This is a genomic window from uncultured Roseobacter sp. (assembly GCF_947496515.1).
Taxonomy (GTDB): Bacteria; Pseudomonadota; Alphaproteobacteria; order Rhodobacterales; family Rhodobacteraceae; genus Roseobacter.
Genome location: NZ_CANMDB010000006.1, coordinates 1 through 112,940 on the forward strand (window position 1 = coordinate 1; position 112,940 = coordinate 112,940).

The following is a 112,940-nucleotide window of genomic DNA, read 5'->3' on the forward strand; positions in this document are numbered from 1 at the left end:
AGAAACCATCGTCCAGATGGACCAAACGCCAATCATGCACTAACAATCAAATTGGACCACTCAGGTGGGGCTGATCACTGTACCTGACCTCAGTAACCATGTTCGTCGCGTACTAGTTAAACGGAATACTGATGTTCTAGAGGTCTTGTTCGAACAGTAGACGGGCATACAGACTACAGACAAAGAGGCTTCGTACAGCAGAAAACGATTTTCTGCATTGTCGAAGCTTGTCATTTTCGAGAGAACAAAGAGCAATGCAGTCAAAGGTTCGCTTCGGCTGTCTCAGCTCGATCGATTTGCAACCGCAGCGAACTTCCGGTACGCCCCCACCAATGAGGCCGCCTGTGGCGGCCCCGTTGCTAGCTTCTTATTGGAGGTTCAGTTGGATATTGTCCTTCGTGCCTCACCCAGAGCCTTCGACCCCTTCACCCACTGCCACGGAGTGCGCGGCTTTCGGGCCTTGGCCAGTTCGGGATTTGCCTTGGCATCACTGGCAGCGCTGCGCAGGCGTTCGCGGGCTTCGCGCGGGTCGATCTTGAGTTCTTCGCATAGGGCTTTCAGTGTGATGATGTCGGGCATGTCGATCTCCTAGATTGCTGATGAAGATCAATAAGACGCAAGACAAAGGCGTGTCAGGGATAACCCTCACTCGGCTTGAAGATTGCCCAGAAGTTCGGCCCGAAGCTCTTTGCGTATGTATTCGACCACCAAAATCGAAGGGTTGCCGATCTGCCGTGTGTACTCGCGCGAAACTGACCGAAGCTGCAAATAGCGCCAAAGATCGACAGCGAGACGCGCGCGCGGCGGCGTTACAATGAGCCAGGAGCGCTGAGACGGACCACGAGCATGGCGATGCCGTCGAATGCACTGCTGGCGCGTTCACGCGCGCCCTGAGGCGCTTTGTGACGCCTTCGCTGGTTCATCCCGTGTCCGCATATGCCCATCAGGATTTACCCTGACGGATGGCGGTCAGTTTCTTAGCGTCTGCGCATCAGGTTTGGAGGCAGCACGCTGGAGACGGTCGGATCAATCATATTTTGGACAATTCTGCTCGGCCCTGCGGTGATCGCTTTGGTCTGGGTCATGTGGGAGGGCTGGGTGCTGCCGCAGCTGATCCCGAAATCCGAAATCATCGCGCGGGCAGATGCCTCGATCCAAGAATACGGTGACCGGGCAGCGGAGGTTGCTGCTAACCGCGAATACGAAGCGTGGTATCGGTCCGAACTCACTGATCAAGGCAAGTGGCGACGGGTCCGGCGAGACATCAATCGTCGGCAAAAGACCAGATAATGGTCGGGTCAGGACAGGCTAGCATTCTTATCGCTTATCTGCACCGTCTAGCAGCGACCCCTGCAAAGGATTCCTTCAGAACGTCCGCCAAGTGGTTTGCCACCCGAGTGATACCCAGCGGGCGGTACTGCGACCTGCCTCGAATGCTGAATGTATGAAAACACTCGATAAATCGACCCCGGCTCGTGTCCGACAGACTGATACATTATCATCGGGTCGGCCTAAGGCGTCTCGCCCATCGCCAACGGCAACGCTTTCACAGGGCGACCACGGGGGATGGGGGAGGTATTTTTTTATCGGCGCCCGCCTCGCGGGCAGACAGGGGGTCATATAAACTGCCGAGGTTTTCAGTCCCTAGCCGCTGCTCTACGCCTCCCCTGCACTTTGTGGGGTCAGTTGGTCTTCGAACGCGGGATCACGGTCATGGGCAGTTTCCCCTTTCTGCGCAATTTTTCAAATTGCTCGATGTGACCCAAGATCGTCAGGGCGTGTTTGAACGAAAGTTCTTTCCGCGAGTAGGTCTCGAAACCGTGAATAGAGGCGTAGAAACCGGTAATCTCCAATAGCGCCTGGACGACATCGGTATTGGTCAGGCTGACCGTTTCGGCACCCTCGGCCTTGCCTTCGGCCAATATCGCCTGCTGGATTGCGGTTTTCAGGCGGTTCTGCATTTCTTGATGGTTCGTCATTTTGATCTTCTTTTTCGTTTCCATCACGCCTGAGCCGTCAAGGCCGTAAGCGCGACTTTTGGTGCGGATGAACACTTGCTCAAAAATCCCACACGTGCGCGACTTCTGAGAAAGTGATCGTGACGCGCGGATCAGGGCAGCGACCAGACGGAGGCTTTCCCGTCTTTCGACTTCACCACGCCAAGGGCTTCGCCTGCGCGTCGGAGCGTAGGGAGTGAGATCCCTTTTTCCTTGGCCCAGCCGTCGAGCGCCTTCTTCTTGACCGGCCCCTTGCGGAGTACGCTTTCCAGCCACGCGGTCGCAGTGTCGCGTTCTCGTGGCGGTCGGCCCCGTTCGGCCTCGGGAGGCGCGAGTAGTTCGCCCACCGTCAATTCAGGCTCGCAGGCATGCCATTTCACGCGGGGGTGTGAGCGTGGCCCGGTGCTCTGCATCTCAAACACAATTGTCGGATCCGGCTCGGCATAGTTTGACTTAGCGTGGGCCACCGCGCGCAAGCGCGGGTCGTCGGGATGCGGCGCGAGGATCAGGCCAGACCGCACCCGAGCCGATATCGAAATCGAGCCGATACCTTGGTGCATGGCATGGTCAGCCCGCGCCTTCCGAAGGTGCCGCACGATCAGAATGGCCGTGTCGAACTCGCGCGCCAACTGGTCTATCTGCACCATGAAGTGCATGGTCTCGGTTGCCTTGTTCCCGTCCGCACCCTCCTTCATGAAGGCGATAATCGGATCGATCACGACAAGGGCGGGCGTGTTTGCCGAAAGTTCTTGCCGGAGCAATGCTAAGCCGCGCTCGTCCAAGGAAAACGGCTCCTGTTGGAAACGCACCTTCGAGACATCGGCCCCGGCCTGCATGAGGCGAGGTTTGAGCACCCGCGACGGGTCGTCCTCAGCAGACATGAACAGGACCGAGCCTTTTTCGATATCGTTCACGAAAGGTGGGGGCTTCCCGGTCGTCACAGCGGCAGCAATGGCGCAGGTAAAGGTGGATTTCCCTTGCCCCATGTTCCCGTCGAGAACAGTCAGTGCACCTTTCACGATATAAGGATACATCGAGAATTGCGGAGTGGATTCCTCGACGTCCCCGAGCCAGCCGAAAGCCTCTTCATGCCCGGCTTCGTATTTGCCGACACTGGAGGCAATACGCTCGACCTCATCGGCGTCGAGGGGTGAACTACACGCCGCAGCATTGATCGCCTGCAAAGCGCCTTCGATTGCCGTTTCGGTCAACCCGCGAAATCTTAGCGATCCGGCAATTTTGGTCAGTTCATTGTTACGGCTTCCAGCTTTGAAGGAACCAACCGTGTCGAAGTTCGCTGTGCGGCTTTTGTCGCGCGCAAGCGTGCGCAAGAACTCGGCAGGCAGCGCTGCCAAGCGGTTCTCTCCGCGTTGCACGCGATACCGGCTACCGCATTTGTGCATGCTGGGCGGGCCAACGAGATATCCACTGGCGTTGTCCTTGATGTCTATGCCAGCAAGCGGCGCTTTCCTCTTGGGTAGGGCCTCCGAGGCGCGGAAATAGTAGTGTGTCCCGCGGCCCGTTCGAACCGACAGAGTCGGTGGGAGGTTCAGCCTCTTGAAGGTTTCGGCCGCCTCCGGGCCGTCAACATCGAGCACAACCACGCCCGGCGGAAGGATGACGCCAAAGTTGGCCTTGGGGTACTTCTTGAACGAGCGACGGATTTTGACCGCGTTGCTCGTGGCGCTGTGCTGTCCCTTCGGAAACAATTCCGCGATGGGGTGCTTGCCCGGACTCTTGCAATTAGGCTTGCCGCAAGTGCATTGGCCGTCATCGCCGATGCCATGCAAAGCGATGATTTTACCGCCATTGCACGCCCAAGCGAGCGCGGCTTTGATAATCGAAGATGACAGCATATCACCCTCGAAACGAAACGCTTTGCGCATCCCGGTTCTCCTTTTCTGGGTGATCAGTAGTCGGCGTAGTACGTGCGGGCGCGCTCAGCAGCGCGTTCAGCGAGCCAATCCTCGATTTCTGACAGGATCCACGCAACCGTAGTGCCGCCAGGCCTTACGCGCCGTGGAAAGCGCCCACGGAGCTCCCAGCGCAACAAGGTTGTATTGCTGACGCGGATACCCAAGCGCTCTAGGTCGTCGCGCGATACCAGCCTTGGCGTATTCAATTCATCCATCATGGATTTTCCCTTTCGTCGGTCTGACTAAGGAGCCGGCTCCATGTGTGGACAACATATGGCGGATTGAAACGAAGCTAAATCAAAGGTGTAGCCAAACTTACGCGGAAGGTGTGCAAGTTCTATCTGTTCCCTCGCGATATAGAGGTTTCATCAAGAATGTTTCCTGAAAGAGAGAAACTTGGACCAAAGATTTCGGTAACACACGCGGTCATGAAGCGTCTATATTCGCTGCTTGGATCTTTGGTTCTGTCGTAGCCGCCTCGCGCTGCAGTGACGTCGGTGAAATAGCACTCGAACACGTCTGACAGCGCATTGGCGAGATCGATCTTGAACTCGTGCGCTATTGAGACGCCTTTATGTTTCCTGTCATCCAGAACCTCAGACAAATCTCGTGCCCTGGATACCAACAACTCCAATTGGGCAAGCAGAGTCTCGCGCTCTGGCGGCGGCGATGGCAGTTCGTCCGGCCATTCAGACAAGGTGGAGAGATTTTCAACTGCAAGCGCTTCGATGAGTTTTTCGGCGGGGTTCAGTACGGAACTACCAATTTTTCTGACCCGTTCGTCCGCGCTCGCTAGCTTTGGACCCGCGCCGATGCCCAGTGGGGAAGACGCTGCTGCTACCCAAAACGCTTAGGCGAGTGCTCGAAGTTCTGTCGCCAGTTTTACTTGGTCGACTTTGGCGACAACTTGAACCTCACTGCGAAGCCGCTTCATTGCGTCGTCCGAAAAGAAAAACGGCATTTCAGGAAGCGGTCGATCCAACCACTCCAAGTCGCGATATTTCAGATAGTATGCTTGATTTGGTGATTTTCTCGACATGACTATTCCAAAGCGCAAGCGCCTCGCGCTTTTCGTCCGCATATGAATAGACATTGTAGATGGCCGCCACACCTGAAACCACACCCGTCTTGTGGTTCAGCAGTGCCTCAGTCACCGGCTGCGGGACGCGCAGCATCGTCATGTTTGTGGACATAGTGCGGCGCAGGTCATGGATGATCCATGGGTCAGCACCCTCCGGCAGCGCCCTATCGAGACGGTTTTTCAGGCGACCGAACCCGGACAAGGGCGATTTGCCGGTTGTCGTGAACACGAAATCCGACCCGAGGAACCTCGGTACTCTACGCAGCACATCCATCATTGCACCGGTGATCGGCACAGTGTGCTGCCTGCCGTTCTTGGCGCGCGAGGAAGGCAGCGTCCAAAGCTGCTTTTCGAGGTCGAGTTCTGACCAGCGCATTTCAGCAACCTCGGCGCGTCTCTGGCCGCTGAGGATCAACAGCTTCATGCAATCCCCGAAAGGATAGCCTTCGGCGTCACAGGCCGTCCACAGAGCCCCCAACTCATCGTTCGAAAGTACACGCTCGCGTGGTCGCTCCTTGGACATTGGTTTCATCCCGGCGATGGGGAAGGCGTCAATCATGCCGCGTTCGACGCACCAGCTCATCAGGTGCTTGAGGTGTGCGAGAGCACGGTTCGCGCTGATGGGTGCGGACTGGTGGATCGGATCGCAGGCCTTGACGACATCGGCACGTTTGATCTGGTCGATCCGCTTGCCGTACAGGGTGGTGAACTTTGCAAGCAGCGCTTTCTTGCGCTTCCAGTCCTTGTTGTGAACCTTGGCGTGTTTCTCGATGTAGTCGGGGATCACCTCGCCTAGCGTCGGCTTCGCTTCAACCTCAATGCCAGTACTGTCTTCGAAACGGCCCGTCTCGACTTGATAGAGCACTTTCCGCACCCTTTCGCGAGCCTCGGCCAGAGAAATGATTGGAAATCGACCGATTGGCAGGCGTCGCATCTTCCCGTTGATGCGCTTGTGGAGGCAGAAGGCTTTGGCGCCAGCCTTGCTGATGCGCAGCACCAAACCCGGCATCAGTTCGTCTCGATATTCGAGGCGTTTTTTCGGATCGGGCTTCTTGCCTTCAATGAATTTGGTGGTGAGCTTGCGTTTCATAAGCCCATGATAAGATGGGATAGTCATCCACGTCAGGGATAACCCTAGAGGGTTTGCATGGTTTTGGGTCGCCCAGTGTGGGATCGAGATACACGTGTGGTTTTTTCCGCCTGTGGGTATCAGCTGGGTAGCAGGAACAGTGAGCTTAAATGCTTCAGCGTGAGACGTGCTGTGGCGACCTGCCAAGCGCAAAGATCAATATTTTCAACTAACTATGCGATGGTCTGAGCGATACTGAAACAGCATGTTTGGATCAAAAGACCAATTGAAAATCCTCGTGTCGGTGGTTCGATTCCGCCCCGCACCAATAAAATGACTTAAAATTGGGTGGATAGGCGGATTTCTCTAAAGATGACTTCGAGAAGGTTCCGCCCGGGATAGCATTTTTGAGTCGCTTCTCGTCCTACCAAGTTGGTATCCGCTCATACCCGACATTGCACACCCAAATGGAACGCTGCGGCAGCAGCCCACATTTCAGGTATTCACCGCAAGGACGAGATACACCAACACTTGATGACCGGTTCGTTGGACCAAACCTGCCGTTGGTGATTGAGTTACCAATGATCATTTTCGTATGTTTCAGATAGCGGGAAACCCGATCAATGGCGGAAGCCTTGGTGGTTTTTGACATTTAAGTCTGGCGTTGGAGTGCGATGACCGTGTCGATAACAGTTGCGGTTTGGCGGCTCGGACCCGTCGCAATCCGTTCGATGGGCCCGACGAAGACATCGTGCCAACCGGATGGGCTGAGGCTGAGATCGGCCAGTTCTTCGTCTGCTGTAGGATAGACCGTATCTGGGTCAGCCCACGACCAGGGTGCGCGTGACCCATGGGCCGCGATCAAGAGCAAACCGCCGGGTCCGACTACACTTGCTGCGCGCCGCAACGCTGCGGCCCGGTCAAACTTGCCCGGTGAATGCAGGAACATCGCTGAGACGAGATCGAACGCGCCATCGGGGATGGAGACATTCAGATCGTGACGCGCGAAGCGTGCAAGTTTTGCAACGCCAGCATTTTCCGCTACCCGTTGTGCCGCATCGATTGCTGACTGCGCCACATCGACGCCCGTGGCCACCCATCCCTGCTTTGCGAGCCAGATCGTGTCATCCCCGCGTGCGCAACCCAGATCGAGGGCCCGCCCGGGAACAAGACCCCCAGCAAAGCGAACCAGAATGGCCGAGGGACGACCACCTGACGGTTGTGTCAGCTTTGCATAGTGGCCTTCCCAAAACGTGGAGGCATCCTCATGGGCTTGTGGCATCGTCATGTCGTGTCCTTTCTTGTGCGCCATGCCGACACGCCGACCAGACCTGTCAGTGTCGCGAAAACGGCGATGGAATAGGTTGTGGCCGTCGCTGCGGCCTCGACAAAGCGAGGTGTTGTGGCAGCGCCTGCCGCCATTCCGTTTTCACCAAGCAGCCCAAAGAAGATCTGACCCGCGATCGCGATGCCAAGGGCCGCGCCGATCTGTTGAAACGCTTGCATGGCTCCGGACCCTGCACCGGCGTCCTTTGGCGCCACGCTCGACATGGTGACTTGAAACAATGACATGATCGCGGTGCCCATACCGAAGCCACAAACGAGAAGTGGTATGGTGAAGGCATAAGGGTTCAGGTCGGCCCCAATGGACCTAATCACCCATTGCAGCGCAATCATTCCGAACATAAGCAACGCGGCGCCTGTTGCGATACGGGCCGAGAGGTAACGGTTGCCAAGCCGCTCCGTTGTCATCGAGGCGAGCATCACACCGACCGGGAACGGGGTTGTGACAAGGCCGCTTTGCAAGGCGGTCAGCCCAAACCCGGACTGCAGGAAGATCGCAAGCACGAGGAATAGACCCGGGACGCCGCTGCAGAATAGTGTCACTAGTCCAAGCCGTCGCAGATAGGGACCATTCGACAGGAGGCCGGGTGGCATCAGGGCTGATAAGCCCTTCGCGCTGCGGCGACGCTCAAAGGCGACAAAGGCGAGTGTTGCGGGGATCGCTGCGAACAAGGCGGCGAAGCTCCACCACGGCCAGCCAAGCGCGCGGCCTTCGATCAAGGGCAACACCAGCAGCACCGCAGCCACAGTGAACAGCGTCGTGCCGATCCAGTCTGTTCGTGCTTCGCTGTCGGTTTCGAGGAGGGGAATAAAGATGCGTGCCCCGATCAAGGCCGCGATACCAAATGGGAGGTTGATCAGAAACGCCAAGCGCCATCCAAGACCGGTAGTGTCGGCAGTAATCAGTGCGCCACCTATGATCGGGCCCGCGACGACGGCGAGGCTCGACACTGTACCAAAGAGGCCGAAGACACGGGCTTTTTCCTCGGGCGGGAAGATCACATTGGCGATGGCGAGAACCTGCGGCACCATCATCGCCGCTGCAATGCCCTTTGCGGCCCGTGCTGCGATCAGTGTCACCACATCCGGTGCAAGGCCACAGACAGCGGAAGACACGGTGAACCCGATCAACCCTCCGATGAACAATTTTCGCCGCCCGAAGACATCACCAAAGCGTCCGAAGGGGAGTATGCCAGCGGCAAGGGCCAGGACATAGATTGCCGCGACCCATTCAAGTTGCGTTGGGGTGGCGCCGGTGTCGGCTTGTATCTGCGGCAGAGCGACATTCACGATGCTGACATCGATCAGGTTCATGAAGCTGGCGAGTATCAGCACGCCGAAAGCCACCCATCGCTTTGAATGGACAGTGCCCGAATGCAAGCTGGCGTCTGATGCAATACTCATGTATCATTAAATGTATCAAGAGATTGTAAGAGTCAATCTCTTGTGTGTTCAAATGTTACGTGACTGGGATAATCCGCCAGATGAGACAGGACAACCGCCTTTCCCGCGTGCTGCATGCCCTTCTGCATTTGGACGGCATGGAGGGACCTGCGACCTCCGAACAGATCGCACAAATGCTGCAAACAAATTCTGCCGTGGTGCGCCGCACGATGTCTGGACTGCGCGAGGCCGGGATCGTGACATCTGTAAAGGGCCATGGCGGCGGGTGGTCGCTGGCCAAGCCATTGAAGGATGTTACCCTGCTTGCAATTTATGAGGCGCTTGGATCCCCGAAGCTCTTTGCCATCGGCAATGACGACGACGACCCAAGCTGTTTGTTGGCCAAGGCCGCCTATGCGGCGACCGATGACGCCTTGAACGCCGCACGATTGCAATTTCAAGCATCGCTGAACAGGATCACGGTCGCACAATTGGCGGAAGGCTGGAACGGCCCAACCGCAAACCGCGAGTGTGCTGAACAGGTTTAGCCGCGCTCAACAATACCTACGCGAGCATCGCGCCTATCTGCATCAGCCTGCAGGCTTCAAAGTGCGATCAAAAAAGCCGATCATTTCTTTCCATCCGCGCTCAGCCGATGTCGCGTCATAGACCGGGAAATCCGGTTTCATCCATCCATGCGCGGCAGGATAGGTTTCGGCCGTGTAGGTCACGCCTGCTTGTTCTAGCGCGGCCTCAAAGTTCTTCGCCATTTCAGCAGGGTAGTGTTCGTCATTCGTGGCGGCAGCGATGTAGAGTTCAGCTTTCAGCTTTGACGTATAGAGGTGAGGGCTATCAGGCGCATCACTGGCCAGACTGCTCCCGTGGAAACTGGCAGCGGCTCCAATCTGATCCGGATAGGTTCCGGCGGCGGTGATGGCCATACCACCACCAAAACAGAAGCCGACTGTTCCAACCTTGTCTCCACGGATGTCGCTTCGCCGGCTGAGGTAGTCGAGGATCGCTCCGGTATCTTCGGCGGCCTTCGCATTGTTCGTGGTCATGAGCAGAGGGCCGAGAATGGCCATCATATCGCCCGCTAGCACTTCAACTGGATCGAAAGGACCGTATGGGCCATGACGGTAGAAGAGGTCTGGCAACAGAACCACATATCCGGCGTCTGCAAGCTTCTGCGCCATGTCCGCGACAGCAGGGCGAATACCCCCGGCATCGAAGTAGAAAATGACCGCAGGACCGCCATGGCCACTTGTCGGGGTATAGATGAAGAGTGGGCAATCACCGTCTTTGGTTCTGACTGTAAGCTGTTCTTCGGTCATTAACGGTGGCCTGTGATGAGGTTGCGCAGGTTGAAAACGAATCTACATATGTACATATGTAATATTTTGACGAGGCTCGCAAGAATGGCTGACGACAAGGATAATGTGCTTTCGACACCAGGGCATCTGGTCAGCCTGGCTGCACGCAACTTCGCGCGGCTCAGCGAGGCGCGCCTCAAACCGCTAGGCTTTGCGCCGGGTCATCTGCCGGTTCTGGTGGCCTTGCGAGACGATCATGCGGACACGCAACGTGACCTTGCACGCTTTGCGAAGATTGAGCAGCCGCCCATGGCACAGATGCTCAACCGGATGGAGCGCGACGGTTTGATCGACCGCAAGCCTGATCCCAAGGATGGCCGTAGTCAGATGATATCGCTCACACCAATGGCTTTGGAGCGAATGCCCATTGCGATTGACGCTCTCATGGAGGGCAACCGAGAAGCTCTGTCCGGATTGACGGACGAACAGAAAGCCGTTTTCACAGGCCTTTTGGTGCACATCATCGCGAACCTCGATCAAATGATGCACCGCAAAGCCTGATCGCGCGGCTATGCCGGATCGCGTGCGAGTAGGGCTGCGAAAGCTGCCGTGTCGAGAAATGCAATGACCTCTGTGACAACACCACCATCCATCTTGAAGATCCAGAGGTAGCTGTTTCTATAGACATCACCGGCTGCCGTTCTCCCCTCGCCATCGAAATGAATGATGACCTCGTCACCATCCGCCCAAACACTGTGTACGGTGGGGCTGAGACCTTCGCTCATGCGTTCGCTAAAGGGTTCGACCGTGCGGGAGAGCAAGTCTACTTTTCCATGGTATGTTCCAGATACCATTGGATCGAAACCGGTGATGGTCCAAATGACGTCATCGGCCAGGAGATCGAATACATTGACTGTGCCCGCCTCCCAGCCTTTGAACGCTTCACCAACGATCTTTCGGTTTTCTTCTTCCATCGAAGAGTCTTCAGCAGCACTGGGAGAAAACCAAAGTGCTAGCATCAAACAAGCGACGAGGCTCAAGCCACGCAGAACGGTAAGTCGGTAGGTTTTGGTCATCTTGATCTCCGGTATCATATGCCGTCGGCTTCACGGTGAATTGGGGAGGGGCGCTATTCCTCGCGGTAGAAAACGTAACCGCCGTGATAGAAGACACTGTCTCGGAACTGGCCATCGGCATAGAAACCAGTGTCGTCCCAATACTGGATGATATCGTCAGTGACGTGATAGCGCCCCTGATAGGCACTTTCCCGGTCACCGCGTGCTTCATCGTAACGCCCGTTCGGGAGTAGATCGTGGCGGATATGACCGTCTTCTGTCACCCACATGCCGACGAATTCATGCGATTGCGGCTCAGTCGGAGCCGCGGGGCGTGGGGATGGCGGAAAGTCCGTGGTCACGAGCTGTCCTTGTACCGCGGATCCAGTCATGACGATGCCCAATGCGGCGCTGAAGATCCTTGCGGATAATCCATGTCTGCCACTACTCACTGACCGCTTCCGCCGATCGCACTGCGCCGCTCTTCAAACAATTCTGACATGGTTTGGGAGGCGAGGATGGCCTTCGGAAAGCCTGCCGGAACGGTGATCATGTAGACGATCTCCTTCAATTCATCTTCGGTCACACCGACATTGAGCGCATAGCCTGCGTGGATCTTCATCAATCCGCGTTCCCCCATGGCCGCAAAGGCTGCCACAGCCGCAAGCTGGCGCGTGCGGTCGTCAAGACCAGGACGTGTCCAGACGTCGCCGAGGGCATAGGCTTGGGTTGCGTCAGCCAAGAACGGAAATTCTTCACGCATGTTCTCCAGCGTGGTTTGAGGAACGCCGTTGTTCAGCTTGAGAATGACATCAGCACCAAGCTGAAGCCGCTCTTCTGTCGTGTCTGGCATGGTGCTTCCTTCATTCGATTGCGCGTTCACGGGAGTCATCGACAGGCTGGTCGCAACAGCGATGGCTGAAAGGGTAATCTTGTGCATTGGCAGTATCCTTTTGCTTGATGTCGAATACCGAAGACATTCAAAGTCGAACGTTTTCAGCGCAGAGTGAGCTTTGCGGTCAGGCGGCTGACGCAGTTGCGCCGTCCGTCGATTTGGACAGGTCCTGCCACTTGGCCAGCTCGCCCTGTCGGGCCTCATAGGCGCCGCTCAGATACTCGAAGGCATCCGAGCCAGCGGCATAGCGCAGAGGCGCATCTTCATCGCGCTAAAGCCGCACGAGCGCCGCACCCAACTTTGCGGGGTCGCCGGCCTGCACATGGTTCTGCGATTGATAGAAGCCCTGGGCCGCCTTGGCGTACTCGGCATAGTCACTGATCGGCTGATCTGCATATCGGATTGAGCTTTCATCAAGGAAATCCGTGCGGAAGAAGCCTGGCTCAACGATAGTGACACCGATGTTGAATGGTTTGACCTCAAGGGCCAGACATTCCGAGAACCCTTCGACTGCAAATTTTGTGGCGCAATAAATCGACGCAATGTCGAAGCCGAGCGCACCACCAATGGACGATATGTTGAAGATGTGACCCGATTTTTGCAATCGCATGGTCGGCAACACAGCGCGGGTGACGTGCATTGTGCCATGAACGTTGGTGTCGAACTGGCGGACGATCTTTTCGTGCTCAATCTCCTCGAAGACGCCAAGCTGTCCATAGCCTGCGTTGTTCACCAGAAAGTCGATGCGTCCGAAATGATCAACAGTTTTGGCCACAGCGGCATCGGCTTGCGTGGCGTTAGTGACATCCAGCTGCAAAGCCAATGCGTCGTCTGTCTCCGGCAGTGCTTTGGTAACCGCATCAGCATTCCGCCCAGTTGCCACAACGCGGTCACCCGCGTCTAACGCGGCCTTTGTGATCTGAAGACCGAGGCCCCGTGAAGCCCCGGTTATGAACCATACTTTTTTGTCATCCGTCATGTCGACCTCCTGTCTATTGACGGCCCCATGATTGAGGCCGTCCGTTGTGCAGCAGATATGCGGATGCTCATGCCAACGGCGGTAGCACGATCCCACGGGATCATTGCCTAATTCTCCGCGACGGTGTGAAAAGTGCTTATCGGGGCCTAAGTGACATGCGATCAAGCAGTGCAGCTTGGCTGAAGCATAATGGAAGACGCATGACAGAAGCGGTTGATGACCTGGCGACTAGGGTTGCCCGATTTGTGCGATCTGATGGCATTCACTCAACGCCTGTCCCTCGGTTGGATCTCATCCGCAGCACCCGGAAAACTCAAGACCTGCATACCGTTCACGAACCTGCGCTGTGCCTTGTCATTCAAGGCGCAAAACGGGTCATGCTTGCCGATCACATCTATGATTATGACCCGGCAAAATACTTGGTGGTGTCTTTCGACTTGCCCATTATCGGCCAGATCACGTCCGCCAGCATGGCAGAGCCCTATCTTTGCATCCGCGTTGGCATTGACGCCGGAGTCCTGTCCGATCTGGCCATTGATATCCCGTGGGACGACGCACCACCGGCAAAAGGGCCGGGGTTGTTTCTGGGTGAAACCACACTGGATATCCTGAATGTGGTCACGCGATTGTTTCAGCTGATTGAAGCACCCGATGATATTCCCGCTCTTGCAAAAATCTACGAGCGCGAGTTGCTCTACCGGATCATCCGCGCGCCCGGGGGGCAGGCCGTGCTGCGGAGCGTCTATGGGCCGGGGCAAGGAAAGCAGATCGCGCGTGTCATCGCGTCGATCAAGAAGAACTACCGCGACCCGTTCGACATGGCCCGGTTGGCCGAAGAAGCCCATCTGCAACCCTCAGCCCTGCATCAGCACTTCAAGGCTGTGACGCTCATGTCGCCCCTTCAATATCACAAGCGTCTTCGCCTTCAGGAAGCGCGCAGGCTGATGCTTTTCGAAGATCAGACTGCCGCCCAGGCTGCATTCTCCGTGGGGTATGAAAGTCCATCACAGTTCAGCCGAGAGTACCGTCGGCAATTCGGCCTGCCCCCCATGAAAGATGTTGAGGCTCTGGCTGGGTCTATCTTGGCGACGGAACCTCAAAATGCGGGGGCAGTCAGGGCAGGACCGACATCAGAGACGGTTCATTGATGGCTATGAAGCTGCCGTTAGCTCGCGTCCCAGCATCCGGAAATTGGGCTCTTTGCGGTCTTCGGATGCGGTTGGGAGATACGAATAGCGTTGCCGCGCGCCAGAGCTTTTCAGTTAGGTCTTCGCCCGAGCCGAAATACAGCGCCCACACACTGAGACAAATCACTGTCCGATTTCGATTGCATTCATTCGCAATGAGCCGTCAGTTTTCTTACATGATAAGCCTCGTCTCCAGTCAGGTTTGTCTCTTATTGGCCGTTGTGGACGCCGGATCGATCATCAAAGCTGTAGATGCGCTTGATATGGAAAGTCGTGTGTCAGCGATGCGCTGAAATAACTTGAGACGTCGCTTGGGACGCAGCTGCTTACCCAAACGACACGGCGTCAGAGCCTCACAGCCATGGCCGCACGGTTCTATCGCCACTGCAGGGAAATGAGCGATCGTTCAAATGCGGCTCTGGAAGAGGTAAGCCAGCACCTTGCTGAGCCCACGGATCCACTTCAGATTACCGGGCATCAAGGTCAGGCCCACCGTACTTTTTGCCACCGCCAACAACGGATGGAGTAATTTCTTTGGTCTGGTTTGCCCAAGCCTTGGCTCCGCACGTCCTATGGGTACCAAAGTGATGTGCTTCGCTTTAGCTGAACAGTAGAATTATGATACCAGCCAATCCAGCATTTCACGAATGGTGCCTCGCCATCACTGGGGTTTTCTGTCCAAGAGCCCCCGCAATGGCACGCTCATCCTTGTCGGAACGCCCGGCGCTCAAGCTGCTTCCATATCGCTGTCGTCATCAAGTGCTGTCGGTTGGCCGCCAGCATTGTGCCGGAAAAAGCTCACCAGCTCACGCAACCTTGCCGCGCGCTCGGCGAGTTGGGTGGCGGAGGCCGCGCTTTCTTCTGCCAGTGCTGCGGTCTGTTGAGTATTACGATCAATCTCGGACACGGCCTGTGTGACCTCGGTAATGCCGACCGCCTGTTCCTCTGACGCCTGACGGATATCACCGATGCTTCTGACAACCTCCTGAACGCCTGCCACGATCTCGGAGAGTGCCTCGCCACTGCGATCCACCAGTTCGGAACCTTCGGTGACCTGTTGGTTGCTGGAGGATATGAGCTGGTTGATCTCCCGTGCTGAGTCAGAAGAGCGCTGCGCCAGGGCGCGAACCTCCGATGCGACGACGGCAAAGCCGCGTCCCGCATCACCGGCCCGTGCGGCCTCCACGCCGGCATTCAGCGCCAGCAGGTTTGTCTGAAAGGCGATGCCGTCGATCACTTCCACGATCTTGCCGATCTCTGCTGTACTTTCGCGGATCCGGGTCATGGCCGAAATCGCATCGTTAACGACCTCGCCGCCGCGCTCCGCGTTCTGTTCGGCGCTTTCAGCCGAGCTGTTCGCGGTCTGCGCGTTGGTCGCAGTACTTTTGACCGTGGCAGAGAGCTCTTCCATCGCTGCCGAGGTCTGCTCCAGCGTTGCCGCTTGCCGTTCTCCCCGCGAGGACAGATCGGTCGAACTCGTCGCAATGGCTTTTGTTTCGTCGGCAATCGCTTCGGATGTCTCAAGGATCCCGATGACCAGTTCTTCGAGACGGATCATCGTCGTGTTGAACGCGGTTCGCAAAGCGACAAAGTCACCGGTGAGCGTATCGGGCAGACGTGCCGTCAGATCACCCTGCGCCAGGGCGTTCAGGCCGGTTGTGAAAGCGTCCATCGCGACCTTTCGGTCGGTTAACTCGGTCGCATACTTGACGACTTTGTAGGGCCTGCCGTTCAGATCGAGGATGGGATTGTACGTGGCCTGGATCCAGATCTCCCGGCCGCCCTTAGCGATCCGCCGGTACTCGGCAGAGAAGAACTGCCCCGACCGCAGGGTTTTCCAGAAGGCGGCATACTCGGCGCTTTCGGCATCCTTCGGGTCTACGAACATGCGGTGATGCTCGCCCACTACTTCATCAAGAGTGTAACCAAGGGTAGTGAGAAAATTGTCGTTGGCATGCAGGATCCGCCCGTCCAGATCGAACTCGATCACCGCCTGGGACTTGGAAATGGCTTCCAGCTGTCCTGCCGCGTCATTGGTCACTGTTTTCGTGTCAGTGATATCGCTTGCGAATTTGACGATCTTCACCGGTTTTCCCGAAGGATCCAGGATGGGATTGTAGGTGGCTTGTATCCAGATTTCGCGACCGTCCTTGGTAATTCGCAAGAATTCACCCGCGTGGAACTTGCCTTGCCCAAGGGTTTGCCAGAAATCACGGTATTCCGCACTGGCGATCTGTTCTTCGGGCACGAAGATTTTGTGATGCTGGCCTTGGATTTCATCCAGATCATAGCCTAGCGTTTTGCAGAAATTATCGTTCGCGGTCACGATATTGCCTGACATGTCAAATTCAATGACCGCCTGCGAGCGGGAGATCGCCTCCAGCTGGCCTGCGGCATCAGCGGCTTTCGCCTTCTCGTCCGTGACATCAATGGCGAATTTGACCACTTTGACGGGTTTGCCGGTCTCATCGAAGACCGGGTTGTAGGAGGCTTCGATCCAGACGGTGCTGCCATCCTTGGCGACCCGCGCAAAATCGCCGCTATGCGAGGAGCCGCTGCTCAGCTTTTCCCAGAAAGATCCGTAATCGGCGCTTTTGGCGTAGTCGTCCGTGACGAAAATCCGGTGGTGCCGCCCTCGGATCTCTTCCAGATCATAGCCCATTGTCGACAGAAAATTCTCGTTTGCATCGAGGATGTTACCCTCCAGATCAAACCAGATGACGGCCTGTACCTTATCCAGCGCGCGGGTGACGGCAATCGCGTCATTTGCCTGGGATAGGGTACTGTCTTTGCGCTTCGTTCTACCAAGTAAATTCATGTCTTCCTCGCAACCGGTGGCGTTGTTTTTCCATGGTTGCCATGCAATCGCCATCATTCGTTAGACACACAGAGCCGTTAAGAACAGACTAACGGGCACCGCAGCTGCAGATGGGTGCTGCGCCGCTGTTAGCCCTTTATTGCTGGCTTTTGCCGCAGGGCGAGAGTTTTTCAGTAAAATGATCTAGAAAGGCTTCGCGTTCCGCGGTGCAAGGCACCGCGCGCTCTGTTCGGCCTATAAGGTACGGCGACGCTTGTTTGGCCGAAGCCTGCGTCCCACCTCGCCGAAAGACTGGCGCCACCCCATGCCGCTGAAAGACCGGATCACCCGTCGCTGCGCCGGACCCGGGCGTTGCCGGCGGTCATCTCTCCCTTGGCGCGATCATAGCGTAGATAGGCGATGCCAGCCGTGTCGCTGTGGCTCAGCAAGGTACCTACCGGCTTGCCATCGGCGGTGATCGCCGACCCTTCTTCGGCGACCCCCATGATATCGACCCGGGCGAGACCCTTGCGCAGCTCTGTCTTGTGCTTCATCCGCGCGGTGACTTCCTGGCCCACATAGCAGCCCTTTTTGAAATCAACGCCGGAGAGCCGTTCGAACCCTGCCTCCAGAATGAAGGTGTCGGGGGTCAGCTCGACCCCGCTTTCCGGGATCAGGTGCGCCACGCGCAGGGCGGTCCAATCCGTTTCATCATCGGTCTGAGGACTGTCACGGTAGGCGCGCCAGCCGAGCTCGGGGTGCCGCGGATCGGGAAACCCGTCCTCAGGGCAGGGGCCGAGCCCGCGGTGCAGATGCAAGGGCACCGGTGTGATCGCCACGTCCGAGCGCAGCTTGTACATCATTAGCCGCTGCATCAGCGTGTCGGCTAAAGCGTCGGCCACATCCAGCAACACAGCCTCGCCGCGTTCGCTCAGAAAGAAGTCAGCGATATATTTACCCTGAGGCGTTAACAGCGCCGCGTAGACGAGACCGTCGGTGATCTTGCCTATGTCATTGGTGATCAGCCCTTGCAGGAAATCGCGCGCGTCGGTGCCGGTGATCTGCAGAATGCGACGTGTGCTCATGGGGCCTCCTCTTGCGGTGTTGAATGTCATATAGAGGCCGCGGCGCCAAGAATAAGGGCCGAGGAAAGAGGGAGTATCATGCGGGCACCGATTTCAGTGGTTATTCCGACCCTGAATGCCGAGGCACATCTGGGCAAGTGCCTCGCTGCGCTGATGCCGGGGCTGGAGGCCGGGTTGATCCGCGAACTTATCATCAGCGATGGCGGGTCGGAGGATGCGACCGTTGCCGCTGCCCGGGCCTGGGGGGCAGAGATCGTCACCGGGCCTGCGTCGCGCGGCGGGCAGTTGGTGCGCGGCTGTGCCGCAGCCTCGGGCGATTGGCTGTTGATCCTCCACGCAGACACCGTCTTGCGCCCGGGGTGGGCGGGCCCTGCGATCGCGCATCTGGAGACTGGCAACGCAGGGTGGTTCAGGCTGGCCTTTGCCGGCGGTGGCTTGGCCGGGCGCGTGGTGGCGGGCTGGGCCAATCTGCGCAGCCGTCTGGGCCTGCCCTATGGCGATCAGGGCATGCTGCTGCCGCGGCCCCTGTATGACACGGTGGGTGGATACAAGGATCAACCGCTGATGGAAGACGTCGCACTGGCGCGCGCGCTCAAGGGCCGCCTGGTCGGCATCGATGCTGTGGCCGAGACCTCGGCTGCCCGCTACCAGGCGCAGGGCTGGGTGCGCCGCGGCCTGCGCAACCTCTGGACACTGGCACGGTATTTCAGCGGCGTCAGCCCCCAGCGGCTGGCCGACAGCTACCGGCGGTAGACCCCGCGCCCTTCGCGGCGGATCGCGCATTGACGCGCGGATGATCCCGGCTACGGTGCGGTCAAACCAAGAGGACGCCACTGCATGTCTGATCCCACCCTGCCGCCTTCCGGTCGCGGCTATCTCGCCATCCCCGGTCCATCGGTCATGCCGGAGGCCGTGCTGAACGCCATGCACCGGCCAGCGCCCAACATCTACGCAGGTGAACTGCCCGAGATGATGCCGGGGATCACCGCGGACCTCAAACGGGTGGCGCGGACGGATGGCCATGTGGCGATCTATATCTCAAACGGTCACGGTGTGTGGGAAGCGGCTCTGGCCAATGTCATTGCGCCGGGTGACCAGGTCCTGGTCCCCGCGACGGGGCATTTCGCCCACGGTTGGGCGGGCATGGCGCGCGGTCTCGGGGCGGAGGCGCAGGTCATTGATTTCGGCAAATCCGCGCCCATGGATCCCGAGCGGGTTGCCGAGGTGTTGCGCAACGACACGGCGGGGCGGATCAAGGCCGTTCTGGCCGTCCATGTGGATACCTCAAGCTCGGTGCTCAACGACATTGCGGCACTCAGGCAGGCCATTGACAGCACTGGCCACCCGGCGCTTCTGATGGCGGATTGTATCGCATCGCTGGGGTGTGATGTCTTCGAGATGGACGCCTGGGGCGTCGATGTGATGGTGACCGGTTGTCAGAAGGGGCTGATGGTGCCGCCCGGCATGGGCTTCGTATTTTTCAATGACAAGGCCGCCCAAGTCAGGGCCGCGATGCCGCGGGTCAGCACCTACTGGGATTGGACGCCGCGAGCCAATGCGACGGATTTCTGGCAATACTGGAACGGCACCGCGCCCACGCACCACCTTTATGGGCTGCGCGCCGCACTCGATCTGATCCACGCGGAGGGGATGGAGGCAGTCTGGGCCCGTCATCATCTGCTGGCTCGCGCGATCTGGGCCGCCTGCGATGCCTGGGGCGCGGGCGGGCCACTCCGGCTCAACATTGCCGACCCGGTGCATCGCAGTCGCGCGGTGACGTCTCTCCACCTTGATCCGCCACAGGCAACCCAGCTGCGCGACTGGACGGAGAGCAATCTGGGGCTGACCCTGGGCATCGGGCTTGGCATGGCTGACAGCAAGGATCCGGACTGGCACGGCCATTTCCGCCTGGGACATATGGGCCACGTCAATGGCCATATGATCATGGGGCTCTTGGGTGGGATGGAGGCTGGCATGAAAGCGCTGAAAATCCCGCAGGGCGATGGTGCATTATCAGCTGCGGCGGGCGTGATCGCGGGGATCTAAAGCATCCTACCTTAATCCTGAGACACTCCGCTTCGCTCAGAGCGCCAGCGCAACAGGCACTGTTGCACAGCACCTTCCGCCTCCGTAAAACAGGAGGCTTGCCTTTGGCAAAACGGGCGGCGCGACCGTGCCACCCTTTGGGCCGGCGCTTCAGCATATAGGTTCGCTGTCTTAGGTTTAAGGTCCGATGCTTTAGCGAGTCGTCTGCAGAGAGCGGTTCCTGTCGCTCAGGCGCGAGGCTCATCCGGGGAAGCAACGTTGGAAGTGGAGCGTTTCACCTCCAGCCAGCCAATCCAGCGATGGACCGCAAAACCTGCCAAAAGCGCGGCGATCAGTCCCCAGAGGGCGAAAATCAGCAGAAGGATCCACGCAAGGTTCACGCCGAACATTGCAATGCAGGCAGTGGTGTAATTCGGCGCTCGGCCCGGCGCATCAGACCGCATAGGCTGTCTTGCCTCTTCTCAGAAGACCTGTGCAGCCTTATTGCGCTGCTTCGGTCAATCCCGTTCCAACCGCCCTCAGCGCAGAGGATAGCACGTCTTCGAGGATTTCCAACTGCGCAGGCGTGCCACAGCTGATCCGGATGCAGCGGTTCTGCGGCGCGGAAAAGGGCATCCTGATAAAGACGCCCCGCGCGACAACCTCGTTCAGGACCGCGCGGGCGTATTCTGCCGTGCCACAACAATCCACTGTCACAAAATTTGCCTGAGACTTCAGAGGTTTGAGCCCGTTTGCCCGCGCGATCTGCCCGATCCTGTTGCGCGATGTCACGACCCGCGCCTGCACCGACCGCAGCCAGGTCTGATCGGTCAGGGCGGCCAGCGCGCCCGCCTGTGCCGCGCGGTTGATCCCGAAATGATTGCGTACCTTGTCAAACGCGGCGATCAATTCCGGCGCACCCATCGCATAGCCGATCCGCGCCCCGGCCAGCCCGTATGCCTTTGAGAAGGTGCGCAGGCGAATGACACGCGGATCGTCCAATGGCAGGTCCAGCCCGACGTCAGTGTGCGCAAACTCGAGATAGGCCTCGTCCAACACCAGCAGGGCATCCTTGGGCAGCGTTTCCATTGCGGCGAGCAGCGCCTCATTGTCCAGAGCCGTGCCCATGGGGTTGTCGGGATTGGCCATATAGACCAGCTTTGCATCGACCTCGGCTGCCTTGGCAAAGAGAGCCTTGGGGTCCTCATGATCATTCTTGTAGGGCACAGTGTGGATCACACCGCCGTAGCCCGTGGCGTGGTAGTTGAAGGTCGGATAGCCGCCTTCGGTCGTGACCACAGTATCCCCCGGTCCCACCATCAATCGCAGCAGGTAGCCCAAAAGCCCGTCGATGCCTTCGCCCACGACGATCGAGGCCATCTCGATACCGTGGTGATCGGCCAGTGCTTCCCGCAGCTCAAAGCTCTCCGGGTCGCCGTACATCCACTGCGGCGTTTCCGCCATCACGCGGGTGGCCATGGGCGAAGGGCCAAAGACATTTTCATTCGCGCCCAACCGCGCATCAAAGAGCTGACCGCGCGCGCGCTCCTGCGTTTCGGGCCCCACGAAGGGCACAGTATCGGGAAGCGAGTCTACAAGCGGCGTCAGTCGAAAACGTGTCATGCGGTCTCTTAAAACGGCTGCCGGGGTTTCGGCAAGACCGAGATTTCCGCAACGTCCTTATGGTCACAGATCCGCCACTGCGATTGGATGGGGTCAGCCAAGGAGTTGCCCAAATGCCGCGTGTTACCGTCACCGTGAAAGATCACATTGCCAGCGTTACGCTGACCCGCCCCGAAAAGCGAAACGCCGTGGACGACGAGATGCTGGAGGCGCTGATCGACGCAGGCGCGCAGCTGTCCGCGTCTGACGCGCGGGCGGTCGTGCTGTCGGGCGCAGGCGCGGGGTTTTGCGCCGGTATCGACATCAGCGGCCTGGGCGGCATGATCGGTCAGGACATTGAGGCGCTGATGATGCCGCGCACCCACGGGCAGGGCACCACGAACCACTGGCAGGAGGCAGCGATGGTCTGGCACCGGCTGGAGATACCCGTCATCGCTGCACTGCACGGGGTCTGCTTTGGCGCGGGGTTGCAAATTGCTCTGGGCGCGGACATTCGCATCGCGGCGCCCGACACGCAGCTGGCGGTGATGGAGATGAAATGGGGCATCGTGCCGGATATGGGCGGGATGGTCCTGCTGCCGCGCCTGGTGCGCTCGGATGTCCTGCGCAGGCTGGTCTACACTGCCACACCGGTTGACGCGGCGCAGGCAGAACGCTGGGGGCTGGTGACGGAGGTGGCGGAGGATCCGCTGGCGGCGGCCCTGTCTCTGGCGGGTGAGATCGCGGGCAAGGGGCCGCGCGCGATCCGGGCGGCCAAGGCGCTTGTTTCCGTTGCGGAACAAGAGGATGAGGCGACCGTTCTGATGGCGGAATCGCGCGCTCAGGCGGGGTTGATCGGTCAGCCGGAGCAGATGGAAGTGATCGCCGCGCAGATGGCCAGACGACCGGCACGGTTTGACTGAAGCGTCATGCGAAAAACCCAAATCACGCAACGCGTTGAAATCCCGATTACAGGCAGCGTTGCGTGATGTTTCGGGTCTTTCGTCAGACGCTCTATACATCGCCGGGAAGCGCACCGCGTCGGACTGGCAGGGCACAGGCGACAGCCTGTGACCAAGGCGCTTACGTAAGCGCCTTGCCAGCGCCTAGCGCATGAATCTGCGTCGGGCCTCGCGGGCAATCTCGTAGCGCAGCTCAAGATCGGCGCAGCTTTGTGACGCGGCTTTGCGGGCCTCTTCCGTTGTGGCGGTGCGAAGGCGCGCGCGTGCGGTATCCAGTTGCGTTTTCAGGGCAAACTCCTCGGGCAGCACGCCTGCCTCGGCCATGATCCGCATGCCGGTGGCAACCGCGTCGGTGCCGCCGGGGCGGTCGGGCAGGGGCTGCCCTTCGCCCTTCAGACCGGTCAGCTGTCCGCTGGCGCGGGCCTTGGCGATCTGACGTTCGGCGAGGGTGCGAAAGCGGCGCATGCCCGCATCCTACCCCAGTTCGGCAAGGCGGGCGAGCGCATCCCTGAGTTTGGCTTCTTCTTCTTCGCGCAGGGCGAGGTTGGCGCGGGTTTCCTCGACCACTTCTGCGGGGGCTGACGCGGCGAATTTGGGGTTTTTCAGCCGGCCACGCAAGCCGCCGAGCTCTTTTTCGAGCTTGCCAAGTGTCTTTTCAAGACGTGCTTTTTCCTCTGCGATATCAATGACATCAGCGAGTGGGAGCCCGAAGGTGCCGCCGGTGACGGCGAGGGTGACGGTGCCTTTGGGGAAGTCTTCCACATGGCTGAGATCTTCGACGCGTGCGAGACGCTTGATCATGGTCTCGTTCCGTTCCCAGGCGGATTGGCCTGCGGCGTCGAGATCGGTCACCGTCAGCGGCACGTAGGCGCCCGCGGGCACGTGCATCTGCGCGCGGGCGGAGCGGATCGCCTCGATCAGCGAAATCACCCAGTTCATCTCCTGATCTGCGGCGGCGTCCACCAGATCGGCGACGGTGTAGCTGGGCCATTCTGTGAGGGCTAACATCTTGGATCTGTTGCCTGTTTCTGACCAGAGCTCCTCGGTGATGAAGGGCATGACCGGGTGCAGCAGCACCATGCACTGATCGAGCACCCAGGCCATGGTGGCCCGCGTCTCCGCCGCAAGATGGGCGTTGGCCTCATCCTGCAGCAGCGGCTTGGACAGCTCCACGTACCAGTCGCAGACCTTGCCCCAGACAAAGGCGTAGGCAGCGTTTGCGGCGTCGTTGAAGCGGTAGGTGGAGAGCGCCGCGTCGATCTCTTCGCGGACCTTGGCGGTCTCTCCGATGATCCATTTATTCACTGTCTGTGTGACGTCGGTATCGGGTCGGTATTGCGTCGGTATCACGTCGGTGCGTGGCGCGCGGTGGGTAAAGACGTCGTTCATCTCCGCAAAGCGGCAGGCGTTCCACAATTTGGTGCCGAAGTTGCGGTACCCGGCGATCCGCTGTGTGGAGAGTTTCAAGTCGCGCCCCATGGCGGCCATTGCCGTGAGTGTGAAGCGCACTGCATCGGCGCCGTATGCGTCGATCATGTCGAGCGGGTCGAGCACATTGCCGAGCGACTTCGACATCTTCTTGCCCCGCTCGTCGCGGACGAGCGCGTGAACATAGACGGTGTCAAAGGGCTTCTGGCCCACGACGGCATATTGCATCATCATCATCCGCGCGACCCAGAAGAAGATGATGTCAAAGCCGGTGATCAGCGTGGAGGTCGGGAAGTATTTTTGGAGGGCTGCGTTGGCCGCGTCCTGTTCAGCGTCGCCGGTCCAGCCCAGCGTGCCAATGGGCCAGAGGCCGGAGGAGAACCAGGTATCGAGGACGTCGGGGTCTCGGCGAAGAAGGGCGACAGGGACCCCTAGTTCTCTAAAGTCTTTGATTTTCTCGGACTGAGCAACGGGCTTGCTCATCACAGAAAGGCCTTTTGGAACGTCCATGCCCGCCGCCAACAAAGCTCGATTTACGGAGTCCGAGTGCCGATCAACGTCAGAAAACTCTTCATCTATTAAAATGAGCGTGCCTTTCGGGTAAGTTTCAGTTGCCAGCCTGTAGGCATCATCCTTGGTTGCGGCGCAGAACATCTCGTCTTCTCCGGCACGAATAGTTCCGTCTGGTAGGATTTTCGGACCGAACCAAACCGGGATCTGATGCCCCCACCAGAGCTGGCGGGAGATGCACCAGGGCTCGATGTTTTCCAGCCAGTTGAAGTAGACCTTTTTATCCTGCTCGGGGTGGATGGTGACATCGCCCGAACGAACCGCATCAATCGCGGGCTGGACGATCTTGGCGGTTTCGACGAACCATTGGTCGGTCAGCATCGGCTCGATAACCACCTTTGAGCGGTCGCCGAAGGGCTGCATGATCTTTTTGGCCTCGACCAAGGGCACCATGGCATCCCCGGCTTGACCGGGGATCTCGTCGGTTGGTGTGGGCGCGTCGGGGGTGTGAGATCCTCGGGTCGAGCCCGAGGATGACGGTGGGGGGGTGTCGGGAGATCCTCGGGTCGAGCCCGAGTATGACGCAGAGGCAGACGAGGAGGGCGCAGAGGCGGGCGTGGAGGGCGCAGAGGCAGACGTGGAGGGCGCGGAGGTAGGCGCGGAGGGCGCGGAGGCGGGTGAGGAGGGCGTTGTCGCCTCAGGCGTGTCCGGCTCGGCGGGGATCATCACGGCGAGGCCTTCCTCGGTGATCTGGGCCACGACCTGTTCGCGCGCCTGCGGGCCGCTGTCCTCGCCTTTGACGAAAAAGCGGTTGAGGCCCCGCAAGTCGTCCGGGACGAGGTTGATTGCGTCGGCTTCGGCCTCCGAGAGGGTCCGGTTGCCCTTGGCCACGTCCATGGCGATGGCGGCGGCTTCGGCGTAGGGCGCGCCGTCACTGCGCATGTGTCCGCTGGTGTCCAGCAGGCGGTACATGGGGATGCCCGCGCGTTTGGCGACAGCGTAGTCGTTGAAGTCATGTGCGCCGGTGATCTTGACCGCACCGGAGCCGAAGTCGGGGTCCGGATACTCATCGGTGATGATCGGGATCAGGCGGCGGTGTTCCTTGGGTCCCACGGGGATTTCGCAGAGCTGGCCCACGATGGGGGCGTAGCGCGCGTCCGACGGGTGGACGGCGACCGCGCCATCGCCCAGCATCGTTTCGGGCCGGGTGGTGGCGATGGAGATATAGTCGCGGGTCTCGCGCAGGGTCTCTTTGCCGTCTTCGTCCTTTTCGACGTATTCATAGGTCGCCCCGCCCGCCAGCGGATATTTGAAGTGCCACATATGGCCGTCGACTTCGATGTTCTCGACTTCGAGATCGGAGATGGCCGTCTCGAAATGGGGGTCCCAGTTGACCAGGCGCTTGCCGCGGTAGATGAGGCCATCGTTGTACATCTGCACAAAGACCTTGATGACCGCATCGTGGAAGTTGGGGCCCTGGCCTGCGTCCGGGTCGCCCGGTGCACCGCCCATGGTGAAGGCCTCGCGCGACCAGTCGCAAGAGGCGCCAAGGCGTTTGAGCTGCCCGATGATGGTCCCGCGCGATTTGACCTTTTGCTGCCAGACCCGTTCGACGAATTTCTCGCGGCCCATGTCGCGGCGGTTGGGTTCCTGATTGAGCATCATTTCGCGTTCGGTCACCATCTGCGTGGCGATGCCTGCGTGGTCGGTGCCCGGCTGCCAGAGCGTGTCGTGCCCGCGCATGCGGTGCCAGCGGACCAGAATATCCTGCAGGGTGTTGTTGAAGGCGTGGCCCATGTGCAGCGATCCCGTCACGTTGGGCGGCGGGATCATGACGCAGAAGGTGTCGGCGCCTTCCTTGGCGCCTGCACCCGCGGCAAAGCATCCCGCGTCGGTCCAGGCGGCATAGAGCCGGGCTTCGGCCTCTTGGGCGTCGAATGATTTGTCCATGGCCATGGGGTCGTGTCCGTCGTGATTTCGGGTCTGGGTGTGCTCTATCCAAAGTCATGGGCGAGGGGAAGGGGAGGTGTTTGCGCGCATCCGGCTGCTGGCCACTGGACAAGCGGGCGGCTGCCGCTACCCTCCGCCTCGGGCCAGCGAGGTGAAGGAGCGCGCGTCATGGAAAAATTCGGCAAGTCGCAATCGATCAAACGGGTCGAGGATGTGCGCTTTCTGACGGGGCACGGGCGGTATGTGGATGATATCGCGCCTGCGGATGCCTTGCGGGCGTTCGTGTTTCGCGCGCCGGTGGCGCATGCGGTTATCACTGGGCTCGACGTGTCGGAGACGCGGGCGGCGGCGGGTGTGGCGGCGGTGCTGACGGTCGGGGATCTGGAGGCGGCCGGCATGGACATCGCCATGTACGGGGCCACGATCAAGAACCGCGATGGCACCGATGGTGCGGCACCGGAGCGCCCGTTGCTGGCCAAGGGCAAGCTGCGGTTCGTGGGTGAGCCGGTGGCCTTCATCGTGGCGGAGACGCTGGAGCAGGCGCGCGATGCGGCGGAGCTGATCGAGCTTGAATATGACGATTTGCCCGCCAAGCTCGATCTGGCGGCGGGTGGTGCCGCGGTACACGAGGATGTGCCGGACAACCGTGCCTTTGACTGGGGCATTGGCGATCAGGACGCGACGCAGGCCGCCTTTGACGCCGCGGCCCGCGTGGTGCGTCTGGAGGTCGGTGACAACCGGATCATCGTGAACTCGTTGGAGCCGCGCGGCTGCTATGCCGAGTGGGACGCGGGGCGCGTGCATGTCTCCCTGGGGGGACAGGGGGTCTGGGGGCAGAAGGACTTTATCGCAAAGTCCTTGGGCCTAGCGGAGGAGGCCGTGCGGGTGACGACGCCGGATGTGGGCGGCGGCTTCGGGATGAAGGGGTTTCCCTACCCTGAGTATGCGCTGGCGGCGCAGGCGGCACGGGTGACGGGGCGCCCGGTGCGCTGGATGTCGGAGCGCACGGAGGCGATGCTGAGCGACAATGCGGGCCGGGATCTGACCTCCACTGCGGAACTGGCGTTGGGCGCAGACAACCGGATCACCGGTTACCGGGTGCATACGCGCTGCAACCTCGGCGCCTACAACAGCCACTTCGGCCAGTTCATCCAGAGCCAGCTTTTCAGCCGGGTGTTGACCGGCGTCTACGACATCCCCGCCAGTTGGCTGCAGGTGGAAGGGTTCTATACCAACACCACTTACGTGGATGCCTACCGCGGGGCGGGGCGGCCCGAGGCGATTTATGTGCTGGAGCGTCTGATCGACCGCGCGGCGCGGGAGCTGCGGGTGGATCCTGTGGCCCTGCGCCAGCAAAACTTCATCAAGCCCGCGCAGTTTCCCTATGCCACCACCATGGGCGAGACCTATGACGTGGGTGATTTCAACCGCGTTCTGGACCGCGCATTGGCGCAGGCGGATTGGCAGGGTTTTGCCGGGCGTCGCAAAACCGATGCAGACCAAGGGCTTATGCGAGGCGTTGGCCTGTGTTACTATATCGAAAGTATTTTGGGCGATCCTTCGGAGACGGCGAAGGTCGCGTTTAACGAGGATGGTACGGTGACGATCTACGTGGGCACGCAATCCACAGGCCAGGGGCATGAGACGGTTTATGCCGCCTTTCTGGCTGATCAGACCGGCATTCCCGCAGAGAAAATCACCGTGGTGCAAGGCGACAGCGACCGGATCGCCAGCGGTGGCGGCACGGGCGGGTCCCGCTCTGTCACGGTGCAGAACACGGCGACGCTGGCGACCGTGGACAAAATCAGGGCCGATTTTACCGATTTCCTGGCGGATGAGATGGGGGTTCCGGCGGCCCGGATCAGCTTTGACGATGAACGGTTCCGCGCCGAAGGGTCGAACCTGACCCCGACGATGCTGGAAGTGGCCGAGATGGCGCGCGCTAAGGGCCGCGATGATCTGCTGGTGCAGGAAGAGCGCGCCACCCTGCCGGGCCGCAGTTTCCCCAATGGCTGTCATATCGCGGAGGTCGTGATCGACCCGCAGACCGGCGTGACCACCGTCGATCGTTACACGGTCGTGGATGATTTCGGCAATCTGATCAATCCCATGCTGGCCGAAGGTCAGGTGCACGGCGGCGTGGCGCAGGGGATCGGGCAGGCCCTGACGGAGCATGTGGTCTTTGACGAAGACGGGCAGCTGCTCACGGCATCGTTCATGGATTATGCCATGCCAAGGGCTGATGATATGCCGATGTTTTCCTTTTCGTCAGAGCCAGTGCCGTCCACTGCCAATATCATGGGCATGAAGGGCTGTGGCGAGGCGGGGACCGTGGGCGCGCTGGCGGCCATTGCGAACGCGGTACAGGACGCATTGTGGGACAGCGGGGTCCGTCAGGCGGACATGCCCTTTACCCCGCACAAGGTTTGGGAGCTTTTGAACGGTGAGGCGCTGGCAGCGGAATAACGAGCAACACGCGTGCCGACTGCCGCGCGACGGCGGCGGGCTGCTCGGTATGGCCGTGCCCCGTGTCGCCATGCGCGCGACGCGGAGCGATCCTCGCGGTTCCGGCGACGACGAACCCGGCCGGGTTGCCCGCATCTGCGGTGGTTTTGTCGGGCGGCCTTGGGCAGCTGCGCCTGCTTGCCTCGATCATGGGCACAATGGCAGGCGGGCGGCGCGTGCTCGCGGCGATGCGCGGGGCCCGGCAAATGCTGCTGCGCTGAGGCCAAGACCTCGTGATCGCGGCGAGGGGGGGCGAGACAGCTTTGCCCCGGTCCCTGTCGACGATACCGGGCGCGCGGCACGGGGCCGTTCAAAGCGTTTTGGCGGGGTGCAAGTCCGAAAGACGGCGCCTGCGTGCACAAAGCGTGACGGTAGGACGCTCCGCCAGATCGCTGGGCGGTCATCGGCGCAGAGACGCGAAGGGCTTTTCACGGTATATCGCGCCGCAAGTTTGGCGTGCGAGACAGACGGGTGGCGCACGCCCTCGGACACCCGGCGGCGGTGTCCTTTCCTCTGTGCGAACGCAGCGTCTGGCAGGGATGCCGCCCCGTCCGCAGGGGCTCGGCACCGCCCCATATTATCCGCTGACCGGGCCCGCGGCCCCGCATCGGCCCATGCCGTCGACGGTCGGACGGTGCGGCGCATCGGCGCTGGCGCGAGGGTCACCCCATGAGCCGGGCGCAGCGCCAAAAACTCCGCGCCATGAGCCCGGTACGGCGCAAGATCCTGCGGTTCTTCACCCCGCGGTTCTGGCGGAGGCCCGACAGTGATTTCGGGCCGCGCCGGGGTCCGGTGATCCATGTGGTGATCCTGGACGGCACCATGTCGTCGCTGGAACCCGTCTGCCGGACCAACGCGGGCCGTGCCTATCATCTGTGCCGCCGCATGGGCAGCGCGCTGTCGATCTATTATGAACCGGGGTTGCAGTGGCGCGACTGGCGCTCGGCCATGGCGGTGATGACCGGGCGTGGCATCAACCGGCAGATCCGCCGCGCCTACGGGTATCTGGCGTCGCGCTACCGGCCCGGTGACAAGATCTTTCTGCTGGGCTATTCGCGCGGCGCCTATGCGGTGCGGAGCCTGGCGGGGGTGATTGACCAGATGGGCCTGCTGAGCGCGGATCACGCCACGGAACGCAATATCCGCGACGTCTACCGCCATTACGAGGGCGACCCCCGCAGCGAAAGTGCGCGCCGGTTCGCGGCGGCCCATTGCATGGACAGCATCGAGATCGAGATGATCGGGGTCTGGGACACGGTGAAATCGCTGGGGTTCAATGCGCCTGTCCTGTGGCGGTTGAGCGAAAAGCACCACGCGTTTCACAACGACCACCTCAGTCACAACGTCAAGGCGGGGTATCAGGCGCTGGCGCTGGACGAGACGCGGGTGGCCTATAAGCCGGTTCTGTGGTCTTCGCCCGATGGGTATCAGGGCCGGGTGGAGCAGGTCTGGTTTTCCGGCACCCACGGCGATGTGGGGGGGCAGCTCGGTGGATATGAGGCAGCGCGCCCCCTGGCGAATATTCCGTTGGTCTGGCTGCTGGAGCGGGCGCAGATGCACGGGCTGCCGTTGCCCGAAGGGTGGAGCGGCGAGATCGCGCAGGACGCCACAGCCCCCATGCTGGGCACATTTCGGGGCCATGGCCGCTGGTTCATCACCCGGCGCGCGCGCAAGCCGCTGCAGACCCCCTCTGAACAGCTGCATGACAGCGTGATGTTGCGCCGGTCTGTTCAGCCCGCACCGCGGGGCTGGATGGGCTTTGGCAAGACGGTGTAAGAGGGCAGTCACGCCGGGAGCGTCGTCCGACCGCAGGAAAGGCCGCACATGAAACGTCTGATGCTGTGGCTCGGGGCCCTGTGTGTCGCGCTGGCGGGGACAGGGCTGGTGGTGCTTGACCGCTTTTCCCTGCCGGGACCAGCGCGTGTGTCGGAGCTGGTGTTCGAAGTTGCAGGGCAGCCGGTTGCGGGCACGCTCGTCTTGCCTCCGGAGGCGGCATCGGCGGTGGTGCTGCTTGTGCACGGCGACGGGCCGCAGGATCGTTGGTCAGACGGGGGGTATTTCCCGCTGGTCCAGGCGCTGCTGGCGGCGGGCATCGGTGTTTTTTCCTGGGACAAGCCCGGTGTCGGGCAGAGCGGCGGTGATTGGCTGGCGCAATCCATGCAGACCCGCGCGGATGAGGCGGCGGCGGCGCTGAGATTTCTGCGTGATCGCGAGGGTATCGCAGCGGGAAGGCTGGGATTTCTGGGGTTTTCGCAGGCCGGATGGGTGGTGCCACAGGCGGCCATGACCGCGGATGCAGCTTTTGTGGTGCTGGTGGGCCCGGCGGTCAACTGGCGCAGGCAGGGTGCTTATTTCACCCGTCGGCAGTTGGAGCGCGCGGGCCTCGGGCCGGAAGACGTTGCGGAGGCTGTGGCGCGGAACCTGGCCGAGAACGACGCCTTGTTCGGCGCGCAAGGTACCTCTTGCACAGACCGTCCTGATCTAAGCGCCGCGCGCTGCGGTTTCGTCAGGCGCAACTACGGCGCCGATGCAGGTGCTGCCAGCCTGGCGATGACCATGCCGGTGCTGGTGATGGTGGGCGCTGAGGATCTCAACGTGGATCCCGGTGAGACGGCAGAGGTCCTCGGACGCAACCCGCGCCACGATGTGCGGATCATCCCGGCGGCGACCCACAGCCTGTTGCGTGCGCGGCACTACAATCATCAAACACCGCAAGACTGGCCGCTAAGCGCGCAGCTCAGGTTCCTGCTTGCCGGGCAGCGGGCATATGCGCCCGGTGTGCTGGATCAGATCACCGGTTGGATTCTGCAGCAGCCGTAGGCATGCACTGGCGCGGCGAAAACCCCGCGCCAGTGCCCGCATCAGAGCCGCCACTGCGGCAGTGGCACCGGTGGCGGCTCCTCAATGGGCGGTAACCCCACATCCTGACGCAGATGAGCCGGCAGGACCGCGTGGCCGCGCGGCGGGGCACCGGCACGCCGGGTTGGGGGTCTCGCGATCCGGGCGACAAGCCGCAGCAAGAGCCCGCGCGAGCGGTTCAGGGGGAGGTAGATTGAAATACCGGGCATAGTGCTCTCCTTTGAAGGGGGGAAAGCCGCCACATGAAGGGGGATAGATAAAAGGCCGCATCACGTGGCGGCCTTTGAGGGGGGAAACCTGTCGGACCGCTTACCGGGCGTGTACGCCTTGCGCTTTCAGCATATCGGACGGCAAACGGAACATGATGTCTCTTTCCTGGTCAGAAGGTTTCCTGCTTGATCTCGTAGCAACTATGGTGCGTCTTTTCAACTCATGCGCAATGCAGTGGTCGAAAATTGCCGATTGCGCCGTCTCTGGCGGTGAGCGGACGCAGCGATCCGGCGGCATGCAGTTCCCGTGAGCCAATAAGTCGTGACCGGATGAAGGGTGCGGAACCGGTCCGCGTTTTTGGTGTCGCACGAACCGCGTGGGGCAACCAGAGGTGAAGACAGGCGACCCACTGGATGCCGCAAAAGGTCCTCAGCCCGCGCAGGCCTCCCCTTTGCAGAGCAGGCGTGCGGGATGCTGAACCTCGCAAAATGGGGTGGTGACGGGCGTGGCTTGGGGCCGGGAAACGGCAGTGCAGCATGTCTCAAGAGAGCGGGGCGCCGCGCCCCGACCGAGGGCCGAGAGGCGATGATGGGGATGGGGAGACCCTCGATCCCCGTCGCTTTGGCGCTGTTTGGCTGCCTGAGACGTGGTCGACAAGGGGCTGCCGTAACCGATCCTTTCATGGGAGGGCAGGGCCTGCGCGTGATAGGTTGGGACGATCCAATGACGCCTTGCGCCGAGTGGCCTCGCCAGCAGCACAAACCGGTGATCAGATGGGATGTAGAGACGGGACGCTGGGCTCGGACGGGTTTGACGGTTTTCGGCCAATGCCTGTCGTCGGAGCCAAGGACCGCCAAATATGGTATGGGTGTTGCATTCCTTTCACGTATTTTGAGGACCACATGGCATTCCTGAGACTGATCGTCCTGATCTGCCTCGCCACGGCACATCCGGCTTTTGCGCAGGGCTGCGACTGGGCCAGCGATCCGGCCGGACACCGGCAGCATCCCGAATACGTGACGCGGTTCCAGCAGGTCGCGCCAAATTGCGGGGCGCAGGAGCTTTCCTACGTCAGCGACATGGTGATGAATTATGCCCTGAAAGTGAGAGGATTGCTCTCGGACCCGGCGCTGCTGGATCGGCAGATCTTTGATGCGCTGACGCTGTTGTCGCCGCGGTGTAAGCGACTGTGGGCCCCGATTTCAACAGCGCCGTTGCCAGAAGCATGGGCGTCTGGGTGCCGCCCGGATACCCTTTTGGGGGTGGCGGCCAGTTGCCTGTCGATGACTACGACGTGCAGGGGAGAGGCGGGGTGATTTGTGATCGCAGGACATGCGTCGTGCCCTAGCGGCAGCCGAGCCGGTTGGCGCGCTTTTGTCGGCGGTGGCGGCGCGTTGAGCCTTTCAGTATCTCCAACGTAAAAAGTGTCGCGGGATGCAGGCGCCATCTCCGCTTCGGCAATCAGGCGATCCTGCGGTACATTCTGCGGGCGTCGAGGGGTCTGCGTTGCGATAAGGTTTGAACGCTTCGACGCCCGAGGCGCGCCCGCGCGGCATGCAGTTTGCCCCGTCGTCCTGTCAGCGCATCTTTCGGTCGGGTGGCATTGTCCGGCACCGGTGTCAAAACAGTAGCGGTTGAATGGCCATCACGGTGGCATCCGGACCCTACAGCGGTGCTGACGATCACGCTTGTCTTGCCATGGCTTTAACCACGCCGTCCTTGAATCGCTGGCCGATGCCCCGGTGCCGCGCCGCGGCGTCTTGCGCGGTTCCTCGGCAGGCGCTGATACGGCTGGTCGTGGTTGCTACAGGGTGCCCAGGTGATACTGGCTGACGGGGCTGGCGCCGTAAGGCAGCCCTGCCTCGAAGGTCAGAACCGACCCGTCTGCACGGTTGATGCAGAATGCTGTGGTCCGCAATTTCGACACCTCGGCCACTGGCACAAGCGCGCCGTCCCATCCGCCGAGCGGGTGATCATCGCACCGGGAGAAAGACGGCAGATCGAAGATATCGGTGGTTTTGACGGGGTCGGTCATCCGGGCGCCTTCGTCGATGTAGCGATCAGGGAAGGCGGGATCGTTGCAGACCATGTCCTGGATGTGCACCCGCGCGTCCCATCCGAAGTCATTGAACGCCTCACGGGGCGGACCGTTGCGCTCGGGGTATTCGGCGTCATAGAGGCCCAGCAACGTGAAGCGGTCCGCCCAGTGCTCGGTCAGACCCTTTTTCGCGTAGGTTGTGCGTGTCTGCGCGGAGTTAAAGAGCGACCACAGGCCGTGACGCGGTTGCGGTTTCAGATCGCCGGGGTTTGCGGGGGGTGCGATGAACTTGAGCACCTTGCCGCCCTGATTGCGTTGGCCGACCAGACCCGGGCGTCTGTCGTTCAGGATCCAGTTGGCGAGGATGATGTAGTCACGCAGGGCAACCGCATCGAGCGAAAAGGTCGCGTGACAGTTGTAGAACCGGTTGTTGTAGAGACACCAGTCCTGGGCGCCGGTTTCGGGTTCAATCGCGTTGTCGCGGATGAAGGCGAAACTGTTGTCATGGATGCGGACGTGGCGGTTGCGGCGGATGCTCGGGCCCTCGTCCGTGACCGAGACACGGTTCTCGCGGATGTCCATTCGGATGGCGTTGAAAGCATGGCTGATGGCACAATTGCGCACTATCACATCGCCTTCGATATCGAAACTGCCCAGCATCGCGCCGTTGAAGAAGCTGGCGTCAAATTCCTTGGGCTTTGCTTTCACCTCGCGCCATGTGACGCGGCCATCCCACATGTCATGATCCGGATCCTGCACCCATCTCACCCCGTCGAGGATCAGGCCTTTTGTCGGGTGCAGATCCGTTTGCCGCGCGTAGAGAAAGTAGCGCCCGCCGGTGCCCGAGCAGTCCCGGACCGTGATGTGCTGGCAGGATCGCAGGTAGATGGCATTGGGCCAGCAATGCTCGAAGTGCAGGTTTTCAAGGACGATATGATCGGCGCGAAACAGTCTGAAAAAGGCGAAATCGCCGTCGAGCGGTTCCATGCCGCCGTGCCGCCCGTCCTCGCGGGTGCGGCCGCCGTCCAGAATGGCGCGGGCGCGCTGTGGTCCCCGGATGGTGATGGGAGCCTGCGGCGTGCCTGAAATGGCGATGACCACCGGGTTGGGATAGCGGCCCGGCAACAGCTCGATCACGTCACCGGGCGTGGCCTTGCCCAGGGCTGTCTGCAGATCAAAGGCCCAGTCAGAGGACTGATCCGCGGTTTGGTATCGGCGCAGGCTGGGTGCCGCGAAAATCACTGCCATGATCCATCCAATCAAGTCTTGCCATATTGCCCGAGTGGAGCGTGAGCGGGACAGGTCGCGCAAGTGTCTTGCCGGTGAAGGGGGCATTGCGCCGTGGTGGGAGCACGAAAAGGGCCTTGGCGGGCCAAAGCATGGCGCCGTTTGATGATGCCCACGCGGATGTTTCAGTGGGGCGGCAGAAGCGCCCGCGCGCCCCATAGAGGGGCCCGCGTGCGCTGCCCGGGCGGATGCCCGGGGGCGCTGCTCTCAGGTCATTTTCAGAATGATGCAGGTGGTGGAGCCGGTCGCGTAGAGCTTGTCGTCCGTCACGCCGCGGATCTCGCCATTGGCCACGCCGGTGGACCGGCCTGCGTGATCGACCTCGCCCAGGCAGGTGATCTGGGTGCCGAGGGGGATGGCGCGGATGATGTTGATCTTGAATTCCAGCGTTGTATAGACCGATCCGCGCGGCACTTTGGTCATGACGGCGCAGGCCATGGCGGAATCGAGCAGCGTGCCGTACCAGCCGCCGTGAACCGTGCCCATGGGGTTGGTCACCTTGAATTCCGGCGTGCCGCGAAAGACGACGCGCCCATCGCTGACCTCGTGGAGCGCGTACCCGAGCGTTTCCCCGATGGGGGGGCCGGGGTGGTGCCCGGCCAGAATGCCTTGCATGAATTCCAGCCCTGACATGGACAGGAGCGTCTCGCGGCTCATCAGATCGGCAGGAGAGGTGGCGATGGTCATGGTGTGCTCCGGCGATGGGTGCGGGATCGGCTATGACCATTGGTGCCGGAAGGGCGGGGCTGTTTCAAGTGGGGACTCGGGACAGGCGATACCGGTTGTGGGCTGTCGCGGTGATAAGGGACCAAGACGCGGACCGGCATGGCGCGCGGATGGCCCTGGTTTTCTGGGATCGTTTATTGGTGGCATCCTGCGCGCGCCCGCAGCGCGGGCGTCAGGCTACGTCGCGCACGCCGGTCAGCGCTTGGGTCACGCCCAGGGCATGACAGATCTGGCGTGTCATCTCGGGCCGGTTCAGCGTGTAGAAATGCAGGGACTCCACGCCCTCATCGAGGAGGGTCGAGCACATCTCGGTGCAGAGCGCCGTGGCCAGGAGGTCGTGCCGGTCGTCACGGATCGCAGCCTCGAACGCCTGATCGAGCCAGGCAGGCACCTGCGTGCCGCACCGGGTGGCAAAGCGGCGGGCGTTGCCCCAGTTGACGATGGGCAGGATGCCCGGTGTGACGGGCGCCGTGATCCCGGCGGCAGCGCAGGCGTCGCGGAAGCGCAAAAAGGTCTCTGCCTCGAAAAAGAACTGGGTGATTGCTTCGGCGGCGCCTGCGTCGATCTTGGCCTTGAGCCAGTCGATATTGGCCTGCGGGCTTACCGCGTCGGGGTGGCTCTCGGGGTAGGCGCCCACGCGCAGGGTGAAAAGCTGCGTCTCGGCCAGCGCCTCCACCAGTTCCACCGCGTCGGCAAAGCCGTCGGGATGCGGGGTGAAACGGTCTTCGCCTTCGGGCGCGTCGCCGCGCAGCGCCACGATGTCGGTGACGCCGGCTGCGGCAAAGCGGCGGGCGGTGGCCAGCGTCTCTTCGCGGGTGGCGCCGACGCAGGTGAGATGCGCTGCCACCGGCAAGCGGGACGTCTTGTGCAGCGTATAAGCCGCGTCATGGGTCAGATCCCGGGTGCTGCCGCCCGCACCGTAGGTTACCGAGAAGAAGCGCGGCGCCAGCGGTGCCAGCGCCTGGGCCGTGTCCCAGAGCTTGAAGGAGGCATCGATGGAACGGGGCGGGAAGACTTCGAACGAGACGGCGGGGGTGGGCACAGGCAACGATCCTCATGGTTTGCGCCCTTGTGCCACGGGGTGCTTCGTGAGACAAACTCATAACTCTCATCTTTAACATGAGCGCTCTATGCATATTGAGTTTCGACATCTGCGCACCGTGCAGGCCATTCACGAGGCGGGAGGTCTCGCGCGGGCGGCGGAGCAGCTGCATATCACCCAGTCGGCGCTGAGCCACCAGATCAAAGGGCTTGAGGATCAGGCGGGGGTCGAGCTCTTCGTGCGGCGGTCCAAACCGCTGCGGCTGTCGCCCGCGGGCATGCGCTTGCTGAAACTCGCGCGGCAGGTGTTGCCGCAATTGCAGGCACTGCAGGAGGAATTCGCGGGCCTGCGAGACGGCAGTGCCGGGCGGATGCACATCGCCATCGAGTGTCACGCCTGTTTCGAGTGGCTGTTTCCGGTGTTGGAGCGGTTCCGCAAGACCTGGGGCGAGGTGGATGTGGACATACGGCCGGGGCTGGCCTTTGACGCGCTGCCGGCTTTGCTGAAGGAGGAGGTGGATCTGGTCATCTCGTCCGACCCCGAGGATCTGCCGGGGGTCACATTCGTCGAACTCTTTGATTACGCGCCGGTTTTTGTCGCTGCGAGCACCCATCCGCTGGCGCGCAAACCTTTCGTGGACGCAGGGGATTTTCGCGGTGAGACCCTGATTACTTACCCGGTGGAACGCAGCCGTCTGGATGTGTTCAGCCAGCTTTTGATCCCCGCAAAGGTAGAGCCTGTCGCGATCCGGCAGGTGGAGTTGACGGCGGTGATCCTGCTGTTGGTGGCCAGCAACCGCGGCGTGTCGGTGCTGCCGGACTGGGTGGTGCGGGAGGTCAAATATTCCTCGGATTACATCACCCGACCGCTGACGGCCAACGGCATCACGCGCAGGCTCTATGCCGCCGTGCGGGAGGGGGATCTGGACAAACGCTACATGAAAGATCTGCTGGATCTTGCAGGCACAGAGGCGCGCAAGCTGCAGGACGCCTGAGCGTTACCGGACCTGCCATGTGCAGCGGGTGTCTGCCTGCCAGCCTGCCTGGTGCAACAACGGCGTGTCCGACGTGGTTTGCGGGTGGCCAAGGCACAGATAGCCCGTCAGTGCCCATGTGGCAGGCGCGTCGAGGATGCGGTGGACCTCGACCGGATCGAGGATCGACACCCATCCCAACCCGAGGTTTTCCGCCCGCGCCGCGAGCCAGAGCGTGTGGATGGCCATGACCGTGGAATAGCTCAGGGTTTCGGGCATGGTCTGACGACCCAGGCCGCGGCCCTCGGCCACTGCCAGATCGGTGAAAACAGCCAGATGCACCGGTGCCTCGCGCAGGCCCGCGAGTTTCAGTGCGAGATAGTCGCGTTGTGCTGCGTCCTCATACGCCTGTGCTGCCGCGGCGTTGCAAGCGTCAAAGCTGGCGATGACTTCTGCGCGCCTTTGGGCGTTTTCCACCTGCAGCACGCGCCAGGGGCGGGCGTTTCCCACCGAGGGCGCATGCTCCATGCTGCGTTGCAGGCGGGTCAGACAGGCAGGATCCACCGGGTCGGGCCGGAAATGGCGTACATCCCGCCGCCAGATCAGCAGGTCTTGCAGTGCTGTGCGGTGGCTCTGGCGCATCTGCATGGGTATTGAACCTCGACCGGGACAGGCGGCGTCAGCGCTTGAGCCGTGCTGCGCGACCACCGCGCCGCTGGGTGATCTGGCCTTGCCGCGTGGGCAGCTCTGCCATCACGGCGCGGCGCGTTTCGGGTGTCATGCTGGACCAGTCGGTGATCTCTTCGATCGAGCGCAGACAGCCGGTGCAGAGCCGCGCCTGAGGGTGGATCACGCAGACCTTGATGCAGGGGCTCTCGACCTCGTTGCGGCGCCAGACGTCGTCGGTCATGCTTGTATCCCTTGCTGTCGTCTCAGTGCGCTCAGCCGGTCGAGCGCGCCTTGCAGAATGTAGCCCGCGGCCACGTGATCGATGACTTCGGCGCGGCGGCGGCGCGAGGTGTCGGCCTCCAGCAGCGCGCGCTCGGCGGCGACGGTGGACAGGCGTTCGTCCCAGAAGGTGATCGGCAGGTCCAATCCCGCCTGACCCGCAAGGTTGCGGGCAAAGGCGCGGGTGGACTGGCATCGCGGCCCCTCGGAGCCGTCCATGTTGCGTGGCAGACCCAGCACCAGCCCGCCGATGGTGCGGGCTGTCAGGATCTCTGCGAGCCTGGCTGCGTCCTGCCCGAACTTGCGACGCTTGATCGTCTCCAGCGGGGTGGCGATGGACAGCAGCGTGTCGGAGACGGCGACGCCGATGGTGACCGTGCCCAGATCGAGCCCGGCGAGGCCCCGGCCCGCAGGGAGCGCGGCGCTGAAGTCGGCGAAATCCTCGAATATCATTCGACCACCTGCGCCCGGCGCCCGGCCCGCAGCAAGAGATCCAGCGCGCGGGTGTCCTCGGCAAAGACCACGACGGCGTTGTCATAGACGGCGCGGGCCTGACCGTATTGGCCCAGAACGCCCAGGGCGGTGATCAGCTGGGCCCAGTCCTCCACCGGGCCGCCTTCGGTGGCCAGCCGGTCGGACAGACCGCTCACCATGCTCTGGATCATCTCCATGCGGGCGGCGGGGCTAAGGTCTTCGGCGGCCTCGATATCGGCCGCATCGGGCCCGCGCCCGGCGCCGATCTCGGGCAGCTGGTAGGTGACGCCCGCGCGAAAGGCCATGTCCTCGATCTGGTTCAGGATCGGCGGGATCCAGGGTGCGCTCTCAGGTCCTTCGCGCAGCAGCCTGTCCCACATGCGAAAGGCGGTATCGGGCCGCCCGGTCTGAGCCATCATGAGCCCCACATAGTAGCGCGCGGTGCCCTGGGTCGGGTCCAGTGCGAGCGACCGGGTGACAGCGCTCTCGGCCTCAGGCGAGACATAGCCACCCGCGGCCAGCACCAGCATATCGGCGTAGTTGGCAAAATCCCCGGCGGTGGCCTCGTCCCCCTTGAGCGCGATGACCCGGGCCTGCGCACGGTGAGCGGCACGGAAATTGCCCAGATTGGCCTCGTTCTGGGCCAGCAGCATCTGGCCTTGCAGATCATCGGGGCGGTTTTCGACGGTGGCGCGCAGGCGGTTGACGAGTGCGAGATAATCCGGGCTGACCTCGGCGGGGTCGGTCGCCTCCGGCATGCCCGCTTCGGCCTGTGCCTGGGTGGGCCTGTCGGCGCGCGCCGTCTCGGCAAGGGCGATGCGGTCGGCCAGTGCCAGATCGCCGTAGCCCGGCGCGCCGATCTGAAGATACAGCGCCACGCTGCCCGCAGCCAGGATCACCACGAGAACCGCGCCGGTCAGCGCTGGCGCACCGCGGGTTGCATCCCCCTGCGCGCCGCTTTGTTGCAATGCCGCGTCGGCGGCCAGGATGCGGCGCGACACCTCTGCGCGCACCCGTTCGGCATCCGCCGCGCTGACGATGCCGCGGGCGAGATCACGCTCCACTTCGCGCAGCTGGTCGCGGTAGACGCGCAGGTCATAGGCAGCAGGGGGCAGCGCCGTGCCGCGGGCCGGGGCGCGCAGGCCGAGTGCCAGCAGGATGGCCACCCCCACCGCGAGACTGCCCGCTAGAATCCAGAATATCGTCATGCCTGCCCGCTCCCTCTGCCTCTCACTTAGCGATCCCGGCGGGGGTGCAAAAGGGGCAAGGCGCAGGTTTTCCGCGGCGAAGCATCGCAATTGCCAGCCATGTCGCAAACCCGTTAAAAAACGCCGCGCGGGGTCTGGCGGATTTTGCAGGCTCAAGCAGAACGATAGCACCGGGGGCGGACGCGCGTCCGGCCGACCGAAATGGGGTGACTGGGCCATGAAACGCTATTCCGTCTTTGCCGTCGCGCGCGAAGCGATGCGCCATCATATGGGATGGGAACGGGCGTGGCGCGCGGCGCAGCCCAAAGAGCGCTACGATGTGATCATCATTGGCGCTGGCGGGCACGGTCTGGCCACGGCCTATTATCTTGGCAAGCGCTACGGCGTGCGCAAGGTCGCCATTCTGGAGAAGGGCTGGCTGGGGGGCGGTAACACCGGACGCAATACCACGATCATTCGCAGCAACTATCTACAGGATCCCTCTGCGGCGCTCTACGAAAAATCCCGCAGCCTGTACGAGACCATGTCTCAGGATCTGAACTATAACGTCATGTTCAGCCCCCGCGGGGTGATCATGCTGGCGCAGACGCACCATGAGGTGCGCGGTTACCAGCGGACAGCGCACGCCAATGCGCTGCAGGGGGTCAAGACGGAGTTTATCAGCCCCCGCCGTGTCAAGGAGCTGGTGCCGATCATCAACATCGACGGGCCACGCTACCCGGTGCTGGGCGGGCTCTGGCAGGCGCGCGGTGGTACGGCGCGGCACGATGCGGTGGCCTGGGGCTACGCGCGGGCGTGTTCGGACATGGGCATGGACGTCATTCAGCAGTGCGAGGTCACGGACGTGCGCCGCGAAGGGGGCCGTGTGGTGGGCGTGGACACCACCAAGGGCGCCATCGGGTGCGACAAGCTGGGCATCGTCGTGGCGGGGAACTCGGGGCATGTCGCGGGGCTGGCCGGGTTCCGGCTGCCCATCGAGAGCGTGGCGCTGCAGGCGCTGGTCAGCGAGCCGGTGAAGCCCTGCATGGACGTGGTCGTGATGGCCAATACGGTGCACGGCTACATGAGCCAGTCAGACAAGGGCGAGATGGTGATCGGTGGCGGCACCGACGGCTATAACAACTACACGCAACGCGGGTCATTTCACCATATCGAGGAGACCGTGCGCGCGCTGGTGGAGACCTTTCCCATGATCAGCCGCCTCAAGATGCTGCGGCAGTGGGGCGGGATCGTGGATGTGACCGGTGACCGCTCGCCCATCCTGTCGAAAACGCCCGTCGAGGGGGTTTTCATCAACTGTGGCTGGGGCACGGGCGGGTTCAAGGCGACGCCCGGTTCCGGCTGGGCCATGGCGGAGCTGATCCACAAGGGGCACGGGCCGCTGACCGATGCGTTCGGGCTGGAGCGTTTTCGCGAGGGGCGCTTTATCGACGAAAGCGTGGCCGCAGGGGTGGCGCATTGATGCGGGTCGGTGTGGCCTGCAGCGCAGCTGCGAGATCAGGCCGGCGTGTATTTTTACGCCCGGGTGGTGCGGTGCACGAAATCCAGGCCGGTTTATCCGCTACTGCATCGGTCAGCGCCTCAAAGCGCGGAAATGAAGGTCGCTTGCGCGCGAACGACAGGCCAGGCTCACAGGTAGTTCCTTGCGGTGCGTTGTCGGCTGATACCCTGCGCGGCTCAGCTGTCCTGCGTCTTGCGCCCTTCGCCCGCAGCGCTGCCAAAGGCGATCAGGTTGCTGACGTCGATCTCGCGTCCGCCGCGGGCGGCCTTGCGGGCCGCGATCCCGCGTCGTTCCAAGACCAGCATCACCACCGCCCCTGCGGCAATCACACCGAAAACCACCATCGCAATCGTTGCTTCGCTCATAAAATACACCCTCTGTGCTGTTTGGCTCCTATTCTAGCGCGATCCTCACGGCTTGGCGACCGGGCGCGTGCGGTGTTTTTTGGGAACATGTGTGCAGGACCTCGCGTTCACTCTCCGATCGCAATGCGAAAAGGAGAAAGAACATGGCTGATCAATCCAACACATCTTCGGGCGGTAACACCGGTCTTGCCTTTGTCGTCGGTATGCTTGTCGTGGTGGTCGGGGTCCTCGCCTACTTCATGCTGGCAGATGGCGCCGGTCTCGCGGTCGAGGGTCCGGACAGCGCGCTGGAAGGTGCCGCAGAGGCCATCTCCGACGGCTGACGATCAGGCAGTGTCCGCCGCGACAGCTCCTTGGGGACGCGCGGCGGACACTGCAAGCCCATCGGCGCCATTTAGCCAATGGATCAAGGCAATTCCGGCCCCCTGCCGCCGAAACAAACCGGGGATTTTCGCCGATATTGCGACCCGTTTCCCAGCCGCCACACTGGCCTCCCGTAACAAGGAGACTGATAAATGGCTGACTATACGACACAGACAAACGACGGTGTCAGTGGCAAAGGCATCTTCATCGCGCTCGTGGTTATCGGCGCGTTCATCTTCCTGCTTGCCATCGTCGGCACCAGCAGTGTGCCCCCCGGGGAAGGCGACGCGACAGCGCCCGCCGCCATCGAGAGCGCACCTGCGGAGCCCGCAGCACCCGCTGTCATCGAATAACACCGACCACCACCCCCTCACCGCATCAGGCGGGCGTCCTCTGGCGCCCGCCTTTTTGCGTTGCCTGCCCGCAAAGGGAGCCTGCATATGCTCATTCTGACCTGTCCCGTGTGTGGCGTGACCTCCGAGGAAACCGAATTCCACGCCGGTGGTGAGGCGCATCTGACCCGCGTGGGTCCCGCTGGCGATGAAGAGGCGTTCGGTGACTATCTCTTCACACGGGAGAACCCGCGCGGCGTGCATTTCGAGCGCTGGCGCCACGTCTACGGCTGCGGCAAGTGGTTTCACGCGGCGCGTTGCACCACCACGCTGGAGGTCTTCGGCACCTATTCCGCGCAGACCACCGAGCCACCTCAGGCGATCCGCGACCGCATCTCCCAAAAGCGACCGGGCTGGATCTGGAGAGATTTCGCATGATGTTTCACCTTGCCAAAAAAACTCAAATCCCCCTGGCTCAACCAAGCGGACCGACCGACCATGAGTAAAAGACTTGCCACCGGCGGCCGGCTGATCGACCGGCAACACCCGCTGGAGTTCACGTTCAACGGCAGCAAGCTGCGGGGGTATGGGGGCGATACGCTGGCCTCGGCGCTTTTGGCCAACGACCGGATGCTGCTGGGCCGGTCATTCAAGTATCACCGTCCGCGCGGGCTGGTGGCCAGCGGTGCCGAAGAGCCCAATGCGCTGGTTCATCTGGGAGAGGGCACCGCGATGGAGCCCAACCAGCGCGCCACCACCACAGAGCTTTTCGAGGGCCTGAGCGCGCAGAGCCAGAACCACTGGCCCAGTCTCGAGTTCGACATAGGTGCCATCAACGCGCGACTGGCGCGGTTTTTGCCTGCCGGCTTTTACTACAAGATGTTCATTCACCCGCGACCGTTCTGGAAACACGTGTTTGAACCCATCATCCGCCGCTCCGCCGGGCTGGGGCGCGCACCGGTTGCGGGTGATCCCGACACCTACGAACACTTCCATTTCTTCTGCGATGTCATGGTGATCGGCGGCGGGATCGCCGGGTTGCAGGCGGCGCTGACTGCGGCGCAGTCCGGTGCCAAGGTGCTGCTGGTGGAACAGACGGCCCATTGGGGCGGGCGCGCGCCGTTGGATGGTGGCACGGTTGCGGGCTCCCCTGTGGACAACACTGTGGAGGAGATGCTGGCCGCGCTACGCGCTTTGCCAAACGTGACGCTGCGCAGACGGTTGATGGCGGCGGGCATCTATGACCACGGCTATGTGCTGGGCTATGAGCAGCTGCGCGATCACGCGCCGGACGCGGACGGCCCGCGCCAGCGCCTCTGGCGAATCCGGGCGGGCCATATCATCACTGCCACAGGTGCGGTGGAGCGGCCCCTGTCCTTTGCCGGAAATGACATTCCTGGGGTGATGCTGGCCTCGGCCATCCGCGATTTTGCCGTGAACCATGGCGTTGCGGTGGGGCGCCGCACGGTGGTGGTGACCAACAACGATGACGCTTATCTGACGGCCTTTGCGCTGCAGGATGCGGGTCTGGAGGTACCGGTGATCCTCGATGCACGGGTGCTGGCAGAGGACAGCGCCGCCATGGCCCGCGCCAAATCGCTGGGGATCCGGGTGCTGATGGGGCACGGCATCGCGCGCGTGCTGGGCGGCAAGCGCGTCACCGCCGTGCAGATCTGCAGTCAGGCGGGCGATGGCACCGTGCTGGAGCAGATCGGCTGCGAGGCGGTGGCCATGTCCGGCGGCTGGTCGCCGGTGGTGCATCTGTGGTCGCACTGTGGCGGCAAACTGCTCTGGGATGAGACACAGGCGCATTTCCGGCCGGATGTGGACAAATCGCCAACAGGTGCGGACGGTGCCGCCTTCGTCAGTGCCGCGGGGGCGGCCAGCGGTGCCATGCGGTTGGCCGATGTGCTGAGCAGCGCCACGGCGGCAGGGGTGCGGGCGGCGGAGGCCGCTGGCTTTGACCCGGGGTCCGTCGAGACGCCGCTGGCCGAGAGCCCAGAGGAAGCACCGATCGCGCCCGTCTGGCTGATGCCAGCGCATGCCGGGTACGACCTGCGGTCCAAGGCCTGGCTCGACTATCAGAACGATGTGAAGGTGTCGGATGTGGAACTGGCCGCCCGCGAAGGGTTCGAGAGCGTCGAGCACGCCAAGCGCTATACCACGCTGGGGATGGCCACGGATCAGGGTAAGCTGAGCAACATCAACGGGCTAGCCACGCTGGCTGCGGCCCGCGGGTCCACCATTCCGGAGGTGGGCACGACAACCTTCCGCCCGCCCTACACGCCGATCTCCATGGGATCCATCGCGGGTGAGGCGCGGGGCGAGGTGTTTCAGCCCATCCGGCGCACGCCGCTGCACGACTGGCATGAGGCCAACGGCGCGGTCTGGGAGCCGGTGGGCCAGTGGCGCAGGCCCTACACCTACCGCCGCGCGGGTGAGAGCACCCATGACGCGGTGATGCGCGAGACCCGCAACACCCGTGAAAACCTCGGGCTGCTCGATGCCTCGACCCTGGGCAAGATCCTCGTCAAGGGACCCGACGCGGGCAAGTTCCTCGACATGCTTTACACCAACATGATGAGCACGCTGAAGCCGGGGCGCTGCCGCTACGGGCTGATGTGCTCGGAGAACGGGTTTCTGATCGACGACGGTGTCGTGGCGCGGCTGGATCAGGATACGTTTCTCTGCCACACCACCACCGGCGGCGCCGAGCATATTCACCAGCATATGGAGGAATGGCTGCAGACCGAATGGTGGGACTGGCGGGTCTGGGTTGTCAATGTGACGGAAGCATACGCGCAGATCGCCGTCGTAGGTCCGAACGCCCGAAAGGCGCTGGAAAAGCTGGGCGGCATGGATCTGTCCCGCGAGGCGCTGCCCTTCATGGGCTGGGCCGACGGGACACTGGGCGGCTTCCGGGTGCGGGTCTTTCGGATCTCCTTTTCTGGTGAGCTCAGCTATGAGATCGCAGTGGAGGCAGGCCAGGGCCGGGCGCTTTGGGATGCGCTGATGGTGGTGGGCTATGATCTGGGTGTCATGCCCTACGGGACCGAAGCGCTCCATATTCTGCGGGCCGAAAAGGGGTTCATCATGATCGGCGATGAGACCGATGGCACGGTCATACCGCAGGATCTGGGGCTCGACTGGGCGATCTCCAAGAAAAAGGACGACTACATTGGCAAACGCGCGCAGGCGCGCAGCCATATGACCGATCCCGCGCGGTGGAAACTGGTGGGCCTGGAAACCCTGTCGGGTGCTACGCTGCCCGACGGAGCCTATGCGGTAGGCGAGGGGATGAACGCCAACGGTCAGCGGGTGACCATCGGCCGGGTGACGTCCAGCTACCGCTCGCCGAACCTGGGCAAGGGGATCGCCATGGGGCTGGTGCTGAACGGACCGGAGCGGATGGGCGAGGTGCTGGAGTTCCCCGGGACCGACGGCGCAACCTACCGCGCGCGCATCGTGGATCCGGTCTTCTACGACAAGGCGGGGGAGAAGGCGGATGTCTGAGCCGGTGACAGCCCTCGGCGGTGCGGTGTTCGAGACTGGCATTGCGACGGTGCGTGAGGAACCGGTGCAGGGCATGATCACCCTGCGTGGAGATCTGGAGGACAGCGCGGTCCGCGCCGCCGCCATCGGCGCCAGCGGTGCGGAGATGCCGGACCGCGGGACCATCACCACCAGCGAGGATGCAAGCCTCGCCTGGATGAGCCCGGATGAACTGATGCTGCTTTGCCCGCACGGGGAGGTGCCCGAGCGGCTGGCACGTTTGCAGGAGGGTCTGGGGGATGCCCACGCGCTGGCGGTAAACGTCTCGGACGCCCGCGCGCTGCTGAGCGTTGTCGGGCCAAAGGCGCGAGACGTTCTGGCCAAGCTCTGCCCGGTCGATTTGAGCCCCGGTGCGTTCACCCCCGGCATGTTCCGACGCACCCGGATGGCGCAGGTGGGGGCCGCGTTCTGGATGCCCACAGAAGAGACATTTCGGGTCGTCTGTTTTCGATCTCAGACACAATATGTTTTTGATGTGCTGACTGTTGCCGCGCAAAAAGGGTCCGATGTAGGGATCTGGCCGGATCCGACGGGAGGCGGTTGACACCCGCTGCGGTCGGCGGATACTCGCCTGCAAACTGGTCTGGGTTGTGAGATGCCGGGCCCTAGAAAACAGTTGGAAAAGGTGACGAGTATCATGACGTATCGTGCAGTAATCGGTGCGGCGCTGCTGGCGCTCAGCTCTCTGGGGACATCTGCCAGCGCGGCGGAAACGGTCTATGACTGTACGGCATCCTACCGGTCGCCGAACGGGTTCATCGGCCCCCGGGTCGTGTTCTTCATTGACGAGGGTCTTGGCACCGTACGGATACTTGATAACATGATCCAGTCAGTGAAGGGCGGCCCGATCCGGGGCGAGATCAGCTCCAGTTCGGGCACGACCGACCGGCTCGCGTGGCGGGTGACGGACGTGCGGACGACACAAGGCGTCTACAACATCCGGTACAAGGCAACGCTGAACCGCAAGTCCGGGACCTACCAGATGCGCGCCGTTGGCTTTAACCATCGCTGGCGGCCGAAAGGCGAAGGCAGCTGCACGGTCTCGCGTTGACGCTATGACCATGCGGCTGACGTCAGTGACCCGTCTCGTGGCTGTCTGCCTGATCGCTGGCGCGACAGTGACGGCGGCATCATCAGCCGTTGCGCGGGATGCGAAGGGCGTTCTTTATGACTGCGACATGCAGCCATCCAAGACGAATGATTTCTGGATCTCGACCAAGATTGGCATCGTGGTGTTGAACGACGGATCTGTCGTTGTGTCGGACGGCGTTTCGCTCAACTACCCGGGTGGTACCGCCAGGGCCGCGCTGCAGCGCAATACGGATCGCGAGATGCGTTTGGACTGGCGCCTCGCCGGTGGGATCGGGAAATCGAAGGACAGGGAGTTTCTCCTGCCGGATGCGGAATATAGCGCGGTGATTGAAAAACCGTCCAACCGGATCCATGTGCGGGGCTGGTTGCCGGAGTTCCGCAAGCGGTTCAGCGGCTCCGGCACCTGCACACCCCGGGTCAAGTAAGCGGCAGAGCAGTCGCGGTGCCACCTGCGGAATTCTCCGCCTTTCGGAACTTTTAGGACTGGTTAACACTTGAAGTCCTGAGCGGCTGCGCTTTTTGTGCACTGTACCCAACTTCAATAACCAAGGGGGCCCGACATGGCTTTTTCACTTCCCGATCTTCCCTACGCGCATGATGCGCTGGCATCCAAAGGCATGTCCGCGGAAACGCTGGAATACCACCACGATCTGCACCACAACGCCTATGTCACCAACGGCAACAAGGCGATCGAAGGCACGGAGTGGGAAGGCAAATCGCTCGAAGAGATCATCAAGGGCACCTATGACGCCAGTGCCGTGGCGCAGAACGGCATCTTCAACAACATCAGCCAGCTGTGGAACCATAACCAGTTCTGGGAGATGATGGGTCCGGGCGATGCAGGCATGCCGGGCGAGCTGGAGACAGCCATCACCGAGAGCTTTGGCTCCGTTGATAAATTCAAGGACGACTTCAAGGCGGCGGGCGCCGGTCAGTTCGGTTCCGGCTGGGCGTGGCTGGTCAAGGACAGTGACGGCAGCCTCAAGGTCACCAAGACCGAAAACGGCGTCAATCCGGTATGTTTCGGGCAGACGGCCCTGCTGGGGTGTGATGTGTGGGAGCATTCCTACTACATCGACTTCCGCAACAAGCGGCCCGACTACCTGTCGAACTTCCTCGACAATCTCGTGAACTGGGAGAACGTTGCCTCCCGAATGTAAGCCAGCCGGCTGGGCCCGCGCGCGCATCGAACGGCAGATATTGCCCGTGAACGGCCACTGTCCTCGGGGACTGTATCCCGAAAAGAGTGGCTAAGGCGGGCGCGCCACATGAACCGGCGCAACGGACTGCAATCACAGTTACCCAGAAGGCCCCGTCTCTTGCGGGGCCTTTTCGCTTGTTGGTGGTCGGTTTTGCGCGCAAAACCATGCGGAAGGGAACGCGCATGGCCAGTCAAGCAGTCAAGGGTGTCGCGGCCATGGTCGCGGCCTGTAGTATCTGGGGGCTGTCTCCGATCTACTACAAGGAACTGGCGCATGTTCCGGCGCTGGAGGTGCTGTCGCACCGGATGATCTGGTCGCTGGTGATCTTCGGTCTGCTGCTGGCGGTGCAGGGGCGGCTGGGCGCCATCATCACGGCGTTACGAGGCAGACGTGCCTTTGCACTCATAGCGGTCGCCTCGCTGATGATTGCGGTGAACTGGTCGCTCTTTATCTGGTCGGTGCAGACCGGTCATACGACGCAGACCTCGCTTGGCTACTACATCTATCCGCTGGTGGCGGTGGTGATCGGACGGCTCGTCTTTGGTGAGCGGCTGACCCCGCTGCAATGGCTGGCGGTCGCATTGGCGGCAACGGCGGTCGCGTTGCTGACCTTCGGTCTGGGCACCGCGCCGTGGATCGCACTGGCGCTGGCCGTGACCTTCGGGATCTACGGCCTGATCAAAAAGCAGCTGGATCTGGGCCCCGTGGTCTCTGTCACGGCGGAGATATTACTGCTCATCCCCCTTGCCGCCGCGGTTCTGTTGCAAACACATCACAATGGTGGGGCCGTGCTGGGGGGCGATCTGCGCACCGCGGCGCTGCTGATCTTTGCGGGACCGATCACGGCGCTGCCGCTCATTCTGTTCAGCTATGCGGCGCGACGGCTGACCATGACCTCCACCGGATTGCTGCAGTACATCAACCCCACCTTGCAGTTCGGCTGTGCCGTTTTCATCTTTGCCGAGCCCTTCGGACCCTGGCATGTGGCGGCCTTTGCGCTGATCTGGACGGCGCTCGCGCTCTATTCCGCGACGGCCCTGGTGCTCGACAACGCCAGACGCAAGGCCGCGCGTGCAGCGGCAGCATCGGGCACGACCTTGTAGTAGCCGTGCAGGCAGTCATCGGCAAAACCCTGTTCCGTCACATGGCGCAGCAGCGTCAGCAGCGGATCCCAGTAGCCTTCTGTATTTACGAGAAAAACGGGCTTTTCATGCAGGCCCAGCTGGCGCCATGTGAGCACCTCAAAGAGCTCGTCGAGCGAGCCCGCACCGCCCGGCAGCACGACCACCGCATCACAGTTCATGAACATCACTTTCTTGCGTTCATGCATGGTTTCGGTGATCACATAGGTGGTCAGATCTGTCTTGCCGACCTCCCAGGCGACCAGATGCTGAGGGATGACGCCGAAGGTCTCGCCACCCGCCATCTGGGTTGCGCGCGCGACCGCCCCCATCAGGCCGACGTCACCGGCGCCGTAGACCAGCCGCCAGCCTTCCTCGGCGATGGCATGCCCCAGGGCTTCGGCATCCGCGAGGTAGGCCGGGTGGGCACCGGGGCGGGACCCGCAGTAGACGCAGACGGATGTGTGGTGCATAACGCGATCCTCATCGTTGAAATCTATGACAAAAGTGATTGTCGGTGTTTTGACCGGTGATACTGCAGTTGCTATGTAGTCTCAATTCTCGCGGCGGCCTGCCTGCGGGTGAAAATGTGGAAAGAAGAATAGGGTATGGCGGAGCAGGGCTCTGACACGGGATCGGGAAGCGGCTGGCTCTGGGGGGCAGGTATCGTGATTGCCACGCTGGTGGCGACCGGGGTTTACATGGGGCTCGACCGCGATACCCCCGTGGCGGATGCGACACAGCCCCTTGCGCAGACGCCCGTTGAGGAAGGTGCCCCGGTCGAGGAAGCGCGCACCACCGCCGAAGAGGAAGAGACGCCCGGCGAACAGACGGCCCAGCCCAGCATCGATGCGGTTCGGGTCGAGCCGGATGGGCTGGCCGTCATTGCCGGTCAGGCTGAGCCGGGGGCGGAGGTCTCAGTTCAGGTTGACGGAGAGGAGATCGCGCGCGCAACGGCGGACCAAACGGGTGCTTTTGCCGCGGTTGGCGATGTCGCACCAGATGCGGGCGCGCGGGTCTTCACGCTGGAGGCGACCAATGGGGAGCATACACAGCGGTCGGTCGAGGATGTGATCCTCGCACCGCTGCCGGCCGCCCCTGATCCACAGCGCGATGTCGTCACGGCCCTGGCGCCGGAGACGCCGCGCGCGCCGGAGCCGCCAGTTGAGACCGAGGCGCGCGAGAGGGGAGCGTCGGATGCTGATCCCAAGGCCACGGCGCAGCAGGCACCGCCGGACCGAGCGGCAGTGGCGGAGGCCGGGACGACCGAAGGTGGTGCCTCAACGAACGTCGAGGTCCAGAGCGCCGCGCAGGCGCCCTCAGATGGATCAGAACAAACGGCAGGCGAGACCCCGGCGGCCCCGGCTGCGGCGGCGGAGCCTGCGCAGTCGGTTGCGGTGCTGCGCTCCACCGAAGAGGGCGTGGAACTGCTGCAATCGGATCCTGAGCCCGCGGATGGTATCAGCATCGACACGATCGGGTATAGCGACGCAGGTGCGGTGCAGCTGGCCGGGCGCGCGGCTCCTGGCACCTCCGAGGTGCGGGTCTACCTCGACAACCGGTTTGCCACGGCGCTGTCGCTGGATGAGAACGGTGTCTGGCGCGGAGCCGTGCCGCAGGTGGCTCCCGGGCGCTACCGATTGCGTGTCGACGAAGTGAACGAGGCAGGAGATGTGACCAGCCGGATCGAGACACCGTTCCAGCGTGAGGCACCCGAAGTGCTGGCCGAGGCGACCGCGGACCGCGGCGGCGCTGTCAGCGCGGTGACGGTGCAGACCGGCGATACGCTCTGGGCGATCGCGCGGGAACGCTACGGTGAGGGGGTTCTCTACGTCAGAGTGTTTGAAGCGAACCAGCGCGACATTCGCGATCCGGATTTGATCTACCCCGGGCAGGTATTTGATTTGCCTGTGGACTAGATCCCGGTACGCGCGGTGCAGACGGGTCTATTGGTTTGATGCGCATATGATCGGACGGGTTTCGCGGATGGAGAGATGCGCCTCCGGCGGGAGTTTATCGGGCAAGATGAGAGAGCTTTGGTGCTCTTTGATGCTCGGGGAGAGCTCTTTCACGACAGTGGACCTTTGAAGGGCAAATGGGGTGCGGTGTTGATCCGTAGGGAGATCTAGGCGCCGGGCGTGAGGTTCGCTCCCGTGCCGTCTGCGGTTGGTGTGGCGCGCATTTAACTGGTGGCATGTGGGAATTCTCCCGCAATTGTCTGGTCATGCAGTGGGTCGTGACTTAGGTAACCGGTCCGAGAGCCACGCAGGACATGTGATGCCAGCCGACACCACCAGCACAGCGAACCAGGGTACGGCCGCCTCTGAGGTCAAGACCGATGAGGAGGAGCGTCAGTCCGGGCTGCGCACCATTCGCAAGGTCGCACCGTACCTGTGGCCCAAGGATCCTGCCTGGGTGCGTCACAGGGTGATCGTGGCGATGGGGTTGTTGATTTTCGCCAAGCTGATTTCCGTGACAACGCCGTTTTTCTACAAGGGTGCGGTGGATGCGCTGGCCGAGGAAGGCGTGCCGATGCTGGCCCTCGGAGCGGTGGGGCTGACGGTTGCCTACGGGATGGCGCGGCTGATGACGGTAGGGTTTCAGCAACTGCGGGATGCGGTTTTTGCGCGCGTGGGACAGCGGGCCTTGCGGATGCTTGCGTTGGAGACCTTCGGTCACATTCACCGGCTGTCGTTGCGCTATCACATCGGGCGCAAGACCGGCGGGCTGAGCCGCATCATCGAGCGGGGTGTGAAGGGTGTCGATTTCCTGTTGCGGTTTTTGCTCTTTTCCATCGGGCCGTTGCTGCTGGAGTTGTTGCTGGTGGGGGTCATTCTCGCCGTGGTGTTCGACATCTGGTATCTGGTGGTCGTGGCGGGGACCATCGCGCTTTATGTCTGGTTTACCTTTGCAGTGACCGAGTGGCGTGTGCGGCTGCGGCGGGAGATGAACGATCAGGACACCGACGCCAATCAGAAAGCCATCGACAGCCTGCTGAACTTCGAGACGGTGAAATATTTCGGCGCCGAGGCACGCGAAGCCCGACGCTATGATGCGGCGATGGAGAAATACGAGCGCGCGGCGATCAAGACGAGCTATAGCCTCGCCTTTCTGAACTTCGGCCAGTCGCTGTTGATCACGATGGGGCTGGTCGGTGTGATGGTGATGGCGGCCGTTGGCGTACAGCGCGGAGATCTGACGGTGGGCGATTTCGTCATGGTCAACGCCTATATGGTTCAGATCACGGTGCCGCTGAATTTCCTTGGCACCGTCTATCGCGAGATCCGGCAGGCGCTCGTGGATATGGGCGAGATGTTCGATTTGCTGGAGCAGCCTGCGGAGGTCACCGACCCGCCCGGTGCCAAGCCGTTGGACGTGCAGGGCGGGCGGGTTGAACTGGATGACGTACGGTTCGGCTACGATGCGGCGCGCCCCATTCTCAAAGGGGTGAGCCTGGTTGCCGAGCCCGGTCAGATGGTGGCGATCGTCGGCTCCACCGGGTCGGGAAAATCGACCATCGGGCGGCTGCTCTTTCGGTTCTACGATGTGGGCGGCGGGGCCCTGCGTATCGACGGTCAGGATGTGCGAGAGGTGACGCAGGACAGCCTGCATGCGGCCATCGGCGTCGTCCCTCAGGACACGGTGCTCTTCAACGATACGATCCGCTACAACATCGGTTACGGCCGCGAGGACGCGGGCGATGCGGAGATCGAGGCGGTGGCGCGTGCCGCCCAGATCCATGATTTCATCATGGCGCTTCCGGATGGCTATGAGACCACCGTGGGGGAGCGGGGGCTGAAGCTGTCTGGCGGAGAAAAACAGCGCGTGGGCATCGCGCGGACGCTGCTGAAGGATCCGGCGATCCTGCTGCTGGACGAGGCGACATCGGCGCTGGATTCCGAAACAGAACAAGAGATCAAGGAAGCGTTGATGCAGGCGGGGCGCGGGCGCACGGTTCTGACCATCGCACACCGCTTGTCGACGATCGCCGAAGCAGATCAGATCATCGTGCTGGAGCAGGGGGAGGTGGTGGAACGCGGCCGGCACGAGGCGTTGTTGCAAAAGGGCGGCCGCTACGCACAGCTGTGGGCGCGGCAACAGTCGGAGGATGTTGGCTGATCCGCGTTTGAGACACGGTCGGGGTTTTGGGTGGAGACGGGCACCATCTGGCGGTGAGGGGACCCCCCTCACCTCCATCGAGGAGGGTCGGGGGCTGCCTGCCCCTGCGGGTCAGGCAGCGGGGTCGATAGCGAGTGTGCTGAACACCACCGGGCCAATGGGTACCGCCGCATCCGTTTGCGTTTACGACAGCCATCGATGTCAAAGACCTTGGACCTTTGCGTCGCGACGCGTCCACGAGATGAAAGCTCAGCCGCGGCTCTCACGGTGGCGAGCCCGCCTTCCGCGCCCCTTACGCTCGCAGCTCTTGGGAACGGCACATCGCTTTTGCATAGGCCTTTTCGTGATCTATCCGTGCCAGGTATCTTTGAGCCCGCGCAATGACGTCCTTTTTATAGTGCTCAGGCCCGAGCATTTTCCTGTCATTCAGCGCACGGGTGTCGAGGAGATCGAACCGGACCCGTTCCAACCTGCAGGTCCAATGCGCTGAGGTTTCACCTGACCACTTGGCCGCGTGATAGTCCAACAGTCGTTTTCGGATGGAATACCCATGATAATCAAACGCCAGACAGCCGTCGGTGACAAAGATATGGTTGCCCGCAAACCCGTCACCCGGGATGATTCTCTCGGCGTAAAAGCCGGGCAGTGGCGGTGTCGCCAGATATGTGCCTGCCAATATGGCACATGCACCATGCCCGAAAAAGATGCGGTCAGGTAATGCCCATCTCCGGTCGGGGTCTTTCTTTATGCCGGGTCTCATTCTGTATATGGGGCGCACTTTCTGAAATCGGGTTTTGACTCTTGGTGTCGGCGCTGGTCTTTCCTTCGGTCGGGTCAACGGGCGCGGGACCGCTCGGCATTCGGTCAGATTTGTGCAGGTCATCGCTGCGGGGGTGTGACACTGAAAACCGTGGCTCTGCCTATCACCTGCCGGCGGCGGACAGAGCCACGGTTCTGTGCAACGATCGTCCGGCTTATTCCGCGGCCACCGCCTTGGAGGTCAGCTTGTCGAGCGCGCCGGTCATCATGGTGATGTATTTCGCATCCGCTGCCAGACCGTGCGTCGCTGCCAGATCGGCGGGATCGTGATAGGCCACATGCACCACACCCTCCGCATCCGCGTAGGCAACAACCCGCAGCGGCAGGTCGAGCCCGGCGGTCTGACCATCCAGCATGGCCGGTGTGCCGAGCTTGGGGTTGCCGAACATCAGCATCTGGGTGGGGCGCAGATCCATATCGACCGATGCCGCACCTGCGGCATGATCAACGCGGGCAAAAACGGTGGCGCCGGCGGCCTCGACCGCGGCTTCCAGCCGGTCGATGGTGTCGGCCACGGAATGGGGGCTGGTTTTTTCGATGAGATCGGCAGCCGCGGTGGTGCCCATCAGGGCGAGGCTGGCGGCGAGAATGGGTCGGGTCATGTGCTTTCCTTCTTGGCAAGTGCGAGGGCCTTCTACCACGCTGTTTGAGGGTGTCGCCTCACAGCTGCGTGACAGGCGTTATTCAGCTGCGCGGACCTGCGCAGGCCGGTCGGCGGGGGCCGGGGGTGTCGGGTCCTCCCACAGGATCTCGCCCGAAACGACGCGGCGGGCGTCTTTCTGCAGCGCCCAGTCGCGTGCGGCGCGGCTGGCCCGGCCCATGGAAAGCTTGGCCAGTGCGGTTGCGATCCACTGCACGTAGGTGGTGGCCCAGACCCGGATGGCCAGCATCGAGGGCGTCACCACCAGCGTCAGCACCGTCGCAATCCCCAGACCGAAGACGACCGCCGTGGCCAGTTGCTTCCACCAGAGCGCCGTCGGGCTGTTCACCGTATAGCCACCCTCGGCGAAGTTCAGGCTGAGGCCCAGCATCATCGGTGCCAGTCCGGCCATGGTGGTGATCGTGGTCAGCAGCACGGGCCGGATGCGCGCCTGTGCGGTGCGGATAATCGCCTCGATCCGTGGCATGTATTGCGCGTATTCCTGATAGGTATCGATCAGGATGATGTTGTTGTTCACCACAATGCCCGCCAGCGCCACGATGCCCGTTCCGGTCATGATGATGGAGAAGGTCTGATCCATCACCAGCATGCCGATCAACACGCCTGTGGTCGACAGCACCACCGCCAGCAGCACCAGGACGGCGTTGTAAAAGCTGTTGAACTGCGCCAGCAGGATGATGAACATCAGACCAAGCGCCGCGGAGAAGGCGGTCTGCAGGAAGGCCTGGCTTTCGGCCTGCTCCTCCTGATCACCGGTCCATTCATAGCTGATACCGTCGGGCAGGGCGGTGCTGTCCAGCCACTCTGTCAGCACCGCGATGCGTTCGTTGGCGTTGATCGGCACAAGCCGCAGGGTGCCCGCATCAAGGCCCGCCTGCAGGTTCCGGCCGGGCTCGGCCTGCCTGTCGGTGATCTTGTAGCCGATGCCCTCTGCGGTGGTCAGATCCGCATCTGCCCCAGCCGGGCGCAGGGTGGCGAGGGTGATGTCGGTATCAATGCCGTTCTCGCGCCGTGTCTCGACCACCTTCATCAGCCCCACGGCCACATCGGCCTTCACATCGTAATAGCGTTCCTGGTCGATGCGGTTGATCTCGGCCAGTTTGGGAACGGGCTTGCGGGTGATGAAATTCGACAGCGGGATCAGCCCGTCCGGCGTGCGGACTTTCAGCGTATCGAGGGTGGAGAGCACGCGGTCTTTCTCTGGCAGGCGCACGCGGATGTCGATCTCCTCGTCTGAGGTATCCACCCGCATAGTGTCGAGCATCAGGCCGCGGGTGACCAGTTGAACCATGGCGCCCACGGTCGCCACATCGGCTCCGTAGCGGCCCGCTTTCTCCACATCCACGTCGATCTGCCAGTCGATCCCGGGCAGGGGGCGGGTGTCTTCGATCAGCGCGAGCCCGGGCGTGCGTTCGAACTGCGCGCGGGCCAGTGTCGCTGCCTCCGCCAAGGCGCCGAAGTCATCGCCGAGGAACCTCAGATGCACCGGTTTGCCGCTGGCCGGACCCTGCGCAATGTCGAGGATCTCCGCCCGGACGCCGGGGATCTGCTGGAGCGCTTCGGTCAGCTCGGCGATTACCACGTCACCGTCCAGATCGGGCCGATCTGCGCGGTCGACCCAAGGGATCGTTTCGAACTGGACCTGGCCGATGGTGTCCTGCGGTGTCGAGCCACCGCTGGTATCGGTATTGAGCCCGCCCGCGCCCGCAAAGGAGAACGCATTGATGATGCCGGGGTGTGCCAAGACGATCTCCTCGGCCTCGCGCACGATATCATCTTTCTCCTCCAGGCTGAGGTTGCCGCGGGCCAGCACGTAGACGATGCCCTGCTCCGGCTCGGATTCCACGAAGAACTCGGTGCCGTTGTTGTTGTTGACGAAATACATCAGCACGGAGCCGACAAAGACAAAGACCGCACCTGCCATCACCAGCGGCATCACCGGGTTGCCCGCAATGCCCGCGATGACGTGTCCGAAGGGGGAACGGCGATAGCCTGAACGTATCTCTGGCGGTTCTTTTGCAAAGAACTTGCTGGCCAGCCATCTGCCAAAGCGCCCCATGCGAAGAAGAAGCCCCAGTGCGGAAACGACAAAGACCAGCGCCAGAATGAGAGCGACCCCAACCCCAGCAGTGGTCGCTGCTATGACTGCAAAAACAATGGCCAGAGTTGGCAAAACCGACCCGAGGATATCGAGCGAGTCCATTGCCGCGAATTGATCTTGAATGAACGAAAAGGGAAACGGCGGCGGGGCGTCCGGATCGCTAGCGGGCGGCGGTCCCGCAGTTTCAATGCCAAGCATACCAAGGAACAGGCCGAAGATAATAACCGCGAATACATACAGGATAAGAACGCCGGGAATAGCCAGTGGCAGATGGAAATACAGCGGCAACTTCGCCACGACTTCCATATAGTCCGACATCCAGCGCTCCAGACGTCCGGTGACGCCGCCCATGACGGGCAGGTAGATGAGCGCCACCACGAGGCTGGCAGACAGCACGAAGATCAGCGTAACGGGCAGCATCCCCATGAACTCCCCCGGGACGCCGGGCCAGAAAAGCATGGGCAAAAAGGCGCAAAGCGTCGTCGCGGTGGAGGAGATGATAGGCCAGAACATGCGCTTGGCCGAGTCCACATAGGCCTGCATCGGCCCCATGCCTTCCTGCTGGCGCTTGTCGGCGTATTCCACCACCACGATGGCCCCATCCACCAGCATGCCGACGGCGAGGATCAGCCCGAACATTACGATGTTCGAGACGGAGATGCCCATGAGCGCCAGAAAGGCGAAACAGAGCAGGAAGGATGTGGGGATCGCAAAGCCCACCAGCAGTGCGGCACGGATGCCCAGGGCGGCGAGCGACACGATCATCACCAGCGCGATGGCCGTAAAGACCGAGCCCAGCAGCTGCTGGACCATGCCGTCAACGATGCGTGACTGATCGTTGGAAGTGCCGACCTCCACCGCCGCGCGCAACCCCTCGGGCCAGAGCGCGCTTTGCTCGGCGATCACCTGTTTGACCAACCCGGTGGTGTCGATCAGGTTGTACCCCTTGCGCTTGACGATCTGCAAAGCAACCGTGTTACCGCCGTTGAACCGTGCGGTGCCGGTGCGGTCTTCGAAGGTCGGATTGATCTCGGCCAGATCGCCCAGGGTCACCACCCGGTCGCCGTTGGTCTTGATGGGCAAATCGTAGATGTCCTGAGGTTCATCGAAGGAAGACGGGATCTTGACCGAAAAAGCCCCCTGCGCCGTGTCGATCTCCCCCGCGGCGATCAGCTGATTGTTGTTTCGCACGGCATCCAGCAGCTCGCCCGCGGTCACGTTGTAGGCCTCCAGCCGCAAGGGATCGATCAGCACCTCGATCATCTCATCGCGGCTGCCCGCGATGCCTGCTTCCAGCACCGCATCAAGGCTTTCAAGCTCGTCCTGCAGGTCCTTTGCAACGCGGATCATCGTCCGCTCCGGCACCGGGCCGGTGAGGTTCACCACGACGATGGGAAATTCGGAGAAGTTGATCTCTGTGATGGAATACTGCTCGGCCCCATCGGGGAAATCCGCCTCAGCCCGGCCCATGGCATCGCGCACATCCGCGAGGATCTTGGTCTTGTCCCAGCCAAACTCGAACAGTAATGCGACACCGGCGTAGTTTTCGGCGGCCGTAGCGGACATCTCGTCCAGCCCGTCGAGATCGGCCAGTTCCGTCTCCATCGGTTGGACGAGCAGCGTCTCGCTGTCCGCGGCAGAGATGCCCGGGAACGGGACCGAGACGAAAAGCGCGGGGATCTCGATGTCCGGTTCGCCCTCTTTCGGCAGGGTGGTATAGGCATAGCCGCCGACCACGATGCTGAGCATGATGAAAGCGATGACCATACGCGCCCGGCCTGCGGCCCAGTCGACAAGCCCCGTCATTGGCCAAGCTCCCGGTAGGTCGGATCCACCTTGACGCCGGCGATCACGAATTCCTGCCCCCGCACGATGACATCGGCCTCGGGCGGCAGACCGGTGAGCCAGACGCCTTCGGGAGTATCGCGCATGAGTGTGACGGGATGAAAGTCCACGATGGCCTCGGTATCGACCGTCCGCACACCCAGCATGCCGTCGTCATTGAGCGTCAGGGCGGACTGCGGCAGCAGATGCGCTTCGGCGCCCTCCGCCGAGATGAGGATTTCTGCGGTCTGCCCGTCCCGGATACGGCCTTGGGGATTGGGCACCTGCATCTCGACCCGGAAGGTCCGCGTCATCTCGTCTGCCGAGCTTGACAGAAACGACACTTCGCCGCGCACCTCTTGTCCGCTCGCGGCGTCTGCTCCGCCGGTCAGCGCACCGGTACCGCTGACCAGCCGTGCGACCGCCGGTGCGCCGACGCTGACCCGCGCAACTTCTGTTTCGGGCACGAAGGCCACCAGCTTGATCGGGTCGAGCTGGATGACCGTGGCGCAGAGCGATCCGGGCTGCAACAACGCGCCGAGCTCTGCCGTATCACTCTCCAACAGCCCGTCAAAGGGCGCGCGGATCACCAGCCGTTCAAGTTCCTTCTGGGCCGTGGCGACGCTCGCCTGCGCGCCGCGGATGCCCGATTGCGCAGCCTGTAGCCCGGCACGCGCGCTCTCCACACCTGCCTCGGCGGTGGCGACGGCAGCTTCCGTGTTGGCCAGACGGGTGGTCGAGGCAAAACCGCCTTCGCTCAGCTTGGAGGACGCATTGAGGTTGATGCGCGCCTCTTGCAACTGGGATTGTGCCTGGGTCAGCCGCGCCTCGGCCTCTGGGACCCGCGCCCGGGCCTCGTCAAGCTGGGCCTCGGACTGGGCAAGTGCCGTGCCGCGCGTGCCTTCCTCCAACATACACATCGGTTCGCCCGCGGTGACCGCACGGCCTTTGCGCAGCGGCTCTGAGGCGACGATTGCAGAGGTTTCTGCACGCACGTCAACGGTGCGTGCGGCTTCTGTCTGACCGCGCAGAACCACCGCCGTGTCGATCTGGCGCGCGACCGAGCGGGTGACAAGCACCTGAACGAGGTCTTCTGCCGCCTCCGCGCTTGTGCTCGGTGTCTCGTCTGCCTCGATGCTCTCTTCTGGTGTGTCGCTACCGAAAAACGCCATGACTGCCGGACGGTCGAGGATCAAAACAGCCAGCAGGGCCGCGACCAGCAGGGCTGCCAGAATGGAAAAGATACGCATCGCGATCGCCTCATCTTGGATGCCACCGGTGTCAGGTGTCCGCGCGCCTGGCCGGAGCAGCACTTTCTCTTACGATAAATACGGTGAACTGACCAGTTCAGATCTGTTATTTTGGCAAGGTTTGTGAACTGGGCGAAAACCTGCACAGCCGGGGGTCTTGGCTTGCCATCCCGGTCAGGCTAAGAGGAGCGCAACACGAGCGTGGGCAGGTGAGTATGAGCGATACCGACAGTTTCATCGAAGAGGTCAACGAAGAGGTCCGTCGCGACCGGCTTTTCGGCCTGCTCAAACGATACGGCTGGATCGGGGGGCTGGTCGTCGTTCTGATCGTCGGCGGGGCGGCCTGGTCGGAATATCGCAAGGCCGCGGCGCGCGCCGAGGCGGAGGCGCTCGGCGATGCGATGCTGGGGGCGCTGAGCGAGGACACGCCCGAGGCGCGGCAATTCGCACTGGAAGACGTCACAGCGCAGGCCCCCACGGCCCGGGTGCTTCTGGCAATGCTGACCGCCGCTGCGGCGGAAGAGGCAGGCGATGTGGAGGCCGCCGTGGCGGAGCTCAACGCGGCTGCGACCTTGCCCGAGGTTGGCGAGATCTACCGGCAGGTCGCGGCCTTCAAGGCGCTGACACTGCAGGCCGAGACGCTGGACGCAGCCACCCGTCGCCAGCAGTTCGAGGCACTGGCCCAACCCGGCGCACCGCTGCGGCTTCTTGCGCTGGAACAGCTGGCGCTGATCGACGTTGCCGAAGGCGAAACCGACGCTGCGATTGCGCGGTATCAGGACATCCTGGACGATGCGGGTGTGACCGCGGACTTGCAACAACGCGCCTTACAGGTGATTGTGGCCCTGGGGGGAACCCCTGATACGAGCGGGGCGGCGGGCAGCGGCAACTGACGCCGCTCACTGCACAAAAAGCCGCTCTTGCGGCGGACGATGAATAGCGAAGGCGAGCAGGCGATGATGCAGTTTCCGACAACCTCAAATCGGGGGCGATATGGCCTCGCCGTGCTGGCGGTGGCGAGCCTGCTGAGCGCCTGCAACGAGCCCGATACCATTTTGCCCGGCAAGCGCGAAGACATCCGCTCTGCGATTGCTGACGGGGATACGAGCACGCTTGCCGCCGTGACCCGGGACGCCCCGCGCGCGATCCGACTGCCCGCCGCGCAAAGCAATACGGAGTGGCCCCAAGGCATCGGCTCACCCGCCTTCCGGGTCAGCCATGCTGCCCTGTCCGGTGCACCACAGCGGATCTGGAGTGCGGACATCGGTGCAGGCGACGGACGCCGCCAGCGGATCACAGCAGATCCGGTCGTGGCCGGGGGGCTGGTCTACACGCTGGACGCCCAGGCACAGGTCACGGCCACATCGCTGGCCGGTCAGACGGTTTGGCGGACCGACGTGGCACCCGCACGCGATGATGCGGCGGCGGCAACGGGTGGTGGGCTTTCCTACGACGGGGGCCGGGTCTACGCGGCTGTGGGGCATGGCGCGCTCGTGGCGCTGGATGCGGCCAGCGGGAATGTCATCTGGCGGCAGAACCTCGAGGGCACCGGCTCCGGCAGGCCCACGATTTCGGGTGGTCTGGTCTATGTGACCGCCGGGGATGATACGGGCATTGCCCTCAATGCCGATACCGGGCGCATTGTGTGGCAGCTGTCGGCATCGCCCGATATCAACAACGTCCTGGGCGCGCCGGCGCCTGCGGTCTCGGAGGATCTGGCGATCTTTGCCTTTGGCTCCGGCGAAGTGCAGGCCGTGTTCCGTCGCGGCGGGTTGCGTCGCTGGGATGCCTCCGCTGTGGGTCAGCGGTTTGCGCGGGCTCTGGGGGCGGTCGAGGACGTCACCGGCGCTCCGGTGATCGCGGGCAACACGGTCTATGTGGGTAATCAGGCGGGGCGGATCGTGGCGCTGAACCTCGATTCCGGTGCAAGGCTGTGGACCGCGCGCGAAGGGGCCGTCGGGCCGGTCCTGCCCGTGGGCGACAGTGTTTTCGTGATTTCTGAACTCGGAGAGCTTTTGCGGCTGGATGCCTCCGATGGCACACGGATCTGGGGCACGCAGATGCCCAATTTCGTGAATGACAAGCCGCGCAGGCGGTCCGAAGTCTTTGCGCATCACGGTCCCGTTCTGGCGGGCGGGCGCATCTACGTGGCCTCCAACGACGGGCTGTTGCGCGCGTTCGACCCCGAAAGCGGCGCGCTCGTGCGTTCCACCCAGATCCCTGGCGGTGCGACGACCGCGCCGGTCGTGGCGGGCAACGTGCTGTACGTGGTATCCACCGACGGTGATTTGCACGCTTTTCGTTGACGCTCATCTGGGGTAAAGCGCGGGCTTGTTGCAGCGCTCGGAGCCTTTGAGATGTCCTTTACCCTTGCTATTGTGGGCAGGCCCAATGTGGGGAAATCCACGCTCTTTAACCGACTTGTCGGCAAGCGTCTGGCCTTGGTTGATGACCAGCCCGGGGTGACCCGCGATCTGCGCGAGGGGGCGGCACGGCTGGCGGATCTGCGTTTTACCGCCATCGACACCGCCGGGCTGGAGGATGTCACCGACGACAGCCTGCAGGGCCGCATGCGGCGTCTGACCGAGCGTGCAGTGGACATGGCCGATGTGTGCCTTTTTATCGTGGATGCGCGGGTCGGCATCACCCCCTCCGATCTGGTCTTTGCCGACATCCTGCGCAAACGCGCGGGCCACGTGATCCTGGCGGCGAACAAGGCAGAGGGCGCAGCCGCGGATGCCGGTGTGCTGGAGGCCTATTCGCTGGGTCTGGGCGAGCCCATCCGGCTGTCAGCGGAACATGGTGAGGGGCTCAACGATCTTTATACCCATCTGATGCCGCTGGCGGACGGTTTCGCCGCGCGCGCCGCCGAGGACGCGCCCGAGGTGGATGTGACCCTCGACGAGGACGAGGGCGATATGGAGGCCGAGACGCCGATGCCCACGGCCGCCAAGCCGCTGCAGGTGGCCGTCGTCGGGCGGCCCAACGCGGGCAAATCGACGCTGATCAACCGGATCCTGGGCGAAGATCGTCTGCTCACCGGGCCAGAGGCGGGGATCACCCGGGATGCGATCTCGCTTCGGATTGACTGGGCGGGGCCGGAAAGCCGGGACAACCCTGAGGGTGATGTGATTCCCATGCGGATCTTTGACACCGCGGGTATGCGCAAGAAAGCCAAGGTGCAGGAAAAGCTCGAAAAGCTGTCGGTTGGTGACGGTTTGCGGGCGGTGAAGTTTGCCGAAGTCGTCGTGGTGCTGCTGGATGCGGCGATCCCCTTCGAGCAGCAGGATCTGCGTATCGCCGATCTGGCCGAACGGGAGGGGCGTGCGGTCGTGGTCGCGGTGAATAAATGGGACATAGAAGAGGACCGGCAGGGCAAGCTGCGCGACCTCAAGGAGAGCTTTGAGCGGCTTTTGCCGCAGTTGCGGGGGGCGCCGCTGGTGACGGTCTCGGCCCAGACGGGACGGGGTCTTGACCGGCTGCATGCGGCGATCCTGCGCGCCTATGAGGTCTGGAACAGGCGGGTGACCACCGCGCAGCTCAACCGGTGGCTGTCGGGCATGCTGGAGGCGCATCCGCCTCCCGCACCGCAAGGCAAGCGCATCAAGCTGCGCTACATGACCCAGGCCAAGACGCGGCCCCCTGGTTTCGTGGTGATGTGCAGCCATCCCGACAAGGTGCCGGAAAGCTACAATCGCTATCTGGTCAACGGGCTGCGGCTGGACTTTGACATGCCGGGCACGCCGATCCGGCTGTGGATGCGCGGCCAGAACGAGGCAAACCCGTACAAAGGGCGCAAGAAGGCGGCACCGTCAAAACTGCGCAAACACACTGACGGTCGGCGGCGGGACTGAAGCCGGGCAAAGAGGTTTTATGCCTCCGGCGGGAGTTTATCCGGCAAGATGAAAGAGCGGGCGTGCGGTGCGGGCAGCGGCGGCGTGTCAGGATGCGGTGCGTTGGCGGTCTGCCCGCCAGGCCTTGAACGCGGGGGGGATCAGGGCCGCGGCACCGCCTGCCGCGAGAGCCGCCACATAGACGTCACCTGTCATGTTGGGCAGGATGATGGCCACCAACGCCCATATGACGGCCAGTGCATAGGTCGGTATGCCGCCCAGGTTCGATTGTACCGCGGCTGCCAGTACCAGCGCCAGAAACACAAAGACAAGGGCGGCGGTCGGTGCGCTCACCCAGCCGTAGCCTGCCGTTAGCAGGCCGAGCAGGACACAGCTCGCCGCACTCAACCAACCGGCGTAGAGACCGACCGGGTAGGCGGCCCACAGACGGTCCTCGCGCGGCGCGCGGAAGAGGGCCACCAGGGCGCTCAGCAGCATTGCCCAGATAAGGATCCCTGCCCAGATGGGGCTGCGCATGGCGACGGGCAGCCAGAGGGTGCCAATGGCGAGCGACATACATAAGGGCGGCCGCATGGCCTGCCACGCGGGGCTGTCCGCGCGTCGCAGGAGGCCAAACCCCATGCCCAGCACCAGCCACAAATAGATCACGCCCCAGATGGCGAAGGCATAGCCCGCGGGCTGCACCGGCGGATCGTTTTGCGGCACCGGGAACTGATCGGGTCTGAACCCTCCGAAATCGCGGACCAGAAAGGCCGCCGCCGCAAAGCTCAGGCTCAGCACGAAGGTCAGCAGCGCCAGTATCTTCGGTGTCATCGCAGTGTTCCTTTCGTCTCGCAATCTCGTGCGATTTTGCTGTGCGGAGGTGTAGCACCGCAGGCCGTCAGGGCAAGCGCGCTGGCTGGACGCCGCGCGTGCCGCAGGGTAGGACGCGCCATCACAGGTGACGAGGCCCCCTATGCGATCCCATGACGACACTGAGGTGCTGGCCACCGTCAAGGCCTCCGTCGGGCGGCGCGTGCTGGGCATCGGTATGCTGGCGGTGCTCGCGGTTCTCGTGATCTACGTGGCGATCGTGGCGCCCCCCAGCCTGGGCTGGCAGCTCTTTCTGATCGCTCTGGGGGCTGGCGCGCTGATGATCGCGGATGCGATGCGTCGCGCCACTGCGCATCATCTGGAACTGACGCGGACGGAGTTGCGCGACAGCGGAGGCACCGTGATCGTGCCGCTGTCGCAGATCACCAGCATCGACCGCGGGGCCTTTGCGTTCAAACCGTCCAACGGGTTTCTTCTGCGCCTCAGCGACAGCACCGCGCGCAGTTGGCGGCCGGGTCTTTGGTGGCGTCTGGGCCGCAGGGTCGGCGTTGGTGGGATGACGCCGGGGCGTCAGACCAAATACATGGCCGAGATCATCGCGGTCCTGCTGGCCGAACGCGACGCGGGCTGAGGCGAGGCGTATCTCCGGGCACAAAGTGGCGGTCGCCAACGTGGCAAGCCGTGCGACTTTTGCCATCTCGCCACGTGGCCCATATCTGTTTTCCACAAGGTGCTCAAAAAACTGGCAAAAATCAGATGTGCGGCCTAGGGTTGAATCGTCCCGGATAGAAATCCCGCAGATCCAGCAAGGAGAGAGACAGTGAACACCCAGACAATGGAACCCGGCTTTCGCGACAGCGTGGACCAGATGTTCAACCGGGCCGTGGGCCTTATGGACCTCTCTCCGGGGCTGGAAGAAAAGATCCGCGTTTGTAACGCGACTTACACCGTGCGCTTTGGGGTGCGGCTGCGGGGTAAGATCCAGACGTTCACCGGCTACCGCTCGGTGCATTCCGAACATATGGAGCCTGTGAAGGGCGGCATCCGCTATTCCATGGGCGTTGATCAGCAGGAGGTCGAGGCGCTGGCCGCGCTCATGACCTACAAATGCGCGCTGGTGGAGGCGCCCTTTGGTGGCTCCAAGGGGGGGCTCTGTATCGATCCGCGGGAATGGGACGAGCATGAGCTGGAACTGATCACCCGCCGCTTTGCCTATGAGCTGATCAAGCGCGACCTGATCAATCCCAGCCAGAACGTGCCGGCCCCGGATATGGGCACGGGCGAGCGGGAGATGGCGTGGATTGCCGATCAGTACAAGCGCATGCACACGACGGATATCAACGGTAACGCCTGTGTGACGGGCAAACCGCTGAATGCAGGCGGCATCGCGGGTCGGGTCGAGGCCACGGGCCGCGGCGTGCAATACGCTTTGCGGGCGTTCTTCCGGGATGAAGAAGGCGTCAAGAAATCGGGCATGAGCGGAGATCTCGACGGCAAGCGGATCATCGTGCAGGGGCTCGGCAATGTGGGCTACCACGCGGCCAAGTTCCTCAGCGAGGAGGATGGCTCGGTGATCACCGGGGTGATCGAACGGGACGGTGCGCTTTTCAATCCCGACGGTATCGATGTGGAGAAAGTGCGCGAGTGGATCGCCAAACATGGTGGGATCGCGGGGTATGCGGACCGGCACTATCTTGAGAATGGCGCGAAGATTCTCGAAGAAGAGTGTGACATTCTGATCCCTGCGGCACTGGAGGGTGTGATCAATCTGCAGAACGCGGATCGCATCAAGGCCGCGCTGATCATCGAGGCTGCAAACGGTCCTGTCACGGCCGGGGCGGATGAGATCCTGCGCGACAAGAACGTGGTCATCATCCCCGATATGTATGCCAACGCGGGCGGTGTGACGGTGAGTTACTTTGAATGGGTCAAGAACCTCAGCCATATCCGCTTTGGCCGGATGGGTCGGCGGCAGGAGGAATCGCGTCACCAGTTGCTGATCACGGAGCTGGAGCGGTTGAGCAAGGACAAGGATCTGGGCTGGTCCTTGAGCCCCGACTTCAAGGATAAATACCTGCGCGGGGCAGGTGAGCTGGAGCTTGTGCGCTCCGGTCTCGATGACACGATGCGCATCGCCTACCAGTCCATGGCGGATGTCTGGCACGGACGCGATGATGTGACGGATCTGCGAACGGCGGCCTATCTGGTGGCCATCGGCAAGGTCGCCGCAAGTTACCGCGCCAAGGGCTTGTGAGCCTGCTCGGCAGCCTCTAACCTTTGCCGTGGGTCGCAACAGCGGCCCACAGCAAGGAGCGGTGGGCATGACGGATGTAGGCTTTTCCTGCGGGTGTGGCACACTGAAAGGCATCGTGCAGGATGCATCACCGCGCAGCAGCTGTCATCTGGTTTGCTATTGTCGTGATTGCCGCGCCTTTGCGCGACATCTGGGTCAGGTGGACAAGCTGGAGCCGGGAGGCGGCAGCCCTTTGGTGCAGGTGCTGCCCGCGAAAATCGAGATCACCCAAGGTGCCGATCAGATTGCCTGTCTGCGCCTGTCGCCGAAGGGGCTGCATCGGTGGTACGCCGCGTGCTGCAACACACCGCTCGCCAATACGGTTGGCTCCCCCAAGGTGCCGCTCGCCGGAATGTGGCGGCCCCAGTTCGCGAGACACGATGCCTTTGGTCCGGTGGTCACGAACGGGTTTACCAAGGCGGCGCTGCCGGGGGGGCCACGCCGTGACAAGGGGTTGGTCAGGATGCTCGGTGGGCTGGTACGGCGGTCGCTTTCCGCCTACCTCAATGGCTCGGTGCGGCAGAACCCGTTCTTCGATGCGGCCGGTGCGCCGGTGGTCCAGCCAGTGCTGATCAGCGCCGAGGATCGCGCGGCTGCCTACCGTGACTGAGCGGTGTTCTGGCGTGTTCTTCCCCTGCGGGGCCGGCCGGTCACGGTCGCCCGGGTGGAGACTGCCGGACACTGCCCTGTCAAAGGGAGGATGACGTGAGGTTCTCGGGCTGGCGCGTGATCAGGGAGGGCTTGACCGGCAACAGGGGTTGGGGGCCCCACTGGCGTGATCCCGAGCCGAAGCCCGCCTATGATGCGCTGATCATCGGCGGCGGCGGGCATGGGCTGGCGACAGCCTACTATCTGGCGAAAAAGCACGGTCTGACCAACATCGCTGTGCTGGAAAAGGGCCACATCGGCAGCGGCAATATCGGGCGCAACACGACCATCGTGCGTGCCAACTATTTTCTGCCGGGCAACTCCGCGTTTTACAGCCATTCGCTCAAGCTGTGGGAAGGGCTCGAGGCGGAGCTGAACTACAACGTGATGCATTCGCAGCGCGGCATCATCAACCTGTTTCATTCCGACGGACAGCGTGATGCGGCAGTGCGGCGGGGCAATGCGATGATCAACCAGGGCGATGATGCGGTACTGCTGGACCGCGCGCAGCTACGCGCCATGCTGCCCTATCTCGATTATGACAATGCGCGCTTTCCGATCTACGGTGGGCTCTATCACGCCCGTGGCGGCACGGCGCGCCATGACGCTGTGGCCTGGGGCTACGCGCGCGGCGCGGACAGGCTGGGTGTCGATCTGCTGCAGAACTGCGAGATCACCGGCATCACGATCAAGGACGGTGCCGTCAAAGGGGTGGAGACGACCCGCGGGCCTATTCGTGCGCCGAAGGTGGGCATGGTGGTTGCAGGCCGCTCGAGCCAGGTGGCGGCGCTCGCGGGGATTCGTCTGCCCATCGAGAGCCATGTGCTTCAGGCCTTCGTGACCGAAGGGCTGAAGCCTTGCATCGATCATGTGATCACCTTCGGGATGGGACATTTCTACATCAGCCAGTCCGACAAGGGCGGTCTGGTGTTCGGGGGCGATCTCGACTTCTATGCCTCCTACGCCAGCCGCGGCAATCTGCCCGCGGCGGAGCATGTGATGGAAGCGGGGATGGCGCTGATGCCGATGATCGGGCGGGCAAAGCTGTTGCGCAGCTGGGGCGGGATCATGGACATGAGCCCGGATGGCTCGCCCATCATTGACCGGACGGCGGTCGAGGGGCTCTTTCTCAACTGCGGCTGGTGTTACGGCGGGTTCAAGGCGGTGCCAGCCTCGGGGGATTGCTTTGCCCATCTGATGGCGACCGGAGAGCCGAAGGCCGAGGCTGCGGCTTTTCGGCTGGACCGGTTCCGCGATGGCGTGGGGATCCTGGATGAAGAGGGCAGCGGCTCTCAGCACAACCTGCACTGAGGGAGGCAGATGATGGGAGCCTCCGGCGGGAGTTTAGTTGGCAAAGTGACAGGGAGGCGGGCAGGATGCGGCTGAGCTGTCCGATATGCGGGGTGCGGGATCGGCGGGAGTTTTACTATCAGGGCGACGCGGTTGCTTTGGAGCGGCCCGCGCCCGAAGCCGGGCAGGCGGTCTGGGACGCTTATCTTCATGTGCGCGATAACCCGGCAGGCAGTAGGCGGGAGCTGTGGCAGCATGAGGCCGGCTGTGGCGCCTGGTTGGTGGTGGAGCGGCACAGCGGCAGCCATGCTGTGACCTCGGTGTCGCTGGTTCATGATCGGGCGGAGGAGACGGGCGCGTGAGGATCGACGGCAAGGGGCTGGTTGATCGGTCGCGACCCGTGCGCTTTCAGTTCGACGGTATCGGCCATACCGGTTTTGAGGGCGATACCGTGGCCTCGGCGCTTTTGGCCAAGGGTGTGCGGCTGATGGGCCGGTCTTTCAAGTATCACCGCCCGCGCGGCGTGCTGACGGCTGACAGTGCCGAGCCCAATGCGCTGATCACCGTGGGTCGCGGCGGGCGACAGGAGCCGAACGTGCGCGCGACCCTCCAAGAGATCGCCCCCGGGCTGGAGGCACGCGCGCAGAATGCCTGGCCGTCGCTGCGGTTCGATGCCATGGCGCTCAACGATCTGATGTGGCCGTTTCTGCGGGCTGGGTTTTACTACAAGACGTTCATGTGGCCGCGCGGGTTCTGGGAGCGGCTCTACGAGCCGATAATCCGGCGGGCGGCGGGGCTGGGTGCGCTCAACGGTGATCCTGCAGACGGCAGGTTTGAGAAGGCCTATGCCTTTTGCGATCTGCTGGTGATCGGCGCTGGTCCGACCGGGCTGATGGCTGCGCTGACGGCGGCCCGTGCGGGCGCTGATGTGCTGCTGGTGGATGAGGACAGCCTGCCGGGTGGGCGGCTCAATGCGGAAACGCACCTTGTCAGCGGCGTGCCCGGGGCGGGGTGGGCCGCGGCGGCTGCGGCGGAACTGGCCGATCTGCCCAATGCGCGCCTGATGACGCGGACCACCGTCGTGGGGGCCTATGATCACGGCACCTACGGTGCGCTGGAGCGTGGTGGCCCTGACCGACCCGCCGAGACGTTCTGGCGGATCGTCGCCGAACGGGTGATCCTTGCTGCCGGGGCACAGGAGCGGATGGTGGCCTTTGCCGACAACGACAGACCCGGCATTATGACAGCCTCCGCGGTGCGCGCCTATCTCAACCGCTGGGGGGTGGCATCGGGTCAGCGGATCGCGGTGTTCGGCAACAACGACGATGCCCACCGGACGGCACGCGATCTCTCGGAGGCGGGGGTCGAAGTGGCCGCGGTCATCGACAGCCGCGCCGATGCGACCTGCGATCTCGCGGATGTGCCGTTTCATGCAGGTGCCGTGGTGACGGGCACCCGCGGTCGCCTTGGGCTGCGGCAGATCACCGTCAAGACAGATCGCGGGATACGCGAGATCGACGCCGATTGCCTCGCGGTCTCGGGCGGCTGGAACCCGACGGTACATCTGAGTTGTCACATGAATGCACGCCCGGGTTGGCGCGCGGATATTGCCGCTTTCGTGCCGACCGCGGGCAGCGTGCCGGGGATGGTCGCCGCAGGTGCCTGTGCCGGGGATTTCAGCACAGCCGCCTGCTTGCGCGCGGGGCAGGAGGCGGCACGGGAGGCGCTTGGCGATTTGGGCCAGCACGTGCCCCCTGCTGCCCCGCTGCCCAAGACGGAAGACACCCCCTACCGGATCAAACCGCTGTGGTCGGTGCCGGGAAAGGGGCGCGCCTGGCTGGATTTCCAAAATGACGTAAGCGTCAAGGATGTGGCACAGGCAGCGGCAGAGAACTTTCGCTCCGTCGAGCATATGAAGCGCTACACCACGCAAGGCATGGCGACCGATCAGGGCAAGACCTCCAACGTGGCCGCCCTGGCGGTGCTGGCTGAGGTAACCGGACGGGAAATCCCCGAGACTGGCACCACCACGTTCCGACCGCCCTACACGACCGTCAGTGTGGCGGCCTTTGGTGCAGGCGGGCAGGGCGCGGGCTTTGCGCCCGAAAGGCGGATCACCTCGCATGGTGCTGCCGTGGCGCGCGGTGCGCCGATGATCGAGGCGGGGCTGTGGCGACGCCACAGCTATTTCCCGCAGACGCAGGAGAACCACTGGCGCCAGTCCTGCGACCGGGAGGTGGCATATGTGCGGCAGGCCGTGGGCGTGTGCGATGTCTCGACCTTGGGCAAGATTGACGTGCAGGGGCCCGATGCGGCGGCGTTTCTCGATGTCGTCTACAGCAACCGCATGTCGACGCTGGCGCCGGGGCGGGTGCGTTACGGTCTGATGCTGCGCGAAGACGGTTTCGTCATGGATGACGGCACCGCCGCGCGGCTTGGGCCGGAGCACTTCTTGCTGACCGCGACGACCGCTGCGGCGGGTCTGGTGATGCGGCATCTGGAGTTCGTGCATCAGGCTCATTGCCCCCGGCTTGATCTGCGACTGATGTCCGTCACCGAACATTGGGCCCAGTTCGCGGTGGCCGGGCCAGGCGCGCGCGCCTTGCTGAATGACCTTCTGGACGACCCGGTGGATGCTGAGGCCTGGGCCTTCATGGCCTGTGGCCCGGTGACCATCGGCGGTGTCGCGGCCCGGCTCTTTCGCATCTCGTTTTCGGGCGAGCATGCCTATGAGATAGCAGTGCCCGCCCGCTACGGCGAGAGCCTTTTCACCACGCTCGTCCGCCGCGCGGAGGCGATGGGCGGCGGGGCCTACGGTGTGGAGGCGCTCAACGTGCTGCGGATCGAAAAGGGACACATCACCCATGCGGAGATGGATGGGCGCACCACGGCATCTGATCTGGGGCTTGAGCGCATGATCAGCGGGCAGAAAGACTGCATCGGCAAGACAATGGCGGCACGCCCGGGGCTGGTGGCGGAGGACAGGGGGCAGCTTGTGGGGATCAGACCTGCGGGGGGTGACGTGAGCCTGAGTGCCGGCGCGCATCTTTTCGACCGGGGCGCGGCGGTTGGGCGCGAGACGAGCCGCGGGCATGTCACCTCGGTTGCCTTCTCGCCGACGCTGGGTCATCACATCGCGCTTGGCCTTGTTGCCGGGGGCCGCGGGCGGATCGGCGATACCATGCGGCTGGTGGATCACATGCGCGGCGTCGATGTGATGGTAGAGATCTGCGCGCCGGTCTTTGTGGATCCGGACGGGAGCAGGCTGCGTGGTTGATCTGACCGACCGATCCCCCTGTGCCGGATCGCTGCCGCTGAGGATCGGCACATTGACCGTGACGGAAGTGGAGCTGGGTCGGCTCACTACCGTATCGCCGTTTTTGGGCCAGCGGCGGCTGTCGGCTCAGAGGATGGAGGCGGCCCATGGCATCCCCTGGCCTGAACCGAATCGCACCACCGGAACGGATGCCGCGCGCGCGATCTGGTTCGGACACGACACCGTGCTGCTCGCGGGACCGGCGGCGGATCCCTCACTCGCGCAGAGCGCTGCCCTTACGGATCAATCGGATGCTTGGGCTACAATGCGCGTCAGCGGTGCGGGTGCGGAGGCGGTTCTGGCCCGGCTGGTGCCCGTCGATCTGCGACCGGCACGCTTTGAGGAAGGCCACACCGCGCGCACGTTGATCAAGCAGATGACCGGATCCGTCACCCGTACCGGCCCCGATGTCTTTTTGCTCATGGTTTTCCGGTCCATGGCGCAGACGCTGGTTCATGACCTCACGGAGGCTATGGAAGCTGTCGCGGCGCGCGGGTAAGGTAGGGACAAAAGGCAGAGGCGGAGAGAGATGATGATAAGAGTGGTTCTGGCGGGTGTTCTGGCCCTGGGGGCATTGCCCGCGGTGGCGCAGAGCGAAAAGGAAGTCAGCTGCGGCTATCAGGCCGATGTGGTGGCCGCGGTCCGACAGGCGCGGCTCGACCGGGTGCGTGAGCGCAAGGTGGAGGAAACGGTGCTGGCGGGCAATCCTGCCTGGCCCGAGCAGTTCAACAACGCGATCCCGCTGGTCACCCCCTGGATCTACGAGATGCCCCGCAAGGAGGTCCGCGACAATGATCTGGCCGCCGTCTGGCGTGAGGCCTGTCTGGCACAGTAAGGCCGCGTTGCGCGCTTTCACGCCGGGGCGCGCTGTGGCATCATAACGACGATGAGCCTGCCACCGGGATTCTTGGACGAACTGCGCACCCGCCTGAGCCTGACCTCCGTGGTCGGGCGAAAGGTCACGTGGGACATGCGCAAGTCCAACCAGGCTAAGGGCGACATGTGGGCGCCGTGCCCGTTTCATCAGGAAAAGTCCGCCAGCTTCCACGTGGATGACCGCAAGGGGTTTTACTACTGCTTCGGTTGTCATGCGAAGGGCGACGCAATTTCCTTCGTGCGCGAGACGGAGAACGTGGGCTTCATGGAGGCGGTCGAGATCCTCGCCCGCGAAACCGGCATGCCGATGCCCGCCCGCGACCCGCAGGCCCAGCAAAAGGCGGATGTGCGCAGCCAGCTCGCCGAGGTGATGGAGCAGGCCGTGCGCTATTTCCGCCTGCAGCTGAACACGGGCGCCGCGACAGAGGCGCGTCGTTATTTGGAGAGCCGGGGGCTGGACGCCGAGGCGTTGGAGCGGTGGGAGATCGGCTTTGCGCCCGATGCCTGGCAAGGCCTGTGGGATCACCTCAAGGCCAAGAACGTCGACGATCAGCTGATCCTGGACGCGGGGCTCGCCAAACCGTCCAGCAAGGGCGGCAAACCCTATGACACCTTCCGCGGGCGGATCATCTTTCCCATTCGGGACGCGCGGGGCCGGGCCATTGCCTTTGGCGGGCGCGCGATGGATCCCAATGACAACGCCAAATATCTGAACTCGCCCGAGACGGCGCTGTTCGACAAGGGCCGCAGCCTTTACAACCACGGGCCTGCGCGGACGGCGGCAGGCAAGGGACAGCCGCTGCTGGTCGCCGAAGGATATATGGATGTGATCGCGCTTTCCTCCTACGGGTTCGAGGCGGCGGTGGCTCCTTTGGGCACGGCGGTCACGGAAAACCAGCTGCAGATGCTCTGGCGGATCGCCCCGGAACCGATTGTCGCATTGGATGGCGATACTGCGGGTCAGCGCGCCGCCATGCGGCTGATCGATCTGGCGCTGCCGCTGCTGGAGGCCGGGCGCTCATTGCGCTTTGCCATGATGCCGCCCGGAAAGGATCCGGATGATCTGCTGCGCGAGGGGGGCGCTGCGGCGCTACAAACGCTGCTCGATGCCGCCCAGCCCATGGTGCGGCTGATGTGGGATCGGGCGGTCAAGGGCAGGGAAGACAGCTTTGACAGCCCCGAACGCAAAGCGGCGCTGGACAAGGAGTTGCGCGAACAGATCTTCAAGATCAAGGATCCGTCAATCCGCAGCCACTACGGGCAGCAGATCAAGGACTGGCGCTGGCAGCTCTTCAAGCCCGCACGTCCGCAGCGGCAAGGCGCGGCGCTTCCAAGGTGGCAGACGGCGCGGCAACCGGCCCGGCTCACCACCAAGACCTCGGAGTACGCGACCAATACGCGGGTCGAGATCGAGCTGCGCGAGCGGATCATCTTGGCAGCACTGGTCCAGTGCCCGGAGGTGATCGGCGATTTCGAGGCGGCCATCGAGGCGATGCCATGCGCCCAGCCGGAAACCCGCAGGTTGCAGCAACTGCTGTTGTCGAGCGTGGATCAAAGCAGCGAGATGCTCAGACAGCAGATTTCTGAAAGCTTTGGCGATGACTTCCTTGAAAAACTCACAGGCAAGGGCCACCTCACAACGAATCCGTTCATGCGGTTGACGCGCAATTCCGAAACCGCGCGCAAGACAGTGACCGAGGAGCTGGCCAAGCTCCAGAGCACGCTGGGTCTGGACGCCGAGATCTCGGAAGCGGCCGAGGACAACATGAGCGACACGGTGGACGAGCGCCTGACATGGCGGCTGTCCGAGGCGGCGAATGCGGCGGAAAGAGCCCGCAAGAGCGGTCAGGAGAACGACGCGGAATACGATATGGGCACCAACGGCGCCCTGATCGACAAGGGAGAGCGCGCGGCGCTCGACAAGATACTGGGCGCCATTTCCTTTGTGCCGAAACGAAAGCAATAGGGGCGCCCGGAACAGCGCGAATCAGGTGGTCAAAGAGACTCAACACGATGTGTTGCGTGGAGTAGTTCGGCGCCACGAACCGGTCGATTAACCATATCTGAACCGCAAAGGCGCAGAAAAAGAAGGCAAACGGGTGGCCGAATCACCCAAAACCGTTAGATGATTCCTCAACGATTCGCGTCCCCGATTCGTTGAGACCCGTTAGGAGCACCGTATGGCCGCCAAAGACAGCAACACCGAAGCAAAGCCCGACGATCAGGACGCCGGTCACTCGCTCGACATGAGCCAGGCCGCCGTCAAGAAGATGATCGGCGAGGCGCGCGAGAAGGGCTACATCACCTACGACCAGCTCAACACGGTGCTGCCGCCCGATCAGGTCAGCTCCGAGCAGATCGAAGATGTGATGTCGATGCTGTCCGAGATGGGTATTAACATCATCGAGGATGAGGACGCCGAGGAAGAAGAAAACAAGGGCTCCACCGAGCTGACGACGACCGAAGGCACGCGTGAGGTCACGCTGGGCTCCGGCACGTCCGAGAAGCTCGATCGCACGGATGATCCGGTGCGGATGTATCTGCGCGAGATGGGCTCTGTCGAACTGCTGAGCCGCGAGGGCGAGATCGCCATCGCCAAGCGGATCGAGGCGGGCCGCAACACGATGATCGCGGGGCTGTGTGAGAGCCCGCTGACCTTTCAGGCGATCACCATCTGGCGTGACGAACTTTTGTCCGAGGACATCCTGCTGCGCGACGTGATCGATCTGGAGGCCACATTCGGCAACCAGATGGACGAAGACGGTGCGGTTGACGAACCCGTGGTCGCTGCCGATGGCACCGCGGCAGAGAAGAAAGAGGACAGCCCGGAGCTGGACGCCGATGGCAACCCAATCGCGCAGGACGATGATGACGATGACGACGATCAGGCCAACATGTCGCTGGCCGCGATGGAAGCGGCGCTCAAGCCGCAGGTGCTCGAAGCGCTGGACATCATTGCCGATGACTACGTCAAACTCAGCGAGATGCAGGACAGCCGGATCTCCGCCACGCTGAACGAAGACGGTACCTTCAGCACGGCGGATGAGGAGCTCTACCAAAAGCTCCGTGCGGAAATCGTTTTGCTGGTCAATGAGTTGCACCTCCATAACAACCGGATCGAGGCGCTGATCGACCAGCTTTACGGGATCAACCGGCGCATAATGCAGATCGACAGCTCCATGGTAAAGCTGGCGGATCAGGCGCGCATCAACCGGCGCGAGTTCATCGAGGCCTACCGTGGCTACGAACTCGATCCCAACTGGATGGAGCGGATGGCCGGAAAGCCGGGCCGCGGCTGGCAGATGTTCATCGAGCGGTCCTCTGACAAGGTTGAGGCGCTGCGGACGGATATGGCGCAGGTCGGGCAGTACGTGGGTCTGGACATCTCCGAATTCCGCCGCATCGTACAGCAGGTCCAGAAGGGTGAGAAAGAGGCACGTCAGGCCAAGAAGGAAATGGTCGAGGCGAACCTGCGGCTGGTGATCTCGATTGCCAAGAAATACACCAATCGCGGGCTGCAATTCCTTGATCTCATTCAGGAAGGTAACATCGGCCTGATGAAGGCCGTGGATAAATTCGAGTACCGCCGCGGGTATAAGTTCTCCACCTATGCGACCTGGTGGATCCGGCAGGCGATCACGCGCAGCATCGCGGATCAGGCGCGCACCATCCGCATCCCCGTGCATATGATCGAGACGATCAACAAGCTGGTGCGTACCGGTCGCCAGATGCTGCACGAGATCGGCCGCGAACCGACGCCCGAGGAACTGGCCGAAAAGCTGCAGATGCCGCTGGAGAAGGTCCGCAAGGTGATGAAGATCGCCAAGGAGCCGATTTCTCTGGAAACGCCCATCGGCGACGAGGAAGACAGCCAGCTTGGTGATTTCATCGAGGACAAGAACGCGGTGCTGCCTTTGGACAGCGCCATTCAGGAAAACCTCAAGGAAACCACGACCCGCGTGCTCGCCTCGCTCACGCCGCGCGAAGAGCGCGTGCTGCGCATGCGCTTTGGCATCGGCATGAACACCGACCACACGCTCGAAGAGGTCGGCCAGCAATTCAGCGTGACACGCGAACGCATCCGCCAGATCGAGGCGAAAGCGCTGCGGAAGCTCAAACATCCAAGCCGGTCACGCAAGCTGCGGAGCTTCCTGGATCAGTGAAAGGCCGAAAAGGGCTGAATTTGAAGGTATCAGGCCGCCGGTTGCGGCAGCCTGACCACGGATCGTCGCGACTTCCTGAAGTGTCGGGAGGGTTGGCTGCCTTGCTGCTCTCCCCTTTTGTTGCCTATGGCTTTGCGCTGCAGTATTTCGCGGCGGCTTTCGAGGTTGGGGATGGCCGCGTTGAAGCTGACTTTTTTTTCGCTTGTCTGGCGTTGTGCTTGGTTTCGGTATCGGTGCCATCCTGTTGGTATGCGGTGCCGTCATCGCCCATGATACTCAAACCAATAAAAGTGTGCGAAAAAGCCGATTTGATCGCATCTTCGGACGTGTCCTGGCGGTGATATTGTTTGGGCTCGGCGCGATGTTCTGCGCGATCTCTTTTGAAGGTCTGGGGGTCGCGAACACGCTTATACGGGACGCTTTGACGGCGTCTCGATAATCCGGAATTTTCGAGTGCTGTCGACCGTCATCGTGTACCTGACGCCCGATTGTCTTGCCTGTCTTGACAGATAATTTGCCAGACCGTTTGCTGAACCGGATCTTTTCCATTTAAAGGACGACCGATGTCATTTCTCAAAAAACTTTTTGGCGGAGGCGGCAGCGGGGGTGGAACCAGCGAGCCAACGGCTGAAGCCGAGGACTACAAGGGCTGCCGGATCACCCCCACCCCAATCGCCGAAGGCAGCACCTACCGTGTCTGCGCCATGATCGAAAAGGACGTGGACGGCGAGACGAAGCAGCACAAGCTCGTGCGGGCCGATACGCTGCAGGACCGTGACGAGGCGGAGGCCGCCTGCATCCGCAAGGCCAAGCAAGTGATCGACGAGCAGGGCGACAGGCTTTTTGAGTGAGCTCCGTCGGTATGGTGGAGATCACGGTTCAGACCAATGGTCCCGGCCTCTATGAGATCACGCATCAGGTCGCGCGGCATGTGACCGGTGCAGGCCTTCTGACGCTTTTTATCCGCCATACCTCAGCCAGTCTGCTGATCCAGGAAAACGCGGACCCGGAGGTGCAGACCGACCTTGCCAATTTCTTTACCCGGCTGGTGCCGCCGTCAACCGATCCGTCGATGGCCTATCTGACGCATATCTACGAGGGGCCCGACGACATGCCCGCCCATATCAAGGCGGCCCTCCTGCCCACACATCTGTCGATCCCGGTGATCGATGGCCGTATGGCTCTGGGCACCTGGCAGGGTATCTACCTCTTTGAGCACCGCAACCAACCGCATCAACGGCATGTCATACTGTCGCTTATGACGACCGATTAGGTCTGCAAAAGGTACCATATCAGGCGGTGTCATTTCTCCCCTACCCAAAACCTTGATGCTCCCATATACCTGTGGGTAAGTGGGGCGCGGACCCTACAATCAGAGGCGACAATAGAAGGGGAATGGCCGATGCGCTGCCCGTTTTGCGGAAATATTGACACGCAGGTGAAAGACAGCCGACCCGCAGAGGATCACGTCTCGATCCGGCGGCGGCGCTTCTGTCCGGCCTGCGGCGGGCGCTTTACCACTTACGAACGGGTGCAGCTGCGCGATCTGGTGGTGATCAAATCGAACGGCAAGCGCGAGGATTTCGACCGGGACAAGCTGGAACGCTCCATCCGGATTTCCATGCAGAAACGCCCTATTGATCCCGACCGGATCGACCAGATGATCAGCGGCATCGTCCGGCGGCTGGAAAGCATGGGCGAGACCGACATCAACTCCAAGCAGATCGGTGAGATCGTGATGGAGGCGCTGGCCCGGATCGACACTGTGGCTTACGTGCGGTTTGCCAGCGTCTACAAAAACTTTCAGGCAGCGGATGATTTCGACAAGTTTGTCAGCGAGCTGCGGCCCGAAACGCCCTCAGAGGGGTGAGCACGCCGGACCGGTTTATGGTGCTTGCGCTGTCGCTGGGACGGCGCGGGCAGGGGCGGACCTGGCCGAACCCCGCTGTCGGGTGTGTCATCGTCAAGGACGGCCGTATCGTCGGGCGCGGTTGGACGCAGCCGGGCGGCAGGCCTCACGCCGAGGCCGTGGCTCTGGCGCAGGCCGGAACCCATGCGCGGGGCGCGGATGTATATGTCTCACTGGAACCCTGCGCCCATCATGGCGAGACACCGCCCTGCGCACAGGCGCTGATTGACGCGGGTGTCGCGCGCGTCTGGGTGGCGACGGGCGATCCCGATCCGCGGGTCGCGGGTCAAGGTTTGGAGATGTTGCGCGCCGCCGGGATCACCGTGGAGACGGGGCTCTTGGCAACCGAGGCCGCGCAGGACAACGCAGGCTTTCTGGGCCGGGTCGCTTCAGACCGGCCTTTCGTCACGCTGAAACTGGCCAGCAGTTTCGACGGGCGCATCGCCACCGCCACCTCCGAGAGTAAATGGATCACGGGCCCTCTGGCGCGGCGGTATGTGCATGGGCTGCGCGCCCGGCATGATGCCGTGATGGTCGGCGGCGGCACGGCGCGCAAGGATGATCCGGGGTTGACCATGCGCGATCTTGGTACGGGCTGGCAGCCCGTTCGGGTCGTGATCAGCCGACGGCTTGATCTGCCGCTGATGAGCACGCTGGCCCGCACCGCCCGCGAGGTGCCGGTGATCCTGTGCTACGGTCAGGACGCCGATCCAACGCTGCGACAGACCTGGGTGGATCTGGGGGCGACGCTGCTGCCCTGTGCGGCCTCCGGCGGTCAGCTGGACCCACAGGACATCCTGCGGCAACTGGCTGGCCACGGGTTGACCCGGATCTTTTGTGAAGGCGGCAGTGCGTTGGCCGCCAGCCTGATTGAGGGTGATCTGGTGGATCAGCTGGTCGGGTTTACCGCCGGTCTTGCCATCGGAGCAGAGGGGCTGCCGTCCGTCGGTGCGCTCGGGTTGGGGCGGTTGGCCGCCGCTCGGCGTTTCGATCTGATCGAGACGCGGGGCATCGGACCGGATGTGATGCATGTCTGGCGACGCCGAAACGAAGCAGCTGTGTAAGCCTGCGCCAATCGCGGGCTCCGAGGCAATCCACAGCTACCGCCGCCAGAGCCATGCCTGCCCGGCAAATCGCCTCTGCAACACCGACAGCATCAGGAGCGTGAGCCCCCGCTGCGGCGCATGGCCTTCCGCAAGCCGCGCCACGACGACCTCTACGGGGCAGGGCAGGCCACTCACGGGATCCACATAGCGGGGGTAGTCGATCAACGTTGCATGGACAAGACCGGGCAGATCGGGCCGCGCCGTGCGCCTTGCGGGCGGTGTGCCGCGGTCGTCGGTCAGACCCCAGCCTGCATAGAAAGGTGCCCCCGTGGTGGTTACCGGGACGCCGCGCAGCAGTGCTTCGAACCCCAAAAGCGACGTCATTGTCCAAACGCGGTCCACCGCCGCCAGCAACGCCGGTACCGACGCCTCGCGCGCCACATAGTCAGCCAGACCGGTGGTGTCACAAGCGCCCGGACGCAGGCCCGCTTCCACATCCGGATGGGGTTTGTAGATGATCCGGGCGTCAGGATGCGCCGCGCGCGCGGCGCGCAGCAGATCTACGTTGCGCCGCAGCTCTCCGGCACCCGTCAGGACGGAGGCGTCGTCTTCCACCTGACCCGCAACCAGAATGCGCGGGCCGTCGGGCAAGGGGGCGGTGGTGCCGCCGAGTGTGTATTTCGTCACGCCTGTGTCGGTCAGCTGCGTGATCAGCGCCTGGGCACGCTGTCGCTGGTCCTGGCGCAGTTCTGCCCGCGCCGCGATCCACTGCTCCAATCGGCTGGGCTGCGCGGGATCGTAGTATATGCCCATATCATCCGCGACGAGCGACAGGGGCGGTACCAGATCGGCGCCGAGCCCGCGGGAGCGCAGGAACCCTTCCTCGATTTTCACAGCGGTGCTGTCCTGCGCGGTCGCTTGCGCGGCCCAGACCATGGGGCGGCGGGTTCCGGGCTGCTCTGCCTTGCCGAAACGGACGGGTTTGTGCAGCCCAAAAATGCGCTGTAGCGGTTTGCGTTTCCAACGGCGCATGCCCGAGGCGACCCAGCCGTGGCGATCTTCGCGCCAGCACCGGGCGCTGGCGGCCAGCGCTTCGATCACCGTCTCAAGATCGCACAACCGGTCGCGGAAAGGGTCGTACCAGACCGGGTAGAGGATCAGGGCCGCAGCGCAGAGCTGTTGCGCGCTCAGGCGCCGTTGCCGCCGTGCGACGGGGGCCGCATCGTCGCTCAGCCCCCATCCGGCGTAGAAGGGCTGGCCGAAGACACAGGGCCGGTGCCCCGCGAGGATGGCCTCGAACCCCAGCTGAGAGGATACCGTGTAGACAGCCGCGGCTCCCTCCAGCAGGTCCCAGGGGCTGAGCGGGTCGTCGGCCAGTGTCACCTTTGCGCCCGCGTCCCCTGCGCCAAAGTGGCCGGTGCGAAATCCTGCGGCGGTTTCGGGATGGGTCTTGATCACGATGGGCCGGTCGGGGTGTGCGGACCGTGCCGCTGCCAACATTTCCGCAAAGGTGGTCGCATCCGCCCCGCTGGCGGTAACAGAGGCATCGCCGCGGGTCTGATCGACCACCAGCACATAGCCGGGGGTAGGGCAGGGCATCCCGGGATCCGTGGCGCTGTATTTGCTCACATGGGCTTCGCGCATCCTCAGACGTGCGGTGTCGGCGGCCTCGAGCAGATCTGCATCATCCAGCGGATGCGTAGCCAGCAGATGCTCCAGTTCGCTGGGCCGGGCGGGATCATAGTGCACGCCGCGGCGGTCGATCAGCAGCCCCACGGGTGGCTCGCCCGCCCGGCCCGGGTGCAGCGAGCGCAACCACGCGTCCTCGATCCACAGCACGCCCGCCCCGCGCCGCGCGGCCATGCGCATGCCCCGCTGCGCCGTGGGGCGCATGCCCCAGACGCCGACCATGTCCTGCGGTGACGGCAGGCCGAGGCGCAGGTCATACCCGCTCAGATCTAGGATGCGCCGGATGCGCCGCTGGGTGAGAAACCCGCCGCTGTAGGTGTAGAGCCTTTGCCGCCCCGTTCCGGGGCCAGCTGGCTGCTCCCCCGCCTGGCTCAGTTCGCGGCCAGTTGGTCGATGGACGCCACGGGCTGGATCAGCGACCCGAAGACAGCCGCGACGGCCTTGTTCCATTGGGCGAGCGGCGCTTCGGTGACGTAGATCGTGTCGCCGTCGCGGATCACGAAGTCGCGGGCGACGAACATGCCGTTGGGCTCTGTCAGGTCCAAAAGGTAAATCATCCGCTGCGCGCCGATCAGATCATTGCGCCCCAGCACTTGCGCGGCAATCTCGGGCGGCTCGTTGCGAAAGACAAAGACACCGGTGGGGTCCGAGGTGGCCGAGACCAGCCCGCCCACCTGGGCAATGGCCTCCAGCGCAGAGAGGTTCTGGGACTGGAACGGCACGCGCGCCTGCGCACCGGTCGCACCCAGAGCCGTGAAGGAGCGGGTGTCTTCCTCTACGAGGATCCTGTCGCCACCGCGCAGCGCGATGTCGAGATCCGGGTGACTGTAGAGATCCTGAAACCAGACCTGGCTGCGCTGTGCGCCGCGGATCACGGTCACCTGAGCGATCTCAGGCTCGATCGTGACGCCGCCCGCGCGCGCCAGCATGGTGGAGAGTGTGCGCGTCGGGCGTTCGATGGCGTAGACACCCTGGCCCGTGACTGCGCCGGTCAGGGACACGGTGGAGCCATCACCTGCCTGACGGCGGACCTCAACCTGCGGATCGGGCGTTTGATCCTCCAGCCTGCGGGTGATGATGCGCCGGATCGCCTCTGGCGAGTTGCCCGCGGCCCGGATGCGCCCGGCGTAGGGCACAAAGATAAAGCCGTCGCCGTCCACCTGCACGCTTTCCAGCAGGGTGGCGTTGCTGACCTCATTGGCCAGTAGCCCGTCGTCCACATTCTCCCAGATGGTCAGGCCGAGGATGTCGCCGGGGCGGATGGTGTCTGATCCGATCCGGGGCGCATTCTTGAAGCTGTCGGAGAAGCCCAGTGCGGGGGTGACCGCGATGGCGCGTGTCACGCGGTCGTCGGCTGCAACAACGAAGGCGTCGCCTTGTTTCTGAACGGAGCCTTTGAAAATCTGGCGCTTGTTCGGACCCACATGGGGCAAACCGCAGGCGGCAAGCACCGAAAGCGCTGTGATCAGCGCCACGGGACGGGCCCACCGAAAACCGTAAGTTATCACTGCTGGGTCTCCTCGACCACTTCGAATTCTGCCTCGGGTGCCGTTATTTTCCGGCTATTATCATGAAGAATAGCGTCTTATGCCCTGAAAATCCACTGTTTCGCGCGGGCGTCATCACTCGACAACACGCAACTGTTGCCGCTGCGCCGCGCTTGCGGCCGTATGGGCCAGGTAACGATCTTGGTCGGATACCATCAGATCGACCATCTGGCGCAGCAGTTTGGCGCGCCCGCGCCCGGAATAATAGCTGCCGGGAACCTGGCTGGTTTGCAGCAGAAAACGGCTGAAGGTGCGGTAGGTGGCGGGATCAGGGGGCACTGGATCGGCAAAGAATTCTGGCAGCGGCTGGTCTGAGACAAGCCCCGGCTGGTTGTAGACCGCGCGGCCGAGGGCCTTGAGCGGGATACCGCGCCACAGCGCCTGTTGACCGGCGGTCGAGTTCACGGTGACAGCACTGCGCGCATCCTGCAGCACGCCCGCAAGCTTGCCGCCGCGCAGGTAGCGGACACGCGCACCCACACCCTGCGCGCGCGCCAGCCGCCGGATGTCGCGACGCAGCGGGACACGCCCATCCTCCAGCGGATGAGCCTTGAAGACGAGGTGATGATGCGCGGGCGCGCCCGCCGCAAATCCTGCGATGATCTGCGTCAGCACCTGCTCTTGTGTCTCAAAGGAACTATGCGCCCTGAAGGAGGCATCATGCTCAAGCTGCAAAAGGGCGATATGATAGGGAAAACCGCCGTGCTTGATCCGAAAGGTGGCCAGTCGCCGTTCCAGACCTTGCAGCGGCATCAGCAGCAAGCGTCGCAGGTAGAGCCAGAATTCCTGCCGGGCGTTCAGGCTGCGGTGGGGGCGAAATGCCGGGTAGCCGCGGTTCAAGCCGATTACACAGGCATGGTAGAGTGCGCCGTAAAACACATGGCTGCGCATATTGCCCCAGTGTCCGGGGGGCACGGTCGGCGTCCCTTTCGGGTGGGCCGCGCGCATCTCTTCCAACGACATCCGCATCAGAGGCGAATGCCCGTTGGAGCCGCCGCGTTCATAGGTGACCCAGTAAGGTCGCAAGTACCCTTCTTCGAACACATGCACCGTCAGCCCGCGTGCGCGGGCCGTGGTGATTGCCTGTGCGTGCATCCACCGGGTATCACCATAGACTACCAGATCGGTCACGCTGTGCTTGCTCAGAGCCTCTTCGAGAAAATCCGGCCACTGCGCCCGTGTCGCCCGAAAGGCCATATAGTGCGATCCATCCGGCCAGAACGCCCTGTCTCCGGCGTTGAAGCCGATGCGCCAGGCGGTGGCTCCGGCGTGGCGAAGCCTTTTGGCCAGCTGCGCAAAGAACGGCCCGTGTGGTCCTTGCAGAAACAGAAAGACGCGGCCCTTGCCGGTCTCGGTAGGCAAGCGGGTGGGGAGGTGCGTCACTTCTGTCATGTCGCTTTTTCCTGTCAGCCACCTGCGTTATGTCATCGGCGCAGGGATGCAGCAAGGGCGGGGCTTGTCAGCGGCAGGACCCGGGGTTACCTCAGCTTCCAAGACAGCAAGGAGCGCGCGCATGTTCACCGGCATCATCACAGACATCGGCACCATAACCGAGCTGACGCCCGAGGGTGATCTGCGGGCGCGCATCCGGACAGGCTATGACACCGGCGGCATCGACCTCGGTGCCTCGATTGCGTCGGATGGTGTCTGCCTGACGGTCGTTGATCTTGGTCCTGACTGGTACGAGGTTCAGATCAGCGCCGAGACCGTGAGCAAGACCAATATCGCGGGTTGGCAGACCGGCGCCCGCATCAATCTGGAACGCGCGCTGCGGGTGGGGGACGAGCTTGGCGGCCACATCGTTTCGGGTCATGTGGACGGTGTGGCGGAGGTCGTTTCGGTGACCGAGGAGGGCGATAGTACCCGCGTCGTGCTGCGGGCGCCGCAAGATCTCGCGCGGTTCATCGCGCCCAAGGGGTCCGTGGCGCTCAACGGCACCTCGCTCACGGTCAATGAGGTCGATGGCACTGATTTCGGCATCAACTTCATCCCCCACACCAAGGTCGCAACCACCTGGGGCGATGTGGCGGTGGGTGACCGGGTGAACCTGGAGATCGACACGCTGGCCCGTTACGTGGCGCGACTGGCCGAAATGCCGCGGGAGTAGGCTGCCCCGCCGCTGGCCAAGGCCCTGCCGCTGCGGTATGAGCCAGCCCAGATGCAAGGAAAAGGCACGCGCGCCATGAGCTTTGAGACCCCCGGACCGATTGAGACTGATCTGCGTGCCCGTATTGCGCCCATCGAAGAGATCATCGAGGCCGCGCGTGCGGGCAAGATGTTCATCCTGGTCGATCACGAGGACCGCGAGAACGAGGGCGATCTGGTGATCCCGGCTGAGTTTGCCACCGCGGAGGTGATCAACTTCATGGCGATGCACGGGCGGGGGTTGATCTGCATGCCGCTGACGGCTGCCCGCATCGATGAACTGGGTCTGCCGATGATGGCGGTGAACAACTCCTCGCGCCATGAGACGGCCTTTACCGTCTCGATCGAGGCGCGGGAGGGGGTGAGCACCGGGATCTCTGCGGCGGATCGCGCGCTGACCATCGGTGTCGCGATTTCGAGCCAGAGCGGGCCTGCGGATATCGCCACGCCGGGTCACGTCTTTCCGCTGCGCGCCCGTGACGGCGGCGTGCTAGTGCGTGCGGGTCATACGGAGGCGGCGGTGGACATCAGCCGTCTGGCCGGGCTGCACCCGTCGGGTGTGATCTGCGAGATCATGAAACCCGATGGCGAGATGGCGCGGTTGCCTGATCTGGTGGAATTTGCGGCGGAACACGATCTGAAGATCGGCACGATCAGCGATCTGATCGCGTACCGGCTCAAGCACGACAACCTGCTGCGGCAACGCACCGAACGCACCGTCACCTCTGCCTACGGTGGCGAGTGGCTGATGCGGGTCTTCGCAGATGAGATCACCGGCACCGATCACGTGGTGCTCAGCAAGGGCGACATCACCGACGGCACACCGGTACTGGTCAGGACCCATGCGCTCAATGCGCTGGAGGATGTGCTGGGCCTGGGTCCCAGCCCGTCCGATGAGCTGCCGCGCGCCATGGAAATCATCGCCCGGGAAGGCCGCGGTGCGGTGCTTTTGTTCCGGGAGCCGCACCCGCGTCTGCGACTGGAAGAGGACGACGACGATGGCCCGCGCACGATCAAGCGCACCGGCGTCGGTGCACAGATCATGTCCAGCATGGGGCTGCGCGATCTGATCCTGCTGACCGACAGCCCCCAGACGAAGTATCTGGGGCTGGAGGCTTACAACCTGTCCATCGTGGGCACCCGCCCCATCACGGAAGGATAAACCATGGCCGCTAATGAGCAGCATTACAGTCTGCCCCGTCCAGAATTCGACAAACCGGTCAAGATCCTGGTCGTGGTGGCGCCCTATTACAAGGACATCGCCGACAATCTGGTGACCGGCGCCAAGGCCGAGATCGAGGCGGCGGGTGCGACCTGGGATCTGGTGGAGATGCCCGGAGCGCTGGAAGTGCCGACAGCCATCGGCATCTCGGACCGGCGCAGTAACTTCGACGGATATGTGGCTCTCGGCTGCGTGATCCGCGGCGAGACCACCCATTATGAAACGGTCTGCAATGACAGCAGCCGCGCGCTGCAGCTTCTGGGTCTGCAGGGGCTGTGCATCGGCAACGGTATCCTGACGGTGGAGACCCGGCAGCAGGCCGAGGTGCGCGCGGATCCGGACGGTCAGAACAAGGGCGGCGGGGCAGCGGCAGCGGCCTTGCATCTGGTCGCACTCGCCCGTAAGTGGGCGACCCAATCCAAGGGCATCGGTTTCAAGCCAAAGGGCCCGGAGATTCAAATCGCCAGCACAGAAGACGGATCCACCACTGCATGAGCACCCATCACGGCAATCTTTCCGGCAACCAGCGCCGCAAAATGAAGTCGGCGGCCCGGCTGTATGCAGTGCAGGCACTCTTTCAGATGGAGCATTCCTCGCAGACGGTCGAAGTCGTGCGGGCCGAGTTCCTCGATCACCGGTTCGGGGCGGTCTATGAGGGCACGGAAATGCTGGAGGGAGACATCGACCTCTTCGAGAGCGTTCTGGAACAGGCTGTTAACCATCAGGCAACAATCGATCAGATGACCGACCGTGCGCTTGTTGCGAAATGGCCCATCGGGCGGATTGATCCGACCCTGCGGGCGCTCTTTCGCGCGGCGGGGGCGGAGCTGACGCAAGGGCAGACGCCGCCGCGGGTGGTGATCACCGAATATGTGGATGTGGCGCGCGCGTTCTTCGAGGACGGCAAGGAGCCGCGATTTGTCAACGCGGTCCTCGATCATATGGCACGTGAGGCACAACCCGGCGCATTTTGAATTCTGCGCAGGTCGCGTTAGGTTGACCTGAAAGGAGATCGTCATGTCCAAGAAAACAACACCCCGCGTCGTTAAACTATATGTGCGCAGTGCGATCACGGGGTTCGTCGCCGCAGGCGGCTTCGTGGCCCTTGTCCTATGGCTGAACATCGCCAATCTCGGCCATCTCGTTGCGGGATCCGATATTGCGGTCATGGCGGTCGGGGTCTTCTGGGTTCTGAACGGCATCGTGTTCTCCGGCGTGCAGTTCGCCTGGGCCATTACAGCCATGGCCGAACCGACCGGCGATGGCGGCAGCGGCGGACACGCGCCGGGCATCGCGGTGCCGGTGCCTGCACTCGCACAGGGTGCGAAAGAACGTCGCTCCTCACTTTTGTGATGGCCTGCCTCTGGACATTCTCGGACGAGATGCCATTTTTATCTCAAAGGAGATCAAAGATGATCGAACAATTCTTGGACCGTATCCGCAGTTTTTTTGCGCAGCCACAGCAGGATGAGCTGTTGATCCGGGTTCGCGTCGACGAAAAACGCTCCCTTTACAAACGCCGCTGAGCGGTCTCAAAGATCCAAATTTCTGGCGGGCTGGTGTGACGGGCCCGCAGCAACCGTTTGGTTTTTATTCCCGAGGACCTGTATATACAGGTGGGCGCCAGATAACCTGACCAGGGCCAGAACAGAGCCAGCTCCCTCGGATTTGCTTAAGGCCACTGGAATGTAACCAGTCACGCGAAGAGCAGCACCCGTCACCTGACAGCACCTAATCCTCACCCCCCGCACCGGCAAGGGCTTGACCGCCTTCGCAGTTGAATATTCTTGCAGAGTGTTCTCTGTCTGTTCATACTTGCCCCATGTCCTACGATGATCTGCAGAGTTTTCAGCCCGGCCAGCTTTTGGCGCGCGGCGTGGCGCGTGTTCTGTCGAGCCACGGGTTCGCCTCTGTCGAAGAGCTGGTGCCCGCACGCGGGCTGCGGGTCGATGTGATGGGGCTTGGTCCGAAAGGCGAGATCTGGGTGATCGAATGCAAGTCAGGCCGCGCTGACTACCGCTCGGATCATAAATGGCACGGCTATCTGGACTGGTGTGACCGGTTTTTCTGGGCCGTGGATGTGGATTTCCCAACTGAGCTTCTGCCCGATGACACGGGGCTGATCATCGCGGATGCCTACGGGGGCGAGGTGGTTCGGATGGCGCCGGAAGATCGCCTGCCTGCAGCACGGCGCAAGGTCATGGTGCAAAAGTTCGCCACGACCGCCGCGCGCCGTCTGCAACTGACCCGTGATCCTGAGATGCTGGTCGACGCGGGGTGATTTGGTGGCGGCATGGGGCCAATCCCCGCGGGCCATGAAAAAGGATGCTATCGGCGCTTTGGGGCCATGCCGCGGGCACGGTTCGCGGCAGCGGTGATCTCTTCGGCGATCTCGGTTGCATCGTCGGGGGTGAAGTCCATCGGGATCTCTACGCCATCCGCCTCGACGTAGATGCGCACCATGCCCGTGTCGGTGGGTCCGATCTGGAGGTTTGCTTCGATGTCGCGTTCGGTGTCGATGCCCATGGTGATCTCCTTCGCTCAACTGACCGCTTCGCTAGCCCGCAGCGGGTTGAAACGCAAGCCGGGTTGCGGTTTGCTCCCCCCATGACTGAGATCACGATCAGAGAATTTACACCACAAGACCGTGACTGGGTCGTGGCACAGCATGCTGAGCACTATGCCGCGGCAGAGGGGTTTGACGCGACGTTCGGCGCGCTGGTGGGCCAGATTGTGGACGGGTTTGTATCAGGTCACGATCCCGTGGCTGAGCGGGGCTGGATCGCGCAGCGCGGCGAGATGCGGCTGGGGTCCATCTTTTGCGTGCGGCTGGATCGAGACACCGCCAAGCTGCGGCTGTTTTTGCTGGTGCCGCAGGCGCGCGAGCAGGGGCTGGGCGGGCGCCTTTTGACCACCTGCATGGGGTTTGCACGGGATGCGGGATATGGCGGTATGCAGCTTTGGACCCACGAGAGCCACGCGGCCGCTTGCGCGCTCTACCAGGCCAGGGGATGGCAGCGGATCAGCAGCAAACCGGTCCACTCCTTCGGGCAGGATCTGGTCGAGCAAAGCTGGGTCTATCGCTTCTTGGGCGGGCAGGGGTGCAGGCCGGTGGAAGGACCCGGAGAATTGTGATCCACAAGCCGGCCAAACCGCCCCAGCCTCTTGCAATCCTCAAATCGGGCGGATAAATCCAAGGGCGTGCCGCCTTAGCTCAGTTGGTTAGAGCGCCTGATTGTGGATCAGGAGGCCCCTGGTTCGAGCCCAGGAGGTGGTACCATTCCTTTGCCCGTTGCTAGTCAATCGTCACCGTCTGCTTGAGCTGGCCGGTCACCCGGTCGAAAATCAGGATCTCGTCAGCGTCCGTGACCACGGCGTACCAGTCGGGCCCTTGGGTAAAGCTGACGGCGCTGGCACCGCCCGGCAGGGTCAGCTGGTCCGGCAAATCCGGCGCGGGCGCGTTAAACCGCATGACAATCAGGGCGATGATCAGTATGACGCCGCCAATCATCACGGCGGTCAGCACCGTCACCAGCCGCCTGAGGAACCGCAGGTTCGCAGGCTCCGTCCAACCGTTCTCTTCGCCGCCATCAGGGTGATCCATGCCACTCCGCCAGATTTGCTTTTCCATCGGCGACGCACCGCCCTCCCGCCTTGATAAGGCGCTGGCGCGGGATGTGCCAGAGGCCGAGGCGCTGTCGCGCACCCGTCTCGCCAGGTTGATCGCTGACGGATTGGTGAGTGTCGGCGGCTCCATCGTCGCCGATCCCAAGGCGAAGGTTGCGGCGGGGGCAGAGGTGGTGATCACGGTCGAGGAAGCGCAGGAAAGCCATATCCTGCCAGAGGCGATCCCGCTCGATGTGGTCTACGAGGACGCCTCGCTGATCGTTGTCAACAAACCTGCGGGCATGGTGGTGCATCCGGCCCCCGGCACGCCGTCGGGGACGCTGGTCAATGCTTTGCTCGCGCATTGCGGGGATGATCTGTCGGGGGTGGGCGGGTTGAAGCGCCCCGGGATCGTGCACCGGATCGACAAGGATACCTCTGGTTTGCTGGTGGTGGCAAAATCCGATGCGGCACACCACGGGCTTGCCGCGCAGTTCGAGGCACATACCGCCCAACGTGCCTACCGGGCCCTGGTGCACGGGGTGCCCGATGGTGCAGACCCGCGGCTGCGCGGGATCCGGGGTGTGAGCTTTGAGCCGGGCAATATCCTCAAGCTGACCACGCAACTGGCGCGTCACCGGACCGACCGGCAGCGTCAGGCGGTGCTGTTTCAGGGCGGACGCCACGCGATCACCCGCGCCCGACGGATGGAGACCTTTGGTCAGCCGCCCGTCCTGTCACTGCTGGAATGCTGGCTGGAGACCGGGCGCACCCATCAGATCCGGGTGCATATGGCGCACGCCGGGCACGGGCTGGTGGGGGATCCCGTCTACGGTGGCAAGCGCAAGCTCGCCGCGCGGGCGCTGCCGGAGGCTGCGGCCATGGCCGTTGCCGCTTTCCCGCGTCAGGCCCTGCATGCCGCACGGCTCGGCTTTGTGCATCCGGTGACCGGTGAGACGCTCGATTTCGAGGCGCCATTGCCGGGTGATCTCGCCGATCTGCTGGCGATTTTGCGCAGGCAAACGTGATGTCGCTCAGGCTCTGGTGCGCACCGATTTGTGAAGTGTTAACACTGGCCCTCGCTGTCAGCTTTTCGTTAATCTCTGCGCTCTAGGATTTCGGTTAACGTTTTTCGGGCGCGGACTTGAACCGGTCCGTTCAGCTACCATATCTATGTTAAGCCCTTATACATTGGGAGGCGCTTATGGCTAATTACGCAAATCTACCCGCTCCGACACCGGAAGGCGGTCTCAACCGCTACATGCAGGAAATCCGCAAGTTTCCGCTTCTGGAGCCGGAGGAAGAATACATGCTCGCCAAACGGTGGGTCGAAGAGCAAGACACCGAAGCCGCGCACAAGATGGTCACCAGCCACCTGCGGCTCGCGGCCAAGATCGCCATGGGGTACCGTGGCTACGGGCTGCCGCAGGCCGAGGTGATCTCGGAGGCGAACGTGGGCCTGATGCAGGCGGTCAAACGGTTTGATCCGGAAAAAGGGTTTCGCCTTGCGACCTACGCCATGTGGTGGATCCGTGCCTCCATTCAAGAGTACATCCTGCGCAGCTGGTCGCTGGTCAAGCTGGGCACGACCTCCGGTCAAAAGAAGCTGTTTTTCAACCTGCGCAAGGCCAAGAACCGCATCGGCGCGCTCGAAGACGGGGATCTCCGGCCCGAAAATGTCGCGCGCATCGCGACCGACCTTGGGGTGACCGAGGACGAGGTGATCTCCATGAACCGGCGGATGTCAGGGGGCGATGCGTCGCTCAATGCCACCGTTGGCTCCGAAGGTGAGGGCACGATGCAATGGCAGGACTGGCTGGAGGATGAGGGTGCCGATCAGGCGGGCGACTACGAGGCCCGCAACGAGCTGGAAACCCGCCGCGAATTGCTGGTGGAGGCGATGGATGTGCTCAACGAGCGCGAACGTGACATCCTCACCCAACGCCGCCTGTCCGACAAGACAGTGACGCTGGAGGATCTGAGCGGCGAATACAACGTCAGCCGCGAACGGATCCGCCAGATCGAGGTGAGGGCCTTCGAAAAGCTGCAAAAGAAGATGCGCGATCTGGCCAAGGAAAAAGGCATGATGGCGAGCGCCTGAGCGCGCGACACCTCAGCGGATCCTGAACGCTGTCAGGATTGCAGGTCTTCCCCGGCGACCGGGGAGGGCCTTTTTGCTGCGGCTCTGGCGTTTTGGCCACAGTCGGAAGATCCCCCCGATCAACGTGACACACCACAGCAACGTGCGAGGTCCCGCGCCGCCGTGCCGTGTGTAAAAGGCGTCGGCTTCGCGGGCCTGCGCTGACGGGCGCGCTGCGGGAAAGGGGCGGTGGCGGTGCAACTGCGGGTGAGGGCTGGGCATGATGGGCTCCTGCGGTGACGACGGCGGACCTGCGGCGGCCCTTGACCGCTCCTGTTTTACCTGCGCTTGATGTCTTGCAGAATGCACTGGTTTGCACAGGTCATTTCATGAGTGAAAAGAAGATTGATGCTCAGCCGGATGACTGGGACGACTTGCGGCTCTTCGTGCTGGTGGCGCGAGAAGGCGGGTTGTCTCCCGCCGCACGGTTGAGCGGGCGCAGTGCGGCGACACTGGGGCGCCGGATGCTCGCGCTGGAACAGCGCATGGGTCAGACGCTTTTTGTCCGGCACGACCGGGGCTATGCGCTCACGGATGCGGGTGCGCGGCTGCTGGAAGGCGCGGGCGAGGTCGAGGCGCGTGTACGGCGGCTCACCACGGATCTGTCTCAGGATGCGCGCCCGCTGATCAAAGTGTCAGCGGGTACCTGGACGACGCTGGCGCTGTTGCATCAGCTGGATCATCTGGTGGGGACGCCGCCGGATCTGCGGCTGCAGTTTATCTCCACCGAAGCGGTATTGGATCTGGCCCATCGCACCGCGGCCATCGGCTTCCGCAACCAGCGACCCGAAAGCCCCTCGCTGGCCGGGCGGCGGCTGTCCCGGGTGACCTTTGCGGCCTACGCCACGCGTGACGCGCCGGGCCGTTGGATACGGGTCATCGCGGAGACAGCCTCCGCCCGCTGGCTGGGCAGGCTCGCCGGGGTGGAGGATGCGGTCTGCGAGGTCACCGCCCCCCGCAACGCGCTGGATCTGGCGCTGGCGGGCAAGGGGATCGCAGTGCTGCCGACCTTCCTTGCCGCCCTCTACCCGTCGCTTCAACGGCGCAGCGACATCATCGAGAATCTGTCGCGGCATCAATGGCTTGTCACCCACCAGGACGACCGTCACCGCCCCGAAGTCCGCCGCGCCATTGACCGGATGTGCGATGCTGTGGCGCCGCGCGGGACCGGTTAAAAGGGGGGCTGACACCATTCGCACGGTGAACGTCGATCTGAGCCATGATCTGTCAGATGTCTCGCGCTGTCGACAGGCCCGTCATGGCCGGACTCCCCCCAAGGGCGGATGCCCTCCGGACCCGGAAGCCTATCCCTCCATCGCTTCCAGCTCGTCGATGAAGCCCGAGATCATGCTGAGGCCCTTGTCCCAGAACGCCGGATCCGACGCATCCAGCCCGAAGGGGGCCAAAAGTTCCTTGTGGTGTTTCGACCCACCAGCCTTGAGCATGTCGAAATACTTGTCCTCGAACCCCGCGCCGCCCTCTGCGTAGACCGCGTAAAGCGCGTTCACCAGCCCGTCGCCGAACGCATAGGCGTAGACGTAGAACGGCGAATGCACGAAATGCGGAATATAGGCCCAAAAGGTCTCATAGCCGTCCATGAATTCGAACGCCGGGCCGAGGCTCTCGCCCTGAACGCTCATCCACAGCGCGTTGATGTCATCAGGTGTCAGCTCTCCGCCGCGCCGGGCGGCGTGCAGCTTGCATTCGAAATCGTAGAACGCGATCTGGCGGACCACCGTGTTGATCATATCCTCGACCTTGCCCGCCAGCAGCACCTTGCGCTGCGCTGGCGTTTCGGCACCGTCGAGCATCTTGCGAAAGGTCAGCATCTCGCCGAATACACTTGCCGTCTCGGCCAGCGTTAACGGGGTGGAGGACAACATTTCCCCCTGTTCGGCTGCCAGGACCTGATGGACTCCGTGCCCAAGCTCATGCGCCAGCGTCATGACATCGCGCGGTTTGCCGAGGTAGTTCAGCATCACATAAGGATGCACGTTCGTCACCGTCGGATGCGCAAAGGCACCGGGCGCCTTGCCGGGTTTTACACCCGCATCGATCCAGCCCTTGTTAAAAAACGGCTCGGCCAGCTGCCCCATGCGCGGATCGAACGCCTCATAGGCTTCCATCACCGTGCGTTCTGCCTCCGCCCAATCCACAATCCGGTTGTCTTCCATGGGCAGGGGCGCGTTGCGGTCCCAGACCTGCATCTTGTTCAGCCCCATCCACTTGCGCTTGAGCTCGTAGTAGCGGTGGCTGAGCTTTGGGTAGGCCTCGACCACTGCATTGCGCAGCGCGTCAACCACTTCGGGCTCTACCTGATTGCTTAGGTGACGGCCCAGCTGCGCGCTCTCCATACCGCGCCAGCGGTCGAGGATTTCCTTTTCCTTGGCCTGCGTATTGTGCACCCGGGCGAAAGTCTTGATGTTGGCCTGAAAGACCCGCGACAGCTCTCGCGCACCTGCCTCGCGTCTGCTCCGGTCTGGATCGGTCAACAGGTTGAGCGTGCCTTCGATGCCCAGCGTCTCGCCGTCCACCTCAAACTCCAGCCCCGCAATGGTCTCGTCAAAGAGCCGTTCCCAGGCGTCGCCAACAACCCCCAGATCGTGCAGGAACTTCTCCAGCTCGTCGCTGAGCTGGTAGGGCTTCATCGCGCGGATCCGGTCGAAGATGGGCTTGTAGCGCGCCAGATCCGCGTTCTGGGCGTAGAGCCCCTCCAGATGATCGTCGGGAAGGCGGTTGATCTCCAGCGTGAAAAACACCAGCGGGGTGGTGAAATTCGTGATCTTCTCCTGCAGATCGGACATGAACTTCGCCCGCTCCGCATCCGTGGTCTGCTGGTAGTAGCGTAGCCCCGCAAAGGACATCAGACGGCCCGCGACCTGGTTGATCTTTTCGTTGCGCAGCACGCAGTCGAGAAAGCCGGCGGCATCCAGACCCGCCAGGTTGCCTTCGTAGTCGGTGGCGAAACTGGCGCAGGCCTGCTCCAGCCAGTCGAGATCGCGTTTCAGCTCTGCCGCGTCCTGCCCGGTGTAGAGATCATCAAGGTTCCATTCGGGCAGATCACCCAGAGAGGAGCCGCCAGCGCTGGCATCTGCATCGCGAACGGGGAAGGGAAGCTCGAACATCAAAGACCTCATCATGTGTTTGGCTACACTTAGGCCGCGTCAGGCCGCGGAACAAGCGTTCACTCAAAGCCGAAGAGGGCGGCGGGGTTCTGCACAAGGATCCGGTGCCGCGCGGTATCGTCAGGGATCACACGGTCCAGCGCGTCGAGCAGATCGGCGGCCTGCGGTATCTGCGCACCCGCCAGCATCAGGTGCGGCCAGTCCGAGCCCCACAGGCAACGCTCGGGGTTTGCCGCAATCAGGGCGGCGACCAGCGGATCGGCCTCCCTGTAGGGTGCGGCGCACATGCGGTATAGGGCGGAGAGTTTGACCCAGGCCTTGCCGTCGCTCAGCAGTGCGCACAGCGCCTGAAACCCGTCGCTTTTCGGGCTCAGCCCACCGCTTGGCCAGCCGATATGGTCGAACACCACGTCGATGGGCAAGCGGCGCACGTCCTCGGCCAGATCGATCATGTGCTGGTCCGCGTGGCAAAGCATCTGGATGTGCAGCCCTCGCTCCGCCAGGGCAGGTGCCATCGCCTTTGCGCCGTCCCAGCCCAGCACGCCACCGTGCACGTAGTTCAGCCGTACCGCCGCCATGTTCCAGTCCACGAACTGGTCCATCCGTGCTTCACTCGCGCCGTCCGGCAACAGGCCCACGCCGCGAAACCCTGCTCCCATGCGCCGCACGGCCTCGACCGTGACGGTATTGTCGGTGCCATAGAGAATCGAATGGACGATGACGCCGCGCGAGACGCCCAAGGTTTCGCATTGCGCGCGAAAGAGATCGAGCCAGCCGTCCAGATCAGGGCCCGGCGCGGGGTTCTCGACCCGGCCGTCCCAAAGCGCGAACTCCCCGCGGCCCGCCACCAGATGCACATGCGTATCACAGGCGCCCTCGGGCGCGCGGCGGACAGGGGCGCGGGGCGCAGGGGGCATCTGTGCATCCGGCTTATCCATAAATCCTCAGCATGTCGTTCAGATCCTCCAGCGTATTGGCCTCGTCCAGCGGCTTATCCTGCCGCCAGCGGGACATACGCGGAAACCGCAGGGCGACGCCAGACTTGTGCCGGGGGCTTGCCTGGATCCCTTCGAAGGCAATTTCGAATACGTGGTGCGGGGTGACCTGCCGCACCGGTCCGAACCGCTGAAGCGTGTTCTTGCGGACCCATTTCGTGATCTCGCGAAACTCCGCATCTGTCAGCCCGGAATAGGCCTTGGTAAAGGGCACCAGATCGTTGCCATGGCGCACCGCAAAGGTGAAATCGGTGAAGAGATTGGCGCGCCGCCCGTGACCTGCCTGGGCGTAGATCATCACGGCGTCGATGGTCAGTGGGTCCAGCTTCCATTTCCACCAGTCGCCCTTTTTGCGCCCGATGCGATAGGGGCTGTCGGCGCGCTTGAGCATGACCCCTTCGGCGTTTTCATCCCGGGCGATGCTGCGCAGCTCGCCCAGATCGTCCCACCCCTCGAACTCAAGCTGCGGCGAAAGGCGTACGGGAGCATCGCCAGGCAGATCGGCGCAAGCCGCCTCCAGCAGCGCGCGGCGTTCGGCAAAGGAGGTTTCGCGGATGTCTGACCCTTGCCATTCGAGCAAGTCGTAGGCGTGCAGCACGACGGGCGCGTCGGTCAGCAGCTTTTTCGGCACGGTCTTGCGCCCGATCCTTTTTTGGAGCGCGTTGAAACTGTCGGGGCGGTCCGCTTGCGGCTGCCAGACCAGCAACTCCCCGTCCATGACAGTGCCGGGAGGCAGGAAATCCGCCGCTCGGGCAAGCTCCGGAAACCGGTCCGTCATCAACTCTTCGCCGCGTGACCAGACGAAATGCTGCCCGTCCCGCAGGATGACCTGACCGCGGATGCCGTCCCATTTCCACTCCGCGCGCCACGCACTCGGGGCACCGAGCGCCTCAGGCCCATCCTCCAGCGCGTAGGCGAGGTAGAACGGGTAGGGGCGTGAGGCATCGGCGGAGGCATCCTCCGCCTCGATCAACCCTTCCCAGGTGGTATCATCCGGGTGCCAGTTGCCCATAAGCCTGTGCGCCAGTTCCGCCTCGGGCTTCTCGGTGGCCTGCGCCAGCGCGCGGGTCATCAGCTTTTGGCTGACCCCCATGCGAAACCCGCCGGTGATCAGCTTGTTGAACACGAAACGTTCCGTGTCCTCAAGGCTGTGCCAGGCGGCCAGCACGGCGGCTTTGCGGGCGTCCTCCTCGACCGTGGCCAGGGCGCGCAGGGTGGCGATCCACGCCGACAGGCTCTTGTCGGAGGATCCGTCGGCAGGCGGCAGCACGAGCGCAATGGTCTCCGCCAGATCGCCCACGATGGGGTAGCTCTCCTCGAACAGCCACAGCGGGATGCCCGCTTCATCTGCGGCCCATTCGCGCAGGCGGGTGGTTGTGACCACGCGCTTGGGTCTGCGGCCCGAAAAGAGCGCAATGGTCCACATCCGGTCCTCCGGGGGAGCCGCGCGGAAATACGCTGCCAGTGCGGCGACCTTCACGGTTGTCTTGGTGCTCTGGTCAATGGCGTTGAAAAGGGCGGCGAAGCGGTTCATGAGGCCGCATCCATATCCAGCGTCTCGCCCTCGAATTCGGTTGGCACGACCTGCGCCTGCCAGCCATTCTCATTCAGGTAACGCGCGAAGATATCCGTATAACCATGCGTCACATATATGTTTTCAGCCCCTGTTTGACCAATGGCGTCCAGCAATCCACGCCAGTCCGCGTGATCGGAAACGACAAAGCCGCGATCGCCCGCACGCCGCCGCCGGACACCTCTCAGCTGCATCCAGCCGCTGGCAAAGGCGCTCTCGCGCGGGCCGAACTTTCGGGCCCAGGTGCTGCCGAGCGCCGAGGGCGGAGCCAGCACCAGCGCGCGTTTGATGGATTTGACATCCATCTCGCCAGTCACCTGTTGCGTCTCCGGCAGGTCGATGCCCTGCGCGCGCAGCACCGCATTGGTGCCCTCCACCGCGCCGTGAGTGAGGATCGGCCCGATCTCCGGGTCCAGCATCCGCATCAACCGCTGCGCCTTGCCAAGCGCGTAGGCCCCCAGAAAGGCGGTCTTGCCCGCGTCGGCGCATCGCGCCCACCACGCGTTGAGCTCGGTTGTGATCCGCGCCTGCGGCTGCCACCGGAAAACCGGCAGGCCAAAGGTGGATTCGGTGATGAAATGGTGACACCGCTGCGGCTCGAACGGTTCTGACAGCCCGTCGTTCTCTACCTTGTAGTCACCGGAGGCGACCCAGATCTCGCCCGCAACCTCCACCCGGATCTGAGCGGAGCCGGGCACATGGCCCGCGGGGTGAAAGGACACGTTCGCGCCGCCGATTTGCACAGTTTCACCGTAGCCGATGCCTTGCGCGTCGATCTCGCCCAGACGGTGGCGCATCACCGGGAGAGCCGCGTGGGTCGCCAGATAGTGCCCGTGCCCCCACCGCGCATGATCTGCGTGACCATGTGTGATCAACGCCCGGTCCACGGGCCGCCAGGGGTCGATGTAAAAATCGCCCGCAGGACAGTAGATGCCGCGGTCGGTAAAGGTCAGGGCGGAGATCTTGCTCATGCCTTCTAACCTAGCGAGCGGGAAGGCTTTGCCCAGCCGTCAGCCGTGCCCGCCGCGCAGAAACAGCGCGGCCATCTGATCAAAGAGCGGGCCTGCGACCGCATCGCTCTCCATCAGCACCTCATGTTCGCCGTCCTCGACCAGTTCCAGAGTGCCGCGGGGCCAGCGGGCCATGCGCTGCTGGACCGCAGTCGCCTCGACGATCCGCTCTCCGGTGCCGAGAAAGGCAACGCAGGGCAAATCCGGCGAGGGACGGCCCATGAGATGCCGGGTTTCGCGCAGCGCCTCGCGCAGCCAGACAAAGCTGGGACCGCCGAGCGCCAGATCAGGGTGCGCCTCCAACTGCTTGCGCATCATCTCAAACTGCTCGGGATCACGGGTCAGCAGGTTGCCCTCAAACCCGTCGGTCAGGACATGGTGTTCGATCCGGGTGCCGGGCGGCAGTCGATGGCCTTGCCCGATCCGTGGCATGATGTGGCTGAGCGTCCAGGCAAGCGGGCGTATGTGGGACGCAAGCTTGATCCCCCACATGGGTGCGGAGAACGCGGCGGCCTGCACGGGCAAGCCCTCCATCGTGGCCCGGAGCCCGATGGCCCCGCCCATGGAATGGGCCAGCAAAAAGAACGGCCGCGGCATTTCCAGCCGCCGCGCCAGGCGCAGCATTGCGTCGATGTCTTTCTGGTAGTCTGGGAAATGATCCACATGCCCCATCAGCGGATTGTCGAGCAGCCTGTCCGACAATCCCTGGCCGCGCCAGTCGATGGCCATGGCGGCAAAACCACGGCGCGCAAGGGCCGTTGCACAGAGGTCATATTTCTCGATGAATTCCGTGCGACCGGGAAAGATCAGGACCGTGCCGCGTGCGTTCTCGTGCGGCCAGTGACCGATGCGGATCCGGTGACCGTCGGAACTTTGAACCCAATGCGCCGCCCCTGTCGCCTCGCCAAAGGCAATATCGCTCAAAAACGGGGCGGCGTCATAATCCATCAGGCGAGAACGGAGGCCAGTTGCATTGCCATGCCCATATCGCCATCAACGCTCAGCTTGCCGGTCATAAAGGCGCTGGTCGGGTTGGTCTCACCTTCCAGGATCGAGCGGAAGGTATCGGCGTCTGCCGATAGTGTCACATCCGCAGGCTCATCGCCCGCCCGCGCGCCGGTGTTGTCCATCATCACGCAGCCTTCGTCCGCGATGTCGAATTTCGCCGTCCCGCCAAAATCGGCGCCTGCCAGTTTTTCGTTCAGCGCGACGACGGCCTGGTTCACAATATCGCTCATTTTGGATCCTTTGAGGTCTGCGGTCTGCGGCGCACTGGAATTGCCCTGCAGTCCTGTTACATTGATTTGTGTTATGAAGATGAAAACGCAAATCCTCAAACATGTCGTTGCGGCATTTTTTACAACCTGTGTGCTCAGCCTGCCGCTGCAGGCCCAGCAGGACGCCGCAACACTGCTGGATCAGCTGGCGGCGGCGTCCGAGGTTGACGCCGCCCGGCTCGACCGGGAGCTGTCGCTGATCTGGGACAACTCCGGCTCTGCCGCGATGAACCTTCTGCTCAAACGGGGCCGTGATGCGCTGGAGGCCGAAGAGACTGGGCAGGCGATCGAGCATCTGACGGCGCTGACGGACCATGCCCCCGGGTTCGCCGAAGGCTGGCACATGCGGGCGACCGCCTTTTATCGGGCCGGGCTTTATGGTCCTGCGCTGGATGACCTGCAGCGCGCGCTCGCGCTGAACCCGCAGAATTACAATGCTATTTTTGGCCTCGGCGTGATGCTGCGTGAGTTCGGCGATCTGCCGCGCGCAGCCGAGGCGTTTGAGCAGGTCCTGGCCTTGCATCCCCACCACGAGAACGCGAAAACCGCGCGGGAACAGCTTCAGCAACGCGGCATTGGCCGCACGCTCTGAGCCGCTGAGATAGAGGAATGCGCCGTGTCAGGTGATGCGCGGGTCGTGGCCGTTCTGGGCCCGACCAACACAGGCAAGACGACCTATGCAATCGAGCGGATGCTGGGGCATCGGACGGGTGTTATCGGCCTGCCGCTGCGCTTGCTGGCGCGCGAGGTTTACGACCGCATCGTCGCCGTGCGCGGCCCGTCGGTCGTGGCGCTGGTCACCGGTGAGGAACGCATCGTGCCGCCGCGGACGCAGTATTGGGTCTGCACGGTGGAGGCGATGCCCGAGGGGATGGGCTGTGATTTCCTCGCCGTGGATGAAATCCAGCTGTGCGCGGACCCGGAGCGCGGGCATGTGTTCACCGACCGGCTGCTGCGTGCCCGCGGGTTGCACGAGACGGTGTTTCTGGGCGCTGACACCATGCGCGGACCGATCCGGGCATTGGCGCCACAGGCCCAGTTCATCCAGCGCGAACGCATGTCACAGCTTACCTATCTGGGCCCTAAAAAGATCAGCCGCATGAAACCGCGCAGCGCGATTGTCGGGTTCTCGGTGGAAAACGTCTACGCCATTGCAGAGCTCATTCGCCGCCAGAAGGGCGGTGCGGCGGTGGTCATGGGCGCGCTCAGCCCGCGCACCCGCAACGCGCAGGTGGACATGTATCAGAACGGCGAGGTCGATTATCTGGTGGCAACGGACGCCATCGGCATGGGGCTGAACCTTGATGTGGACCATGTTGCCTTTTCCGCCACCACCAAGTTCGACGGGCGCCGCATGCGCCCACTGGCCCCCAATGAGCTGGCCCAGATCGCCGGGCGCGCCGGGCGGGGCATGCGAAACGGCACCTTCGGTGTGACGGGCGACGCCTCGCCGCTGGATGACGGGGTGGTGGAGGCGATCACCGGCCACCGGTTTGCCCCGCTGAAAAAGCTCAACTGGCGCAATCACGCGCTGCAGTTCGGGTCTATCGACCGGCTGGTGGCCACGCTGGAGGCGCCGCCCGACGACGACATTCTCGTGCGCGCCCGCGAAGCTGACGATCTGCGCGCGCTGAAAACCATCGGCGAGGATGCGGAGGTGGCCGCACGCTGCACGGACGGTCCTTCGGTGCGTCTGCTCTGGGACGTGTGCCGGATCCCCGATTTCCGCGGCATCAGCCACGCTGAACACGCAGGCCTGCTGGAGGCGATTTTCACCCACCTGCACGAGCGTGGCAGCATCCCCGATCATTGGCTTGCAACACATATCAAGCGGGTCGACCGAACCGATGGCGACATTGATGCGTTGTCCAAGAGATTGGCGTTTGTCCGCACATGGACCTATGTCGCTCAGCGAAAGGGGTGGGTTTCGGACGAAAGCCATTGGCGCGGCGAGACCCGTTCTGTAGAAGACCGATTGTCGGACGCGCTGCACGAGCGTCTGACCCAGAGATTTGTAGACCGGCGCACATCCGTGCTCTTGCGCCGGCTCGGCCAGAAGGAAGCCATGGTGGCAGACGTATCGAATACCGGCGAAGTGACTGTCGAAGGCGAATTTGTAGGACGGCTGGAGGGGTTCCGCTTTAGCCAGGACAAAAGCGCCAGCAGCGCGGAGGCCAAGACACTCAAGACCGCGGCGCTGCAAGCGCTGGCGCCGCAGTTTCATCTGCGCGCGGATCGTTTCTACAACGCGCCCGACACGGAGATTGATTTCACCGAACAGGGCGGGCTGATCTGGGGCAAGGATGCGGTCGGCAAGCTGACGCCGGGTGCGGATCCGATGAAACCGCAGGTGGAGGTTTTCGTCGATGATGTGGCGGGACCGGAGGTTGCGCAGAAAGTGCAGCGCCGTCTGCAACATTTCATCGACCGCAAGATTGCCAATCTGTTTGAACCGCTCATGAACCTCAGCCGCGACGAAACGCTCAGCGGTCTGGCGCGCGGCTTTGCGTTTCGCATGGTCGAAGCGCTCGGCATCCTGCCCCGTGCGTCGGTGGTGGATGAGGTCAAAGCGCTCGATCAGGACGCCCGGGGTGCGCTGCGCAAGCATGGGGTGCGGTTTGGTCAGTTCACGATCTTCATGCCGCTCCTGCTCAAACCCGCGCCGACCCGGTTGCGGCTGGTGCTGTGGTCGCTGTCACAAGGGCTCAACGATTTTCCCGAGGCGCCGCCGCCCGGGCTGGTCACGATCCCCACGGACGCTAGTGCGCCTGCGGGTGCCGACACGATGTCGGGCTACAGGATTGCCGGGGAGCGTGCCATCCGCATCGACATGCTGGAGCGGTTGGCCGATATGCTGCGCGCAGAGAACACCCGCGCGGGTTTCGAGGCCAGTGCCGATATGCTGTCCATCACCGGCATGACGCTGGAGCAATTCGCGGATCTGATGCAGGGCCTCGGTTACAAGGCCGAAAAGGGCGAACGGGCCAAGGTCAAACCCGCCGACATGGTTGTTACCACCGATCCCGTGCCGGAACCGCCGCAGGCGGACACGCCCGTCATGGATCAGGCCGATGCCGGGGCCGCATCCGCGGAGGCGCAGGCTGACGCGCCGCTGACGGAGCAGCCCGTCGCGGAGGAAGCCGTTGCGGACGCGCCGGTGCCGGAAACACCAGCGGAGGAAACGCCCATCGGCACTGCCCCGGATGAAGCGGAGGCTGGCGCGGAGATGGAGGTGTTCTACACCTTCACCTGGGGTCGTCCCGCCCGTCAGGGGAATAGACCGGGCAAAGGCAGATCCGGCGATCGGCCAAAAGGCAGGGGCAAGCCCGGCGCCAAAGGCAAGGGCCGCGGTCCGAAAGGCGGCGACAACATTGCGCAGAAGTTCTCTGCTCGGCCGCCAAAACAGGAAAAGAAGATTGATCCCGACAATCCTTTTGCCGCCGCTCTTATGGGGCTCAAGGACACCAAATAGGTGGCCGATAAGCTGCGTCTCGACAAATGGCTCTGGCATGCGCGGTTCTTCAAGACGCGCTCGCTGGCCGCCAGCCGGGTCGCGGCGGGCGATGTCCGGGTGAACGGCATCCGTACCGAAAAGCGCAGCCAGATGGTCGGCGCGGATGACGTGCTCACCTTTGCCCAGGGCGATCACATTCGGGTGATCCGCGTGGATGCCATCGGCACCAGACGTGGCCCTGCGACAGAGGCACAGACCCTTTACGAGGATCTGTCCCCACCGCAGTCCAAGAAACAGGACACGACGGACCGAAATCCGGCTTTTGAGGGAAAAGGTCGCCCTACCAAACGCGACCGCCGGATCCTTGATCTTTCTCGCGACCGTTCTCTTGAATGATCCCTGTGTGTCATTTAGCTACCACATGAACATAAGGGGAATGACGGTCCGATGACCTATATCGTGAATGACAGCTGTATCGGGTGCAAATACACCGACTGCGTGGAGGTATGTCCCGTGGACTGCTTCTATGAAGGCGAGAACATGCTGGTCATTCATCCCGACGAATGCATCGACTGTGGCGTCTGTGAGCCCGAGTGCCCGGCGGATGCCATCCGGCCCGATACAGAACCCGACATGGAAAAATGGGTGGAGTTCAACCGCAAATACTCCGAGATGTGGCCTGTCATCATCACCAAGAAAGACCCGCTGCCAGATGCTGAAGAACGCGATGGTGAGACTGGGAAGCTCGAAAAATACTTCTCTGAAGCACCGGGCGAGGGTGGTTAGGCCCCTAAATCCGCGATTCGAGGCGGTTTTTGGGCGATTTGGCAGCGGTAAGCGCTTCATAAAAATGGATTTTTAACGACGTGACGCAGCGTGCACTTTTTTGCGGCGCGTTTTTGTGTTATTATACGTGGGCAAAGTAACACGGAATTGCTCATCACGGCCCGGGAGCGTATCGCTGTCAGGCATCGGCCAATCTGGATAGTCACACTCGCATGCGCGGCTGAAAAGTCTCCGCTCGGTGTGGTTTTGAGTGTCGAAAATCTGCGATGTGCAGCCGTTGACCAAGGAATGCTGAATGACCAAATCGAAGAAACTTGATTTCCGCCCGAATGAATTCGTCGTCTACCCTGCGCATGGCGTCGGGCAGATCCTCTCCATCGAGGAGCAGGAAGTGGCCGGTATCTCGCTGGAGCTTTTCGTGATCTCCTTTGAGAAGGACAAGATGACGCTGCGGGTGCCGACGCATAAGGCGACGGAAATCGGGATGCGGGCGCTCAGCTCGCCGGATGTGATCGGGCACGCGATGAAGACGCTGAAAGGCAAGGCCAAGGTCAAGCGGGCCATGTGGTCACGCCGGGCGCAGGAATACGAGCAAAAGATCAACTCGGGTGATCTGATCGCGATCGCAGAAGTTGTACGCGACCTGCACCGCACCGATGATCAGCGCGAGCAGAGCTATTCCGAACGCCAGCTCTATGAGGCGGCGCTGGAACGGCTGACGCGCGAAGTTGCCGCCGTGAGCGGTGGCGACGATCTGGCAGCGGCCAAGCAAGTCAGCGACGTTCTCGACAGCCGCGTCGCGGCCTGAAATCTCTGACAGGATGACAGAAAATGCGCTCCCTCGAGGGGCGCATTTTTCATGTGAGGATCAGGACAAAGCTGGTCAGCACGGCAAGCTCGCTCACTTGCTGGACCGCGCCCAGCACATCGCCCGTCTGTCCCGCGATCTTACGGTGGGCTATCAGCCCTACTCCGAGGGTTGCAGTGAGCGCTGACAGCAGACCGCCAACCGCAGCGGGCCCGACGGACGCCAGCCCGATTACCACTGCCAGTACCAGCGCAGTTACCGCGGCGCGCCCGTCCGGCTGACCGACGCTTAGGGACAGCCCGGTGTCCCGTGCGTGCGGCAGGCCTGCCATGACGCAGGGCATTGCGGCGCGGGACAAGGCTGCCGCTGCGACCACCGGCCAGATGCCAAGCGGGATCAACGCGGCATAGGCGCTCCACCGCAGGCCGGTCGTGACACCCAAGGCCAGCAGCCCGTAGGTGCCGATGTGGCTGTCTTTCATGATCTCCAGCCGCCGCGCGGCGGTCTGCCCGCCCCAGAACCCGTCTGCGGTATCGCCCAGGCCATCCTCATGCATGGCCCCCGATAGCAGCATCAACACGGCCAGGACCCCGCCCGCGGCAAAGACCGCAGGCAGGCCCAGAGCCAGCAGGGTCTGACCCACAGCGCCCGCCACCAGTCCCAGCAACGTGCCCGCAACGGGATAGGCCCAGACCGCCCGCGCGCCACGGGCAAAGGCATCCGGTGGTAACTGTGGCAGCGGCAGGCGCGTCAGCAGCACACCCGCCAGCAGCAGGTCCGTCAGCCAGTTTCGCGGGAGGGCGTTTTTCATGGTGAGCGTCATTCACGACTTGTGGGAGGGCTTTCAATGCGTAATCAGGGACGCCAGAGGTTTCAACCGAAGGACGCCCCATGACTGCCAGTTTTGAGGATCTCGCCGCCTTTCGCGCGACGCTTGCGCGCCAGCCAAGCCCCCACGCAGAGGCCGTCAGAGCCGCTGAGGCGCGCAATGTTCAGTTGACGAAACCCCCCGGTGCTCTGGGGCGGCTGGAGGATCTTGGCATCTGGTACGCAGGCTGGCGCGGCACGGACCGGCCCCGGATTTCCGCGCCACAGGTGATCGTCTTTGCTGGTAACCACGGTGTGGCGGCGCGCGGCGTCTCGGCCTTTCCGCCAGAGGTCACCGAACAGATGGTGTTGAACTTTCAACACGGCGGCGCGGCCATCAACCAGCTGGCGGAGGCTTTCGGGGCGCGGCTCGACGTGCATGCGCTGGCGCTGGACAGGCCGACGGTGGATTTCACAACAGGTCCCGCCATGAGTGAAGCAGAGGTCGTGGACGCGCTGCACACAGGCTGGCAGGCGGTTGATCCGGAGGCGGATGTGCTCGTTACCGGCGAGATGGGCATCGGCAACACCACGTCGGCGGCGGCTCTGGGTGCCGCGCTCTTTGGTGGCACGGCAGAGGAGTGGACGGGCCGCGGGACCGGTGTCGAAGGCACTGCATTTGCCGCCAAGACGCAAGCCGTGGCCGATGGCCTAGCACGGCACGGCGGGCAGGGTGACGGTTTGGAGATGTTGCGCAGGCTGGGCGGGCGGGAACTCGCGGCCATGGCCGGTGCCATTGCCCGGGCGCGGGCGCTGCGTATCCCGGTCCTGCTGGACGGCTTCATCTGTACTGCCGCGGCCGCCTGTCTGGAAAAGGCAGTCCCGGGCGCGCTTGATCACTGCGTCGCAGGACATCTCAGCGCCGAGGGCGCGCATCAGCGAATGCTGGAACGCCTGAAAAAGGAGCCGCTGCTGGCTCTGGGGTTGCGCCTTGGCGAAGGGTCGGGGGCTGCGCTGTCGCTTGGTGTGCTCAAAGGTGCGGTCGCCTGTCTCAGCGGGATGGCGACATTCTCGGAAACGGGCGTGGCCGACGGGTGACGCCCCCACATGCCGCATTTTTCGGTTGCCAGATTTTGTAGATGACACGGTCTCTGCGACGGAACACGGTTTCTATTTTGAAGCTAACCTGACGCGGCTCAAGCGGAAGACCTGGTAGAGCATCCCACCTTGAACGTGAGACACCCCGCTTCGCCAGAGCACTCGCGTAACAGGCACAGTTGCACAGCACCCTTCCGCCCCCGTCAAACCGGAGGTTTGCCTTCGGCAAAACGGGCGGCGCTTGTGCACAAACGTTGGGCGTCTCAGGTTCAAGGTTGACTGCTTCAGGCCCTCTTTTCCGCACCATCCGCATCGCGGGTGAGAAACGCTGTTTCCAACTCCTTTTGCAGCTCTTTGGCGCGTGCAAGATAGGCGTCGTTCTTGCTGGGCGGGATGTCCGGATCCCACAACTCCGCCAGTTCCTGCACCGAGTGCCGGTCGTGGTGGTAAAAGATCCGCTCGGCCTCGGCGGCTTCATATTCGCTCAGCCCCATGTTCTCCAGAACGTAGCGGCCCGCACGCAGTGAGCTGTCGAAAAGCTCCCGTACGATGTCATCGGCCCCCGCCTGATACAGCCGGTAGACATGGCTGCGATCTCGCGCGCGGGCGACGATGTGCAGCTCTGGCCGCAGTTTGCGGGCGTAACGAACCAGGGTGATTGCAGCCTCCGGATCGTCCAGCGCCACCACCAGCACACGTGCTGTCTGCAGCCCGGCGGCACGCAGGATGTCGGGGCGCGTTGGATCCCCCAGAAACCCCTTGAAGCCAAACCGCCGCATGACTGCGATGGTTTCCATGTCATGGTCCAGCACCACCGTGTTGAACCCGTTGGCCTGCACCAGACGGTTGACGATCTGGCCGAAGCGTCCGATGCCCGCGATGATCACGGGGCCTTCTTCATCAATCTCGTCGGGTTGCTGCGTCTCGGGACGTTCCGGCGCGCGTTTGGACAGCTGGTCATAAAGGATGAACAGCAGCGGCGTGATCAGCATGGAGATAGAGATCACCAGCAGCAGGGTTTCGGCCACATCGCGCGGGATCACGCCCTGAACCACCGAAAAGGATACCAGCACGAACCCGAACTCACCCGCCTGCGCCAGCGCGAGGGTAAAGAGCCAGTGATCCTTGCCCTTGAGCTTGAAAGCGCGGCCCAGCACATAGAGGATCGCGCCTTTGACAATGATCACCAGCAGCGCCATGCCGACGATGTTGAGCGTATTGTCAAAGAGCAGGGTAAAGTTGATGCCCGCGCCGACGGTGATAAAGAAAAGTCCCAGCAGCAGACCCTTGAAGGGCTCCAGATCGGTCTCCAGCTCGTGGCGGAATTCGGAACTGGCCAGCACGACCCCGGCGAGAAACGCCCCGAGGGCAGGGGACAGCCCCACCAGCGTCATCAGAAAGGAGATGCCCACGACGATCAGCAGGGCGAGGGCGGTATACATCTCGCGCAGGCGGGCCGCGTGGATGTAGCGGAAGAGAGGTCGGGTCAGGAACACGCCCGCAAGGATCACGGCGGCGATGGCCGCGATGGTGACCAGTGTCACCCCCCATCCGGGCAGCCCCTCGACCAGTGACATGCTGTGATGTCCGTCCTTATGCGCCTCTTCGCCCGCCCGCAGGATCGCACCGTTCTCCGACAGCTTTGCCGGAACAGTCGCCGCCAGCAGCGGCAGAAACGCCAGGATCGGGATCACCGCGATATCCTGTGTCAGCAGCACGGAAAACACCGACCGGCCGCCGCCCGTTTGCATCAGCCCCTTTTCCGACAGGGTCTGCAGCACGATGGCGGTTGAGCTGAGCGACAGGGCTAGCCCGATCGCCAGCGCCACGCCCCAGGGTTGGTCATAGGCCATGGCGATGCCCATCAGCGCCAGCGTGCTGAGCGTGATCTGCAACCCGCCCAGCCCGATCAGCCTGTGGCGCATGTCCCAGAGCGCGCGGGGTTCAAGCTCCAACCCGATGAGAAAGAGCATCATGACCACGCCGAATTCCGCAAAATGCTGCAGGTCCTCGGTCTCGGAGCCGACGAGGCCCAGAACCGGGCCGATGAGGATGCCGGCGGCCAGATACCCCAGCACCGACCCCAGCCCCAGCCGCGCGGCAATCGGCACCGCAATCACCGCTGCCGCGAGGTAGATGGATGCCTGGAACAGGAAACTATCCATGTCGGTGATCTCTCCTCGTGGCGATCAAGTGGGCAGAGGCCCGTCAGATTTCAGTTGATCCATGACGATTTGGCTGTGGACACGGGCCACGGCCGGATGGGCAAGAAGAACTTCGTGGATCAACCGGTTGAGCGCGGGCAGATCAGCGCAGTAGACCCGCAAAAGATAGTCCGCATCGCCGGTCATTGTCCATGCGCTCGTAATCTCCGTCCGGGTTCGGACGAGCCGCGCGAAGCTTTGTGCGTGATCGGCGCCGTGGGTGCCAAGGTGGACCTGAATAAACCCCTGGACCTGCAGCCCCAACCGCGCGGGGTCCAGCTGCGCGGTGTAGCCCTGGATGTAGCCTTCCTGCTCCAGCCGCTGCCGCCGCCGCCCTGCCTGGCTTGGCGACAGGTTCAGCAGGGTGCTCAGCTCCTGCGCGGTCAGATGCGCGTCGCGTTGCAGGGCCTGCAGCAGGCGGGTATCGGTCTCATCCAATCTCATGCGAGATCTTAACGCCAATTGTGTAAAGCGTGCGTGAATTACGCAAATAATATCCTGATCCGCAAGTAGTTTGCGCAAATTTTCCGGTGTTTTCGGGTATCTTTGTGCAAATGTCACGCAGTTGCCATGTCTTCCCGAAAGGAGAATCCTATGGGTCCCTTCCCGCACACCGCCCCGAAGTCCGAAATCACCCAGGCCAACCCCGCTGGAACCGATGGCTTCGAATTTGTCGAGTTCGCCCATCCCGACCCGCAAGAGCTGCGGGATCTCTTTGCCCGGATGGGCTATGCGCATGTGGCCAACCACCGGACGAAATCCATCGAGTTGTGGCAGCAGGGCGACATCACCTACGTGCTCAACGCGCAAGCCGATAGCTTCGGCGCGCGGTTTGTGGATCTGCATGGGCCCTGCGCGCCGTCAATGGGCTGGCGTGTGGCCGATGCGCAGAGGGCATTTGATCATGCGGTCGCCAAGGGTGCCGAGGCTTACGAGGGCACGGATAAGGTTCTGGACGTGCCTGCGATCGTCGGGATCGGCGGCTCACTCATCTATTTCGTCGATCAGTATCACGACACCAGCCCCTACAACACGGAATACGATTGGATCGCGCAGTCCAAACCCAAAGGCGTGGGATTTTACTACCTCGATCACCTGACCCACAATGTCCACAAGGGCAACATGGACAAGTGGTTCGCCTTTTACGGCGATCTGTTCAACTTCCGCGAAATCCGGTTCTTTGACATCGAGGGCAAGTTCAGCGGCCTGCTGAGCCGGGCGCTGACCTCCCCCTGCGGACGCATCCGGATCCCCATCAACGAGGATCGGGGCGAGACGGGGCAGATCGTCTCCTATCTGAAGAAGTACAAGGGCGAAGGCATTCAGCACATCGCGGTGGGCTCTTCTGATATCTACGACAGCACCGATGAGATCGCCGCGCGCGGGCTCAAGTTCATGCCGGGTCCACCCGACACGTACTATGACCTGAGCCGCGACCGTGTCGCGGGCCACGCGGAACCGCTGGACCGGATGAAGAAACACGGGATCCTGATCGACGGTGAAGGGGTCGTGGATGGGTGCGAGACCAAGATCCTACTGCAGATCTTCTCCAAGACCGTGATCGGTCCGATCTTTTTCGAGTTCATCCAGCGCAAGGGGGATGACGGGTTCGGCGAGGGGAACTTCAAGGCACTTTTTGAGAGCATCGAGCAGGAGCAGATCGCCAACGGAGAGCTGGCGGCGGAGTAAGGGGCAGGATCGCTCCTGTCGCAGGGATTTTGGGCCTGCGCTCATCTGTGTGAGGTGAGGCGACAGCACGGTCATCGTGCGTGAGATGCCATACGCGACTTGGCGGGGCCCTTCGCGGCAGCTGCGGTCGCTTAAACGACCGCTACGCTGTCCGCGATGTAGAGAGCGCCGGGTCTTCCGGCGTTCTTTCCTGTGTCGTGAGAGAGCTTGAGAAATCTTCCGCGGGTGTGCCGTATCAGCGGCCCGGTCGGAATGTATTTCAGCGCGGATTGCGCAAAGGGAACCTACGCTGCGTCGATGATGCCGGAAAAGCCCCTCGGCGCGACCGATCGATCAAGTTACCGTCACACCCGTCGGTTTGGGTGAAAGTCGGGTGTTCCTGCGCCGAGCAAGTCGTATCAGCTCTG

106 protein-coding genes and 1 tRNA gene (1 of these 107 running past the window's edge) are annotated in these 112,940 nt (G+C 62.8%); 59 read left to right on the plus strand and 48 right to left on the minus strand.

Annotated elements, in window-relative coordinates; translation table 11 throughout:
- Window positions 1–378: 378 nt before the first annotated feature.
- The 8 genes from Q1A53_RS12035 to Q1A53_RS12070 all read right to left on the minus strand — a co-directional run bounded on the left by Q1A53_RS12035 (window position 379) and on the right by Q1A53_RS12070 (window position 8,811).
- A complete protein-coding gene (locus Q1A53_RS12035) occupies window positions 379–579 on the minus strand; it encodes a hypothetical protein (RefSeq protein WP_299966814.1) in 201 nt (66 codons plus the stop codon).
- A gap of 1,103 nt (window positions 580–1,682) precedes the next feature.
- The gene (locus Q1A53_RS12040; protein WP_299966817.1) at window positions 1,683–2,054 is read right to left on the minus strand and encodes a hypothetical protein; all 372 of its coding nucleotides are present in this window, start codon (window positions 2,052–2,054) and stop codon (window positions 1,683–1,685) included.
- Between the two features lie 56 nt (window positions 2,055–2,110).
- Window positions 2,111–3,883 (minus strand): bifunctional DNA primase/polymerase, encoded by a 1,773-nt coding sequence (locus Q1A53_RS12045; RefSeq protein ID WP_299966821.1) that lies wholly within the window; start codon window positions 3,881–3,883, stop codon window positions 2,111–2,113.
- Between the two features lie 23 nt (window positions 3,884–3,906).
- Entirely contained in the window at window positions 3,907–4,131 is a 225-nt protein-coding gene (locus tag Q1A53_RS12050) for an AlpA family phage regulatory protein (protein WP_299966824.1), read from the minus strand.
- Between the two features lie 119 nt (window positions 4,132–4,250).
- Window positions 4,251–4,610, minus strand: a complete 360-nt coding sequence (locus Q1A53_RS12055) for a hypothetical protein (RefSeq protein WP_299966827.1) — start codon at window positions 4,608–4,610, stop codon at window positions 4,251–4,253.
- A 265-nt stretch (window positions 4,611–4,875) separates the two neighbouring features.
- A complete protein-coding gene (locus Q1A53_RS12060; protein ID WP_299966830.1) occupies window positions 4,876–6,084 on the minus strand; it encodes a site-specific integrase in 1,209 nt (402 codons plus the stop codon).
- A gap of 631 nt (window positions 6,085–6,715) precedes the next feature.
- The gene (locus Q1A53_RS12065; RefSeq protein WP_299966833.1) at window positions 6,716–7,351 is read right to left on the minus strand and encodes a methyltransferase domain-containing protein; all 636 of its coding nucleotides are present in this window, start codon (window positions 7,349–7,351) and stop codon (window positions 6,716–6,718) included.
- Window positions 7,348–8,811: an MFS transporter gene (locus Q1A53_RS12070; RefSeq protein WP_299966836.1), complete on the minus strand. Its 1,464-nt coding sequence runs from the start codon at window positions 8,809–8,811 to the stop codon at window positions 7,348–7,350. The genes Q1A53_RS12065 and Q1A53_RS12070 overlap by 4 nt, the downstream gene beginning before the upstream one ends.
- 80 nt (window positions 8,812–8,891) lie before the next feature.
- Between Q1A53_RS12070 and Q1A53_RS12075 the strand changes: the two genes are divergently transcribed.
- Window positions 8,892–9,338 (plus strand): Rrf2 family transcriptional regulator, encoded by a 447-nt coding sequence (locus Q1A53_RS12075; RefSeq protein WP_299966839.1) that lies wholly within the window; start codon window positions 8,892–8,894, stop codon window positions 9,336–9,338.
- 42 nt (window positions 9,339–9,380) lie between these two features.
- On the opposite strand, the gene Q1A53_RS12080 is transcribed toward Q1A53_RS12075, so the two are convergent.
- Window positions 9,381–10,124: a dienelactone hydrolase family protein gene (locus Q1A53_RS12080; RefSeq protein ID WP_299966842.1), complete on the minus strand. Its 744-nt coding sequence runs from the start codon at window positions 10,122–10,124 to the stop codon at window positions 9,381–9,383.
- Window positions 10,125–10,139: 15 nt separating this feature from the next.
- On the opposite strand from Q1A53_RS12080, the gene Q1A53_RS12085 reads away from it, so the two are divergent.
- Complete coding sequence (locus tag Q1A53_RS12085) at window positions 10,140–10,664, plus strand: MarR family transcriptional regulator (protein ID WP_299966845.1); 525 nt, start codon at window positions 10,140–10,142, stop codon at window positions 10,662–10,664.
- A gap of 8 nt (window positions 10,665–10,672) precedes the next feature.
- Here Q1A53_RS12085 and Q1A53_RS12090 read toward each other — a convergent pair whose 3' ends face one another.
- The 4 genes from Q1A53_RS12090 to Q1A53_RS12105 form a co-directional block, all read right to left on the minus strand.
- Entirely contained in the window at window positions 10,673–11,179 is a 507-nt protein-coding gene (locus Q1A53_RS12090; protein WP_299966848.1) for a nuclear transport factor 2 family protein, read from the minus strand.
- A gap of 53 nt (window positions 11,180–11,232) precedes the next feature.
- Window positions 11,233–11,520, minus strand: coding sequence for an Atu4866 domain-containing protein (locus Q1A53_RS12095; RefSeq protein WP_299966851.1), 288 nt, complete (start codon window positions 11,518–11,520; stop codon window positions 11,233–11,235).
- An 86-nt stretch (window positions 11,521–11,606) separates the two neighbouring features.
- Complete coding sequence (locus Q1A53_RS12100) at window positions 11,607–12,098, minus strand: carboxymuconolactone decarboxylase family protein (RefSeq protein ID WP_299966853.1); 492 nt, start codon at window positions 12,096–12,098, stop codon at window positions 11,607–11,609.
- Window positions 12,099–12,324: 226 nt separating this feature from the next.
- On the minus strand, window positions 12,325–13,032 hold the full coding sequence (locus Q1A53_RS12105) for an SDR family NAD(P)-dependent oxidoreductase (protein WP_299966855.1): 708 nt from the start codon (window positions 13,030–13,032) through the stop codon (window positions 12,325–12,327).
- A 125-nt stretch (window positions 13,033–13,157) separates the two neighbouring features.
- Here Q1A53_RS12105 and Q1A53_RS12110 point away from each other — a divergent pair, with 125 nt between their 5' ends.
- The gene (locus Q1A53_RS12110; protein ID WP_299966857.1) at window positions 13,158–14,180 is read left to right on the plus strand and encodes an AraC family transcriptional regulator; all 1,023 of its coding nucleotides are present in this window, start codon (window positions 13,158–13,160) and stop codon (window positions 14,178–14,180) included.
- A gap of 766 nt (window positions 14,181–14,946) precedes the next feature.
- On the opposite strand, the gene Q1A53_RS12115 is transcribed toward Q1A53_RS12110, so the two are convergent.
- Together Q1A53_RS12115 and Q1A53_RS12120 are read right to left on the minus strand one after the other, a co-directional pair.
- The gene (locus tag Q1A53_RS12115) at window positions 14,947–17,037 is read right to left on the minus strand and encodes a PAS domain S-box protein (protein ID WP_299966859.1); all 2,091 of its coding nucleotides are present in this window, start codon (window positions 17,035–17,037) and stop codon (window positions 14,947–14,949) included.
- A gap of 323 nt (window positions 17,038–17,360) precedes the next feature.
- Complete coding sequence (locus tag Q1A53_RS12120; RefSeq protein ID WP_299966861.1) at window positions 17,361–18,101, minus strand: folate-binding protein; 741 nt, start codon at window positions 18,099–18,101, stop codon at window positions 17,361–17,363.
- A 78-nt stretch (window positions 18,102–18,179) separates the two neighbouring features.
- Here Q1A53_RS12120 and Q1A53_RS12125 point away from each other — a divergent pair, with 78 nt between their 5' ends.
- Both Q1A53_RS12125 and Q1A53_RS12130 read left to right on the plus strand, forming a co-directional pair.
- On the plus strand, window positions 18,180–18,854 hold the full coding sequence (locus tag Q1A53_RS12125; RefSeq protein WP_299966863.1) for a TIGR04283 family arsenosugar biosynthesis glycosyltransferase: 675 nt from the start codon (window positions 18,180–18,182) through the stop codon (window positions 18,852–18,854).
- Between the two features lie 84 nt (window positions 18,855–18,938).
- Entirely contained in the window at window positions 18,939–20,147 is a 1,209-nt protein-coding gene (locus Q1A53_RS12130; RefSeq protein WP_299966865.1) for an aminotransferase class V-fold PLP-dependent enzyme, read from the plus strand.
- A 227-nt stretch (window positions 20,148–20,374) separates the two neighbouring features.
- Here the strand turns inward: Q1A53_RS12130 and Q1A53_RS12135 are convergent, their stop codons facing one another.
- Both Q1A53_RS12135 and Q1A53_RS12140 read right to left on the minus strand, forming a co-directional pair.
- Window positions 20,375–20,536 (minus strand): hypothetical protein, encoded by a 162-nt coding sequence (locus Q1A53_RS12135; protein ID WP_299966867.1) that lies wholly within the window; start codon window positions 20,534–20,536, stop codon window positions 20,375–20,377.
- A 91-nt stretch (window positions 20,537–20,627) separates the two neighbouring features.
- Window positions 20,628–21,749: a pyridoxal phosphate-dependent aminotransferase gene (locus Q1A53_RS12140; protein ID WP_299966870.1), complete on the minus strand. Its 1,122-nt coding sequence runs from the start codon at window positions 21,747–21,749 to the stop codon at window positions 20,628–20,630.
- A gap of 113 nt (window positions 21,750–21,862) precedes the next feature.
- On the opposite strand from Q1A53_RS12140, the gene Q1A53_RS12145 reads away from it, so the two are divergent.
- A complete protein-coding gene (locus tag Q1A53_RS12145) occupies window positions 21,863–22,651 on the plus strand; it encodes a crotonase/enoyl-CoA hydratase family protein (RefSeq protein ID WP_299966873.1) in 789 nt (262 codons plus the stop codon).
- 183 nt (window positions 22,652–22,834) lie between these two features.
- On the opposite strand, the gene Q1A53_RS12150 is transcribed toward Q1A53_RS12145, so the two are convergent.
- Window positions 22,835–23,155 (minus strand): DUF1992 domain-containing protein, encoded by a 321-nt coding sequence (locus Q1A53_RS12150; protein WP_299966876.1) that lies wholly within the window; start codon window positions 23,153–23,155, stop codon window positions 22,835–22,837.
- 9 nt (window positions 23,156–23,164) lie between these two features.
- A complete protein-coding gene (locus Q1A53_RS12155; RefSeq protein ID WP_299966879.1) occupies window positions 23,165–26,584 on the minus strand; it encodes a valine--tRNA ligase in 3,420 nt (1,139 codons plus the stop codon).
- Window positions 26,585–26,746: 162 nt separating this feature from the next.
- Here Q1A53_RS12155 and Q1A53_RS12160 point away from each other — a divergent pair, with 162 nt between their 5' ends.
- The 3 genes from Q1A53_RS12160 (at window position 26,747) to Q1A53_RS12170 (ending at window position 31,903) form a co-directional block, all read left to right on the plus strand.
- On the plus strand, window positions 26,747–29,044 hold the full coding sequence (locus Q1A53_RS12160; protein ID WP_299966882.1) for a xanthine dehydrogenase family protein molybdopterin-binding subunit: 2,298 nt from the start codon (window positions 26,747–26,749) through the stop codon (window positions 29,042–29,044).
- 708 nt (window positions 29,045–29,752) lie between these two features.
- The gene (locus Q1A53_RS12165; protein ID WP_299966885.1) at window positions 29,753–30,859 is read left to right on the plus strand and encodes a DUF2235 domain-containing protein; all 1,107 of its coding nucleotides are present in this window, start codon (window positions 29,753–29,755) and stop codon (window positions 30,857–30,859) included.
- A 48-nt stretch (window positions 30,860–30,907) separates the two neighbouring features.
- Complete coding sequence (locus Q1A53_RS12170) at window positions 30,908–31,903, plus strand: alpha/beta fold hydrolase (RefSeq protein WP_299966887.1); 996 nt, start codon at window positions 30,908–30,910, stop codon at window positions 31,901–31,903.
- 41 nt (window positions 31,904–31,944) lie between these two features.
- Here the strand turns inward: Q1A53_RS12170 and Q1A53_RS12175 are convergent, their stop codons facing one another.
- Window positions 31,945–32,151 carry a hypothetical protein gene (locus Q1A53_RS12175; RefSeq protein ID WP_299966890.1) on the minus strand — a complete coding sequence of 69 codons (207 nt, stop codon included), beginning with the start codon at window positions 32,149–32,151 and terminating at the stop codon, window positions 31,945–31,947.
- Between the two features lie 903 nt (window positions 32,152–33,054).
- On the opposite strand from Q1A53_RS12175, the gene Q1A53_RS12180 reads away from it, so the two are divergent.
- A complete protein-coding gene (locus tag Q1A53_RS12180; RefSeq protein WP_299966893.1) occupies window positions 33,055–33,468 on the plus strand; it encodes a hypothetical protein in 414 nt (137 codons plus the stop codon).
- A 488-nt stretch (window positions 33,469–33,956) separates the two neighbouring features.
- Here Q1A53_RS12180 and Q1A53_RS12185 read toward each other — a convergent pair whose 3' ends face one another.
- The 3 genes from Q1A53_RS12185 to metF form a co-directional block, all read right to left on the minus strand.
- The gene (locus Q1A53_RS12185; RefSeq protein ID WP_299966895.1) at window positions 33,957–35,438 is read right to left on the minus strand and encodes a hypothetical protein; all 1,482 of its coding nucleotides are present in this window, start codon (window positions 35,436–35,438) and stop codon (window positions 33,957–33,959) included.
- A 246-nt stretch (window positions 35,439–35,684) separates the two neighbouring features.
- A complete protein-coding gene (locus Q1A53_RS12190) occupies window positions 35,685–36,164 on the minus strand; it encodes a PaaI family thioesterase (protein WP_299966897.1) in 480 nt (159 codons plus the stop codon).
- A gap of 211 nt (window positions 36,165–36,375) precedes the next feature.
- On the minus strand, window positions 36,376–37,245 hold the full coding sequence (gene metF, locus Q1A53_RS12195; RefSeq protein ID WP_299966899.1) for a methylenetetrahydrofolate reductase [NAD(P)H]: 870 nt from the start codon (window positions 37,243–37,245) through the stop codon (window positions 36,376–36,378).
- An 88-nt stretch (window positions 37,246–37,333) separates the two neighbouring features.
- On the opposite strand from metF, the gene Q1A53_RS12200 reads away from it, so the two are divergent.
- Window positions 37,334–38,239, plus strand: coding sequence for a LysR family transcriptional regulator (locus tag Q1A53_RS12200; RefSeq protein WP_299966901.1), 906 nt, complete (start codon window positions 37,334–37,336; stop codon window positions 38,237–38,239).
- A 3-nt stretch (window positions 38,240–38,242) separates the two neighbouring features.
- On the opposite strand, the gene bluB is transcribed toward Q1A53_RS12200, so the two are convergent.
- From bluB to ccmI, 4 genes are read right to left on the minus strand one after another with little or no spacing between them, the layout of a single operon-like run.
- Window positions 38,243–38,866 carry a 5,6-dimethylbenzimidazole synthase gene (bluB, locus tag Q1A53_RS12205; RefSeq protein ID WP_299966903.1) on the minus strand — a complete coding sequence of 208 codons (624 nt, stop codon included), beginning with the start codon at window positions 38,864–38,866 and terminating at the stop codon, window positions 38,243–38,245.
- A 31-nt stretch (window positions 38,867–38,897) separates the two neighbouring features.
- Window positions 38,898–39,128 carry a DUF1289 domain-containing protein gene (locus Q1A53_RS12210; protein WP_299966905.1) on the minus strand — a complete coding sequence of 77 codons (231 nt, stop codon included), beginning with the start codon at window positions 39,126–39,128 and terminating at the stop codon, window positions 38,898–38,900.
- Complete coding sequence (gene ruvX / locus Q1A53_RS12215) at window positions 39,125–39,619, minus strand: Holliday junction resolvase RuvX (RefSeq protein WP_299966907.1); 495 nt, start codon at window positions 39,617–39,619, stop codon at window positions 39,125–39,127. The genes Q1A53_RS12210 and ruvX overlap by 4 nt, the downstream gene beginning before the upstream one ends.
- Window positions 39,616–40,848 carry a c-type cytochrome biogenesis protein CcmI gene (ccmI, locus tag Q1A53_RS12220; protein ID WP_299966909.1) on the minus strand — a complete coding sequence of 411 codons (1,233 nt, stop codon included), beginning with the start codon at window positions 40,846–40,848 and terminating at the stop codon, window positions 39,616–39,618. The genes ruvX and ccmI overlap by 4 nt, the downstream gene beginning before the upstream one ends.
- Before the next feature lie 217 nt (window positions 40,849–41,065).
- Here ccmI and Q1A53_RS12225 point away from each other — a divergent pair, with 217 nt between their 5' ends.
- Window positions 41,066–42,310 carry a sarcosine oxidase subunit beta family protein gene (locus tag Q1A53_RS12225; protein WP_299966910.1) on the plus strand — a complete coding sequence of 415 codons (1,245 nt, stop codon included), beginning with the start codon at window positions 41,066–41,068 and terminating at the stop codon, window positions 42,308–42,310.
- Between the two features lie 215 nt (window positions 42,311–42,525).
- On the opposite strand, the gene Q1A53_RS12230 is transcribed toward Q1A53_RS12225, so the two are convergent.
- A complete protein-coding gene (locus tag Q1A53_RS12230) occupies window positions 42,526–42,714 on the minus strand; it encodes a hypothetical protein (RefSeq protein ID WP_299966911.1) in 189 nt (62 codons plus the stop codon).
- A gap of 143 nt (window positions 42,715–42,857) precedes the next feature.
- Between Q1A53_RS12230 and Q1A53_RS12235 the strand changes: the two genes are divergently transcribed.
- From Q1A53_RS12235 to rarD, 9 genes are all read left to right on the plus strand, one after another.
- Window positions 42,858–43,037 (plus strand): hypothetical protein, encoded by a 180-nt coding sequence (locus Q1A53_RS12235; RefSeq protein ID WP_299966912.1) that lies wholly within the window; start codon window positions 42,858–42,860, stop codon window positions 43,035–43,037.
- 192 nt (window positions 43,038–43,229) lie between these two features.
- Window positions 43,230–43,430, plus strand: coding sequence for a hypothetical protein (locus tag Q1A53_RS12240; protein ID WP_299966913.1), 201 nt, complete (start codon window positions 43,230–43,232; stop codon window positions 43,428–43,430).
- Between the two features lie 87 nt (window positions 43,431–43,517).
- Entirely contained in the window at window positions 43,518–43,847 is a 330-nt protein-coding gene (locus Q1A53_RS12245) for a sarcosine oxidase subunit delta (protein ID WP_299966916.1), read from the plus strand.
- Between the two features lie 60 nt (window positions 43,848–43,907).
- A complete protein-coding gene (locus tag Q1A53_RS12250; RefSeq protein WP_299966919.1) occupies window positions 43,908–46,922 on the plus strand; it encodes a sarcosine oxidase subunit alpha family protein in 3,015 nt (1,004 codons plus the stop codon).
- Entirely contained in the window at window positions 46,915–47,505 is a 591-nt protein-coding gene (locus Q1A53_RS12255) for a sarcosine oxidase subunit gamma family protein (RefSeq protein ID WP_299966922.1), read from the plus strand. Before Q1A53_RS12250 ends, Q1A53_RS12255 begins: the two co-directional genes overlap by 8 nt.
- Before the next feature lie 93 nt (window positions 47,506–47,598).
- The gene (locus tag Q1A53_RS12260) at window positions 47,599–48,012 is read left to right on the plus strand and encodes a hypothetical protein (protein WP_299966925.1); all 414 of its coding nucleotides are present in this window, start codon (window positions 47,599–47,601) and stop codon (window positions 48,010–48,012) included.
- Between the two features lie 4 nt (window positions 48,013–48,016).
- Entirely contained in the window at window positions 48,017–48,478 is a 462-nt protein-coding gene (locus Q1A53_RS12265; RefSeq protein ID WP_299966928.1) for a hypothetical protein, read from the plus strand.
- Between the two features lie 135 nt (window positions 48,479–48,613).
- Window positions 48,614–49,213, plus strand: coding sequence for a superoxide dismutase (locus tag Q1A53_RS12270; protein ID WP_299966931.1), 600 nt, complete (start codon window positions 48,614–48,616; stop codon window positions 49,211–49,213).
- 224 nt (window positions 49,214–49,437) lie between these two features.
- The gene (rarD, locus tag Q1A53_RS12275) at window positions 49,438–50,358 is read left to right on the plus strand and encodes an EamA family transporter RarD (RefSeq protein ID WP_299966934.1); all 921 of its coding nucleotides are present in this window, start codon (window positions 49,438–49,440) and stop codon (window positions 50,356–50,358) included.
- Here rarD and Q1A53_RS12280 read toward each other — a convergent pair.
- Window positions 50,277–50,849 (minus strand): TIGR00730 family Rossman fold protein, encoded by a 573-nt coding sequence (locus Q1A53_RS12280; protein ID WP_299966937.1) that lies wholly within the window; start codon window positions 50,847–50,849, stop codon window positions 50,277–50,279. The two genes, rarD and Q1A53_RS12280, sit on opposite strands and share 82 nt — an antisense overlap.
- Window positions 50,850–50,984: 135 nt before the next feature.
- Here Q1A53_RS12280 and Q1A53_RS12285 point away from each other — a divergent pair, with 135 nt between their 5' ends.
- Together Q1A53_RS12285 and Q1A53_RS12290 are read left to right on the plus strand one after the other, a co-directional pair.
- Window positions 50,985–52,295, plus strand: coding sequence for a LysM peptidoglycan-binding domain-containing protein (locus Q1A53_RS12285; protein WP_299966940.1), 1,311 nt, complete (start codon window positions 50,985–50,987; stop codon window positions 52,293–52,295).
- Between the two features lie 358 nt (window positions 52,296–52,653).
- Window positions 52,654–54,495, plus strand: coding sequence for an ABC transporter ATP-binding protein/permease (locus Q1A53_RS12290; RefSeq protein ID WP_299966943.1), 1,842 nt, complete (start codon window positions 52,654–52,656; stop codon window positions 54,493–54,495).
- Window positions 54,496–55,469: 974 nt separating this feature from the next.
- Here the strand turns inward: Q1A53_RS12290 and Q1A53_RS12295 are convergent.
- From Q1A53_RS12295 to Q1A53_RS12305, 3 genes are all read right to left on the minus strand, one after another.
- The gene (locus tag Q1A53_RS12295) at window positions 55,470–55,916 is read right to left on the minus strand and encodes a DUF302 domain-containing protein (protein ID WP_299966946.1); all 447 of its coding nucleotides are present in this window, start codon (window positions 55,914–55,916) and stop codon (window positions 55,470–55,472) included.
- A gap of 78 nt (window positions 55,917–55,994) precedes the next feature.
- On the minus strand, window positions 55,995–59,882 hold the full coding sequence (locus Q1A53_RS12300) for an efflux RND transporter permease subunit (protein ID WP_299966948.1): 3,888 nt from the start codon (window positions 59,880–59,882) through the stop codon (window positions 55,995–55,997).
- Window positions 59,879–61,150, minus strand: coding sequence for an efflux RND transporter periplasmic adaptor subunit (locus tag Q1A53_RS12305; RefSeq protein WP_299966950.1), 1,272 nt, complete (start codon window positions 61,148–61,150; stop codon window positions 59,879–59,881). Before Q1A53_RS12305 ends, Q1A53_RS12300 begins: the two co-directional genes overlap by 4 nt.
- A gap of 215 nt (window positions 61,151–61,365) precedes the next feature.
- Here Q1A53_RS12305 and Q1A53_RS12310 point away from each other — a divergent pair, with 215 nt between their 5' ends.
- The 3 genes from Q1A53_RS12310 to der are packed head-to-tail and all read left to right on the plus strand — an operon-like array spanning window position 61,366 to window position 65,004.
- Window positions 61,366–62,043, plus strand: a complete 678-nt coding sequence (locus tag Q1A53_RS12310) for a hypothetical protein (protein ID WP_299966952.1) — start codon at window positions 61,366–61,368, stop codon at window positions 62,041–62,043.
- A 39-nt stretch (window positions 62,044–62,082) separates the two neighbouring features.
- Complete coding sequence (locus tag Q1A53_RS12315) at window positions 62,083–63,456, plus strand: PQQ-binding-like beta-propeller repeat protein (RefSeq protein WP_299966955.1); 1,374 nt, start codon at window positions 62,083–62,085, stop codon at window positions 63,454–63,456.
- Window positions 63,457–63,507: 51 nt separating this feature from the next.
- On the plus strand, window positions 63,508–65,004 hold the full coding sequence (gene der / locus Q1A53_RS12320; protein WP_299966957.1) for a ribosome biogenesis GTPase Der: 1,497 nt from the start codon (window positions 63,508–63,510) through the stop codon (window positions 65,002–65,004).
- Window positions 65,005–65,091: 87 nt separating this feature from the next.
- Here the strand turns inward: der and Q1A53_RS12325 are convergent, their stop codons facing one another.
- Window positions 65,092–65,817 carry a hypothetical protein gene (locus Q1A53_RS12325; RefSeq protein WP_299966959.1) on the minus strand — a complete coding sequence of 242 codons (726 nt, stop codon included), beginning with the start codon at window positions 65,815–65,817 and terminating at the stop codon, window positions 65,092–65,094.
- 142 nt (window positions 65,818–65,959) lie between these two features.
- Here Q1A53_RS12325 and Q1A53_RS12330 point away from each other — a divergent pair, with 142 nt between their 5' ends.
- The 15 genes from Q1A53_RS12330 to ribD all read left to right on the plus strand — a co-directional run bounded on the left by Q1A53_RS12330 (window position 65,960) and on the right by ribD (window position 81,376).
- Window positions 65,960–66,448, plus strand: coding sequence for a hypothetical protein (locus tag Q1A53_RS12330; protein ID WP_299966962.1), 489 nt, complete (start codon window positions 65,960–65,962; stop codon window positions 66,446–66,448).
- 189 nt (window positions 66,449–66,637) lie between these two features.
- Window positions 66,638–68,071 (plus strand): Glu/Leu/Phe/Val dehydrogenase, encoded by a 1,434-nt coding sequence (locus tag Q1A53_RS12335; protein ID WP_299966965.1) that lies wholly within the window; start codon window positions 66,638–66,640, stop codon window positions 68,069–68,071.
- Between the two features lie 67 nt (window positions 68,072–68,138).
- Window positions 68,139–68,720 carry a DUF6151 family protein gene (locus Q1A53_RS12340; RefSeq protein ID WP_299966968.1) on the plus strand — a complete coding sequence of 194 codons (582 nt, stop codon included), beginning with the start codon at window positions 68,139–68,141 and terminating at the stop codon, window positions 68,718–68,720.
- 95 nt (window positions 68,721–68,815) lie between these two features.
- On the plus strand, window positions 68,816–70,069 hold the full coding sequence (locus tag Q1A53_RS12345; protein ID WP_299966971.1) for a sarcosine oxidase subunit beta family protein: 1,254 nt from the start codon (window positions 68,816–68,818) through the stop codon (window positions 70,067–70,069).
- A 65-nt stretch (window positions 70,070–70,134) separates the two neighbouring features.
- Window positions 70,135–70,410, plus strand: coding sequence for a sarcosine oxidase subunit delta (locus tag Q1A53_RS12350; RefSeq protein ID WP_299966974.1), 276 nt, complete (start codon window positions 70,135–70,137; stop codon window positions 70,408–70,410).
- The gene (locus tag Q1A53_RS12355) at window positions 70,407–73,325 is read left to right on the plus strand and encodes a sarcosine oxidase subunit alpha family protein (protein ID WP_299966977.1); all 2,919 of its coding nucleotides are present in this window, start codon (window positions 70,407–70,409) and stop codon (window positions 73,323–73,325) included. Before Q1A53_RS12350 ends, Q1A53_RS12355 begins: the two co-directional genes overlap by 4 nt.
- The gene (locus Q1A53_RS12360; RefSeq protein WP_299966979.1) at window positions 73,318–73,863 is read left to right on the plus strand and encodes a sarcosine oxidase subunit gamma; all 546 of its coding nucleotides are present in this window, start codon (window positions 73,318–73,320) and stop codon (window positions 73,861–73,863) included. Before Q1A53_RS12355 ends, Q1A53_RS12360 begins: the two co-directional genes overlap by 8 nt.
- A gap of 30 nt (window positions 73,864–73,893) precedes the next feature.
- Complete coding sequence (locus Q1A53_RS12365) at window positions 73,894–74,199, plus strand: hypothetical protein (protein ID WP_366872665.1); 306 nt, start codon at window positions 73,894–73,896, stop codon at window positions 74,197–74,199.
- Between the two features lie 51 nt (window positions 74,200–74,250).
- The gene (dnaG, locus tag Q1A53_RS12370; protein WP_299966982.1) at window positions 74,251–76,206 is read left to right on the plus strand and encodes a DNA primase; all 1,956 of its coding nucleotides are present in this window, start codon (window positions 74,251–74,253) and stop codon (window positions 76,204–76,206) included.
- 214 nt (window positions 76,207–76,420) lie between these two features.
- Window positions 76,421–78,403, plus strand: a complete 1,983-nt coding sequence (gene rpoD / locus Q1A53_RS12375; RefSeq protein WP_299966986.1) for an RNA polymerase sigma factor RpoD — start codon at window positions 76,421–76,423, stop codon at window positions 78,401–78,403.
- A complete protein-coding gene (locus tag Q1A53_RS12380; protein ID WP_299966989.1) occupies window positions 78,400–78,744 on the plus strand; it encodes a hypothetical protein in 345 nt (114 codons plus the stop codon). The genes rpoD and Q1A53_RS12380 overlap by 4 nt, the downstream gene beginning before the upstream one ends.
- 222 nt (window positions 78,745–78,966) lie before the next feature.
- Window positions 78,967–79,254, plus strand: a complete 288-nt coding sequence (locus Q1A53_RS12385) for an HlyU family transcriptional regulator (protein WP_299966992.1) — start codon at window positions 78,967–78,969, stop codon at window positions 79,252–79,254.
- Window positions 79,255–79,265: 11 nt separating this feature from the next.
- Window positions 79,266–79,676 carry a secondary thiamine-phosphate synthase enzyme YjbQ gene (locus Q1A53_RS12390; protein WP_299967457.1) on the plus strand — a complete coding sequence of 137 codons (411 nt, stop codon included), beginning with the start codon at window positions 79,266–79,268 and terminating at the stop codon, window positions 79,674–79,676.
- A gap of 129 nt (window positions 79,677–79,805) precedes the next feature.
- Window positions 79,806–80,273, plus strand: a complete 468-nt coding sequence (gene nrdR / locus Q1A53_RS12395) for a transcriptional regulator NrdR (protein ID WP_299966996.1) — start codon at window positions 79,806–79,808, stop codon at window positions 80,271–80,273.
- Window positions 80,270–81,376 (plus strand): bifunctional diaminohydroxyphosphoribosylaminopyrimidine deaminase/5-amino-6-(5-phosphoribosylamino)uracil reductase RibD, encoded by a 1,107-nt coding sequence (gene ribD / locus Q1A53_RS12400; protein WP_299966999.1) that lies wholly within the window; start codon window positions 80,270–80,272, stop codon window positions 81,374–81,376. The genes nrdR and ribD overlap by 4 nt, the downstream gene beginning before the upstream one ends.
- A 36-nt stretch (window positions 81,377–81,412) precedes the next feature.
- Here the strand turns inward: ribD and Q1A53_RS12405 are convergent, their stop codons facing one another.
- From Q1A53_RS12405 to Q1A53_RS12415, 3 genes are all read right to left on the minus strand, one after another.
- Entirely contained in the window at window positions 81,413–83,497 is a 2,085-nt protein-coding gene (locus Q1A53_RS12405) for a capsular polysaccharide biosynthesis protein (protein ID WP_299967002.1), read from the minus strand.
- Window positions 83,419–84,555, minus strand: a complete 1,137-nt coding sequence (locus tag Q1A53_RS12410; RefSeq protein WP_299967005.1) for a polysaccharide biosynthesis/export family protein — start codon at window positions 84,553–84,555, stop codon at window positions 83,419–83,421. The genes Q1A53_RS12405 and Q1A53_RS12410 overlap by 79 nt, the downstream gene beginning before the upstream one ends.
- A gap of 114 nt (window positions 84,556–84,669) precedes the next feature.
- On the minus strand, window positions 84,670–85,986 hold the full coding sequence (locus Q1A53_RS12415) for a capsular biosynthesis protein (RefSeq protein WP_299967008.1): 1,317 nt from the start codon (window positions 85,984–85,986) through the stop codon (window positions 84,670–84,672).
- 121 nt (window positions 85,987–86,107) lie between these two features.
- Here Q1A53_RS12415 and Q1A53_RS12420 point away from each other — a divergent pair, with 121 nt between their 5' ends.
- The 6 genes from Q1A53_RS12420 (at window position 86,108) to Q1A53_RS12445 (ending at window position 90,242) form a co-directional block, all read left to right on the plus strand.
- Complete coding sequence (locus Q1A53_RS12420; protein WP_299967011.1) at window positions 86,108–86,701, plus strand: riboflavin synthase; 594 nt, start codon at window positions 86,108–86,110, stop codon at window positions 86,699–86,701.
- Window positions 86,702–86,776: 75 nt separating this feature from the next.
- Window positions 86,777–87,901 (plus strand): 3,4-dihydroxy-2-butanone-4-phosphate synthase, encoded by a 1,125-nt coding sequence (gene ribB, locus Q1A53_RS12425; protein ID WP_299967014.1) that lies wholly within the window; start codon window positions 86,777–86,779, stop codon window positions 87,899–87,901.
- Between the two features lie 3 nt (window positions 87,902–87,904).
- Complete coding sequence (locus Q1A53_RS12430; RefSeq protein ID WP_299967016.1) at window positions 87,905–88,456, plus strand: 6,7-dimethyl-8-ribityllumazine synthase; 552 nt, start codon at window positions 87,905–87,907, stop codon at window positions 88,454–88,456.
- Complete coding sequence (gene nusB / locus Q1A53_RS12435; RefSeq protein ID WP_299967019.1) at window positions 88,453–88,935, plus strand: transcription antitermination factor NusB; 483 nt, start codon at window positions 88,453–88,455, stop codon at window positions 88,933–88,935. The genes Q1A53_RS12430 and nusB overlap by 4 nt, the downstream gene beginning before the upstream one ends.
- A gap of 43 nt (window positions 88,936–88,978) precedes the next feature.
- Window positions 88,979–89,314 (plus strand): hypothetical protein, encoded by a 336-nt coding sequence (locus Q1A53_RS12440; protein WP_299967022.1) that lies wholly within the window; start codon window positions 88,979–88,981, stop codon window positions 89,312–89,314.
- A 469-nt stretch (window positions 89,315–89,783) separates the two neighbouring features.
- Window positions 89,784–90,242: an MmcB family DNA repair protein gene (locus tag Q1A53_RS12445; RefSeq protein ID WP_299967024.1), complete on the plus strand. Its 459-nt coding sequence runs from the start codon at window positions 89,784–89,786 to the stop codon at window positions 90,240–90,242.
- Between the two features lie 47 nt (window positions 90,243–90,289).
- On the opposite strand, the gene Q1A53_RS12450 is transcribed toward Q1A53_RS12445, so the two are convergent.
- Window positions 90,290–90,487, minus strand: a complete 198-nt coding sequence (locus tag Q1A53_RS12450; protein WP_299967026.1) for a DUF6324 family protein — start codon at window positions 90,485–90,487, stop codon at window positions 90,290–90,292.
- 81 nt (window positions 90,488–90,568) lie between these two features.
- On the opposite strand from Q1A53_RS12450, the gene Q1A53_RS12455 reads away from it, so the two are divergent.
- Together Q1A53_RS12455 and Q1A53_RS12460 are read left to right on the plus strand one after the other, a co-directional pair.
- On the plus strand, window positions 90,569–91,096 hold the full coding sequence (locus Q1A53_RS12455) for a GNAT family N-acetyltransferase (protein WP_299967029.1): 528 nt from the start codon (window positions 90,569–90,571) through the stop codon (window positions 91,094–91,096).
- A gap of 68 nt (window positions 91,097–91,164) precedes the next feature.
- Window positions 91,165–91,241 (plus strand) — tRNA-His (locus Q1A53_RS12460).
- A 15-nt stretch (window positions 91,242–91,256) separates the two neighbouring features.
- Here Q1A53_RS12460 and Q1A53_RS12465 read toward each other — a convergent pair.
- Entirely contained in the window at window positions 91,257–91,565 is a 309-nt protein-coding gene (locus Q1A53_RS12465; RefSeq protein WP_299967031.1) for a DUF6476 family protein, read from the minus strand.
- Between Q1A53_RS12465 and Q1A53_RS12470 the strand changes: the two genes are divergently transcribed.
- The 3 genes from Q1A53_RS12470 to Q1A53_RS12480 all read left to right on the plus strand — a co-directional run bounded on the left by Q1A53_RS12470 (window position 91,564) and on the right by Q1A53_RS12480 (window position 94,882).
- Window positions 91,564–92,595: a pseudouridine synthase gene (locus Q1A53_RS12470; protein ID WP_299967033.1), complete on the plus strand. Its 1,032-nt coding sequence runs from the start codon at window positions 91,564–91,566 to the stop codon at window positions 92,593–92,595. The genes Q1A53_RS12465 and Q1A53_RS12470 overlap by 2 nt on opposite strands.
- 176 nt (window positions 92,596–92,771) lie before the next feature.
- The gene (gene rpoH / locus Q1A53_RS12475) at window positions 92,772–93,668 is read left to right on the plus strand and encodes an RNA polymerase sigma factor RpoH (protein WP_299967036.1); all 897 of its coding nucleotides are present in this window, start codon (window positions 92,772–92,774) and stop codon (window positions 93,666–93,668) included.
- Window positions 93,669–94,036: 368 nt separating this feature from the next.
- Window positions 94,037–94,882, plus strand: coding sequence for a LysR family transcriptional regulator (locus Q1A53_RS12480; protein WP_299967038.1), 846 nt, complete (start codon window positions 94,037–94,039; stop codon window positions 94,880–94,882).
- A gap of 129 nt (window positions 94,883–95,011) precedes the next feature.
- On the opposite strand, the gene Q1A53_RS12485 is transcribed toward Q1A53_RS12480, so the two are convergent.
- From Q1A53_RS12485 to Q1A53_RS12510, 6 genes are read right to left on the minus strand one after another with little or no spacing between them, the layout of a single operon-like run.
- Entirely contained in the window at window positions 95,012–96,832 is a 1,821-nt protein-coding gene (locus Q1A53_RS12485; RefSeq protein WP_299967040.1) for a M3 family oligoendopeptidase, read from the minus strand.
- Window positions 96,833–96,891: 59 nt separating this feature from the next.
- Window positions 96,892–97,770, minus strand: a complete 879-nt coding sequence (locus Q1A53_RS12490) for an amidohydrolase family protein (RefSeq protein ID WP_299967043.1) — start codon at window positions 97,768–97,770, stop codon at window positions 96,892–96,894.
- Window positions 97,763–99,361 (minus strand): ATP-dependent DNA ligase, encoded by a 1,599-nt coding sequence (locus Q1A53_RS12495; RefSeq protein WP_299967047.1) that lies wholly within the window; start codon window positions 99,359–99,361, stop codon window positions 97,763–97,765. The genes Q1A53_RS12490 and Q1A53_RS12495 overlap by 8 nt, the downstream gene beginning before the upstream one ends.
- A complete protein-coding gene (locus tag Q1A53_RS12500) occupies window positions 99,358–100,371 on the minus strand; it encodes a ligase-associated DNA damage response exonuclease (RefSeq protein WP_299967050.1) in 1,014 nt (337 codons plus the stop codon). Before Q1A53_RS12500 ends, Q1A53_RS12495 begins: the two co-directional genes overlap by 4 nt.
- Window positions 100,372–100,410: 39 nt before the next feature.
- Window positions 100,411–101,358 carry an alpha/beta hydrolase gene (locus Q1A53_RS12505; protein WP_299967053.1) on the minus strand — a complete coding sequence of 316 codons (948 nt, stop codon included), beginning with the start codon at window positions 101,356–101,358 and terminating at the stop codon, window positions 100,411–100,413.
- Window positions 101,358–101,648 (minus strand): SCP2 sterol-binding domain-containing protein, encoded by a 291-nt coding sequence (locus tag Q1A53_RS12510; protein WP_299967055.1) that lies wholly within the window; start codon window positions 101,646–101,648, stop codon window positions 101,358–101,360. The genes Q1A53_RS12505 and Q1A53_RS12510 overlap by 1 nt, the downstream gene beginning before the upstream one ends.
- A 79-nt stretch (window positions 101,649–101,727) precedes the next feature.
- Here Q1A53_RS12510 and Q1A53_RS12515 point away from each other — a divergent pair, with 79 nt between their 5' ends.
- The 5 genes from Q1A53_RS12515 to Q1A53_RS12535 all read left to right on the plus strand — a co-directional run bounded on the left by Q1A53_RS12515 (window position 101,728) and on the right by Q1A53_RS12535 (window position 106,735).
- On the plus strand, window positions 101,728–102,279 hold the full coding sequence (locus tag Q1A53_RS12515; RefSeq protein ID WP_299967058.1) for a tetratricopeptide repeat protein: 552 nt from the start codon (window positions 101,728–101,730) through the stop codon (window positions 102,277–102,279).
- Window positions 102,280–102,303: 24 nt separating this feature from the next.
- Window positions 102,304–105,159: a helicase-related protein gene (locus tag Q1A53_RS12520; RefSeq protein ID WP_299967061.1), complete on the plus strand. Its 2,856-nt coding sequence runs from the start codon at window positions 102,304–102,306 to the stop codon at window positions 105,157–105,159.
- The gene (locus Q1A53_RS12525) at window positions 105,160–105,537 is read left to right on the plus strand and encodes an RNA-binding S4 domain-containing protein (protein ID WP_299967065.1); all 378 of its coding nucleotides are present in this window, start codon (window positions 105,160–105,162) and stop codon (window positions 105,535–105,537) included. It begins immediately after the preceding gene.
- A gap of 51 nt (window positions 105,538–105,588) precedes the next feature.
- Window positions 105,589–105,927: a ferredoxin FdxA gene (fdxA, locus tag Q1A53_RS12530; protein WP_299967067.1), complete on the plus strand. Its 339-nt coding sequence runs from the start codon at window positions 105,589–105,591 to the stop codon at window positions 105,925–105,927.
- Window positions 105,928–106,222: 295 nt separating this feature from the next.
- The gene (locus tag Q1A53_RS12535; protein WP_299967070.1) at window positions 106,223–106,735 is read left to right on the plus strand and encodes a CarD family transcriptional regulator; all 513 of its coding nucleotides are present in this window, start codon (window positions 106,223–106,225) and stop codon (window positions 106,733–106,735) included.
- A 49-nt stretch (window positions 106,736–106,784) separates the two neighbouring features.
- Here Q1A53_RS12535 and Q1A53_RS12540 read toward each other — a convergent pair whose 3' ends face one another.
- The gene (locus tag Q1A53_RS12540; protein WP_299967072.1) at window positions 106,785–107,546 is read right to left on the minus strand and encodes an adenosylcobinamide-GDP ribazoletransferase; all 762 of its coding nucleotides are present in this window, start codon (window positions 107,544–107,546) and stop codon (window positions 106,785–106,787) included.
- A gap of 80 nt (window positions 107,547–107,626) precedes the next feature.
- Here Q1A53_RS12540 and cobT point away from each other — a divergent pair, with 80 nt between their 5' ends.
- Window positions 107,627–108,640: a nicotinate-nucleotide--dimethylbenzimidazole phosphoribosyltransferase gene (gene cobT / locus Q1A53_RS12545; RefSeq protein ID WP_299967075.1), complete on the plus strand. Its 1,014-nt coding sequence runs from the start codon at window positions 107,627–107,629 to the stop codon at window positions 108,638–108,640.
- 284 nt (window positions 108,641–108,924) lie between these two features.
- Here the strand turns inward: cobT and Q1A53_RS12550 are convergent, their stop codons facing one another.
- Together Q1A53_RS12550 and Q1A53_RS12555 are read right to left on the minus strand one after the other, a co-directional pair.
- Complete coding sequence (locus Q1A53_RS12550) at window positions 108,925–110,805, minus strand: monovalent cation:proton antiporter-2 (CPA2) family protein (RefSeq protein ID WP_299967078.1); 1,881 nt, start codon at window positions 110,803–110,805, stop codon at window positions 108,925–108,927.
- Between the two features lie 24 nt (window positions 110,806–110,829).
- Window positions 110,830–111,288 carry an Lrp/AsnC family transcriptional regulator gene (locus Q1A53_RS12555; RefSeq protein WP_299967081.1) on the minus strand — a complete coding sequence of 153 codons (459 nt, stop codon included), beginning with the start codon at window positions 111,286–111,288 and terminating at the stop codon, window positions 110,830–110,832.
- Between the two features lie 150 nt (window positions 111,289–111,438).
- On the opposite strand from Q1A53_RS12555, the gene hppD reads away from it, so the two are divergent.
- Window positions 111,439–112,533 (plus strand): 4-hydroxyphenylpyruvate dioxygenase, encoded by a 1,095-nt coding sequence (gene hppD / locus Q1A53_RS12560; RefSeq protein ID WP_299967083.1) that lies wholly within the window; start codon window positions 111,439–111,441, stop codon window positions 112,531–112,533.
- Window positions 112,534–112,931: 398 nt separating this feature from the next.
- On the opposite strand, the gene Q1A53_RS12565 is transcribed toward hppD, so the two are convergent.
- Window positions 112,932–112,940, minus strand: the 3' portion of a protein-coding gene (locus tag Q1A53_RS12565) for a hypothetical protein (RefSeq protein WP_299967086.1). Its footprint extends 2,139 nt past the window's final position; only the last 9 of its 2,148 coding nucleotides appear in the window; its start codon lies off the right edge, out of view; the stop codon is at window positions 112,932–112,934.

Coding starts and splice junctions, on each gene's coding strand:
- Q1A53_RS12255 (WP_299966922.1), top strand. CDS start 46,915: ATGTCTGAGCCGGTGACAGCCCTCGGCGGTGCGGTGTTCGAGACTGGC.
- Q1A53_RS12290 (WP_299966943.1), top strand. CDS start 52,654: ATGCCAGCCGACACCACCAGCACAGCGAACCAGGGTACGGCCGCCTCT.
- Q1A53_RS12265 (WP_299966928.1), top strand. CDS start 48,017: ATGACCATGCGGCTGACGTCAGTGACCCGTCTCGTGGCTGTCTGCCTG.
- Q1A53_RS12385 (WP_299966992.1), top strand. CDS start 78,967: ATGTCATTTCTCAAAAAACTTTTTGGCGGAGGCGGCAGCGGGGGTGGA.
- Q1A53_RS12240 (WP_299966913.1), top strand. CDS start 43,230: ATGGCTGACTATACGACACAGACAAACGACGGTGTCAGTGGCAAAGGC.
- Q1A53_RS12250 (WP_299966919.1), top strand. CDS start 43,908: ATGAGTAAAAGACTTGCCACCGGCGGCCGGCTGATCGACCGGCAACAC.
- Q1A53_RS12045 (WP_299966821.1), bottom strand. CDS start 3,883: ATGCGCAAAGCGTTTCGTTTCGAGGGTGATATGCTGTCATCTTCGATT.
- Q1A53_RS12535 (WP_299967070.1), top strand. CDS start 106,223: ATGACCAAATCGAAGAAACTTGATTTCCGCCCGAATGAATTCGTCGTC.
- Q1A53_RS12125 (WP_299966863.1), top strand. CDS start 18,180: ATGCGGGCACCGATTTCAGTGGTTATTCCGACCCTGAATGCCGAGGCA.
- Q1A53_RS12090 (WP_299966848.1), bottom strand. CDS start 11,179: ATGACCAAAACCTACCGACTTACCGTTCTGCGTGGCTTGAGCCTCGTC.
- Q1A53_RS12075 (WP_299966839.1), top strand. CDS start 8,892: ATGAGACAGGACAACCGCCTTTCCCGCGTGCTGCATGCCCTTCTGCAT.
- Q1A53_RS12160 (WP_299966882.1), top strand. CDS start 26,747: ATGGAAAAATTCGGCAAGTCGCAATCGATCAAACGGGTCGAGGATGTG.
- Q1A53_RS12180 (WP_299966893.1), top strand. CDS start 33,055: ATGGCATTCCTGAGACTGATCGTCCTGATCTGCCTCGCCACGGCACAT.
- Q1A53_RS12235 (WP_299966912.1), top strand. CDS start 42,858: ATGGCTGATCAATCCAACACATCTTCGGGCGGTAACACCGGTCTTGCC.
- Q1A53_RS12085 (WP_299966845.1), top strand. CDS start 10,140: ATGAGGTTGCGCAGGTTGAAAACGAATCTACATATGTACATATGTAAT.
- Q1A53_RS12165 (WP_299966885.1), top strand. CDS start 29,753: ATGAGCCGGGCGCAGCGCCAAAAACTCCGCGCCATGAGCCCGGTACGG.
- Q1A53_RS12245 (WP_299966916.1), top strand. CDS start 43,518: ATGCTCATTCTGACCTGTCCCGTGTGTGGCGTGACCTCCGAGGAAACC.
- Q1A53_RS12175 (WP_299966890.1), bottom strand. CDS start 32,151: ATGCCCGGTATTTCAATCTACCTCCCCCTGAACCGCTCGCGCGGGCTC.
- Q1A53_RS12260 (WP_299966925.1), top strand. CDS start 47,599: ATGACGTATCGTGCAGTAATCGGTGCGGCGCTGCTGGCGCTCAGCTCT.
- ruvX (WP_299966907.1), bottom strand. CDS start 39,619: ATGATATTCGAGGATTTCGCCGACTTCAGCGCCGCGCTCCCTGCGGGC.
- Q1A53_RS12415 (WP_299967008.1), bottom strand. CDS start 85,986: ATGACAGAAGTGACGCACCTCCCCACCCGCTTGCCTACCGAGACCGGC.
- Q1A53_RS12315 (WP_299966955.1), top strand. CDS start 62,083: ATGAATAGCGAAGGCGAGCAGGCGATGATGCAGTTTCCGACAACCTCA.
- Q1A53_RS12440 (WP_299967022.1), top strand. CDS start 88,979: ATGTCCAAGAAAACAACACCCCGCGTCGTTAAACTATATGTGCGCAGT.
- Q1A53_RS12070 (WP_299966836.1), bottom strand. CDS start 8,811: ATGAGTATTGCATCAGACGCCAGCTTGCATTCGGGCACTGTCCATTCA.
- Q1A53_RS12365 (WP_366872665.1), top strand. CDS start 73,894: ATGATGATAAGAGTGGTTCTGGCGGGTGTTCTGGCCCTGGGGGCATTG.
- Q1A53_RS12060 (WP_299966830.1), bottom strand. CDS start 6,084: ATGAAACGCAAGCTCACCACCAAATTCATTGAAGGCAAGAAGCCCGAT.
- Q1A53_RS12430 (WP_299967016.1), top strand. CDS start 87,905: ATGGCCGCTAATGAGCAGCATTACAGTCTGCCCCGTCCAGAATTCGAC.
- nrdR (WP_299966996.1), top strand. CDS start 79,806: ATGCGCTGCCCGTTTTGCGGAAATATTGACACGCAGGTGAAAGACAGC.
- Q1A53_RS12280 (WP_299966937.1), bottom strand. CDS start 50,849: ATGCACCACACATCCGTCTGCGTCTACTGCGGGTCCCGCCCCGGTGCC.
- rpoH (WP_299967036.1), top strand. CDS start 92,772: ATGGCTAATTACGCAAATCTACCCGCTCCGACACCGGAAGGCGGTCTC.
- Q1A53_RS12485 (WP_299967040.1), bottom strand. CDS start 96,832: ATGTTCGAGCTTCCCTTCCCCGTTCGCGATGCAGATGCCAGCGCTGGC.
- Q1A53_RS12480 (WP_299967038.1), top strand. CDS start 94,037: ATGAGTGAAAAGAAGATTGATGCTCAGCCGGATGACTGGGACGACTTG.
- Q1A53_RS12420 (WP_299967011.1), top strand. CDS start 86,108: ATGTTCACCGGCATCATCACAGACATCGGCACCATAACCGAGCTGACG.
- Q1A53_RS12325 (WP_299966959.1), bottom strand. CDS start 65,817: ATGACACCGAAGATACTGGCGCTGCTGACCTTCGTGCTGAGCCTGAGC.
- Q1A53_RS12140 (WP_299966870.1), bottom strand. CDS start 21,749: ATGACACGTTTTCGACTGACGCCGCTTGTAGACTCGCTTCCCGATACT.
- Q1A53_RS12230 (WP_299966911.1), bottom strand. CDS start 42,714: ATGAGCGAAGCAACGATTGCGATGGTGGTTTTCGGTGTGATTGCCGCA.
- Q1A53_RS12210 (WP_299966905.1), bottom strand. CDS start 39,128: ATGACCGACGACGTCTGGCGCCGCAACGAGGTCGAGAGCCCCTGCATC.
- Q1A53_RS12270 (WP_299966931.1), top strand. CDS start 48,614: ATGGCTTTTTCACTTCCCGATCTTCCCTACGCGCATGATGCGCTGGCA.
- Q1A53_RS12295 (WP_299966946.1), bottom strand. CDS start 55,916: ATGACCCGACCCATTCTCGCCGCCAGCCTCGCCCTGATGGGCACCACC.
- Q1A53_RS12465 (WP_299967031.1), bottom strand. CDS start 91,565: ATGGATCACCCTGATGGCGGCGAAGAGAACGGTTGGACGGAGCCTGCG.
- der (WP_299966957.1), top strand. CDS start 63,508: ATGTCCTTTACCCTTGCTATTGTGGGCAGGCCCAATGTGGGGAAATCC.
- Q1A53_RS12510 (WP_299967055.1), bottom strand. CDS start 101,648: ATGAGCGATATTGTGAACCAGGCCGTCGTCGCGCTGAACGAAAAACTG.
- Q1A53_RS12405 (WP_299967002.1), bottom strand. CDS start 83,497: ATGGAACAAGGCCGTCGCGGCTGTCTTCGGGTCGCTGATCCAGCCCGT.
- fdxA (WP_299967067.1), top strand. CDS start 105,589: ATGACCTATATCGTGAATGACAGCTGTATCGGGTGCAAATACACCGAC.
- Q1A53_RS12035 (WP_299966814.1), bottom strand. CDS start 579: ATGCCCGACATCATCACACTGAAAGCCCTATGCGAAGAACTCAAGATC.
- Q1A53_RS12515 (WP_299967058.1), top strand. CDS start 101,728: ATGAAAACGCAAATCCTCAAACATGTCGTTGCGGCATTTTTTACAACC.
- Q1A53_RS12490 (WP_299967043.1), bottom strand. CDS start 97,770: ATGGATAAGCCGGATGCACAGATGCCCCCTGCGCCCCGCGCCCCTGTC.
- rarD (WP_299966934.1), top strand. CDS start 49,438: ATGGCCAGTCAAGCAGTCAAGGGTGTCGCGGCCATGGTCGCGGCCTGT.
- Q1A53_RS12505 (WP_299967053.1), bottom strand. CDS start 101,358: ATGGATTATGACGCCGCCCCGTTTTTGAGCGATATTGCCTTTGGCGAG.
- Q1A53_RS12185 (WP_299966895.1), bottom strand. CDS start 35,438: ATGGCAGTGATTTTCGCGGCACCCAGCCTGCGCCGATACCAAACCGCG.
- Q1A53_RS12300 (WP_299966948.1), bottom strand. CDS start 59,882: ATGACGGGGCTTGTCGACTGGGCCGCAGGCCGGGCGCGTATGGTCATC.
- Q1A53_RS12455 (WP_299967029.1), top strand. CDS start 90,569: ATGACTGAGATCACGATCAGAGAATTTACACCACAAGACCGTGACTGG.
- Q1A53_RS12330 (WP_299966962.1), top strand. CDS start 65,960: ATGCGATCCCATGACGACACTGAGGTGCTGGCCACCGTCAAGGCCTCC.
- ccmI (WP_299966909.1), bottom strand. CDS start 40,848: ATGACGATATTCTGGATTCTAGCGGGCAGTCTCGCGGTGGGGGTGGCC.
- Q1A53_RS12190 (WP_299966897.1), bottom strand. CDS start 36,164: ATGACCATCGCCACCTCTCCTGCCGATCTGATGAGCCGCGAGACGCTC.
- Q1A53_RS12130 (WP_299966865.1), top strand. CDS start 18,939: ATGTCTGATCCCACCCTGCCGCCTTCCGGTCGCGGCTATCTCGCCATC.
- Q1A53_RS12540 (WP_299967072.1), bottom strand. CDS start 107,546: ATGAAAAACGCCCTCCCGCGAAACTGGCTGACGGACCTGCTGCTGGCG.
- Q1A53_RS12285 (WP_299966940.1), top strand. CDS start 50,985: ATGGCGGAGCAGGGCTCTGACACGGGATCGGGAAGCGGCTGGCTCTGG.
- Q1A53_RS12155 (WP_299966879.1), bottom strand. CDS start 26,584: ATGGCCATGGACAAATCATTCGACGCCCAAGAGGCCGAAGCCCGGCTC.
- Q1A53_RS12445 (WP_299967024.1), top strand. CDS start 89,784: ATGTCCTACGATGATCTGCAGAGTTTTCAGCCCGGCCAGCTTTTGGCG.
- hppD (WP_299967083.1), top strand. CDS start 111,439: ATGGGTCCCTTCCCGCACACCGCCCCGAAGTCCGAAATCACCCAGGCC.
- Q1A53_RS12310 (WP_299966952.1), top strand. CDS start 61,366: ATGAGCGATACCGACAGTTTCATCGAAGAGGTCAACGAAGAGGTCCGT.
- Q1A53_RS12150 (WP_299966876.1), bottom strand. CDS start 23,155: ATGCGCCGCTTTCGCACCCTCGCCGAACGTCAGATCGCCAAGGCCCGC.
- ribB (WP_299967014.1), top strand. CDS start 86,777: ATGAGCTTTGAGACCCCCGGACCGATTGAGACTGATCTGCGTGCCCGT.
- Q1A53_RS12305 (WP_299966950.1), bottom strand. CDS start 61,150: ATGCGTATCTTTTCCATTCTGGCAGCCCTGCTGGTCGCGGCCCTGCTG.
- Q1A53_RS12470 (WP_299967033.1), top strand. CDS start 91,564: ATGCCACTCCGCCAGATTTGCTTTTCCATCGGCGACGCACCGCCCTCC.
- Q1A53_RS12170 (WP_299966887.1), top strand. CDS start 30,908: ATGAAACGTCTGATGCTGTGGCTCGGGGCCCTGTGTGTCGCGCTGGCG.
- Q1A53_RS12105 (WP_299966855.1), bottom strand. CDS start 13,032: ATGACGGATGACAAAAAAGTATGGTTCATAACCGGGGCTTCACGGGGC.
- Q1A53_RS12120 (WP_299966861.1), bottom strand. CDS start 18,101: ATGAGCACACGTCGCATTCTGCAGATCACCGGCACCGACGCGCGCGAT.
- cobT (WP_299967075.1), top strand. CDS start 107,627: ATGACTGCCAGTTTTGAGGATCTCGCCGCCTTTCGCGCGACGCTTGCG.
- rpoD (WP_299966986.1), top strand. CDS start 76,421: ATGGCCGCCAAAGACAGCAACACCGAAGCAAAGCCCGACGATCAGGAC.
- Q1A53_RS12550 (WP_299967078.1), bottom strand. CDS start 110,805: ATGGATAGTTTCCTGTTCCAGGCATCCATCTACCTCGCGGCAGCGGTG.
- Q1A53_RS12050 (WP_299966824.1), bottom strand. CDS start 4,131: ATGATGGATGAATTGAATACGCCAAGGCTGGTATCGCGCGACGACCTA.
- nusB (WP_299967019.1), top strand. CDS start 88,453: ATGAGCACCCATCACGGCAATCTTTCCGGCAACCAGCGCCGCAAAATG.
- Q1A53_RS12350 (WP_299966974.1), top strand. CDS start 70,135: ATGCGGCTGAGCTGTCCGATATGCGGGGTGCGGGATCGGCGGGAGTTT.
- Q1A53_RS12135 (WP_299966867.1), bottom strand. CDS start 20,536: ATGTTCGGCGTGAACCTTGCGTGGATCCTTCTGCTGATTTTCGCCCTC.
- Q1A53_RS12115 (WP_299966859.1), bottom strand. CDS start 17,037: ATGAATTTACTTGGTAGAACGAAGCGCAAAGACAGTACCCTATCCCAG.
- dnaG (WP_299966982.1), top strand. CDS start 74,251: ATGAGCCTGCCACCGGGATTCTTGGACGAACTGCGCACCCGCCTGAGC.
- Q1A53_RS12495 (WP_299967047.1), bottom strand. CDS start 99,361: ATGAACCGCTTCGCCGCCCTTTTCAACGCCATTGACCAGAGCACCAAG.
- Q1A53_RS12390 (WP_299967457.1), top strand. CDS start 79,266: ATGGTGGAGATCACGGTTCAGACCAATGGTCCCGGCCTCTATGAGATC.
- Q1A53_RS12145 (WP_299966873.1), top strand. CDS start 21,863: ATGCCGCGTGTTACCGTCACCGTGAAAGATCACATTGCCAGCGTTACG.
- Q1A53_RS12080 (WP_299966842.1), bottom strand. CDS start 10,124: ATGACCGAAGAACAGCTTACAGTCAGAACCAAAGACGGTGATTGCCCA.
- Q1A53_RS12340 (WP_299966968.1), top strand. CDS start 68,139: ATGACGGATGTAGGCTTTTCCTGCGGGTGTGGCACACTGAAAGGCATC.
- bluB (WP_299966903.1), bottom strand. CDS start 38,866: ATGCAGATGCGCCAGAGCCACCGCACAGCACTGCAAGACCTGCTGATC.
- Q1A53_RS12225 (WP_299966910.1), top strand. CDS start 41,066: ATGAAACGCTATTCCGTCTTTGCCGTCGCGCGCGAAGCGATGCGCCAT.
- Q1A53_RS12100 (WP_299966853.1), bottom strand. CDS start 12,098: ATGCACAAGATTACCCTTTCAGCCATCGCTGTTGCGACCAGCCTGTCG.
- Q1A53_RS12065 (WP_299966833.1), bottom strand. CDS start 7,351: ATGACGATGCCACAAGCCCATGAGGATGCCTCCACGTTTTGGGAAGGC.
- Q1A53_RS12450 (WP_299967026.1), bottom strand. CDS start 90,487: ATGGGCATCGACACCGAACGCGACATCGAAGCAAACCTCCAGATCGGA.
- Q1A53_RS12500 (WP_299967050.1), bottom strand. CDS start 100,371: ATGAGCAAGATCTCCGCCCTGACCTTTACCGACCGCGGCATCTACTGT.
- Q1A53_RS12200 (WP_299966901.1), top strand. CDS start 37,334: ATGCATATTGAGTTTCGACATCTGCGCACCGTGCAGGCCATTCACGAG.
- Q1A53_RS12555 (WP_299967081.1), bottom strand. CDS start 111,288: ATGAGATTGGATGAGACCGATACCCGCCTGCTGCAGGCCCTGCAACGC.